The following is a 109,647-nucleotide window of genomic DNA, read 5'->3' as shown; positions in this document are numbered from 1 at the left end:
TAGGTCTCGTCGCCGCTGGTTGCGTCGCGGAACGGGACCCAGAGTCGGTCGTCGGCCGGATCGGACTTGTAGGCCTGGAGTGCGACGTCGTCGCCGTCGACGGTGACGCGGAACTCGCCCCAGCGCAGGTACGCCCGCTCGCCGTCGGTACTCGTCCCGACGGTGACGCGTTCGGGATCGTCGTACTCGTCGAGCGGCAGTTCGAACCGGTACTCCCCGTCGATCGGGTAGTACTCGAGGCCGTCGAACGACTCGCGCTCCGCGTCGGGGATCGGCGAGCGGGGATCGCTGCCGAAGTATCGGTCTTTCTCCGTCCGTTGCGTTTGGATCGCTCGTCGCCAGTCAGTGGACATGATTGAATCGTGGGTGGGTGTGGTCGGCCTGTGGATTCCTCGCGGGGGGTCGGTTCCGGATGGGTGTCGCGTGACTCCGGAGCTCGATCGCTACGCGTGTTGCTCGATCAGTCCGTCGAGCGTCGCCCGGTCCTGTACACCGACCGTCCGCTCGACCGGCTGGCCGTCGGCGTAGAGGACGAGCGTCGGAACCCCGCGAGCGCCGAGCTGCTGGGCGAGGCGCTGGTGGCGGTCGACGTCGACCTTCGCGACGGCAGCGTCGGTCTCCGCGGCGAGGGCCTCGATCGTCGGCTCGAGCATCTGACAGGGACCGCACCAGTCGGCGTAGCAGTCCACGAGGACCACGTCGTGCTCGTCGACGACCTCCTCGAAGTGACCCTGTCCCGTAATCGCGATCGGCTCGTCGGGCGCGTCGCCCCCTTCGTCGGCGTCGACCGCATCGAGGCTCCCGCCACTCTCGAGGCGTTCCTGCAGCTCGCGTTTCTTCTGCTCGCGAATTCGCTGTCGTTCGTCGTCTCCAGTGTCGCTCATCGTGGGATGGTACGGACTCCACGATTATAACGATTTTGTGTAGTAGGGGCAATATTGATATGGCGACCGGTCGCGGATCGCCGTCGGGGGGTGACGCGACCGCCGCGGTCGGTGACCGGTCGGTCGCGACGAGCAGCCTCCGCCTGTTGGGGATATCGGAACCGCTACGGACGAAACCTGACGGCGGTAGCCGATCGGATCTATCGGTCGGCGGGGGAGTCGACACGAGCGGTTCGGCGGACGGTAGCGCCGCTCGAGCTCGACCGCTTCAGCATATATTCTTCGCCTCTTCCTGCCCAGAGGGATTTCGCGATAATGGTTTTATTACACAATACCAAACTCCACGTGTGATCCGATGATGATCGACCGACGCGACACGCTCGGACGGTCCGCGGGGCGAGTGACGGTGGTCAGCGCCGTCTTCCTCGTCGCCGCGACCGCGACGGCGTCCGCACAGACCCACGGCGGTGGCGGCGGACCGATGGGCGGCTGGGGAGGATTCGGCGGCTGGATGTTCCTCTGGCCGATCCTCCTGTTCGGCCTGGTGGCCCTGATCGCCGTCTGGGTCGCCGGTCTGCGCCGAGTTGCCCGCACCGACCGACCCGACCACGCCCTCGAGGAACTCCGCGAGCGCTACGCCCGCGGGGACCTCTCCGAGGACGAGTTCGAACGACGACGACGGAAACTACGGACCTAGACCGATGACGAATACTACCACCCCTGACGTGACGATCGACTCGCGCGGCGCGACGTGTCCCGGCCCGCTGATGGACCTCATCGGGACGGTGAAGACCCTCGACCCCGGCACCGTGGTCGAACTCCAGACCACCGCACGGAACTCCACGACCGACGTGCCGGAGTGGCTCGAGGAGGCCGGCCACGAGTTACTCGAGATCGAGGAGCACGACGACCACTGGAACATCTACTTGGAGGTCGACTGAGATGCATCGAATCGCAATCGTCGGCGGCGGAACGGGCGGGACGGTCCTCGCGAACCGACTCGCGAGCGAGCTACGGAGCGAGATCGAGGCCGGAGACGTCGCGGTTCGACTGATCACGGCCGATCCGAACCACGTCTACAAGCCGACGTTCCTGTACGTGCCGTTCGGGAAGAAGACGGTCGACGACGCCAAGCGGCCGATCGAGGAACTGGTCGACCGCCGCGTCACCCTGACGATCGACGAGGTCACCGACGTCGACACGGATCGAAAGCGCCTGTCGCTTGCCGACAGGACGCCCTCGCTGCGCTACGACCAACTCGTGCTGGCGACCGGCGCGAGCCTCGACCCCGAGGCCGTTCCGGGACTCGCCGAAGGCGGCCACCACTTCTACGGCCCCGACGGCGCCGAACGCCTCCGGGACGAACTCGCCGACTTCACCGAGGGTCACCTCGTGCTGAGCGTCGTCGGCGTCCCGCACATGTGTCCGGCCGCGCCGGTCGAGTTCACCCTGATGGTCGACGACTGGCTCCGCGAGCGCGGCCGACGCGAGGACGTCGACATCACTTACACGTATCCGATCAACCGCGCCCACGGCCTCGAACCGATCGCCGACTGGGCGACCGACCTGTTCGAGGAACGCGACATCGCCCTCGAGACGTTCTTCAACGTCGACGAGGTCGACCCCGACGCGGAAGTCGTCGGAACGGTCGAAGGGAACGAACTCGAGTACGACCTGCTCGTGGCGATCCCGCCCCACCGGGGCAGCGACCTCGTGACCGACGCGGGGCTCGGTGAAGACGGCTGGATCGACGTCGACAGGCACACGCTCGAGGCGACGGCGGCCGAGGATGTCTACGCGATCGGCGACGTCGCGGACGTTCCGACGAGCAAGGCCGGCAGCGTCGCCCACTACGAGGCAGGCGTCGTGGCGGACCGGATCGCCAGCCGCGCCCGCGGGACGGTCCCGACGGCGACCTACGACGGCAAGACCGTCTGCTTCCTCGAGGCCGGGATGGACGAGGCCACGTTCATCGAGTTCTCCTACGGCGAGGAGCCGTTCGTCCGCGAGCCGTCGAAACCGCTCCACTGGGCCAAGCTCGGCTACAACGAGTCCTACTGGCTGACCGCACGGGGGGTACTATAGATGTCCGAATCCGAACCCGAAACCGAAACTGGAGCCGCGAACGAGACCGCCGGTGCCGGGGGCCCGGCCCTCGAGGAACTCGTCGCCGAGAACCCCGAGGAGGTCGCCCAGTTCATAGAGCGCCTCGGCGTCGTCAACGACCTGCTCGATACGGCGGACCTCGCGACGGCGGCGATGGACGACCGGATGGTCGAGGAGCTGGCAGGGACGGCGACGAACCTCGGCGCTGCGGCCGACGGGCTGGCGACTCCCGACGCCGCACGGCTCGGCGAGGCGACCGGCGAGAACGCCGCGGACCTGGCCGACGCCATCGAGACGCTGGCCCGCCTGCAGCGGTCGGGGACGCTCGACGACCTGCTAGCGATGGCGGATCTCGTCGCGCTCGCGTCGAATGCGATGGACGACGACATGGTGACCGATCTCGCGGCGACCGGGACGAAACTCGGTGAAGTCGCCGACACCGCGGCCGACGACGACGTGGCCCGGACGCTCGAGTCGCTGCTCGAGGCTGTCGGTGAAGCGAGCGCCGAACCGACGAAACCGCTCGGTGTACGCGGGCTGGTACGTGCCCTCCGAGACCTGGACGTGCGACGGGGGCTCGGATTCGTGTTCGCCGTCGCTCGCGAGACGGGCCGGAGGCTGCGGGAGCAGCCCGGTCGATGAGGCCCGTCGCTGCAGCCGCCGGCGAGTATCAGCGCGATACCCGTCGAATACATCCGCGTGAGACGTAGTACGCCGCAATTCGACGTTCGTACCGCAAACACTACCCCTCGGCAGCACCTCCCTTCGATCGCAAGCAACCCGCCGTCTCGAGGTGGAATCGCCTCCGAAGCTCAGTCGTGGTCCACATCATGATCGATCCAGTCACCGGCAGTCGACTGCAGTTCGCGCTCACGACGATCGTCCACATCATCTTCCCGGTGATGAGCATGGGGCTCGCCCCCTTCCTCGTCTACTTCACGTGGAAGGATATCCGTACCGGGAAACCGATCTACGAGCAGCTACGCAGGTTCTGGACGCGAATCTTCGCCGTCAGCTTCGTCGTCGGCACCGTGACCGGAATCGTCCTCGAGTTCGAGTTCGGCACCAACTTCGCGGCGTTTTCTACAACCGCCGGCGAGCTGTTCGGCGGGCCGCTCGCGCTCGAGGGGATGATGGCGTTCATGCTGGAAGCGACGTTTCTCGGGATCTTCGTCTTCGGCCGCGAGCGCGTCGGAAACGCGCTGTACATGGTCTCGGCGGTCGCCGTCGGACTCGGGACGTGGCTCTCGGCCGTCTGGATCTTGATCGCCAACTCGTGGATGCAGACTCCGCGGGGGTACGAACTGGCCACGGAGAACGGGCGGACGATCGTTCAGTTGGTCGATCCGGTCGCCGCCTACGCCAACCCGCGGTTCCCCTGGATGTTCGTCCACATGCAAAACGCCGCCGTCGAGTCCGTCGCGCTGTTCATGGCCGGGCTCGGGGCCTACTTCGTCTTCAGACACCACGTGTGGGGGTATCCGGTCGAGAACATCGGATTCTGGGAGACAACGCTCAAGTTCGGCCTCCTCGCGCTGCTCATCACCGCGCCGTTGCAGGTGCTCCACGGCGATCTGTACGCTCGACACGTCGTCGAGACCCAGCCACAGAAGTTCGCCGCGATGGAGGCCGTCTGGGAGACCGACTCGTACGTCCCCGAGTACATCGTCGCGTTTCCGACGAGTATTCAGGACCTACTGGACCCGCGGGCCAAGGACATCTTCGGCATCGGCATCCCCGGCGGGGCGTCGTGGCTCGCCAGCGGCGGCGATCCGCAGGCGACCATACAGGGTCTCGAGGAGTTCGACGGCCCCCAGCCGCCAGTCGCGGTCGTCTTCTGGGCGTTCCGGATCATGGTCGCGCTCGGCTTCTGGTTCATCCTGCTCGCCGTCTGGGGCGGCTACCGCTGGTGGCGGGGCGAACTCCTCGAGGACGACCTCCTCCACAAGGCCCTGATGGCCTCGACGCCGCTCGGAATCATCGCGGTCGAACTCGGCTGGGTCGTCACCGAGGTCGGTCGCCAGCCGTGGGTCATTCAGGACGTCTTGCGGACGAGCGAGGGCGTCTCACCGGGACTCACGGCTGCGGAAGCGACGATGACGCTCGCCGGGTTCGCCGTCGTCTACCTCGGACTGCTCGTACTCTATACGTACGTCGTCGTCCGGATCGTCCGTGCCGGGCCGCCGGAGGTTGACGGTCCCGCACTGGACGACGCGGCGGAGACGCCCACGTCGGAGGTGCAGGCCGATGACTGACCCGGCTTCACTCGCGACCGAACCCCTGTTCGGGCTGCCGCTCGCGGACCTCTGGTTCGGGCTGTTGTTCTTCATCCTCGCGATGTTCCTGTTCCTCGACGGCTTCGACTTCGGGGTTGGCGCGCTGTTCGCGACGCGCGAGGACGCCGACGAACGCGAGCAGTTGTTGTCCGCGATCGGGCCGTTCTGGGACGGCAACGAGGTGTGGCTCGTCGTCTTCGGCGGCGCCATGTTCGCGGCGTTCCCGGCCGTCTACGCCAACCTGTTCAGCCGCCACTACCTGCTGATGTTCGCGATCCTGGGCGCGCTCATCGTTCGGGGGCTCGCCCCCGAGATGTACGAACAGCGCCACGACGAGGCGTGGCGGCGGTGGTGGGGGCGCGCGTTCGTCGTCGGCAGCCTCACGGCCCCGTTCTTTCTCGGGATGTTCACGGCGAACTGGCTGCTCGGCGCGACGACGATCGTCACGCTCCCGGGAGTCGTCGTCGGCCTGGCCGTCGTCGCGCTGACCGTCGTCGACGGCGTGGCGTTCCTTCGACTCAAGACGCGAGGCGACCTGCGCGAGGACCTCCGGACGGACGGCTACCGCGCACTCGTGGTCTATCTCGTCCTTGTCGTGGTGACGCTGGGATACGTCTACGGAGCGGCCCCCACCCTACGATCGGCCCTGTTCTCCGCGCCGGTCGCCGCCCTCGTCCTCGCCACGCTCGTCCTCGCCGGGGTGTACGCGGCGGCGACGCGGGCGGACCGCTACTACGTGGCGTTCGGTGCCGCTGCGGGCCTCGTCTTCGCGCTGGTCGGCGTCGTCGCCGGTCTGATGTATCCGGCCATCGACCGTGCTGGCGGGCTGACGGTCGAGACGGCGATCGTCTCGACGCTGCCGCTCAACCTCATGTCGATCGGGGCGGCGATCCTGCTCCCGCTCGTCTTCGTCTACTTCGTGGTCCTCTACTCCGCGTTCAGCGGCCCGGTCGAGGCAGGTGAGTCGTACTGATGGGCGCCGACGACGACGGCCGCGTCGGGCGTCCGGCTGTCGACGACGGTGACGTCGAGGACTTCCCGATGGGCAGCGACGCTGACCCCACTGCTCGCAACGACGATCGACCGACGAACGGGGCGGAGACCGAGCCGTCACCGCCGCGGCTGAGTTCCCGGATACTGGTGACGTGGATCGAACTCACGATCGTCGGCATCACCGGCGGTCTCCTCGGTGCGACGGTCGGCGGCCCGCCCGGGTTCGTGATCTACCTGGCGACGACCCTGCTCACCGTCGGCATCATCTTTCACAACGTGAACGAACTCGTCAAGGCATGGCTCCGGGTCTCCCGGAACGGGAGCGCAGCATCGACGGGTGACGCCGCGGAAAACCAGTCGTAACACGGGTCAGCTATCCGACGATCTCGAGGGGCGCGGTGGGAGGCGGCCCGCTGTGAACGCCCCCTCCTATCGTTTCTCCTCCCGTCGAAGACGTTCACGCCGGTTCTCGAACTCCTCGTCGGTGAGATCACCGCGGGCGTAGGCGGTTCGCAGTTCCTCGAGTGCAGGGTCCGTCCCTCGCGTTCCCGACCGGCGAACCGCGCTGTACAGGAGATATCCGAGCCCGAGAATCACCAGCAACGGGACAACCGACATGAGAAGCCACATCCACGTTGCGCCGGTACCGCCCCACGCACCGCCGTTCCACATGTGGCCGCCGCCCCAGACGCCCATCATGGGAATCGCGAGCGTCATCATGAGAACCGGCAGCAGGAGGATTGCGGCGATAACGATCAACAGCGTTCGAATCAGTGAGTCGTCGGTTGCCATACGTCGTCCTTCGATTGCCAGGGTATTGAACGGAATGGGGAATACCGACCACTGGGATTCGCTCATTCGTCCGCGTCGGGGAGGTCGGCCCGTCCCGTCGACGGCCACTCCCGAGCGTCGGATTCGACGAGTCCGTACAGTAGTCGCCGTCTCGTCTCCAGTTCGTCGAGAGCGGCCTCGAACTCGTCGTTCGACACGGTCGGGACGCCCGCCTCGCGTAGCGCACGGAGGTCCGGCGGCGGCGGCGAACTGTCTGCCGGCTCGACGAACCCTTCGTGAAGCGTCTCGAGGTAGTGCTCGATACTCGTCCGCGAGATCCTGAGGAGGAGTCGGTTCGGCCGGTATCGTTCCGGAACGCCGAACCGGAGCAGCGTCACCGTCTCGTCGAGGACGGCGATTTCGACGATCGGCGATCGATCCGTCCGGGCGCTGTAAAAGTAGTGGAGGACCGGGTAGGCCTTGTGATTCTCGGTGAGGGTCGCGAGCTGCGTGACGAGGGCGTTCAGCGGGAGCGCGATCCCTTGAAACTCCTCGCCGGTCCAGCTCGTACGAACGATCTCCTCGCTGCGGGCTCCGAAGCCGCTCACGCTGCTGGCGAACGCGCGTTTCTGGGTGACCGCCTCGAGGACGGAGAGCGCGTAGGTAACGCTCAGCGTGACGAAGAGCAGGCCGCTCCCGGTCGCGAGTATCGTGACGAGCTGCCAGCGCCCCGTCCTGGGGGCGAAATCTCCGATCCCCAGCGTGAAGATCGTGTATCCGGTAAAGTAGAGCCGATCGGACCACGAGATGGACCCGCGCTCGAGCGTGTCGACGAGGGCGCGCTCGGCGCTGGCGAAGACGAGCGTCCACCCGGCCCAGAGCAGCGTGATCCATACCGCGAGGGTCAGTGCGAAGAGCAACGGGCCGGAGAGGCTGAGCAGACGCGCGTTCCGAGCGCCGATCCCCCGGAGCGTGCGCCACGTTCACCCCATCAGTCGCGACGTGAGCGGTCCGGCGCCGCCCTCGACCCAGAGCGTCGTCCAGAGCACGTCCACGACGGTCCCGACGAGCACGATCACGCCGAGAGCGAGATAGCCGAGCGTCATTGGCCCTGTGAGTACCTCCGTTCTAATCGGCCGATTGTGCGCCCCCCTGTGATGACAGGTCCGGCAGACTCGAGAGGGACAGATCGACGCGACGGAGTAGCTGTGCGTTGATCGCGACGATAACCGTACTGAGAGACATGAGGAGCGCCCCTACCGCCGGCGAGAGTAAGACGCCGATCGGTGCGAGGACGCCCGCTGCGAGCGGGATGGCGAAGACGTTGTACCCGGCGGCCCAGACGATGTTCTCCTGCATCTTCCGGTAACTCGCCTCGCTTAGTTTCACGAGACGACCGACATCCATCGGGTTGTTCTGCACGAGGATGACGTCTGCCGACTGCACGGCGACATCAGTCCCGCTGCCGATCGCGATGCCGACGTCCGCTCGAGTCAGCGCGGGGGCGTCGTTGACCCCGTCGCCGACCATCGCGACGAGCTTTCCCTGATTCTGTACCTCCTGTACCGTCTCGTCTTTGTCTTCGGGCAACACCTCTGCGAACACGGTGTCGATCCCCAGTTCGTCGGCCACCGCACTGGCCACGTCCCGCGAGTCGCCGGTCAGCATCGCCACCTCGATATCGAGTGCGTGGAGCGTCTCGACGACGCGGTAGCTCTCTTCACGTATCACGTCCGCCATGGCGACGGCGGCGATCGGCTCGCCCTCCCGAACGACGTACACGACGGTCCGTCCGTGTTCGCCTGCCGTGTCGGCAAACCGGCGCAGGGGAGACGGGACGTCGGCCTCGAGATGGGACAGCAGGTTCGGTCCGCCGACGTGGACGTCCTCGCCCGCAACCTGCGCGCGAACGCCTCGCCCTTTCATCGCTTCGAACCCCGTCGCGTCCGGGACGGTAATGCGACGTTCAGCGGCCGCCTCGCGGACGGCGCGGGCGATCATGTGCTCCGAGTCCCCCTCGACCGCAGCCGCGAGGGCCAGCGCGTCCTCCTCGTCGGTACCGGCAACGGTCGCGACGTCGACGACGCCGTGTTCGCCCTCGGTGAGCGTTCCCGTTTTGTCGAAGATGATCGTATCCAGGTTTCGCGCGTCTTCCATGGCGATCCGATCCCGTACCAGCATCCCGTTTCGAGCGGCCAGCGAGGTGTTGATCGCGACCACGAGCGGGATGGCGAGGCCGAGCGCGTGCGGACAGGCGATGACGAGGACGGTGACGACGCGCTCGATGACCGTTGCATTGAACGACACGGCGATCGTCCACGCGACGGCGGTCACGGCCGCCGCACCCACGGCGACGTAGAACAGCCAGCCGGCGGCTCGATCGGCGAGCACCTGCGTCTGCGACTTGCTCCCTTGGGCTTCTTCGACGAGACGCATGATCCCCGCGAGCGTCGTCTCCTCGCCCGTCGCTTCGATGCGGACGCGGAGGCTCCCGTCGCCGTTGATGGTTCCGCCGATCACCTCGTCGTCCGGCTCCTTCGAAACCGGCATCGACTCGCCGGTGATCATCGACTCGTTCACGTCCGAATCGCCCTCTGCGACGACGCCGTCGGCGGGGACGCTAGCGCCGGGACGAACGAGCACGAGATCGCCTTTGGACAACTCGCTCACCGGGATCTCCTCGGTCTCACCGCTGTCGGTGATCCGCTCGGCGGTGTCGGGCATGAGTTGCGCCAGTTCGTCGAGCGCGCTCTGTGCCCGCCGAACCGATCGCATTTCGATCCAGTGGCCCAACAGCATGATGTCGATCAGCGTCACGAGCTCCCAGAAGAACGCCGACTCCGTCGGGAGGACGACACTCGCCAGGCTGTAGACGAAGGCGACCGAGATCGCCATCGAGATGAGCGTCATCATCCCCGGCGATCGATCGCGCAGTTCGGGGGCGGCCATTCGGAGGAACGGAACGCCACCGTAGCCGAAGACGATCACGGCGAAAACCGGATTGATCCACTCGCTGCCGGGAAACACCGGCACGGAAAAGCCCAGCCACTCCTGGAGCATCTCGCTGTAGAGGAGAACCGGGATCGAGAGCAGCGTCGAGACGAAAAACCGACGGCGGAACATCGCTTCGTGGCCCTCGTGCATTCCGCCGTGGTCTCCGTGATCGTGACCACCGCCCTCGTGGTCCGTTTCGTGTCCGTGTTTCTTCTCGATCGTTCGTTCGGCCTCGTCGGCGTCCGTCGCCTCCCCCTCGAGCATCGACTGTTCTACCTGCGGTTCCGATTCTCCGTCGGGATCGTCCGTCTCGTCGCCAGCGGCAGGCCGGTGGCGGTGGTCGTGGTCCTGGTCGGACCGGTCTCCAGACGGATGCCCGGCGTCCGTCGAACGCGTGTGGTCGTGATCGTCCATCGGTCCCTTCGTAGATACTAAAACGGCAACCCGGATGATTCGTGTGCCGGCAAGCCGAGGACTGGGCTCGCGACTATCCGGTCGGCGGGACGCGGACTCGCTCGAGGCGAGCGGAGATCGAGGACTGGACGCCGACGGGCTCGTCGGTCTCGATCGCGGGATGTCGCCCGTCGGAGATGACGAACAGCCCGACCGCCGCGAGGAGGACGACGGAGAGGAAACTGACGACGAGATCCGCGAGGCCGACGGTCGTCAGCGCCAACAGTGCTCGCCTCCCGATTTCGATGCCGAGGGTCGTGCCGAGAATCAGCAGCAGTCCGAGTCGGTACTCGATGTGATCGAGATCGCGATGGGTCACCGTCGCGACGAGCGACGTCCAGAACACGAACGCGAGGCCGGTCCCGACGGCGGTCGGCGCGGAGTGGCCGAGAACGAGCAGCGCCGGGGTGACGAAAAAGCTCCCGCCCATCCCGAAAAAGCCGAAGCGAATACCGACGGTCAGACCGAACCCGACGAACAGGACGGCCAGCGGGAGGCTCACTTCGAAGAGGGCCATGCGATCACCGACGGGGGCAGACGCAATGAAACAACTCAGTTGTTTCACCACCTCATCGCGAGCGTGACGTAGATCGGTTCCCGCGATCCGGCGGTCGGGCACTCGAGAAGGGCCGCGAGACGTCGGCTTCCCGACGATCATCGCCGTGGCTGCCGCTCGGCGGGTACATGATAACGAAGTCACCCTGGGTGAGCGACGGGAGCCGCGCGGCGAATTCTCCGAGTTCGGGTTGCCACCCGACGGAATTTCGGCGAGCGCTCGCACAGATCACGAGGTCGTCGACGGTCACGGTTTCGTCGACGTACGGCCCCACTCGTTCCCAGGAGGGGAGTCGCTCGAACTGGACGCGAACGTCCGATTCGACGTCCCGAACGAGTCGTTCGTACTGATCCGGGTCCCCTTCGACGACGATCCCCAGGACCGGCGCTCCGGTACCCGCTGCAATCCGGTGGATCGCCCGTCGGACCTCGTGAAAGCCCGGATCGTGGGCCAGCCGCGGCGGCAAGACGACGACGATTCTCGAGACGGCGTTGAGCGGTTCCCGGATGCGCGAGACGAGCACGAACTGATCGGTCCACGCGAGGACCTGCCGGATGGTGTGACTGAAGAGCGGCTGTCTGTAGAGGTGCATGCCGTCCCAGTCGAGGAGGATCGTCGTCACTTGATTTTCGACGGCCGCGCGAACGATTCCCGAAGCGACGTTGTGATCGACGCGCGTGTGAAACGACACCGGCACTTCCGCACCGGCCGCGTACGCTTCCGTGTGTCCGATCGCGGCGTCGGCAGCGGTGATCGCCCGCTCCGTTTCCGGACCCGGTCGAACGACGGTCACCGTGTGCAACGGTTCCGCGAACCGCTCGTCCCGAACGAGCAGCGCCAGGTCGAGCAACGATTCGTGATACGTCAGCAGCGTCTCGTGATGCTCCGGAACCGGGGAGAACGGGATGAGAATTCGCTGTCGGACGGCGGCCGACTGGCGGGTCTCTCGCTTTTCGATGGCTGCGACCGCACGACCGTACCGTTCGACGACGATCGGACTGACGACACTCACGACGAGAATCAGCGCCACTGCGCCGTTGATCATCGCCGCATCGAACCCGGGGATGCCGGCGTCGTACGCGACGAGAACGATCGCGAGCGCTTCTGCCTGTCCGATCGAGAGCCCGAATGCGCTGCCGATCTCGTCGTCGGCGTACGCGAACAGCCGGCCAGTCGCCCAGGCCGCCGCGAATTTCGTCACGAGCGTGAGCCCGATGAGCGACGCGGCGAGCAGTATCGACTCGCGACTCCCGCTGAGCACGGTCACGTCGACGAGCAGACCGATCGAGAGGAAGAAGAACGGAACGAACAGCGCGTTGCCGACGAACTGAATCCGATTCAGCAACGGTCCCCGCTCGGGAACGAGGCGGTTGAGCGCGAGGCCGGCCACGAGCGCGCCGATGATCGGTTCGATGCCGGCGACGTCGGCGGAGAACGCCGAGACGAAGAGGACGGCCATAACGAACAGGAACTCGAAGTAACTCTCCTCGGCGAGAGTACGGAAGAACCGTCGACCCAGCCACGGAACGAGGTACCAGATGCCGGCGAACAGCACCACGAGTCCGACGGCGAGATCCACCCAGAACAGCCAGTCGAGGGATGCCTCCGCCGACGCGACGACGACGAGAACGAGCAATGCGAGTACGTTCGCCAGAACGGTCCCGCCGATAGTCGCCGTGACGGCCCGGTTCCTGACGATGCCGAGCTGACGGGCGACGGGATACGCGAGGAGCGTGTGTGAAGCGAAGATCGCGGCGAACAACGACGCCGTCGGGAGCGAGAACTCGAGTACCCAGATTCCGAAACACGTCCCGACGACCTGCGGAACGAGAAACGAGAGGAGACCGAAGACGACGCTCTGGTCGATGTTGTCGAAGAATCTGTGGAGATCGATCTCGATGCCGGCGAGGAACATCAGATAGATCAGCCCGACGTCTCCGAGGACGACGATCGCCTCGCCCCGCTCGAGAACGCCGGCCCCGTTCGGTCCGATCGCGGCACCGACGAGAACGATGCCGACGATGCCGGGGACCCGATGTCGCTCCAGGAGGAGGGGGGCGACGAGAAAGACGACCATCGCCACTGCGAAGATCGACACGGGGTCCTCGACTGGAATAGCCACGGTGATCCGTAGCCAGCGGCGACGACGTATAGCCACGCCACGATTCGGATCACAACCCGTGCGATGAGCGTATTCTCGAGTATCGAGAACGGCCGCCCGGCTCTCACTGCGGAGTCAACATCGTATTACCGACGGGTCGTGACGGTGCCATCGTCGTGAGTGGCGGCCAACCGGCGCAGCGCGTCCCGCTGGAATACTGAACCGGTCCGCCGAAATCGCCGACCGAACCGAGTGACCGATACAGCTCCGGAGTCACGGCAGCGCGAACACAGAACAGCATCGATGAGATGGTGACTCCCGTGATTCGAAGCGCTTCACGTCACTCCCTGCGAGATCGCGTTCGCACAGTTGCACGGTTGCCGACGTACTCGTACCGCACCGCAGCACGGAGCAGTCGACACGAGGGCTGCAAGTCGCACAATTATCCTTCCGAACGCTCAGCAGTAGCATACACGCGGCTACGACTCCAGAGCGATCTCAGCCTACTCGAGACGAAATCGAGGATCGAGTTCGGCGGATCGGGAACTACGCACGTGCGGTTCGTGCCGGCTATCTCGTCATCCTGGCGCGTTCGTTCTGACTGTCGGCGGTGTCTCCGGCGAATCTCGATCGCGTCTCTCAGGCGATCGAATCAATACTCCGTCCGCTCACTTTCGTCGGTTTGGGGCTACTATTGTACGGTATCGGAATGTATCTCCATCTCGTGTACCCGAATATCGTCCGACAACTGCGGTCGACCGCTGCCGACGAACCGGCGTCGACTCGCAGCGGTTCCGAGTGACTCGAGCCGGCACCGGACGGCGGCTACGAACCGAGATCCGACGTCCGTGTAGCCCACCGCCAGTCGACGATTTCGAGCAGATACATTCCCCAGAGCGCGAGGAGGACGGTGAATCCCGGGCCGGACAGGAGCACCGACCACGACTGGTCCTGATAGAAGAAGCCGATCCCGACGGCGAGCACCGCGAGGTTCCAGGCGAGGATGGACGTCGGTCCGACGACTGCCGGGATATCGTCCGCGGGGACGAGTCCCTCGACGCGGCCGTCGCCGCCGTCACCGCGTGCGGCTTCGGGAGCCCACTCGAGCGAGCGGGTGACGAGCAACGCGCCCGCGAGCGCGACCGGGAGCGCCCACCCGAGGAAGAAGAAGTGCAGGGCACCCGTTTCGATCCACGGGTCGGGGATTCCCAGCGGAACGCCGAACAGGATGAACGGCGCGAAGCTGGCCGGACCGAGGATCCACAGCTGGGCGACGAGCACCGAGAGCGCCGTCCCGTTGGGCGTGCCGGCCCGGTAGGTCCGGGCGAGCGTGTAGACGTACAGGACGTAGCCGGCGGCGTACAGGAGCAGTCCGGTCGCGGTTACCGTCTTCCCCATGCCGAGTACCGGGCCGACGACGAGCGGGACGATCCCGAGCGCGAACAGCGGGAGGGAGGAGCGTTGCAGCCGATCGCTGTACAGCTCCGCGTCCACCAGCCGCGGGAAGCGGTCGTACAGCGTGCCGATCGCTGCGAGGCCCAGAAAGCCCCACGCGTTGGCGTGGACGTGCGCCTCCCGGAGCCCGTACCAGCCGCCGGGGACGTCCCAGCCGTGGCTGTACAGCCCGAACGCGAACGTGAGCCCGATCAGGTAGACGAACGGCGAGAGGAGGTAGAAGCCGATGGTCGGATCGTACGCCTGCCCGCCCTCGCTTCTGTACACTAGCACGAGAACGACGGCGAACAGCCAGGCCGTGAGCAGCCAGATCGTCCCGAGACCGACGTCGAACAGTAGCGGCTCGCCGAAGGCGCGCCCGTACCAGGCCAGCAGTACGGCGCCGTTCAATCCGAGAAAGACGGCTCCGAGAGTCGGTGCCGACGGTCCCGGACGCTCGAGTTTTTGCGCCGTCAGCTGCGGCAGCGTGCCGAAGAGCAACTGCGTGAACGCGCCGATCGTGACGAAGTGGATGTGCGTCCACGTGAGCCACGACACCGCCGGGACGAGTGCGAACTCCTGTAGTCCCTGGTAGCAGGCGAGCACGAACCCGGCGAACAGGAACGCGATGCCGGCGACGTGAAACGGTGTCATCGAGAGCGGCGGTCCGGCGGTCGGCCGGCGGGACGACCGCCGTTCGGCGTCGGTCCGGCGTGAGTCGCGCGGATTCGTTTCGGGCATACACGTTCGTTCGCCCGGCCGTCGTGTATCGGTTACCGCGAACATCGGGGTGTGGTTCGAACATGTTCGAGGCCCGTGCTACGTCGTTCGAACCCCACCGTCGATACATGCCGCGGGCGAAACTCACCGTCACCCTCCCCGAATCGCTCTGGATCCACGAGATTTCGACGGCCTATCCCGACACGACGTTCCGCGTCAGTTCGGTGCTGCCGGGAGCGGACGTCGCGATCGGCGTCGTCGAACTGACGGCACCGAATCCGGTCCCGATACTCGCCGCGATCGACGAGCGGAGCGATATTCGGGACCTCGAGTTGCTCTGGAAACACGACGAGACGGCGCTCTTGCAGGTCGAGACGTCGAATCCGTCGGTGCTCGCTCCCATGCAGCAGGCCGGCGTTCCGATGGAGACGCCGTTCGCGGTCGAAGACGGCGTGGTGACGTGGGAGCTGACGACCAGCGCGGATCGATTGTCGACGCTCGGCGACGCGTTCGACGAGCGAGGCGTCGAATACCGCCTCGAGTACGTCCACGCCGTCGACGCGAGCCGCGCGGAGAATCCGCTGACGGATCGACAACGCGAGGTCTTCCTGACCGCTCTCGAGGCGGGGTACTACGACGTTCCGCGGGAAGCGACGCTGACGGACGTCGCCTCGGCGCTCGGCGTGACCAAGTCCACCTGTAGCGACGTCTTGCACCGCGCGGAGAGCACGATCGCCCACTGGTTCGCCGAGGAACACGTCGGCCGCGCCTCGTACGGATAATTGACGTTCACGCGCGTGAGCCGTCGACGCCGTCGGACGGCAGGTGTCGGACGGGACGCCGACGGCCGCCGTCGCGTCGGTGCGGACGAGTCACTGTATTCGCCCAGCAGCCGCTATTTCGGCGATTGGACCAGATTATCCTTATCGGCCTGTTCCCAATTGTGCACATGGATGGGTTTCCTTCCAACAACGATGCCGATCGAGGCGTGTCTCGTCGAACGGTTCTCGTCGGGTCGGCCCTCACTGGACTGACTGCACTGGCCGGTTGCCTCGGCGGGGAGGAGGACGCGGAGGCGGACGCCCCCGACCCGATCACGATCAAGGCCGGGACGAGCTGTGACAACTGTACGATGGCGATCGTCGACTACCCAGGCCCGGTCGGGGAGTCGTTCTACGACGACGCCGAGAAACTGCTCGGGGACGACCGTCCGGCACAGTTCTGCAGCACCCGTTGTACGTACGCGTTCACGTTCGACCACGAGGAGGATTCCGCCCCGATCGCGACGTACGTGACCGACTACTCGAGCGTCGACTACGAGATCGACACCGGCGGCGACGCGCCCGAGATCAGCAGCCACGTCGACGCGGGGTCCTTCGCGCCGGCAGCCGACCTCACGTTCGTCGTCGATAGCGAGGTCGAGGGCGCGATGGGCGCGTCGATGATCGGATTCGGCGATCCCGACGACGCGGCCGCGTTCCAGGACGAGTACGGCGGCGACCGCTACGAACACGAGGACGTGACGCAGGAACTACTGATGTCGCTGATGTGATCGGGAGCGGCTCGACGGAACCGCATTCGCGAGCGAAGACTACCGTTTTATCGCCCAGGTCGCGACGGCGAGCGAGGTGCCCGTCCAGCTCGCGAGTCCCAGCAGGCTGGCCACGGGCGACGCCGTCCGCGGCCCGGTCCCCGACGCCGTTACTACGGCGCTCTCGAAGACGAGTCCGCGATACGCGCTGAGGGGACTCACCGCGAGCGCGTGGACGAGCGACGAGTCGCCCAGATAGCCGTTGGCGAACCCGTAGACGAGCGCGAGATCGAGCCCGACCAGCAGGACGACCAGCGCGACGACGGACAGTGCGAGGGCGCTTCGCGTCCCGCTCACGAGCGCCGAGATGGCGAGCGCAACGGCGAGAATCGACAGCGCGAACAGGGCCGTCAGCGCGACGAACCGCGCGAACAGGATCGGGGAGTCGGCACCGGCGTGGGAGGCGTACCGGCCGAACGGCTCTTCGCGACCGACGAAGACCGCTCCGGCGACGAGCAGGAGCGGGACGACGACCGTCCCGAGAAGGCCGACGGCCCTGCCCACGTAGACGCCGATGACGAGTTCGCGAGGCGCGATCGGATACGTGTCGAGGACGTCGAGTTCGCCCCGACGCCGATCGCCGAGGATCGCCCGGTAGCCGAACGCGACGGCCACGATCGGGACGAGGAGCTCGAGCGGCGTCAGGAGGTCGACGACGGTCGGCACGAAGCCGGCCCTGACGCCGCCGCCGACCCACGCGATCCCGACCAGGACGGCGGCGAGCGCCGCTCCGAGGACGACGAACGTTCGGGTCCGGGAGACGGTCCTGAGTTCGCGGACGACGACGCGTTCGATTCGACCGCCCGAGTCCGGCGGATCGGTCGCTCCAGTCGATTTCGTCGCGGACACGTCAGCGTCGGTGTCCGTCGACGCGACGTCTTCGCTCACCGAGTTCGGCGTGCCGGTCACGCGGTCTCACCCTGCACGCGAACGCGACGGAGGTCGCCGACGATCGACTCCTCGTAGACGGCCTCCAGCGAGCCGACCTCGAGCCGGTCGCACAGCGCCGCGGGATTTCCGCGCCCGACGACGGTGCCGCCGTCGAGTACGACCACTTCGTCGGCCGTGCGCTCGACGAGTTCGAGATCGTGCGAACTCAGCAACACCGCGGTCCCAGTGGCGGCGAGTTCGTCGGCGACCGAGAACACGTGTTTGCTCATCCCCGGATCGAGTCCGGACGCGGGTTCGTCCAGGACGACCAGCGGCGGGTCGCCGATCGTCGCCTGCGCGATCCCGACGAGTCGCGTCATGCCGCCGGAGAGCGCCTCGACCGGACGGTCCGCGGCATCCGCGAGTCCGACGCGTTCGAGTTGTGCCACGGCCTCGTCGCGTCCGCCGCCGACGAGCGACGCGTAGAACGCGAGCGTTTCGAGGACGGTGAACCCCGGCCGAAACTCGGGTTGCTGGGGCAGGTAGCCGATCTCGCGTGCGGCTGCCGGCCCGTGATACGCGATCGCTCCCCCGGTGGGTTCCTGGAGTCCGGCGAGCGTGCGGAGCAGCGTCGTCTTTCCGGTCCCGTTCGGTCCGATCAGCGCCGTCACGGCTGCCGATCGAATCGGAACGGAAACGTCCCGCAGGATGGTCACGTCTCCGTATGCGAAGTCGACGTTCGATGCCTCGAGTAGGGGTGTCTCTGCAGTCATGGTTCGATCGTGAGTGTTCCGTCGCAGCCGCCAGCGCGATCGGTCTGGGCGGTCCGTTCGAGTAGTTCCGGGTTGTTCGGCTCGCACGTGGGGGCCACGTCGGTGATGCTGCCAGTTCGCAGTCCGGACACCGACTCCTCGAACCCGGAGAGTGCGTCGAGCGCCGGTGCCCGGGCGAGCGTCGCCGCGCCGTCGGTACGGTGCATCCGTCGGTCGACGGGATCGGTCGGCGAGTACGATCGGGACGGCGGGTCGCCGTCCGCGATGCTGGTCCCGCCCTGCCAGTAGTTGCCGCGTCCGTCGTGCGACCAGATGCGCAGCGGCCCGGCACCGGCAGTGGCGTGGTCGTCGTTGCCGACAAAGTCGTTCTCGACGATCCGGTTCGTCGGGAGTATCACCCGATCGTTGACGCCCAGTCGGTTCCCCGCGAAGACGTTTCGCTCGTAGATCGACGCGGCCGCCGCCAGTTCCAGCCCGACGTCGTTGGCTTCGAAGACGTTCTCGGCGACGTACGTGTCGGTGCCGCCGACGTAGGACCCGGTTTCCGCGCCCCTGACCTCGTTGCCGACGATTGCGTTCCGCTCGGGTCCAGTCATGACGTAGATCCCCGTATCGACGACGTCGGTCAGGCGGTTGTCGGCGAGCAGTGCGCCGTCAGTGTGCATCAGGTGGACCCCCAGCAGGCTTTCCTCGATCGTGTTCTCCCGAACCACGATCCCCTCCGATCGGTACGCGTAAATCGAGTCCCGCCCGTCGACGATCGTCGTCTCCTCGACCACGCCCGGCGACTGGAACGCCATGATTCCGGCGAAGCCGTCCTCCCAGCGCTCGTTGCCCCGAACGGTCGCGTTACGAACGACAGTATCGGGGCTCTCGCGGAGGATAATCCCGTTCGAGGGCGTCTCGATCGTCACGTTTTCGACCGACAGCTCGGCCGCGACGTGGGCGGAGATGGCGGCGTCCGCGCCGGTGTAGTAGGTCAGGAACTTCTCGTCCCAGGCGTCCTCGTCGATCGACGCTCCGGGGACTTCCTCGGCGCCGGAGGTCAGCGGCCCGACGCCGGTGATCTCGAGGTCCCGAATTCCAACCCGCGGTTCGGTTACCGTTACGACCGATCCGTTGTTGTCGCCGCGGATCGTCGCCGCACCCTCCCCGGCGAGCGTGATCGGCCGGTCGATCCGGAGCGTCTCTTCGTACGTGCCGTCGGGTACGAGCACCGTGGTGTTCGCGGGTGCCTCGTCGATGCCCTCCTGGACGGTGTCGACGTCCTCGCCGACGACGGTCGATACCGGTCGATCGGCCTGCGCGACTGTCGACGCGACGACGGCGTCGGCGCGGCGGTTCTGCTCGTCGACGCGGTCGCGGACGACCGTCGCGTCGTCGGTGTCGAACGACTGCTCGAGCGTTTCCTCCCACGTGTACACCTCGCCGCCGTGAGCCGCTGCGAACGCCGCCGCATCCGCTCGATCGGCGAACGGAACGACGGTCTCGCCCGCGGGTGTCCGCGCCTCGCTGCCGACGACGAACCACGCGTCCGTCGCATCGACCCACGGCAGCGGTCGGTCGGTGACCGGATACCCGTCGTCCTGCAGCTCGACCGTTGCGTCGCCGTAGTCGGTGACGTACACGGCGAGCGGATATCCGAACCGCCGATCGTGTCCTTCCTGGCGTTTGGCGTCGACGAACGTCTCGACGCCGTAGTAGCCGACGACGTACTGATACTGCGAGTAAAACACCTGTGTGCGGGGGAGCGTGACGTTCTCGTCGAGGCTCTGTTCCGCCTCGAGCGTGAGTCCGACGGAGACGGTTTCGTCGAACGGGACCGGATCCGGCGGCGCCGGATCGGTGTCGCTGACGAACAGGCCGCCGGTTCCGAGTGCGGCGGTGAGCATCACGGCGATCAGGACGATCTCCCGGGATGGCCAGTACACAGGAGCAGTTCGAACGTGGCGGAAAAAGCGCCTCTGGTCCACCACTCGAAAACTGTCTTCAGCGGCTGCGTCCGACTGCCGGGCGCGTACGGTCCAGCAGCGTTCGGGACCGGCGTGGCACAGAGTCGCGATGGCAATCGCCTGGCCCGTTCGGAATCGAGGTGGTGGTTCCGGGGCTGGGAATCGGTTCAGTAGTAGGTGAGCGCCCGGGCGCTCACGCGGTTCGTGACGGCGGAACGAGCATGACGTTCCCGTTCGCCCGCGTGACGATGTCCTCGGAGACGCTCCCGAGCAACAGTCGGCGGAGCCGGCTGTGGCCGCGCGATCCGACGAGGATCGTGGTCGGCTCGTACTCCTCCTCCGCGGCGAGGATCTCGTCGGCGGGATCGCCCTGCCGAACCTCAGTTCGCGTCTCGATCCCCCAGTCCTCGAGGCTGGTCGCCAGCTCCGACAGCCGTGCTTCGGGATCGACGTCCTCCGGGAGCGACGGGTCCTTCGGCGTTTCGACGTGGACCAGCGTCGCCTCCTGTGTGGCGTGGCGGAGGTACGAGAACGTCTCGAACGCTCGCTCGGCGTTCTGCGAGAAGTCCGTCGCGTACAGCATCCGCCTGAACAGGTGTTCGCGAAGGATGTCCGGATCGTCCGCCCCGCGCTCGATCCGGTTGACGAGCAGCGGCACGACCGTCGTCCGCGCGAGATTGCGCGCGGTCGACCCGATGACGCGGTTCTCGAGCGGGCTCTTCCCCCGCGAGCCGACGACGGTGAGGCTGGCGCCGATCGCCTCCGCGACCCCGTTGATGCGTCGGTGGGGCGTCCCGCGGACGACGTGTGCCTCCACGTCGAAGCCGGCGTCTTCGATGACGCGGCGATAGCGATCGAGCGCTTGCTCGCGTCGCGTTTCGAAGTCGATACCGGGCATCCCCGCGTGGACGTTGGAGGGAATCACAGTCACGAGGTGGATCTCCTCGACGCCGATCCGCCCGAGACACTCGAGGCAGGTCTCGTTTTCGATCGTCGCCTCGCTGGCGGCGGAGAGGTCGGTCGCACAGATGGCTTTCATACCGACCGTAGGACCGCACGCCATAATATTGTTTTGGGTAACCAATACTAAATCCTGAGTATCGGTCGCGGCGAGCCACACACTGCCCGCAACCTCCGTTACTGTTCGCGCGTCAATCAGTGTCATACTGTGCCGATAGCGTCGGCCGTTCGTTCGAACCGCGCCCCAGCAGCGGAGACCGATCGCGGACCGACATCTGTATCCGGATAACTTATTCGAATATTCTCGTTGGATAGCCGTGAGATAGATGGCAGTAATATTGTGCAAGATCCCCAAAAGCGTTATAGCCATCCCCCGGGTAGACGATAATGAGCAGAAAACCATGATCCGTACACAACTGAACGGCGGAGGTCGGTCGCGATGATCGACCTCGCAGCGAATTCGGGAGCGGTACAGGCAGGCGCGCTCGTCGGAGCCGTCCTCCTCGAGGCGATCGTCCTCTACGTGGGCTACGGCGCACTCGAGCGAATCGCGATGCCGGTTATCGATAGGGTGAAACACGCATAATGGAGCTATTCGGAATCGCACTGGCGACGCTCGTACTGTTCGTGAGCTTCGGCTTCATGGTCGGAGTGCTGTTCGGCTTCTTCGGGATGGGCGGGTCCTTCCTCGTCACGCCCGCGTTGCTCGTGATGGGGTATCCCGCCCGGGTCGCCGTCGGGAGCGGTATGGCGTTCGTCTTCGGGACGGCCGTGATAGCGACGCTAAAACACCACGACCTGGGACAGGTCGATTACAAACTCGGCGGGTTGATGATCGTCGGGACATCGGTCGGCATCGAGGTCGGGCGAATCGGGGTGTTCTACCTCGAGGACCTCGGCCTCGCCAGCGGCGTCATCGGTGTCACGTACGTCGTCCTGCTGGGCGCGATCGGCGTGTTCGTCACGCGTAACTCGCTCAAAAACGACGGCAGTGAGAGTTCCGGCGGCGGGCACCACGACGCAGCCGACGAAGAGATCGATCCGGACGCGATCCCCGATATCGCGAAGAAGATTCAGTCGTACCACGTCCCGCCGATGATGACGATCGCGGGCGGCATCCAGGTCTCGCTGTGGATGGTCCTCGGCGTCGCGTTCGCGACGGGACTGCTGTCGGGCTTCCTGGGCGTCGGCGGCGGCTTCATCCGCATGCCCGCGATGTTCTACCTCATCGGGGTGCCGGTCCCCGTCGCGGTCGGGACCGACCTCTTCGAGATCGTGTTCTCGGGCGGGATCGGTTCGTTCCTCTACGGGATGGAAGGCGGCGTCGACCTCTCGATCGTCGCCCCGCTGCTCGCAGGGAGCGCGCTGGGCGCCAGGATCGGTTCGGCCGCGACCAGCATCGTCAACGAAGACGACATCAAGATCTACTTCGGATTGATGCTCCTGGGTGGGTCGATCGCCGTGGCGTTCCAGCAGGCAGGCGACTACCTCGCGATCGAGATCTTCAACACGGTCGGCTTCGTCCTGATCCTGCTGTCGGCGTTCATGGTCAGCGGGGCCGTGATCTACAGCACGATCACGACGATGCGAGCACGGTCGAGCCCGACTGCGCCGTCGGCGGACTGACGCCGGCGACGCCGCTCGACCCGTTTCGTCGTCGGCTCATTTTTATTGCACAACACTCACACAACCCGCCGGCGTGGGTTCGATAGCGTTCGCCGTTCGCGGTCGCCCGTCTCGGCCCCCGCGAACGCTCGCCACGACGCGACGGTTCGATCGTGGCCGCGGCGACGACTGTCTCGCGAACGGCGACCAGCGCGGCTCCGTCGAGTGGCCCGTCGGACGTCGAGTCCCCTGGGCTTGACCGACGAATTTACCACACATTATCGTGTAGCGTTGGGAGTAATGAGCAACATCGATCTCGATCCATCGGCGGTCGCACGGCGTATCGAAGAGGACGACACGGCGGATCTCTTCGTCCTCGACGTCAGAACCGAGGACGAGTACGAGGAGTGGCGAATCGGCGACAGTACGAACCTCCCAATCTACGACGAGCTGCTGGAATACGACTACTCCACGCTCGAGGCGCACCTAGACGAGCTCCCGACGGACACGGAGATCGCGGTCGTCTGCGTCGCCGGCATCACGTCCACGCGAGCCGCGGCGTTCCTCCGCGAGCACGGGTTCGACGCGAGATCGATGGACGACGGAATGAACGGCTGGGGGCGCGTCCACCGCCAGTACGATCTCGAGGACGCGGGCGGTATCGAGGGAGTCGTTCAGATCGTCCGTCCCGGGACGGGGTGCGTCTCGTATCTGGCCCACGACGGCGACGAGGCCGTCGTCGTCGATCCGAGTCAGTACGTCGATCGATATCTCGACGCGGCCGACGAGTACGGCCTCGAGATCGTCGGCGTCGCGGACACCCACGCCCACGCCGATCACGTCTCGGGAGCCCGCCGACTCGCCGGCGAACTCGACGTGCCGTACTTCCTCCACAGGGACGACGCCGGCGAGCTCGAGAACGTGACGACACTCGAGGACGGCGAGGCGATTCCGGTCGGCGAGCGCGAACTCGAGGTGCTCCACACGCCGGGGCACACGCCCGGCAGCGTCTCGTTCCGGTTCGGCGACGCGCTCCTCGCCGGCGACACGCTGTTTCTCCGCAGCGTCGGTCGTCCGGACCTCGAGGACGGTTCGGAAGACGCCGTTCGAACCGCCGCGAGCCGGCTGTTCGACAGCCTCGAGCGGCTGACGGATCTCGAGGACGAAACCGTCGTGTTGCCCGGTCACTTCAGCGACGAACCCGTCCGCCCGCTCGCGACCGAACTCGGCGACCTTCGCGCGGCGGCGACCAACGAACTCCTGAGTTACGTCGCGGACGGCGACGAGGCGGCGTTCGTCGAGACCATCGTCGAGAGCCTCGCGGACGAACCGGCGAACTACAACGAGATCAAGCAGATCAACTGGGGGAAAGCGCAGCCGGGCGGCGACGTCGAGGCGCTCGAACTCGGGCCGAACAACTGCGCTGCCAACTAAGATCCACCATCGCAACCCGACACTGATTGCGCGGTTCGGTTCCCGAGCAGTGACACAGTTCGATTCGATGTCCCGCTCCCAACTCGATCGACTCGAGTACCGAACCGGAGACGACCACTGCCGGATCGTTCTGCCACGCCTTTTAGGCCAACCAAAATATATTTCCTGTTTTGGAAAGACTTTTTGTCGACACGCGCATACTCCACGTATGGCACTCGCGGAAAACCTCGTCGTCGTCTTCGTCGCGGGCTTTATCACTGCGTTAGCGACGGGAATCGGCGCGTTGCCGTTCTTCTTCGTCGACGACTTCAGCGACCGCTGGAACGTGGGGCTATGGGGGGTCGCGTCGGGAATCATGGTGACGGTCTCCGTGTTTGGTCTCGTCGACGAGGGACTCGCGTACGCTTCGGGCGGGTTTCCGACGTTGATGGTCGGCGGCCTCCTCGCGGGCGTCGCGCTGGTTGAGATCTCCGACAGGGTCCTCGACGGGGTCGACCTCCACGGGAACGGGGAGTACGAGCACGATCGTGAACGAGCCCGCGACGACGAACGCGGACACGATCTCGAGGCGACGGACTCGAACAAGGTCCGGGCGAACGGTGCCGGTCACGGACACGACCACGGTCACGGCGGTGCGCCGATCGAGGCGACGGCGTTCGCCGAGGCTGACCTGAAGAAACTCGTCCTCATCCTCGGCATTCTGACGGTCCACAGCTTCCCCGAGGGCGTGGCGGTCGGCGTCTCGTTCGCCGAACTCGGACTCGAGGGTGGCGTCTCGATACTCGGAGTTTCGATCCCGTTGCTCGCGGTGTTCATGACGATCGCCATCTCGATCCACAACGTTCCGGAGGGAACCGCCATCGCCATCCCGATGCGGACGATGGGACTGTCCAACTGGCGGATGGTCGGCGCGGCGGTCTTCTCGAGCCTTCCCCAGCCGATCGGCGCGGTCATCGCGTTCGCGTTCGTCTCGTGGGCCGAGGCGTTCCTGCCGTTCGGTTTCGGATTCGCCGCCGGCGCGATGGTCTATCTGGTCGCGACGGAGTTCGTTCCCGAAGCGCTCGAGACCGGCGCGGACCTCCCGAACGGCGGTCGTCGAGAGTTGCTCATCGGGTTCGGTGCGGGTGTCGTGGCGATGGCACCAGTCACGCTCGTGTGACGCCCTCGCCCGCCCTACCGGGCGCGCTTCCGACGAGGCGCACGAGAACGGCGTTCGCTCGGCCAACGCTTCTCGTCGGATCGAGACCGGAACAGGCTCGCTCGAGTGGCCCGCGACAGCCGAGTCGATCGTCGTCGAGGTTGGTCGGCCGCAACCCACCGAAGTCCGGTGCACAGCGGCGACGTTCTGCTGTTGTCCGGCGGTGCCCGGAGTCCGCACGGCGATCTATTCGACGATTTGCTGACCCAGCAAATCGTCAGTGCCGTTTTGCCGCCGTCCGATTTCGGTGTAGAGTACGGTTACTTTCACGAGCCATGACTGACTATCGACTCGCGTTCAAACCCGCGATCGGACTCTACGGCCAACACGATCCGAGCGCCGTCCTCTTCGAGGACGGCACGCCCGTCTTCGGCGTCGAAGAAGAGCGATACACGCGGGACAAACACGCGACGGACACCTTCCCCGAGCGCGCGATTCGGGCCTGTCTCGGCCATCGGGAGCTGTCGCTCCCGGATCTCGATCGCATCCTCCTCCCGTACGAGCCGCGGCTCCGTGGCGAAATCGCCTCCCACTACGTCACCGACGCGATCCGGGCGCCCGGAATCGAGCGGAAACTCTCCGCGCTCGAGGAGACGCTGGTCACGCAGGTCCGGAGTCGGCTCGTCCCGACGCGACAGATCGAGGCCCGCCTCGAGTCCATCGGCGCGCCGGTACCGTCGATCGAGACGATCCCCCACCACCGCTGTCACGCCGCGAGTGCGTTCCACCCGTCGGGCTTCGAGGAGGGCGTCGTCCTCACGATCGACGCGAAAGGCGAGTACGACTCGACGGTCGTCTGGCACGCCGACGGGGACGGCCTGACGCGGGCCCACACCTACGAACACCCGAACAGCCTTGGCCTCTTCTTCGCCATCGTGACGGAGTACCTCGGCTACCGGATGTTCAACGGCGAGGGGAAAGTGATGGGGCTGGCACCCTACGGCGAGGATAACCCCGAGATCGAGGGCGTCCTCCGGGACCTGATCGACGTGGGTGTCGACTACGACGTCACCGCGTTGACGAAGCGCTGGGGGACCGGCTACGGCGTCGACATCCTCGAGGATGCGTTCGGCCGTCCCCGGAACGAGACGCCCGGCGCGTTCGACCAGTGGGAGATGGACCTCGCGCACACCGCCCAGAAGCTGCTCGAGGAGTCGGTCGTGGCCGTCGCGGAGGCGGCCGTCGAACAGTTGGGCCCGCCGAACGTCGCGATCGCGGGCGGCGTCGCGCTGAACTGCAAGCTGAACAAGCGGGTTCGGGAGTCGCCGCTGATCGACGACGTCTTCGTCCAGCCGGTCGCCCACGACGCGGGCCTCGCGCTCGGTGCGGGCTGGTCCCGGCAGCCGCCGGCGGCCGTCGACCGCCAGACCGACGTCTTCCTCGGGCCCGAGTACGAGACCGACGAGATCCGGTCGCTCCTCGAGACGAACAAACTCGCGTACGGGGAGCCGGACGACCTCGAGCGGTACGTCGCCGAACGGCTCGCGGACGGCGATCTCGTCGGCTGGTTCCAGGGGCGGATGGAGATGGGGCCGCGGGCGCTCGGGGCCAGGAGCATCCTCGCCGATCCCCGCACCGCCGCGTCCCGCGACCGGGTGAACCGGTTCGTCAAACACCGCGAGGAGTGGCGGCCGTTCGCGCCGTCGATGCTCGAGTCGGCCGCCGCAGAGTACCTGGTCGACGGCGGCCCGGCACCGTTCATGATCGACGCCGCCGACGTCCGGTCGGCGAAGACCGACGAACTCGAGGCGGTCCTGCACCCGGCCGACGACTCGACGCGCCCGCAGACCGTTCGCGAGGACCAGCACCCGCGCTACCACCGACTGCTCTCGGAATTCGAGGATCTGACCGGTGTGCCCGTCGTGTTGAACACCTCGTTCAACGACCACGCCGAACCGATCGTCCGGACGCCGACGCAGGCGATCAAGGACTTCTACGGGATGGGACTCGACGTGCTCGTCCTCGAGGATCTCGTGCTCGAAAAGGAGGCGACGAAATCGGATCGGCGTTCGAAGTCGTCGGGAGAGGCGGACACGCCGAATCCGACACCGACGTAACAGCGAGGGCACTCACGGAGCCGTCGAATTCAGCGCGGCGCGTGCGTCTCGAGCAGCTCGACGATCGTCTCGGCACCCTGGAAGCCGTCGTCGAGTCGGGCGACTTCCGCGCCGTCTTGCAGGACGACGAGCGTCGGGACGCTCCGGACGTCGAACTCGGCGGCGAGGTCGGGGACGAGACCGGCGTTCACCGTCGCCACGACTCCCGGTGCGCTGCGCGCGACGGTGCCGAGTACCGGCTCCATCGACGCACAGATCCCACAACCGGACGTGACGAACTCGAGCAGGACGAGGTCGTGCGTCGCGAGCAACTCGTCGTAGTCGGCCACGTCGTTCAACTGGACGGGTTTTCGCGGTGGCTGGCCGTCGGTCGGCTCCGAAGCAGTGGTTTCGGTCATCGTCGTCGATAGGGCTCGCGCGTATTTGAGTGTTTTGTGCCTATCGTACAATACTGTCGCGGTTCGGATCGGGTAGCGACGACGGCGGCGGGGCTCCGAACGCCCTCACACGCCGCTCCACCACGGGGCAGGTGGTCCAGACAACCGTCACAGAGTCGTACGGGAGACCGTCGGTCGTACGTGACTGAGCGGACCGAAATTCCGCACGGTCGGCGGTGCGGAGCGCCGATCGCTCGAGGAAGCGTCGATCCCGCACCGTCCGCGACCCCTTCGGTTTCGCTCGACGACGAGACGCCGCTGGCTTCTCGAACGCTCGTCCCCGAGGCCGATATGCGGGGAGTCGACCCAGCAAGTTACCGCCCCACTGACGAACCGATTCGGTACCGCGTTCACGATCGCAGCAACGCTCGTTCCGGTGACACCTGACGTCTTCGGTGACCCGGCTCGAGCAGTCGGTGGGTTTCGACCGTCGAGGACCGATCGAGGGACGGACATACAAGTACGCAGACGCGTACACGACCGCAATCGCGAGGGGTTTCCGTTCGTCGTGGAGAGCGACCACCCTCTCAAGGCGGGGTGGGAGCCCCGGGGACGGCGTCACCCGTCGACGCCACCTGTCTCCGGACCGTCCCGCTCGGTTGCGCTCGGTCGTTCACCGGGGATATCCGCATCCGCCATCAGCAGGACGCGGCGCTCGGTGTACTCGAGGCCGTTCTTGCGCTGCCGGGTCCGTTCGACTGCCAGTCGGTTCTTCGAGAGCTCGAGTAACGCGTCGATCGTCCTCGAGACGAGTTTCTTCGCGTAGTCGTCGCTGATGCCCTTCTCCTGACGGCGAATCCAGTGTTTCAGATCGCTCGCCGTCACGTACTCCTGGACGGTTTTGCACCCGTTCTCCCACGGGTCGTCGCCGACGGCCGGATCGGTGCGAGCCTTCCAGAGCGTCGCAGCGAGCCGCGAGGGGAGCGAGGACGTGGTTGCACGGAGGCTGTCGTCGTCCATTTTCGCGAGTTGCTGAATCGGCAGGAGGTCGCCGTGTGCTAACGCGACATCGCCGCCGCGCTCGAGCGGATCGTCGCTTTCGGGCAGTCGGAAGTAGCGCCCGCCGTCGTCTTTGCCGATCCGCTCGAGGCGACCGCCGGCGACGTCGATCTCGCTCTCGTCGACGTTCGCCGCGAGCAGATGCGCGCCCTTCTCGAGTTCGCGGGCCTGGAGTTCGCCGACGCGGTCCTTGTTCGCGTTCAGTTTCTTTTCGTGGGCGTCGAGCCGCGCTTCGATCGGCGGTTGCGCTCGCTCGAGTTCTTCGACGCGGGCTTCGAGACGTTCGTTTTCCGCACGCTCCCGGTCGAGTTCGGTCTCGAGGCGGTCGAGGTGATCGGTCTTCCGCTCGAGGCTGGATTCGAGCGCGTCGATCCGCTCGCGAAGCGACTCGAGTTCGGTCGCCAGCGTCTGAACGATCGATGCGTTCAGTTCGGAGTGCTCGGCATTCGTGCGCATGTCGTCGTGATCCGTGGGTGAGATGGGGTGGTTGGCGAGTCGATGCAGCCGGCGCTCGGCGGTCACACGGAGTCGGGTGACGGACGGAGGGTGGCGGGCGAGCAGCTGCGCGAGCGGCTCCGCGGCGGCGACTCGCGGTCGCCCGGCCCCCGGCTCGATCGTCGTCCCGCAGTCGACGGCGGTACGCGCCGTCCCGGTGCGGCCGTGGCGATCGGCCGTCGGCGACGAGCGTCGACCGCTTTCCCCCGCTCCCCCGTCGTAAGCGAGCGCGGGGGTCGGTACGCACACCGGTGGCCGGGGTAGTACCGTCGTGCGAGCACTTTCGCGGCGTTGGAATCCGCGTCGACCGTCTCGACGCGACAGTCCGGGTTGGTACAGCGGAACGTCTCCTGTAGCGGTCGGTCGCCGATGACGCCGCAGCCGTGACACTCCTGCGAGGAGTAGGCGACGGGCACCGTCGCGACCTCGAGGCCGTACTCGGCGGCGACCGCTCGCAGGCGCAGGTGGGCCGTCGGGAGCAGCCACGCCGTGCCGCGGTGGGCGTCGGGGTCGGTCAGCCACGCCCACAGGTCCGGCTCGTAGTGGCTGTCCTCGGTGACCAGCACGGGCCGGTCGTACGCGCTCGCGTAGTCGCAGATCTCCCGCGCCGCGTCGTCGAGGGCCTCGAGCAGGGCAGCCCGACGGCGTCGGACGCGTGCGACGATCGTCGCGCGATCGGCGTCGCCGGCGAGCAGCGCGGCGACGCGGTCGCGAAGCGCGTCGAGGCGGGCGCAGAGTTCGTCGCCGGGGATCGCGTAGGTCCCCGTCCAGTCCGGCGTGGGCACCGGACACGCGGTGTACAGGGTGTGCTCCCCGAGGTCGACGCCGATCGCGGTGCGGTCGGCGGGACGCGTCGGGACAGCCGCTCTCCGGTCCGACGAACGGGTGTCGCGGCCGCCGTCGGTCGCGATCCGCGGGTCGTCGCCCGAGGTTGTGTGCTGATCGTGATGTGCAGCCGATACTCCTGACTCGTGAGCCCTACAGTTATGGGCTCGGAGGCGCTCTTTTCGCATGGGTCGTTCAACCCTGTAAGGGGATGACCCGCCCCGACGTGTGGCAGCACGTCGGACCTTTCAGGCCCGAACGGGCAGGTCACTACTCCTATTATCACGTGGACCACTAATATTTTACTGTGAAATTCACAGCGAATCTATAGGATATAGTTGTATGTTTATAGAATCGCACTCTGTGTAACGACTCATCGATACTACTATGAGTTCCACAGTGGCACCCACGAGCGTGGTAAGACAGCGAGCGGAGTGGATGCGTCCAGTTGACGAGAAAATACTCGAGACGATGCGTGATGAGGGGAACATGACTCCCAGTGCCCTCGAGCAACTGGACGTGACGGTCGCCAATTACGCAAGCAACCGTCTCTCGAAGATGGCTGACTACGGGCTCGTCGAGCGTGTCGCCCAGGGTCTCTATCGAATTACTGACGACGGAGAAGCATTCCTTGATGAAGAACTAGATGCGGACGAACTCGAGCCAGTCGAAGACACCGAGTAACCATCTCTGTTTTCGTTCCCTACTCAGAACGCAGTTACTCTGTTGATGAACAAACGCTTTAAATTTCATTCTGTCGAGCAATGGTTTTGGATTACAATATTTACGTAAGATAGAACGCGGCAATACTCTGGAAGTCTTTACGATGGATTTCGGTTATACACACGATCAGTCGCATTCGTGTGCATATCCGAAAAACTGATTTTGTCAGCGTACAATCCCTGGGTAGAGTATAAACGAATACAAATTCTTTGATTAAATAACCAGTCGCACTGAGGTTATCACTGTTTTGGTGTGGGTTCAACTAATACATTTTTCTTTAGCGCGCCATATATTCTGAATGTCGAACAATTCTCTGCTACCCTAGGGAGACATAAAATAAAAATTAATAATTCAATCATATTCATCCAATTCTTCCTCGGTTGCAGTTCTTAGAAACTCTCTTATCCCAAAGAAGATACGAATTTCATGCAAAGAAAACATACTGTAAAAAGTTATGTCATTGCCGCCATGTTTTATTGATTTTGATATATAGTTGTCTTTTTCATCTTCTTCAAGTGAGTAAAGGTACCATAAGCATTGATGGTAAATAATTTCCTTAAAGCTAATTAAACCAAACACGGCAATTATCGCCAGTGATGAATAAATGAGAACAGATGCTAGAATCCGTTCAGATTGAGTGATGATAGATGAACTCTGTATCCTTGTGTTGAATAGAAACAATAAACTTAGCAGAAGTGTTCCAAAAGCATATGTATTTCCTGAACTTTGAACTTCTGCTGCTATATTATACTTTGAATAAAAAAACCCAGAAATTAGCGAGGTTAATAAAAACAGTATAGAAAGGCTAATTGGAAGGACGATCTCTGGTGTGATATTTTCAGCCCCGTTATTTGATAAAGCAAACACGGCAATAGTAAGCACTAGAGCTAATAGACTAAGCGTTTCTGTTTTCCGGTCATTACTTTCTTTATGGATTCTTGTAATGTCATTATCAGAAATCGCTTCTCGGGAATATTCCGGAAAGGATAAATAAATAAAAATATGTTGAAGAATGAATACGGATAGTAAAAATATCACTATTAACGCAAATGGGGATTCAACATTCGGTATAATACTAAACACCTGTAGAAGTGTCATTATTCATCACAATCTGGACATGGTCGCCTTCGGCCATGGATACATCTTAAAGGGAAATTTAAAGGCGGCCCCAAAGAAGGATCCCTATTAGATTGTGGATCAAGATTTACAGCTCCCTGCACTTCTAGGGGGGCGTCTTCGAATTGTCTTTCAAATTCTATAATTAGCTCGTCTTCGTTTATTTCAGAATCTGTGGTAAGAATCACTACATATTCTGTAGTTTTTGCATATTTTTCCTCCATGAGAATATATTGGTCACCGATCGCTATAAACCCCACTTATTACTTTCTCATATGTCAAGTAATACAGTATTAGTTGTTTTGGTGTTCTTTTGAAGGTGATTATCCAATAAGATATTCGACTAACTTTGTTGGGTGGATAATCCCCTATTTCGAGTGTTTCAAGTCGAGTTCTGAAAGAAGATATAAAGGGAGAGGGATTCTGTAATTTTTGACGCTATCGCCTTGGCGACACCCCGCGACCCACCCAGAACCCACCGCATCACACGTTTCGACAGCTCCGTTTTCCACCCACAGCCGCCTGAGACGAGAACGGCGACTGCCGTTCGCCGGCGTATTTCGGATAGTATTACTGCTATCTGTGACGTACCGGTTTGTCGATTCGATCGACACGGTCGACGCGAGCGCGTCTCAATCGTCGGTTTTCGAGACTCGTGGCGACTCGAGACGGGAGAATTCTCGCCGGCTCGCGCAGGGAAATACGTGGGGGGTCCCAATCGCATCGAAACGGCGACGCTGCGTCGCTCCGCTTCGCTTTCGAACCAGTATGAGTGCTCCCGAACCCACAGTCGACGTCGAACAGTTTCTCACCAACCTCCTCGAGCTTCGCTCTCGCGAACTGACGATGGTCGGCGCAGCGCTGACCGTGCTCGTCGCCGCGGTCGCGTTCTTCCCCGGGCTCGAGAACGTCGGACGGGGCGTTCAGTCCGACCTCTCGGTCGGCTTGCTCGCCGTGCTGAGTCTGATCGCGATCGTCGCCGGCGTCGTCAAGGGAATGACGGGCTTTGGCTACTCGCTCATCATGACGCCGATCGTCGCGTCGGTGATCGATCCGACCGTCGCCGTCGTCGTCCTGGCGATTCCGCCGTGGATGCTCAACATGTTCCAGATCGCGGAGACCGGTACCGGGTGGTCGTTCGTCCGCGAGGAGTGGTCGCTCCTGGTGCTCGCCGTCGTCGGGACTGTGATCGGCGTCGCGGCGCTGGCGACGTTCAGCACCGGGCCGCTCGTCCCGTTCGCGATCGGTCTCGTCCTCCTCGGCTACGTCGCCTTTCAGGTCGCGCAGAACTTCGTCACGGTCGAGGAGGCCCACCACCCGTTCGCCCTCGGCGCAGCCGGGTTCTCCCAGGGATTCCTGCTCGCCCTCGCGAACCTCGGGCCGCTGCTGCCGGCGTACTTCCACACCTTCGAGCGGGACGCCGAGCGGTACATCGGCGGCCTCTCGATGGTGCTCGGAACGATCTTCACGGTTCGGATCGTCCAGATGGCGCTGTTCACCGACCTGTTGACGACCTACCGGCTCTGGCTCGGTTCGATGATCGCCGTCGTCACCATCGTCGGCCTCCTCCTCGGGACGTATCTCCGACGCCTCGAGTTCGATGAGCGGACGTTCAACTGGTTCGTCGTCGGCCTCCTCTTCGTCATCTCGCTCAACATCTTCCGGAACACCGTGCCGGCGTTGTTCTTCTAATCGGCGAAGCGGCCCGGCGGTCCGCGTCGATCACTTCGTCAGCGACAGGAGAACGAGCACCATCCCGCTCGAGACGATGACCGCCTGCACGAGGGCGGCGGACGCGATCGTCGTTCCGAACACCTGGTAGATGAGACCCTCGCAGACCGCGCCGGCACCGATGAAGACGAAGCCGCCGGAGACGTACAGCATCGGGGTCTGCCCGCTCCGGCGATAGCCGTGGTACGCCAGGTACGCGACGCCGAGGCTGAGGACGAGCGTGATCAGCTTGGCGATCAGGAACGACGCGTCCATCAGTCCTCACCTCGGAGGTCGCTCCAGAGGGACGTGAAGTTGTCCGCGAGTTCGTCGCGGGTCTCGATCGTCAGCGAGAGCTGGCCGTCGGTGATGTCGACGTGGAGTTCCTCGAGCGACGTTTCGAACTTGCTCCGGTGGGAGCCGTCCGCGTCGACGGTGTGCCGTTCCTCGACGAGGCCGTGGTCTTGCAACCGCGACACGCGGCGATAGATCGTCGTGAGCGAGGCGTCGCACTCCTCGCTGAGCGTTTTCGCGGTCTTCGGTCCGCTATCCGCGGCGAGGAGGATCTTCCGCGCGTACTCGTCCGCGAGGATCTGGAAAATTTCCGCCGAGTCCGAGGAGCCGCCGTGATGCACACGATAGAGCGCGTCGGTCACCGCCAAATAGGCCACGATTTGCCGACTCGGCAAATCGCCGGTACCGTCTTGTACCCGTTCGACCGGCGCGACTCTCGGTCCCCGATTTCCGAACCGCCGCTCGGCGACCGAGTGACCCCGACCAGCCGGCCGTCCGTTACACCCCGGCGGGATGGCGGTACGCGAGCCGCGCTGTGAACCCACGAGTGCGGTGAGCGCGGACGTCAGTGTCGGTGCCGCTGACGGCTGAATCGGCGCGATAGCGGTCCGGCGGCGACTCACGACGCGCAGGTCGGACACGTCCGGCGGTGGCGCACGTAGATCACCCCCGCCAGCACCGTCGCGGAGAGCGCGCCGAGGAGGGGCCGTAGCGGATCGAAGTACGTCATGAGCGCGGACGAACTGAACAGCGCGAGCAGGGCGACGTTACAGATCGGACAGCCGACCGCCAGGAACCCGCCGACGAGACCGCCGATCGCCCACCGATCCGCGCCGCTCGAGTTGGCGGCCTCGCTCCCGTCGACGCCTTCGGCTCCGGCTCCGGTGGCGACGACCTCGGTCGCCAGCCGCTGTGCGGTGTAGACGCCCGCCAGCAGTGCGGTCAGCGCCAGAAACAGGTAGTCGACCGGCGTCCGCGGCACCATCCGAACGTACAGTGGATTCGGAACGAGGCCGGTGACGAGGCCGAACAGCAGGAACACGCCGATTCCGGCGGCCGTCCCCCACGCCACCGCTCGGCGGTCCGACCGGATCGACCGGACGAAACCGCGGGCGGACTCCGTCACTTCGTCACCCCCGCCGCGATCGCACACCGGTCGGGGTGGCCCGCCCGTCCGAGGAAGAACAGCAACGCGAGGAGCCCGCCGACGCGGAGCAACGCGCCGTCGTAGGGAAGCGCCGCGATTCCGCCGGCGAACCCGAGGAAACCGAGGAGGCCGGCACCGCAGCTCGCACAGCCCGACGCGAGGAGCCCGGGGACGACGCCGGAGAGATTCGCGAGACTCGAGCGGCCGACGGATCGAAGCTGTGCGACGGCGTTGACGACCGCGACACCCGACAGCAGGGCGTAGAGGACGATGGTTCCGAGGCCGATCCAGCCGTCGGTGCGGTACACCGTTTCCGTGAGCGAGACGAGGACGTACTCGAACCAGTGGAGGCCATCGCCGAGCATCTGGAGCGAGAACGTCGGCATCGTGCTCAGGATCAGCAGGACGTAGGTGGCGACCGTCACGAGCACCAGTCCGATCGTTCCGCGCCACGTCTCGAACGGGTAGGAGACCGCTGCGACAAGGTTCGTCAGATACCCCCTGGCCGAGTCGGGCGTAAACATTCAGGCAAACCGACGCGGGGACGAGTAATATCTCCGGCTCCGATTTGCTGGCTCAGCAAAACGGGATTCGCTTACCGATCGAATAATGACGGTACTGCAGCGGGATCTCTCGATCGATGGCATTCGAACGCGACGCGGACGGCGGATCGTCTCGCCGGCGGCTGCTGGCCGGAGTGACTGCTGCATCGGCGGCGATCGCGGGCTGCATGGACGCGCTGTCGGACGAACTCGGACTGAACGAAGACGAGACGACCGGGGGTCCCGTACGCTGGCCCGCGATCGAAGCCGGCGACGCGCTCTCGGACTTCGAGGACCTCGAGGAGTGGTCCCCACGATCCGGAGCCGTCGAGATCGCGCCCGCCCCCGACGAGGCGCGGGCCGGATCGCAAGCGGCGGTCGTCGAGAGCGACGAGGAGCGGGCCGGCATGGAGATCCGGTTCGCCGACGGCATCGACCTCGAGGACTGGGACGTTTCGCTGGCGGTCAAGCCGGCGTCGGTCGATCGAATCGCCGTCGAAATCCTCGCGCCGACGCGAGACGAACGCCTCACGAGCGTTCGACCGGTGCCGGACGAGTACGACGGCTGGTTCCGGATGGATTGCGGGTACCAGCAGAAGCCGGGGAACGATCCCGATCCCTCGACCGTCACCGGTATCAACGTCGTCGCGCACGGACCCGACGGCGGACCCACCAGACTGCTGGTCGACGACCTGCGACGAACGAAATCGGCCGCGAACGGCGCGGCGATCCTCGCGTTCTACGGCGGGCACGAGTCCCACTACGACGTCGCAGCCGAGATGCTCGCGGAGCGCGGCTGGACGGCGGCGGTTCCGGTCACCCCCGAGCGAATCGGCGACGAGGGACGGATGGGCCTCGACGACCTCCGCGAGCTCCGTGACCGCGAATGGGATATCTGCTCGCTCCCGCAGGCGTCGACGCCGCTCCCGGAACAGCCCGCGGATCGGCAGCGACAGGTCCTCGAGAGCGCTCGAGACGCGCTCGCGAGCGACGGCTTCGAGGACGGGGCGCGCCATCTGTTCGTTCCGGACGGTCGGATGGACGCGGCGACCTACGACGTCGCCCGTGACGTCCACGAGTCGGCGTTCCTGTACAGCGCCGGGACGACTGCCGTGCCGCCGACCGAGATGCACATGATCCCGTACATCTGGGGGCCCGCGCTCCACACCGGCGTTCGCCGTCACGTCAATCTCTCCGATCAGTACGGCCTGTTGACCGTCGTTCGCGTGCCGCGGATCGTCGACGAGGACGACGTTGGCGTCGACGAGAACCGGATGTCGCTGGACGATTTCGGGCTGCTCCTCGATCATTTCGAGCACCGCGGTCTCGACGTCGTCACCCCGTCCGATCTCGTCGACGGGCAGTTCGATCGCGCCGACGGCGACGACGAAACCGCGGGGAGGGAACGGCCGAGCGGCGTCGTCCTCGAGTCGGGGCGGTCCCACGCCGTGGAGGGGTCCGGGTCGAGCGAGTCGCAGACGGTCGCCCTCGACGACGGCGTCCTCGTCGCGAACGTCTCCCACGACGGCTCGACGATCGCCGTCGACGTGAGCGACGTCGACGGGAGCGGACGCAGCGAGAATCTGTTAACCACGTCCGGGAACGCCACCGGCGAGTCGATCATGGCCGTCGAGAGCGGGACGTACGGACTCGAGGTCGACGCCGACGGCGCGTGGTCGATCGACCTCTCCCAGCCGGCGGTCCGCGCCGCCGATCTCACGGACCTCCCAGTGCAGGCGTCCGGGACCGGATCGGCGTTCGTCGGCCCGCTGTGGACCGTAGGCGACGCCAGGGTGGTCGCGACGCACGACGGCGACGGACAGTTTATCGTCGACGGCTACGGCGCGGACGGCAGCCGAGAGATACTCGCCCACCGGACCGGCGAGTTCGACAACTCGCGATCGTACAAGGCCGGCGGCGTCGTCTGGCTCAACGTCGAGGCCGACGGCGACTGGACGCTCGAGGTCGTCGACTCGTAGCGAGCGTGCGGTGACAGCGAATCCGACGACCGTCTCGGGTGACGGTCTCGAGCGAGCCGTTGCGGTCCCCGTTCGTGCTACGATCGTAGCCCGTGAGCGTTCTCGATGAGTTCCCGCAACCGCTGAACGAATCGGGCAGCCGGTGCACCGTCGACGACGTCGTGATCGAACGTCACCGTCAGATCGAGAACCGCGCGGGTCGTTACCGCCCCATCGGACATCCTCGGCTTCCTGCTGATACCGCCGATGGTCAGCTGTAACGTGTAGTTCGTCGGGGCAACCGCCCAGCCGCCGCCCTGACCGAACATCCCGACAGAGGTGACGGCGACGGTCCCCGCCATGGTCTTCCAGCGGCGGGGAAACCACTGCGGGAGCCGCCAGACGAGACGCCGAACGACCCCGGGGAGTCGTAGCGCGAGTTGCCCCATTCGGGGGAGTTCCGTCGGGTCCGGGGATTCCTGGGCCGTTCGGATTTCGTCGTGAATCGACCGGACGGACCTGTGATTGGCCCCTCTGAGGACGTGCGGGACACCCATTCGCTCACCCTGGACCGTCGTCTCGATGAGTACGTTCACGTCGACGTCGTCGAAGACGTGTACTCGACCACGCCAGTCCCGATACGCGTTGACCCGGGGGTGGTCGTCGATGGATCGCGCGAGACAGGATACGACAAACGCGGTGAACGAAAGCGACTCTCCCGTCTCCGCTTCGATGGTTTGGAGCCGTTGCCTGGCTTCGGTAACGTCGATCTCTACGAGGCCGTGGACGTTGCTTCGCTGGCCCGCCGTCCGCATGTAGTCGACCGTCCCTCGACGACGGGGGGAGAGCCGCTCGATACGAGCACCATTGTCGCTCATAGCTCTCGTACCGCAGGCGGAACCATATCGCTTGACCACTCGCGGGAGACTACTGGCTAGCGCGGGCGTCGATACCGCGCTCGAGGCCGATTTGCTGACTCGGCAAATCGCCGGTTCCGTTACGAACACGGACCAGAAACGGTCGGAGACACCGATGTCGATCGATCATCCGTCCCGCCGTGCCGTCCTCGCCGGTTCAGTCGTGACCGTCGGCGCTGGCGGCACCTACTATCTCACGCGAACCGACGAGCGCGCTCACGACCTCTCCCCCTCGCTGCACTCGAGCGACGAGACGTCCGCGCTGGGCGTCGATCTCGCCGGAAAGCCGATCGTGGGCTCGCCCGAAGCGTCGCTCGAGATCTACTACTGGACGGACTTCCAGTGCCCGTTCTGCGAGCGGTTCGAACGGGAGACGTTCCCCGACCTCGTCCGGGAGTACGTCGAGCCCGGCGACGTTCGCGTCGTGGTGATTACGGTGCCGTACTTCGGCGCGGATTCGATGACCGCCGCGGTCGCGAGCACGTGCGTCTGGGCGCAGGTTCGCGACGACGATCCGTCCGCGTACTGGGACTGGCATGCGGCGGTCTTCGAGGAACAGGGCGAGAAGAATTCGGGGTGGGCGTCGACCGAGAAGCTCCTCGAGTACACCCGTTCGGTCTCCGGCGTCGACGCGGCCGCCCTCGAGTCGTGTCTCGACGACCGGCGGCCGGAACTCGAAGCCGAGATCGAGTCCGATGCGGAACGGGCGACAGCGTTCGGCGTGTCGGGGACGCCGACGTTCGTCGTCTTCGAGCCGGAATCCGAATCCGCCGGCACGCTCGTCGGCGCACAGCCCATCGAACGCTTCGACGAGGCGATCGAGCGGGTCCGGGACGCGTGACGTCGATCGCGCTCGCGCGGTCGGTCTCACTTACCCGTATTCGAATACGCGAGCCATTCCTCGCTCGGCCTACGACTGCCGCAAAAAATGCGGGGCATGCCAGCGCGCGTCCGAAAAACGCGGCCGCGAGACCGGCCGGAAACCGTTTCCGACCGAATGGGGACCTCACTCGAGCGTCGCGATCAGCAGGAGGGTCTCCGGTCGGACGGCCTCGTGTTCGACGACGAATCCTGCGTCCCGGAGGGCCGTCGCCGCCTCGTCGGCGCTGAATCGCTCGTCGACCGGCGGCCCGTGTTCGCCCGATCCGGTGGCCGCCCAGTCGACGACGACGAGTCGGCCGTCGGGTGCGAGGACCCGTCGGATCTCGGCCAGTGACGCGTCGCTCGCGAACTCGTGGTAGGTCATCGTCGAGAACGCGGCGTCGACGCCGCCGTCGTCGAACGGCAGGTCGCTCACGTCGCTGGTCACGAGGTCGACGTTCTCGGGGACGCCCTTCTCACGGTAGTACTCGTGCATCGCCTCCTGGACGTCGACCGCGTGGACCGCGTCGGCGTGGGGTGCGACGTCGTCGGTGAAGAAGCCGGTTCCGCTGCCGAGGTCCGCGACGGTGTCGTCCGACGAGAGCGAGAGCGCCCACAGCAGTTCCTCGGCCGAGAGGAATCGGTATCGCTTCCCGGCCTCCTCCAGTTTGTCCGCTCGCGACGCGTCGAACGTGTGGTATCCCATCGTTACAGGTCCTCGAAGGCGGCATCGACGAGTTCGCCGGTCTCCGCTACGATGTCCGCCATCTCCTCGTCGTCCGGTGCCACGCCGACGAGCCGCGCGATCCGCATGATCGAGACGTGGTAGACGCGCTGTCGGCCGGGTTCTTCCTCCCAGACGACGACATTACACGGGAACAGCGCACCGAGTTTCCCGTCAGTAGCGTCGAGCGCTCGGTCGGCTACCGCCGGGTTGCACGCGCCGAGCACGTAATACGGGTCGCGGTCGGCGTCGACCTTCTCGTTGAGCAACTCCGAGGGGGAGAACTCGACGGGGACGCCGAACCCCGCATCGGTGAACACGTCGCGGACGTGTTCGATCGCCGCTTCGTGGTCCATCTCGAGGACGGTCTGCGTCTCGCCGATGTCGTCCGGATCGAGTCGGGCAGGGTCGATGGGGAGCGTCATGCGTGTGTAGTATTGTGTCTGCTACGAAAATTACTTCCGGATTCCGTCGCCGACGCCGCGCGGCGTCGGCATATCCCGCGTGCGAGTCGCGGTCGACGACACCGCGGACCGTCCTCGACGGCGTCGTTCGACGACCGAGACCAGTATCTCCCCGTGATTCTCCTGAATGTGTGGTGTATCAGGTAGTCTCATTACGGTCGATATTGTTGGTTCCGCTCGAGAGGAGGACTGCGATGGACGGAAATCAGTCGACCGCGGCGGTACTCGGCGGATCCGTCTCCGGACTCGCGGCAGCGACGGGGTTGATCCGGATCGCGGATTTCGATCGGGTGACCGTCTACGAACGACAGGAGTACGACGAGAAGCGGGTCGACTGCGGCGAGGCGATCAACGATACGACGCTGATACCGCTCGCACCGACGCCAGAAAACGGATTCGTCAACGACGTCGACGGGTTCCAGCTCCGCGTGTACGACGGCACCGATCGGCCGGTCGATGCACCACCGCTGGCGACGGCGAACCTGCACTGCGAGCCCGGATACATCTGTGAACGCGACGTCGTCGAACGGCGGTGGGCAGCGGCGCTCGAGGCCAGGGGCGTCGAATTCCGAACCGGCCGATCGGTCTCGCCGAACGACTACGCGGACATCGTGGACTCGTACGACTACGTCGTCGACGCGTCGGGGCAGCCGTCCCTGACGCTCAAAGCGAGAGGGGAGACACTCGAGTACACGGGGGACATGGTTGCCCTCAACGCGACCGTCGAGGGCGACTTCTCGGCGTACGCGAACTGGCCGCGGATCTTCTTCGAGGGGTACGTCGGCTACGCCTGGGCGTTCCCCAAGTCCGATAGCCACGCGAACGTCGGAATCGGCTGGGCGGGGGACCGACGGCCGGACGATTACTTCGGCGCACTCGAGACCGCCGCGGAGCGAAATTCGTTTCCGGTCCCGGACCGGTCGGACGTGAATGTCGCCACCATCCCGAAAGGGCCGAGCCTCGATTCCGCCCGTGCCTACTACCCGGACGAAAACGTGTTTCTCGTCGGCGATGCGGCCGGAATCGCCAACCGATACCAGGGAGAGGGAATCTGTCAGGGGATCAGATCGGCGTACCTCCTCGCGACTCTGATCGCGAACGGGAACGAGTCCGCGTACCCGCAGGAACTGTACGACCTGATGCGGTCGGAGTACCGACTCGCGCACCTGATGCGCGGCACGTGGGTCGAACACGAAGACCCCGAACTCCTGGCGTCCATCGCGGACGCGCTCGAGGGACTGACGATCGACGACGTCACCCGTCGCCCTGCGACGGTGCTCCGGCGCATCGTGAGCCGGCCGACGACCGCGATCGAACTGTTCGCCGACGCCGGAATGCTCGGGCGCATCTACGGGAGCTACACCGATACGTGGGAGTATTCGTCGGTGTAGCGCGGCATCGCGATCAGCGTTCAGGCGAGTCGGCCGAGACGAGGCGCCGACCGAGAACTGCGCTCACGATCGCCGCGACGAGGCCGGCGAGTACGGCGAGCGGCCGTCGGTGCATCGACGCTTGCAGCTGGTAGCTCCGGTCGTGCGCCCGGTCGTCGAACCGGCCGTGAGCACCGAAGTCGCCCGCGACCGGCTCGTGGAGGTTGTGTTCCCGGTCGGGAGCGACCGGCTCGTCGGTCAGCTGGGAGTCGTACCCGCCGCTCGCGAGATAGTTGTCGAGCCGTCGGGGGATCAGCCGATTGCCGAGAATCGCCTTCACCGTCGAGCGCCCGACCCAGAGTTCGTCCTTGCCGCGATCGACGACCCAGGTGATCGCTCGAGCGGCGACCTCGGGTTGGTAGATCGGGGGCACCGGCTGCGGTTTCTGCGGGAGTCGGCTCTTCGACCACTCGAACTGTGGCGTGTTCATCGCGGGCATCTGCACCATCGAGAGCTGCACGTCGCAGTCGTCGTGGATGAGTTCCGTCCGCACGGATTCCGTGTATCCCTGTATCGCGTGTTTCGCGCCGCAGTAGGCCGACTGTAGCGGAATGCCGCGATACGCCAACGCCGAGCCGACCTGCACGATCGTTCCCTCGTCGCGAGGTCGCATTCGGTCGAGCGCGGCCTGCGTACCGTAGACGTAGCCGAGATACGTGACCTCGGTGACGCGGCGGTAGTCCGCGGCGGTCATCTCCGCGGCCGGCGAGAACACCGAGACCATCGCGTCGTTTACCCAGACGTCGATCGGGCCGAACGCGTCCTCGACGGTTTCGGCCGCGGCCTCGACCTGCTCGGGATCGGCGATGTCGGTCGGGACGGCGATCGCCTCGCCGCCGGCTCGTTCGACGTCTTCGCGCGCGCCCTCGAGGCCGTCCTCGCCCCGCGCGAGCAGGCCGATCTTCGCGCCGCGTTCGGCGAACGCGCGAGCGGTGGCTCGCCCGACGCCGGCCGACGCTCCTGTGATAACGACAACGTCCGAGTCGGGTGTGCTTGTGCCGGACATGATCAGTTTGCGAGGGGGTTCAATCGGGTGACCGTCTCGAGGGTTGCGTAGCGCTCCCAGCCGCCGTAGCGGTCCGCGATCGGACCGCGCGGGACGCTGAGCGCCAGGACGAGCGCACCAGCGACGGTGGCGTTGATCGCGGCGAGCGCCGGGACGCCGCCGAGCAGCCAGGGGGCGACGACGATCCACGCGGCCAGCGGGACGTTGCACAACCGGATCGCGCGGGCGGGTTCAGCGGTCGCGATCACGGTGAAGGAGACGATCAGCGAGCCGACCAGGTGGCTGCTGTCGGCCATGAGTCCCGAGGTCCCGAAGACCGTCGGGGAGAGCATGAGCCAGGCGCCAACCGCCATCGCGGCCAGCAGCGTCCACGGGGTCGAGACGCCCCAGAACGGCTCGCTGATCGGCGAGTCCCCGATGGGGCGCGTGGACGCGTCGCCGACGCCGGCCTCGTCTTCGGAGATGGTACCGCCCATCCAGAAGGCAGTCCAGAGGCTGTCGCCCTGACGCATCAGCCGAACGACGTACTGTCCCATCGCGACGACCTCGTCGACGGTCAGCGAGATCATCCACAGCATACCGAAAGCCGACAGGAGACAGAGGGTACACCACGTCCCGACCATGATCGGCTGGAAGATGACCAGCAGTACCTGCACGAACCCGAGCGGAATCACGACGATGCCGAAGAACGCGACCATCCACGGCATCGTGCGCCAGCGCCGTCGATCGCCCATGAACCCCATCAGGGCTTCGACCGAGTAGGCGACCGCGCCGAGGCCGGCGTCGGAGACCGGAAACGCCGCGGACACCTTCGACGTGAGGATCTGCTCGGTGCCCGACCCGTACAGCGGATCCCAGACGCTACCGATGTACTCGAGTTGATAGGCGGCCATGTACCACGAGGCGAAGAAGCCGAAGACGCCGAGCGCGATCAGCGGCGCGCGCTGGGCGCCGGTCGAGGGGTTGTACGACCAGCCCGGGGGCACGGCCGGGCCGTCCATCTCGGAGCGCATCACGATGAGCACTGTAAACGTGATCACCATGATGCCCACGAGCGAGTTGTTGGCGTACGCCGCGGCCGTCGGCGCCCAGAACGCGATCGGCGAGAACACAAGCCACAGGCCGACGAAGCCGTTGGCGTAGTTGGCGTAGCCGCTCTCCCGGACGATCGTGAGCCCGGCGAGCGCGATCAGGACGAGTCCGGTGAGGACGGTACTCCAGGTCATCAGTGCGCTCCCGTAGCGCAGCGTCGGCGGACTGACGAGGAGCCAGACCCCGAGCGAGATGACGGCGTACTGCGGCCAGATCTCCTCGGTCGGGTGCGAGAGCATCATGTCGCCCGGCCGCGTCGAGCCGTCGTCGTCACCCTCCCCATCGCTGTGCTCTCGATCCTGTTCACCGTTCTCCTCGGTCTGCCCGTTACCGCTGTCGTCGCGTCGCGTCCCGCCGTCGGTTCGCGGGCGTCTCGCGTCTGGCGCGGTCGGGACGGCGTCCAATTCTCCGTTCGAATCGTCGTGTCTCTCGTCGTCGGTCATTGGGTATTCCTCCTCTCGGTATCGGTCGGCTGGCGGACGATCTCGGCGCTCGAGCGCTCGTCCGCGGTCCACTGGTCGAATCCGAGCGGCGCCCGCCTCTCGCGGTTCGAGTCGCCCGCGTCGGCGAGGTAGAGGACGCTGTTGATAAGGCCGATGTGACTGTACGCCTGCGGAACGTTGCCGCGCTGTTCGCCGGTTTCAGGGTCGATCCCCTCCGCGAACACCCCGAGCGGGCTGGCGTACTCGAGGATCGACTCGAACCGATCGCGGGCCTCGTCGGTCCGTCCTGCCAGCGCGAGCGCGGTGACGAGCCAGAACGAACAGACGATGAACGGGCTCGTCTCGCCAGGGAGTCCGTCGTCGCCCTCGTAGCGCCGGACGAGCCCGTCGCTGGTCGCCAGTCGATCGATCGTCGCGTCGATCGTGCACTGAACGCGGGCGTCGTCGGGCGGAAGCAAGCCGACGACGGGAACGAGCAGGTTCGCCGCGTCGAGCGTCTCGTCGCCGAACGACCGGACGAAACTGTCCGTGCGCTCGCTGTACCCGCGCTCGAGGATCGCCTCGCGGACGTCCTCGCGACAGGTCCGCCACCGTTCGAGCGGGGCCGACACGTCGTCGGCGGCGTCGGCGAGTTTGATTCCGCGGTCCAGGGCCGCCCAGCACATCACTTTCGAGTAGACGTACTGTTGCGGGTCGTTACGGGGCTCCCAGATGCTGGCGTCGGGCCGGTCCCAGTCCTCGCAGACGGCGTCGATGAGACCGCGCATGACCGCCCAGTCGTCGGTCGTCACCGCTTCGCCGTAGCGGACGCTCTCGTAGATCGCGAGGATCAACTCGCCGTAGACGTCGAGCTGTCGCTGCTGACGGGCCGCGTTACCGACGCGAACGGGAGCCGATCCGCGGTAGCCCTCGAGGTGATCGAGGGTGCGCTCCTCGAGGTCGTCGCCCCCGTGGAGCCCGTAAACCGGCGGGATGTCGGCGGGGTCGTGGCCTCGACAGTGGTCGAGACAGAGTTGAAAGTACGAGCGCGCCTCCGCGAGGTGCCCCAGCTCGGCCAGCGCCTGGACCGTGAAGGCCGCGTCGCGGATCCAGTTGAACCGATAGTCCCAGTTGCGGACGCCGCCGAGGTCCTCGGGGAGCGACGTCGTCGGCGCTGCACACACGGCGCCCGTTCCGCGGTGAATGAGGAGTTTGAGGACGAGCGACGACCGAACTGCCAGCTCGTGCCACGGTCCGCCGATGGGACAGTCCGCCCCGTCACAGTCGTGGCTCCACCCCCGCCAGTAGTCGACGACGTCGTCGAGCACCTCCCGGTGGCGTGACGGCTCGAGCGGGATCGCCTCGCCGTAGCCGAGGACCAGCCAGCGCCTCTCGCCGGCCTCGAGCGTCGCCGTCGCGCTCCCGCCGTGGCCCTCGGCCGTCGGTTCGAGCGGCACGTCGCTCGTGAGGACGGCCCGCTCGTCGTCGCCGATCGCGACGACGCCGTCGGATGTCGGCTCGACGGCGGGGACGTCCCGCGCGTAGTCGAACCGCGGCTCGAACGAGACCGTGAACTCGAGCGGACCGTCGTCACACTCGAGCCGTCGGTAGATAGCGGGCGGCCGGTCGGCCGATCCGGTCGCCTCGGCGACCGGCATGAAGTCCGTCACCGTCGCGCTGCCGTCGGCGGTCCGGAACGTCGTCTCGAGGACGTTCGTCCGGTCGCGGTACCGCTGGATCGACTCGAACGACCGCGTCGGCTGGACGGAGAAGCGGCCGCCGCGGTCGGCGTCGAGGATCGCGGCGAAGACGCTCGGCGACTCGACGTGTGGCAACGGACACCAGTCGATCGAACCGTCGCGGCCGACCAACGCGACCGTATTCCCGTCACCGATCGCGCCGTACTCAGTGAGGCGTTTGTACTGCATCACGTCTGGTTGTGTTCGTAGGCGGCGTGCAGTCGTTCGGATGCTGTCGAGTGGCTCGGTATTTCTCTCCGGAGCTGGTTCGTTATTCGGCAGTCATGCGAAAGGATGAGCCGGGGTGAGCGGCGGCTGCGACGTACGTGTTGTAGCTCCCGATGCCCGCCACGACGGTCCCCGAGACGACGTCGTTCCACAGCGCCGGGCCCTCGAGGCCGAGCGCGAACGGCGCGATGACGAGCCAGCATCCGAGAAGCGTGACGACCCCCGTGCTGAGCACGCTCATGGACCGTCGTCTGGCCGCTCTCGCGCAGTTGTAGCCGGCACCGACGGCGATCGCGGCACCGACCAGCACGTCGTTCCAGCGACCGGTCGCCGGCGCGTCGAAGACCAACGGCGCGACGAGCAGCCAGCAGCCGATCGCGCCGTTGCCGCCAGCCGTGAGTTTCATCATCTCCATTCGTCGGTTCCCGTGTTCGTGGAAACCACGTGCAGTTGGGGCTCGAGTCGACGAGTGTGGTGGATCGGGGTCGCTGGCCGCTCCCGAACTCCGATCGCGATTTCAGGCCGACGCCATGTTTCGGCAGGTTTCCGCGCACTCGCGAAGGACCTCCGCACACACCTGACAGTGCTCGTGGTCGTGTTGCTCGCACTCGTCGGCACACTCCTCGCAAGCGTCGGCGGTGATCGCGGCGATGTCCGTGCTGTAGCCGGAGTCGCGGGCCATGAACCGCGCGTGCATCGTCGTCAGGTCGGCGACGTCCCGACAGAGCCGGATACATTCGGCCATCTCCTCGCCGTCGTCGGCGCACTCGTCGGCACACCACTCGCACGCCTGCGCGCACTCGAAACAGCTGTCGATACACTCCTGCATCTCCTCGTTTTCGCTGACGTGATCGATCTGGGTCAGTGCCATTGCACTCGGGCGATCGGCGACGACGGACTTTGTTATCCCCTCCACAGGACAGTTCGACCATACGGTGAGGTGCGATACTCGCGCTGGCTGCCACGGCGTGGTCGATCGGTGCGGTCGTTGCAAAAACCGTTCCGGGAGTCAAATCGGTGGTTTCTCCGGCGCGTCGCCGAGTCAGTCCCTTCTTACGCCGCTAATACGAGATTGGTACCTCTGTACGGCGGGCAGGATGAGGGGCCGTCGCCCCGTCGATGCAGTTTCAGGCCGTGGTTTGACGACTCGAGGTCCCGTTGCTCGTCGTGTGATCCCTCCCGCCGTTCAGCTCCTCGGAATTCCGTTTGCACTCATCGCCGGTACCGGAGCCGGGGTGTTCGCGCTCCTCTCGTTCGGTATCTTCCGGGATTCGCCGTTCGGACTGGCGGTCGCGTTGCTCTCGCTCGTGATGGTCGTCCTGACGATCTATCACACGATGTTGCTCGTCGTCGGACCGGACACGTTGATTCTGCACGTGCTTCGGAGCGCGTCGAACACGATCGTCGCGATATTTCTCGGGTTGTTGATCCTCAGGCACCGCCAGATTCAGCGGCGGCGATCACCGGGGTGACCCGTCGTGGACGGACTGACACCCTTCGCCGAGTACAACCTGATCGTCGGAATCGTGGTCGTCCTCGAGTTGCTGTACGTTCTCTCGCTCGAGGCGTCAGTGGCGGCGTATCGTCAACACATACTCGTCACCGTCGCCGGGCTGGTCCTGGCCGTCATCGGCGGCCCGATCGCCGAACTGTTCGCGCCGGCGCTCGTCCACTGGATCCACGGGATCGGCGCGATACTCGTCGTCCTCGGCTTCTACGACCCCGTGACGAACGACGTTCGGACGACGGAATGGTCGCGCGTACTCCTCACCGAGCCCGATCGGATTCGCCAGCCTGCCGAGTGGATGACGCCGATAGACGACACGATACTGGACACGCTCCACGGAACCGACCTGATACTGACGCCGTCGATTGTCGCCTTCAACACCGGGTTTAGCCGGAAAGAGGTGAACCGTCGCTTGATCCAACTGGACGAACACGGGCTCGTCGAGCGGACCGAACGCGGGAAGTATCGCCTGACGCGACGCGGCGAACGGTACCTCCGCGGACAGCTCGATGTCGTCTCGAGCGACACCGACGAACCCGCCGTTCGGGGGTAGGGACGAACGAGGGCGACGGTCGGTCGCCGACCCGCGAGTTCGATCGGCGCGCCGCGTTCCCGTCGTCGAAACCGAGCCGTCAGTTCAGCGCAGGAACCCGAGCAACTCGTAGTCGTGGTCGGGGACGTACCGACGGAACAGCAGGCTGTTCGACAGCACGGAGACGCTTGAGAACGCCATCGCCGCGGCGGCCAGCACCGGCTGGAGCAGCCCGAGCGAGGCCAGCGGGATGAGCGTCGTGTTGTAGCCGAGCGCCCAGACGAGGTTCTGCTTGATCTTCTGGAGCGTCGCGTCGGAGATACGGATCGCCTTCACGACGTCGACCGGGTCGTCGCGCATCAGCGTCACGTCGGCCGCCTCGATGGCGACGTCCGTCCCGCTACCGATCGCCGTGCCGACGTGCGCGACGGCCAGCGCGGGCGCGTCGTTGACGCCGTCACCGACCATCATCGCCTCCCGACCCTCGGCCTGGATCGCCTCGACCGCGCTGGACTTGTCCTCGGGGAGGACCTCGGCGCGAACGTTCTCCGGGTCGATGCCAACCCGTTCGGCGACGGCGCGGGCCGTCCGTTCGTTGTCGCCCGTGATCATCATCACGTCGATGCCCCGCTCGCGGAGTGCGGCGACCGCCTCCTCGGCGCTCGCTTTGACGGTGTCGGCGTCGGCGACCACGCCCGCGAGCGCGCCCTCGTAGGCGACGAGCATCGCCGTCTTGCCCTCCTTCTCGAGGCGCTCCATCGTCTCCGCGGCGGGCGCGGGGTCGACCCCGTTGTCCCGCAGCAGTTTGCGGTTCCCGACGAGCACCTCGCCGCCGTCGACGGTGGCGCGGACCCCGTGTCCCGGCACGTTCTCGAACTCGTCCGGGTCGACGACGTCGATGCCGCGTTCTTCGGCCCCCTCGACGATGGCTCGGGCGAGCGGGTGTTCGCTGCCGCTCTCTGCCGCCGCGGCGAGTCCGAGGACGTCGTCCTCGGTCAGTCGGTCGCGGATCGCAGGGGTATCGCTGTCGGCCGCTGCCGCCCCGCCGTCTGGCACCGGTTGGTCGTCCGCGTCGAAGACGACGACGTCGGTCAGTTCCATCTCGCCCTCGGTGAGCGTCCCGGTCTTGTCGAAGACGACCGTGTCGACGTCCTTCGCGCGCTCCAGGACGTCACCGCCCTTGAAGAGGACGCCGTTCTGAGCGCCGATCGCCGTCCCGACCATCGTCGCCGCGGGCGTCGCCAGTCCGAGCGCGCAGGGACAGGCGATCAGGACCGCCGAGGCGAACACGACGATCGCGAATTCGAAGACCGAGACGGAGCCGCCTGCGGGGGCGGGTCCGCCGGCGACCTGTCCCCACAGGGGTACCTGGTCGACGAAGCCGGCCAGCGCCTCGGGGAAGAGGAACCACACGGTCCCCCAGAACAGGGCGTTGGCGATGACCGCGGGAACGAAGTACGCCGAGATCCGGTCGGCGATGTTCTGAATCTCCGGCTGACGGGACTGGGCCTCCTTGACCGTCCGGACGATCTGCTGGAGCGCCGTGTCCGAGCCGACCTTCGTCGCCTCGACGACCAACACGCCGTTCTCGTTGATCGTCGAGCCAACCACTTCGTCGCCCTCCTCCGTCTCGACGGGGACGGACTCGCCGGTCACCATCGATTCGTCGACGGCCGACTGCCCGTCCACGACGACCCCGTCGGTCGGGATCTTCTCGCCGGGCCGGACCTTCATCCGATCGCCGACGTCGACGTCCTCGAGCGGGACCTCACGCTCGGTGCCGTCCGCGTCGACGACCGTGGCCGTCTCGGCCTCCATCTCGAGGAGCTTCCGGAGCGCGTCGCCGGCCTGCCCCTTCGAGCGGGCCTCGAGGTAGTTCCCGAGCGTGATGAACACGAGGATCAGCGCCGCGGTGTCGAAGTACGTCTCTCCGGCGACCTGCCCGAGCAGGACGGCGACGCTGTAGACGTACGCCGTCGACGAGCCCAGCGCGATGAGGACGTCCATGTTCGCCCGCCCGTTCTTCACGATCGCCTTGTAGGAGTTCACGTAGAACGGCCGCCCGAGGACGAGCTGGACGGGCGTCGCGAGCAGGAAGCCGATCCACTCGAACTCGAGGCCGAAGACGGTCTCGGGGAAGACGCTCCCACCGAGCAGGAACCGATCGGCCAGGAACAACAGGAACGGGGCCGACAGCACCGCCCCGAAGAGGGTCAGCCGGAGCTGTTTGTCGATCTCCGCCTGCCGGGCGGCGTCGCGCCGTTCCTGGTCCGACTCCTCGGCACCGTCGTCGTCGCGGATGGGCGTGTAGCCCGCCTTCTCGACCGTGTCGTAGAGCGCCGACCGCGAGACGTCGGCGGGGTTGAATTCGACCTGTGCCTCGTCGGTCGCGTAGTTCGCCTCCGCGTCGATGACGCCGGGAACCGACTCGAGCGCCTCCTCGTTGGTGTCGGCGCAGTTCGCACACGTCATGTCGGCGATCCCGATCGAGGCGGTGGCGGACTCGGCGTGGTAGCCGGCTTCGTCGATCGCGTCGTAGATCTCCCGGAGCGATACCGCTCCCGGGTCGTACTCGACGGAGCCCTCGTCGGTGGCGAAGTTGATGGTCGCCTCCGATACCCCGTCGAGCGCCTCCAGGGCGTCGGTGATCGACTGTGAACAGTTCGCGCAGCTCATCCCCTGGATCTCGAGGTGCGTGGTTCGATGAGTCACTATTGTCTTATAAGGGGCCGTCACTTACCTCTATTTCTGATAGAAATCCAAAGGAGACGGCGAGCCGTTCTTTCGAATCCGAACCGATTACGCGTTCTCCTCGAGGCGGTCGTACCGATCCTCGAACCGACTCAGACACGACGGACAGCAGAAGTGATACAGCTGGCCGTCGATGCTCGTCGACTCGCCTTCGTTATCGACGGTGTTGCCGCACTCGGCGCAGGTGAGCGCGAACTCGGTTCCGTCGAGCGAGGGCTGCCACTCGACGTCGTCGATCAACGTTACCGCGTACTCGATGTCATCGACGTCGTCACCGTCGCCGACCAGCCCGTCGATCCACTGGCGAACGGTTCCGACCTGTGCGCGGGCGTAAAACCAGAGTTCGCCGTCCGCGGTGACGAACACGTGTTCGACCGCGTCGGCGTCGTCGATTCGGTCTCTGAGGTCGTCGACGGCACCGATCCCGCCCGATAACTGAACGAATACCGGGACGCCGGCTCGGAGTTGCGAGTGGTCGACGTCGACGGTAAAGCGATTGATGACGCCCGCCTCTTGCAGTCGCTCGACGCGGTCCGAGACGGCCGGCCCGGAGAGATCGACCCGGTCGGCGATGTCGCTGAACGGTCGTCTGGCGTCCTCACCGAGCAGTCGCAGGATTTCCATGTCGGTTTCGTCGAGGTCTCGCATGGGGGTCGTACGTGCCGAGCCGGGATATACCTCCGGAATTGCTTTGCAATCCAAAGTGTAGTCGGCGAGCGGTTACGAATACGAGGTTCGGTAGCCGCCAGCGAACTGCCGATGGCGGACGACGACCGTCGACTCGGCAAATCGCCCGAACACGTATCGGTCTCGCGTTCGGGTATAGCGGATCGACGCAGTCGACGTGCTGCCGAAGTCGTCGGTCACAGTGAGTTGTATAATATTGGGAATTCCTCGAAATACTTTAGGCGCTACCGCCCCACTATTCGCGTATGACCGAGACGTTCGTGGTCGTCGGCGGTGACGCAGCCGGAATGAGCGCCGCGAGTAAGGCGAAACGCGACGATCCCGACCGCGAGGTGATCGTCTTCGAGAAGGGCGAGTGGGTCTCCTACGCCGCCTGCGGGATGCCGTACTACGTGAAGGGAGCCGTCGACGAGCTAGACGACCTCGTCACCGTGACTCCCGAGGAGTTCCGGGAGGAACGGGACGTCGACCTGCGAACGGGCGCGGAGGTCGTCGACGTCGACACCGAACTCCAGACGGTGACGGTCGAGACTGACGACGGGACCGACGAACAACCCTACGACGACCTGCTCGTCGCAACGGGCGCGAGCGCGATCGAGCCGCCGTTCGAGGGGCTGGGACTCGAGGGCGTGTTCACCATCCACGACATGGACGAGGCCGACGCCATCGAGGAGTACGTCACCGTGCACGGCCCCGAGACCGCTGCGATCGTCGGCGGGGGCTACGTCGGTATCGAGATGGCCGAAGCGCTGTCGGCCCGCGGCGTCGACGTCCACCTCTACGAGATGCTACCCCACGTCCTCCAGCCGTTCGGCGAGGCCGTCGCCGCGGTCGTCGAGGACCACCTCCGCGAGCAGGGCGTCGACCTCCACCTCGAGACCGCCGTGTCGGGCTTCGTCGGCGACGAGCGGGTCGACGGCGTCGAACTGGAGGACGAGGTCGTCGCCGCGGACATCGCGATCGTCGGCGTCGGCGTGGCACCCAACACCGACCTCGCCGAGGCGGCCGGGATCGAACTGGGCCCAACCGGCGCCGTCGCGACCGACGAGTACGGGCGCACGAACGACGAGAACGTCTACGCGGCGGGCGACTGCGCCGAGGCGACCCACGTCGTGACCGGCGAACCGGACCACGTCCCGCTGGCGCTGACCGCCAACCGCGCGGGCCGGGCGATCGGACAGACCGTCACCGGGGACCCGACGCCGGTCGGCGAGATCGCGGGCACCGCGATCGTGAAGGCGTTCGACCTCGGCGCGGCCCGGACGGGGATCGTCGACGAGGAGCGGGCCCGCGAGGCGGGCTTCGATCCCGTTTCGGTGACGATCTCGGCGTCGACGCGCGCCCACTACTACCCCGACGGCGCGGAGCTCACCGTCACGCTGGTCGCCGATCGCGAGAGCGGCAGGCTGCTCGGCGGCACCGTCGTCGGCCGCGAGGGGGCAAAGCGCATCGACACCGTTACCACGGCGCTGACGGCCGACATGACCGTCACCGAACTGCAGAACGCGGACCTGGCGTACGCGCCGCCGTTCAGCCCCGTCTGGGACCCGATCCTCACTGCGGCGAAGGTTCTCGCCGGGAAACTCGAGTGAGATCGCGATGACGACAGCCGAACTCGAGGCGTACGTCGCCGACCACCGCGCGGACCTGATCGACCTCGCGCGCGACCTGCTCGCGATCGACACGTCGAATCCGCCCGGCGACACGCGGGAAATCGTCGCCCTGCTCGAGGAGTATCTATCGCCGTTTCCGGTCGACGTCGAGCGGGTCGCGATCGATCCGGCGAAGCCCAACCTCCTCGTGACGCTTCCGGGCGCGAGCGATCGAACGCTGCTGTACAACGGCCACCTCGATACGGTGCCGTTCGACGCCGACGCCTGGTCGCACGATCCGCTCGGGGAGCGCGTCGGCGACCGGCTCTACGGCCGCGGCGCGACGGACATGAAGGGCGCGGTCGCGGCGATGCTGTTCGTCGTTCGCGCGTTCGTCGAGACCGACACCGAACCGCCCGGCGATCTCGCGTTCGCGTTCGTCAGCGACGAGGAAGTCGGCGGCGACGCCGGCCTCCCGGCGGTACTCGAGGCCGATCGCCTCGACGCCGACGCCTGCATCATCGGCGAGACGACCTGCGAGGAGGGACGCCACTCGGTGACGGTCGCCGACCGAGGGAGCATCTGGCTGACGCTCGAGGCGACCGGCGAGGCCGCACACGGCTCCCGTCCGGTGCTCGGCGAGAACGCGATCGATCGGCTCTACGGGGCGGTCACGACGCTCCGAGAACGCTTCGGGACGCGGCGACTGCGTATCGATCCCGCGTTCGAACCGATACTCGAAGAGTCGGTCGAGTACTACGCGCCGACGATGGGCACCGAGACCGCCCGCGATCTCTTTCGGTACCCGACGATCAACCTCGGGATTCTCGACGGCGGGGAAGCGATCAACAGCGTTCCCGGGTCCGCCCGTGCGGCGGTCGATATCCGGTTGACCGCCGGCGTCCGGACGTCCGACGTCCTCTCGGAAATCCGGGACTGTGTCGCCGACTGCGACGGCATCACGATCGCCGACGTCTCCTGGAGCGTCGGCACCGCCGAACCGGTCGGGAGTCCGCTCGTCGAGGCCGTCGCGTCGACCGCCGAAACGGTGACCGGCGATCGGGTGTATCGGCGGAGCGCGACCGGCGGCGGCGACGCGAAGAAGGTTCGAAACGCCGGGATTCCGACGGTCGAGTTCGCGCTCGGAACGGACACCGTCCACGCGGTCGACGAGTACACGACCGTCGATGCACTCGTCGGGAACGCGACGATATACGCGCGCCTCCCCGAACTGTGGGCGGCCGCGGTCGACGAAACCGAAGCGTCCGGCTCGGTCCCCGAATCCGGGAATTCGGGAAACGCTTAACCCTCAGTCTTTGGCATTTATGGGTATGAAGAACAATATCGGATCGACGGACCGGATCGGCCGAGCGGTCGGCGGCGCAGTCCTGGCAGCCATCGGCGTCGCGACGCTCGTCGGCGCACTCGAGTTCGGGACGGTGGTGGGCGTCCTCGCGGTGGTGGTTGGGGCCGTCCTCCTCGGGACCGCGCTGACTCGAATCTGTCTCCTGTATCGGATTCTGGGCGTCGATACGTCCGAGTCCGGCTAACTGCCATCGATGGAGCGATTTCGGAACACGGGGCAACCCGACTGGGACTGGTGGGGACGGCTCTGGCCGACGCCCGGCTCGACGCTCCGCCGCCTCGGGATCGCCTCGTGTCAGTCGGTCGCTGCGGTCGCCTGCGGGAACGGCTACTTCGCGCTTCCCGCCGCCCGGATCACCGATCCCGAACCGGTCTACGCGCTCGACCTCGAGGAGTCGTTGCTCGAGGAGTGCGTTCGCGTCGCCGAACGACAGCGGATCGAGAACGTCGTACCCGTTCACGGCGACGCGCGACGGATGGCGGCGCTGCTCCCGGAACGCGTCGAGACGGTGCTGGTCGCGAACACGTTCCACGGAATCGACGACCAGCAGGGGTTCGTCCGGCAGGCCTCGGAGTCACTCCGTCCAGGCGGGCGGTTCGTCGTCGTCAACTGGCACGCCCAGCGGCGTGAGACGACCACCGTCGCGGGCGAACCCCGGGGGCCACCGACCGACCTGCGGCTGTCCCCCGACGAGACGGCGTCCGTCGTGCGAGGGTGTGCGACGTTCTCGCTCGAGGAGCGAATCGAACTGCCGCCGTATCACTATGCGCTGCTGTTCGAACGGGCAGACGACTGAGCCGACGGTCGTCGGACGTGATCCCCGTCGGCGCACCCGTCGATGGATCGTTCGCTCGGTGAGTTCGGCAACCAATATTTCATAATCGTCCCAAGATTATTGACGGCTGCCTCCGTAGGGACGAGTAATGCAACCGTTTATGACGATGACGCCAGCCGAACTCCGGGCGGATATCCCCGCCCTGCAGGAGAGCGCCTATCTCAACTTCGGCGCACACGGGCCGAGCCCGAAGTACGTGGTCGACGCCGCCGACGAGTTCGTCCGCGAACACGAGTACGACGCGCCGGTCGCGGACGACCCCTACGACACCGCGTTTCGGGCGTTCGACCGCACGCGAGAGACGGTCGCGTCGTTCGTCGGGGCCGAACCGGACGAGATCGCGCTCACCGAGAGCACGACTGCCGGACTCAACGCCGTCGCGAACGCGATCGACTGGCAGCCCGGCGATGTCGTCGTCCGAACGGACCTCGAGCATCCGGCCGGAACGCTCCCCTGGCAGCGCCTCGAGCGGGAGGGCGTCAGGGTTCGCGTCGTCGAGACGAACGACGGCAGAATCGACCTCGATCGGTTCGCCGAGGCCGTCGCCGACGCCAGACTCGCCTGTTTCAGCGCGGTTACGTGGACTCACGGAACGCGGCTGCCGGTGGCGGAACTGGTCGACATCGCCCACGAGGCCGGCGCGTTTACGCTCGTCGACGCCGTGCAGGTGCCCGGACAGCTGCCGATGGACGTCGCGAAGTGGGGCGCCGACGCGGTCGCCGCCGCCGGGCACAAGTGGCTGTTGGGGCTGTGGGGTGGCGGATTCCTCTACGTCGATCGAGACGTCGCCGACGGCCTCGAGCCGCGAACGGTCGGCTATCGGAGCGTCGAGACGCCGACCGCGGACCCCTACGAGTTCGCGGCCGGCGCGCGTCGATTCGAAGTCGGATCGGCGAACCCGGCACCCCACGTCGCGCTCCGGGAAGCGATCGACGTGATCGACGAAGTCGGCATCGACCGAATCGAAGCTCGCGCCCGTCGTCTCGCCGAACGGCTGGCCGACAGCGTCCCCGACGATCGGCTTCGGAGTCCGTCGGCTCCGGAGTCCGGGCTGGTGACGATCGACACCGACGACCCGGCGGCGACCGTCGAGCGCCTCGCGGCCGACGGGATCGTCGTTCGAGCGCTTCCCGAACCGAACGCCGTTCGGGCCTCAGTCCACGCGGTCAATACCGCGACCGATATCGATCGATTACTCGAGGGACTGGAGCGGGAGTGGTAGGACAGATTGGCGTCGGCTTTCCCGACTTTGCAAGCGGTACGGGCCGCGTTCCTCGAGCGATCCGTCGTCGTCCCGGGATCGGTACTCGTGGACCGCGAGCGCTCACTCCGATTCCGTCCGCTCGCCCGCGGCCGGCGGCGCGACGCCCAACCGGCCTTCGACGAACGCAGCGACGTCGCGGGCGAAGGCCTCGACTTCGTCCCAGTCCGTGAACTCGACGTCCCCCGACGCGTCGGCTTCGGGCGTGTCCGAGAGCGTCCGCCTGGCGATTTGTTTCATCAGTAGCCGCTTGAGGAACCCGTACTCCGAATAGCGCAACGCGCCGCCGAAGAACCCGACTCGGTCGGGGTGCCACTCCGTCTCGTCGACGAACGCCTCGAAGTAGCCCGCCGCTTGCGCGCGACCGTCCTCGGTCGCGGACGACAGTGACACCTGAAAGAACGCCGTCGGCATTGCACCCAGCGCCGCCCGATTCGATCGCACGAACTCGAGAACCGACGACTGGTGTGTCCCGGCGTGAATCGACGCGCCGACGAGGACCGCGTCGAACCCGTCGAGGTCGACCGTCGCTGGACGGTCGTCGGCGTCGATCGCCGTTACGTCGTGACCGCGGTCGTCCAACGTCTCGGTAATGCGGGCGGCGACGTCTCGCGTCTGCCCCTCACCGGTGCCGTAGAGGACGAGAACCGATGCCATCGTCTCGGCGTCCGCTACCTCGAGCGCAGATATAAAACGACCACGCCGCGAAGCTCGTGGTCACTCGGTTCGACCCGCTCTCTCGCCATCGGGCGACGTTACGAGCCGCTGGAGCGTCTCGGTCGCCGGTCTCCTGGCCAGAATCGATCGTGCGCCGTCGCGTCGAACGGTGTCGACGCTACCGAACCACGACGACCGGTATCGGCGACCGACGAACGACGTTTTCCGCGACGCTCCCCAGCAGGATACGCGAGATTCCCTCTCGCCCGTGGCTGCCGATGACGATCGTATCGTACGCGCCGTCCACCGCCCGCTCGACGATCTCGTGATCGGGTTTTCCGGTAGCGATTTCCGTCTCGATCTCGCGGTCGCGGTTCGCGGCGACATCGGCCGCTTCGTCGAGGATATCGCGTCCGTGGTCGTGTGCCCCGTCGGCCGCGGGAATCCGTTCGTCTGGTTCCTGAAATGCCGCCCAGTAGCCTTCCGGAACCGGAACGACGTACAGGGCGACGACGTCCCCGTCCGGGAACGTCTCGAGTGCGTACTCGAGTGCGTCTTCCGCCGGGTCCGAACCGTCGTACGGTACGAGGAGTCGGTCACTCATGCGTCACGTTACGCGTCCCATCGATATAATACCGTGACCGCGACCGACGGCGCAGTACGACCGCCGACGGTGCCGGACGCCGTCGACAGTCGGTCGGCGTCCGGGAGGAACCGAGCCGCGATCACCGATCGTGGCCGACCCGCGTCGGCTACTCGAGCGTTCGTCTCAGTCGGTCGGTCTCCTGCCGGAGTTTCTCGCCGATCTGAACGGGATACGGGTCGGGATCGTCGATTCGTCGATGTTCGACGGGGAGCATCCGTCGCTTCGCGGTCGCGGTGTCTCGAATGCGATCGAGGTCCGGCAGTTCGGAGACCCGCTTCCCGTCCTCGATGACGGGTACCAACTGCTCCGATCCGGGCAGGGATTCGTCCCGGAGACCGACGATGTCGCCGGCGTATTGGCCGTCCGACTCGGTCCGGCGGACGGTCTTCGATCCCGGATAGGTTACCTTCCCCGCCGAGAGCTTCATCGTCGGCTGCATCTCTCCGTCGCGTTCGACGGCGACGAGTTTGTAGACACCCTCGACTTTCGGCGCGTCGGCGCTCGTCACCAGCGCCGTTCCCGGTCCGAAGCCCGCCCCAACGCCGCCGCGGTCGAAGAACGCGCGGATCGCGTACTCGTCGATCCCCGACGAGATGAACTGGTCGACGCCAGGGACGACCTCGTCGACCGCCTTCGAGAGCGCGGGGAGATCTCCCGAATCGAGCCGGACGCCCCGGAGGTCCACGTCCGCCGCGTCGGCGACCTCGCGCGCAATTCGTGCACCACCGACCGTCTCGTAGGTGTCGATCAACAGCACGCTCTCGTCACCGTACTCGGCGACGAAGGCCTCGAAGGCGTCGCGTTCGCGTTCGAAACTCTGGACCCACGAGTGGGCCATCGTCCCGGAGACGGGTATCCCGAACGCCTCGCCGGCCGCGACGTTCGACGTTCCGTCGAAGCCGCCGATGTACGCGGCCCGCGCCGCTTTCATCCCGGCGTCCGTTCCGTGTGCCCGTCTCGAACCGAAATCGATCAGCCGCTGCCCGTCCCCGTCTCGATCGATCACGTCCCGCATTCGACTCGCCTTCGTCGCGATCAGCGATTGGTATCCGATCTGGTTGATCAGCGCCGTCTCGAGCAGCTGTGCCTGCAGGATCGGTGCCGTTACCTCGAGCAGCGGTTCGTTCGCGAACACGGGCGTCCCCTCGGGCACCCCGCGGATCTCTCCCGTGAACTCGAACGCCGCCAGTCGCTCGAGGAACGCGTCGTCGAACCCCTGTTCGGCCAGATACTCGAGCGCACGGTCCTCGAACGAGAGCGATTCGACGTAGTGGATCGCCTGTTCCAGACCCGCCGCCACCATGTAGCCGCGGTTCGGCGGTAAGTCGCGGACGAAGAGGCTGAACGTCGCCCGCGGGTTGTGATCCCGATTCGCGTAGGCCTGCATCATCCGCAGTTCGTACAGGTCAGTGAACAGCGGGAGGGTCTCCGCTGACACGAAGCCGAACGTCGGTTCGGACATACCGCCGAGTACAGTACGGAGGGCGTAATAACGATAGCCCCGCGATCACCCCCGTCGGCACAGCGTCGGCCGACGCGGCTCGGACCAGTCCCCGTCGCCGGCGGCGCGTTCACTCGACGATCAACACCGGAACCGACGCCGCTTCGGAGACGCGTTTCGACACGCTCCCGCGAACGAGGTGGTCCAGTTCTCGGTGTCGACCGAGGACGATGAGATCGATCCCGTGTTCGTCGGCGTACGCGAGAATCGATCGGTGACGAAGCCCGTGCGTAACGTCGCACTCGACGTGCTCGACGCCGGCCGCCGCCGCACGATCCCGGACGTACTCGACCGCCTGTCGACCGATCTCCTCGAGATCGTCGAAGTCGATACCGGGAGCGATCGCAGCCGAGTTAACCACGTACAGCGTATGCAGCGTGGCATCGTGTTCGCCGGCGAGACCGATCGCTTCGTCGATCGCGCGGTCGGTGCCTTCGCGTCCATCGGTCGGAACGAGAATGTCGTCGTACATACCGTGCCGTTCGTCGACGTGCTCAATAATTCCCGGTCTTCGGTGACGGCGTCCGCGGAGAAACACGACGGCGTCGACGTCGTCCGCGGTACGGGAGCGTCGGATCGACGTCCCCGGTCACGGGCGTCAGGTGACGACCGACCGGTTCCGGGGTCCGTCACGGTCCGGGACGCTTCCCTCGACCCCTCTCGTTTCCCTGTCACCACCCCCCATGATCGCTGTGGAACTGCTCCGGAACGGCCGCCAGATCGACTTCGATCTCGTTGGTTCGCATGAACGGCGGCGTCCACGGATCGTTGTACTGGAGCAGTGATGGGTCGTCTCTCGCCTCGAGACCCCGTCGGGCGAGTTCCTCGCGCAGCCGATCCTGCTCGCGGTCGACGCGGTCGTCCGTGGCGTACCAGGAGAACCGCCGTACTGCGACCGTTCGCGGCGGTTCGACGACGAGGCTGACGGTTGGATCGGTCGGGGTCGGGGCGCGCGCGGGTCCGTACGTCGACGGGAGGAAAAAGGCCATCGTCACGCCGTCGCCGTCCATATCGGTTCGGACCGGAGCGGTCATGGGGACCGATTCGCTTTCGCCTCGGATCGCGACCGGTGCGGTCATCGCGACGTCCTCGCGCCGCTCGTTTGCACCGGAGATGTAGCGAAAGAGCCGTCGAAACGCCGTTCCCGCGTCCGGTGCCGTCGTTTCGACCAGCACGGATTGCGGATACCGTCGCAGCTCGATCCCGTCGAATCGCGCCAGCGTTTCCGACGGGACGCGCTCGGTCGTTCGGGTGACGTACGCGCCCCAACCGATCCACAGCGCGAACAACAGGCCGAGCCAGTACAGTGCCTTCCGTGACGTACGCATACGGATCGTTCGAGTTCGACGGCCAAAAGTCCCCAGTGAGGCGGTCTCGAGAGATGCGCACGCTCGGCCGCGGGTGCAGTGGGTCCGCCTCGACGCCGAGTCGTCGAGGCGGCGTCTCCGCGGAACCCGGGTGGCCTCGGGCTCCGTATCCGCTTCGTCTGCTCGGAGGTCCATGGCTCGTCTTACGAGCGACCGATGCGTGCCTGCGAATTCGAGCGACTGCAGTCACTGGACGGGTGGGGATTTCACAGCCGTCGAACTCGGCCCAGTCGAATTCGGATCGCCGGAGTGGATCGGCAGCGGCCAAACTGAGACCTACGCCTCTCGGTCCGACTGCTCCTCTCGAACGATCGTCACGGACCCCGGCGAGCGGCGAGCGACGCGTTCGGCGACGCTGCCGAGGAGGAATCGTGACAGCCCGCGGCGGCCGTGGCTGCCGAGAACGATGTGATCGACGTCGTGCTCTTCCGCATACCGGACGATTCCCGGTGCCGCTTTCCCGACGGTCGTGTTCGTCGTTACCGCCGCGTCGTACTCCCGCGCGATTTCGGCTGCCTCGTCGAGGAGCTGTTCCGCGGACTGCTGCGTTCGCTCGTACGCGTCCTCCGAATAGAATCCTCCCATTCCGTCGCTACTGGACCACTCTCGCGGATCGTTCACGTGCAGCACGTGGATCTCCGCATCGGGATACGTCGACAGCGCGTGTCGGAACGCGGCGCGTGCCTGTGGCGACTCGTCGAGCGCGACCAGGATTCGTGATGCCATATCGCCCCCGTCGACAGGCAGCGGCAAATTATCTCGGGGAGTCGATATCGGGGCCGTCCCTCGTTCGGCCGCCGTCGGGACCGGTTCGGTGGCGAGGACCGGGGAGACAGCGAGCGGATCGATGTCCGCGTCGAGTACGAGGTCGGTGGCCCGCTGCCTCGACATCGAGGACGGTCGCCGTGCCGGTAGTGGTCGGTGCGCTCGAGGTGTCGGCGATTTTCGTCTAGAGTGTGTACCCGGTACCGGGCTCGAGATCGGTCGTCGACGGGATGACGGGGTGGTTCGAACGCGGGCCGGCGTCCCGTCGGTCGCGAACACCTGTTCGCCCGCTTCGGTTCCGCCGTAGGTGACAATTAACCGAGGAGGTTCTGAAGCGTCAGGACGAGGAAAATCGCGATTACTGCCTCGGAGATGATCCACGAGTTGTCGTTCATCCAGTCGCGAATCCCCGGGAGCGCGGCTTCCGCTCGCTCGCCGAGCAGGAACACGCTGAGCGACGGAAGCGACAGGATAAAGAGCGTGAGCAGGACGAAGCCGGCCGCGTCCGTGACCGGATCGCCGTTCGCTGCGAGGTAGGTGCCGACACTGACCGAGGTGACGACGTCGGTCGGGAACACGCCCAACAGAAGAAAGCCCAGTTTCAACGAAAACCCGGGCGTCGCTGTGGTCAACTTCCCCATCCACTCCGGCGGCTCGGACACGTTCCGCTTTCGGTAGGTCTCCACTGCCGCGTAGAGGAGTAACACGAGGACGACGACGAAGAGGACCTCTCTCGCGCTCGCCCCTAACAGGCCGCCGCCACCGCCGAAACTGTTCCCGAGGAGGTACGCGACGAAGACGACGAGGCTGATGGAGAGCGCTGCACCGAAGACGTAGGCCAGCGAATTCGCCCGCCACTGCTCGCTCGTCGCGAGGAAGATCGGGGAGAGTATCTGTGGACCCGCGACCATCACGATGGCCAGCGGGAGAACTTCCACGAGGCTCATGGTCCGTATTCTCCGTGATCGTGCCTATCGTACCGACCGGAACGTTCACGCGTATATGCACGTCCTTCGTTGCACAGGTTCACAGTTCGCGCCCAAAGGGCAGTGAGTTGACGACGGCAGTTAGTGTTTCTCGGAGTACACGACGGCAACTTCCCGTTTCTTTCCTGCGTTCGCGTTCGTTCTGTCGCTGAACGGCACGCTCGCGATGGCCAACTAGCGGGTCCGCGTCGGTTCCTCGACGGTCCTCGCTTCGGTCGTCCTCGTCTCCGTTGATCAGCGTGGCCGCGCGCTCGAGGGAAGATGGAGTCCGAGGGGCTCGGGTACCGAGCCCTCGTCGGCCGTCTCCGTTCGGAACTCGTTCCGGACTCAATCCGCGTCGGTGGCCACATCGCAGTTCCGTCTCCCCGCGCCACGCCGGAAATTCACACTGTCGGCCCGTCGTCCGGCCCGAAATCGGAGCGATCCGCTTCGGACGACCGTTCGTCCTGCTGGTCGGGGGCGCTCTCGGCGAACTCGTCGAGCGTATGCTCGGTCTCTATGCCGGCGTTCTCGTGCGCCGGATCAGCCAGGATCGGGAGGATCAGCCGGACGTACGTCACGATAAACAGCATCAGGAACGGGCCGAGGAAGATGCCCGACCAGCCAAACAGCGGCGGGCCGAACAGGTACGCGAACATGACCAGCCCGGTGTCGAGCAGTCGTCCGGAGAGAGACGGCCGGATGTACGTTCGGACGAGGTTGTCGAACGCGACGATCATGACCGCGAGGAACACCAGCGGGACCCAGAGGAGCCGTGGCTCGATCGCGATCGCCTGGACGGCGAGGATGGCAGCGATCGTCGCGTAGACGATCGATCGTCCGACGAGCGGGACGAGCGTGAAGAGACCGGTAACGACGGCGAACAGCACCGCCGAGGGGATCGCTATCCCCGCCGGCGCAGCGAGGTTGAACACCGCGTAGAGAACGGCCGAGAGGATGACGACCGCGAAGATCGTCATCGTGTACCCGAAGTAGACCGACCCCAACCCGCGATCGATCGCCGACAGGTACGCCGATGCGAGGCTGTCCTCGCCGAACACGTTCGACTCGAACCAGGCGGCGATGCCGCGGTCGTTGATCAGCAGGAAGAACGCGATCAGCAGCGATACGAACGCGTTGAACAGCACCGCGCCGATCGCGCCGATCGCTCCGCCGACCGTGCCCAGGAGGGTTTGGACCGACGGCTCCTGGATCAACAGCATCGTCGTGTCGTACACTTCCGTCGGCGTGTTCGGGAGATCCGGCACCGGGATCGGTAACTGTGCGACGATCCTGTCCACCGGTGCGTTCGAGATCGCCGTCACGAGTTGCCCCAGTGCGACGAGTAAGAGCACCCCGACCAGTGCGATGATCGGGACGACGATGAGGAGCAGCGTCAGTGCGGCGACGAGCGTCGGCGAGGCGATGCGCTGCTCGAGTCGTCGGGTGATGGGCCGCGCGACGTAGTAAATGAACAGTCCGAAGACGAGCCACGGGAGATACTGATCGACGAGGAGTCCGAGCACGGCCAGTAGTACGGCCCCCAGCGCCCACCATCCGAGGCGTTCGCGCCCCGGCCAGTCGCGGACGCTCCGTCCTGAAAAATCGGTTTCGACCATATGGAGTGCTACCACGCTATGAGTGTTAACGAAACTGCGTTCTCGGACTGAATTACGTGCTGTTGTAACTGTTTCAGCGAGGGCCGACCCGCGCCGCTCGCCGTCCGGCTATCGTTCGTCTCTCCTATTACGGTTGTACGCCTGTGCTCGGTAACTTCGGAAATCGGCTATTTCTGGCGCAGAACCACTATGACGTGCGTGGAACGCTCGCTCGAGGCGGCGCGGCTCGCTCGCGGCCCGTTTCGAGCGGTTCGCTGTGCGTCGAGGCTCGGTGTGAACGGAGGCATTCGGCTGCGAATCCGATCCGCGATTACTCGCTCTCGGGTTGTGGGCCACCGCCCGTCTGTGCCTCTTCGGCGTCGCCCCAGCCGCCGGCGTCGACGACCTCGAACAGTTTCCCCCAGTTCTCGTCGCGTCGATCTTCGGGAAGCTGATCGCGAAGTTGTCGGAAATCGGACGGAGGAACCTGCGTGTGGACGAGATCGATCACGACGCGAGCGTGGTACGCGGCCTCGGACGCATCACACCCTTCGATGTCGCTCACTCGCGAGACGAATTCCCGCCAGTCGAAGCGCTGGCCGTGCTCACTGACGGCGCCGGTCATGTACCAGCGGATCTCCATCGGAAGCGACGCCGCGAGATCGTCGGCCGCCCCCTCCGGAATCCGTTCGCCGAGCGTCACGAGCGTGGCTCTGATCGCGCGGACGGTTTCGCCCGTTCCGGGCAGCTCGAGGCGGTGCTGGATCTCGCCGGTGAACTCGTCGAAATTCATGGGTCTCGAACGTTCCACACCGCTCAGCGGCATAAACCCCGTCCATCAGTATCGGTGCGATGCCGTCGGACGGAGCGGAGCGATAGCCGTTCGCGCACACAGCGGGGATCGACGGCTGGCTGCCGCCGCGTCGCGTCGATTCGACAGGGGAGTTACCGGCTGTGCGACGCAGACTCCTCGCCGAACACGACCGTCACGGTCAGAACGGGTGGGCATTATAACGGAGTCAGTGGTACGACGACTGCTATGCCAGCAGTCAAAGTTATCCGCGTGATGGGAACGTCAGAAGAGTCCTGGGAAGCGGCCGCTCACGAAGCGTTCCAGGAAGCGAGCCAATCGGTCGACGACATCTCCGGCATCAACGTCGAAAAGTGGACGGCCGACGTCGAAGACGGCGAGATCGTACAGTACAAGGCGACGACCGAAATCGCATTCCCGGTCCAGCACTGATCGGTCCGCGGCGCGACCGTGACCGGGGCCCAGAGAGCGCCTCGAGACGGTCGAGACGCGGATCGCGCCGTTTCGATGCAATGCAGTAGCTGCGCGAACGGACCCGGATGATGCGCCGCGACCGATGGGGACGTACGCGCATCGAATAGCGGCGCGGCGAATCGAGGGCCGGAAGGCGCAGACTCGTCAAAGTTTCTTGTACTCTCGTAGCGTTGACTGGGTATGGGAACACACGTACTCGTCCCGCTCGATGGCTCACCGCAATCGTGGGCGGCGTTCGACTACGCCGTCGCGAATTACGATGGCGAGACGATCACGACGTTGCACGTCGTCGATCCGCTGGAAGGCGTCTACAGCGATTACGGCGGCGGCTACTACGACTCGCAGACCCACGAACGGGCCGTCGAACGTGGCGAGGAGTTCGGCGACCAGGCGCGTGAGCGCGCCGACGACGCGGGGATTCTCGAGACGACCATCCTCGAGCACGCGGTCGAAACGGGCCAGCCCGCTCGGACGATTCTCGAGTTCGCCGACGAGAACGGTGTCGATCACGTCGTCATGGGGAGCCACGGTCGGACCGGCGTCGCGCGGGTGTTACTCGGAAGCGTCGCCGAGACCGTGATGCGGCGAGCCCCGATACCGGTAACGGTAGTCCGGTAACGTCGACCCCGCAGGGGGACTGTCCCGAGACGCGCTGCGTCGCCGTCGGTCGATCTCCCAGCGCCGTCTGTCGGCTCGCTGTGAGAGAACGCTTTGTCGCTGGCCGTCGACAGGGGGCACATGGCCCCCACCGTCCTCGTCGCGTTCGACGAATCGCCGCAGGCGATCGCCGCGTTGCGCCACGCGCTCGCGACCGACGACGACGCTTCGATTCACGTCCTCTACGTGAACGACCCCTGGGAGTGGGCCGGTGCCGGTGGGCTCGGCGACATCTTCTCCGCGGAGGTCGCGTTCGAACGATCGCAGGACGACGCCGCCGCGGTGATCGCGACGGCCGCGGAGATCGCTCGAGAGTACGACACGGAGATCACGACGGCGACGGAGATCGGAACCGTCCCCGAGACGATCGTCGCGTACGCGGCGGAACACGATGTCTGTCACATCGTCCTCGGCAGTCACGGCAGACGCGGCCTCAAGCGATTCCTGTTGGGCAGCGTCGCAGAACAGGTCGTTCGGCAGTCCCCCGTTACGGTGACGATCGTTCGGGAGGAGACCTCGGGAGCCGACCCGTGAATGTGAGTGTTTCAGGTGCCCGGCGGTGTCGCGGTTTGCGTCGGTCGTCTCGGTCGTCCCGACGTGACGCCTCGCGACCGAACCGGAACGGGCGGGGCCACCTGGTACGTATAAGGCTCGAGACGCCGTCGGTCGGCGCGTGAGCAGCGCCGAACCACCGCCGATCGAACTCGAGTCCCTGACGAAGTACTACGGGGACGTTCGGGGCGTCGAAGACCTCACGTTCGCCGTCGATCGGGGCGAGATCTTCGGCTTCCTCGGCCCGAACGGGGCGGGCAAGTCGACGGCGATTCGCGTCCTCCTCGGGCTGTCGAAACCCACTGACGGAACGGCGTCGCTGCTGGGCCGAGACGTGACGGATCGAACCGAACTGCGCGACGCGAAGCGACGACTCGGCTATCTCCCGAGCGACGTTACCTTCTACGATCGCGTGACGGGAGCGGCGGTGCTCGATCACTTCGCTCGGTTGCGCGGCGACGAGCGCCGCGGGGACCTCCTCGAGCGCTTCCCCGTCCCCCTCGATCGGAACGTGAAGGCCTACTCGAGCGGCAACAGGCAGAAACTCGCCATCGTCGCGGCGTTCATGCACGAACCCGAGGTGGCGATCATGGACGAGCCGACGTCGGGACTCGACCCGCTCGTCCAGAACGAGTTCTACGAGTTGCTCGAGGAGCGACGGGACGCCGGGCGGACGAGTTTCTTCTCCTCGCACATCCTGAGCGAGGTCCGTCGCGTCTGCGATCGCGTCGGGATCATCAGAAACGGCCGGCTGATCGAACTCGACACCGTCGAGAACATCCTCGCGGAGGGCGGTACCGTCGTCACCGTTCGGCTGGCCGAGGAGCCGCCGGCCGCGGCGCTCGAGTTCGCCGGTGTCGTGCGCATCGACCGGCGAGACGGGACGTATCAGATCGTCCTCTCGCACGAATTCGACGCCCTGATCGACCGATTGGACGAATACACCGTGCTCGATCTGGAGGTCCGCGAGGCGTCTATCGAGGACGTGTTCATGCACTTTTATGGAACCCCGGCCGACGGAGACCGCGGCCCCGCGGCGAACGGGGTCGACACCGCTCCCTGACCCGGACCGACGGGACGACGGCTCCCCGCTCAGCGCCTCCGAGCCCACCAGACCGCTGCGAGTACGAACACGAGCGCGACGGCGACGAACGGCGCGACGGAATCGACGTCGGTGTCGTCGTCCCGCTCGACGATCGAGACCGGAAGCGGAACGGGGTCCGCGCTCGTTCGGGCGCCGGCGTCGGTCTCGTATTCGAGCGTAAGCGCGACGCTGGTCGTCGTCTCGACCGCGTCCGGGGACGACTCGAGAGCGAACCGCGCAGTTTTCGACTCGCCGGCGTCGAGGGTGCCGAGGTGTGCCGTCGGCGACTCGCTCGTCAGCGGCGGTCCGACCTCGACCGTGGCGACGACGCCGGTCACCGGTTCGTCACCGTCGTTCCTGATCCGGGCTTCGTAGACACCCTCCCCGTCGACGGGGATCTCGTCGTTGACGGGCGTCACGTCGAACGCTCGAGACCTGTCGACCGCGAGCTCGAGCAGCGTCGGACCCTCGGTTCGGACGATCGTGTCATCGTCGTCATCGTCGTCGGTTCGCGTGTCGTTTGTCTCGTCGGTTTCGTTCGGTTGGAACGCGTCGACTGGGGCGTCGGTATCGATTTTGTACTGGACGGAAGCGAACAGCGGATACCTCCCCGAATCGACGTCCGAGGCCACGACGTCGACGGCCACAGTCTCGGTGTCGCCGGGCCAGATATCGTCGACGACGACCGACCGAATCGACTGCGGCGCGGCCGGCGGGCCGAGCGTGACGGCACCGTCCGCTGCTCGCACGGTCACGACGACGTCGGTCGCCTGTCGGTCGCCATCGTTCGTCACCTCGAGTGTGATCGATGTCGTCTCGCCTGCGCGGACCGACTGGTTCGCCGCGACGGCGACAGTAACGTTCCCCTCGAGCGCCTGGACGAGCGGTGGATCCGTCGCCGATGCGGCTCGCGGCGGCCCGGAGGCGGGCGTGTCGTTCTCGACCGGCGGTCGCGGCGCGGACTCGTTTCCAGCCGCCCTGGCGGCCGGGGCGCTTTCGTCGGTCACCGGACCGTCGCTCGGTTCGGCCGCGCTCGTGTCGTTTCCCGACTCGTTCTGTAGCGGCGTGACCGTCTGTGTCTCGATCGGGACCGTCGCTGTGACGACGCCGATCACCACGACCAGCGAGAGGGCGCTCACCGTGACGACTACGCGACGCCGCCGACTCGGTATCGCCGCTCGGCCGCTCATGTCCACGCCGAGACGGTCGAAACGCCGATAAATCGGCTCACCCGTTCCCGCAAGTAAAACGATACTTACCGGACGGTTGTTGTCGCAATACCTGGTTGCCTCGATCGGTCCCGCCTCACGTATAAGCTGTCGGCTCTCGTCGGGAACGGGACGGTCCGATACTCGATGTTCGAACTCACCGCGTTCGAAGCCGATCGCCGACTGCGTGGCTCCCTGCTGCTCGCCGGTGCGATGGTCGCGCTGATCGCCCTCACCGTCGCGCTCTTCCCGTCGATCCGGGAGACGGGGGCCGATCTCGACGCCTACCTCGAGTCGCTGCCCCCCGAAGCGACGCGCGCGTTCGTCGGGAACGTGACGACGCTGACCACGATCGAGGGCTACCTCGTCTCCCAGCTCTACCAGTTCGGATGGGTGTTACTGCTCGCGATCTACTACGCGTACGCCGCGGCCTCGACGGTCGCAGGGGAGGTCGAACGCGGGACGATGGAACTGACACTGTCGTTGCCGGTGACGCGGTCGCGGGTCGTGGTCGGGAAGTTCCTGTCGCTCGTTCCGGGCGTCGTGCTCGTCAACGCGATCACCTTCGTCGCAGTTTTCGTCGGCGTCGGAGTCGTCGGCGAATCGATCGACGTTACGCACCTGTTCGCCGTCCACGCGTACTCGATCGCCTACCTGCTCGCCTGCGCCGGCGTCGGACTCTCGGCCTCCGTCGCGTTCGACTCCGTCCGCCGCGCGCAGACCGTCGGTGCCGGATCGGTCTTCGGGCTATTCCTGCTCGATACGTTCACGTTCGATACCGACTACGAGTGGATCGGTGACGTCGCGTTCTCCCGGTACTTCGACCCCGGTGCGATCCTCGTCGACGGCGATCTCTCGTGGTCGGATCTCTCCGTACTCCTGGTTGCAGTCGTCGTCCTCGTCGTCATCAGCGGCGAATACTTCGAACGGCGCGACCTCTCCGGGTGACTCGCGGCGGTTCGTCAGTCGGTGTTCCGACAGCGCGAGACACAGCGGTTCAGCGTCGGGACCGGCCTCCCGTGCGAGCTCGTTACGTTCCGCCGGATTCCGGAGCGCGGACGGTCAGGACGGGTGCCGGTGCGGCGCGCAGGACACGCTCCGTGACGCTCCCCAGGTACGCTCGGTCGCTATCGCTCCGGCCGTGGGTCCCCATCACCAACAGCTCGATATCTTCGGTTTCCGCGTACGCGGCGATCGCGCTGTGGACCGATCCGACGGTGACCGCCGGGCGAACCTCGACCCCGTCGAGCGCCGCGTTCTCGGCCGTCGACTCGAGAGCGCGGGTCGTGTTTTCCTCGAGGCGGTCGAGTAGCGCGTCCGACTCGGCATCGATCCCGTAGCGCGTCGCGTCAACGACCGACAGGAGGTGGAGCGTCGCTCCCGTTTCGGCGGCGATCTCCACGCCGAGTTCCAGCGCGGTTCGCGCGTGATCGCTCCCGTCCGTCGGGACGAGGACGCGCTCGAACGGGTACAGGCCCCGAATATCGTCGCTCGCGCGAGCGACGAGGACCGGGACTGGTGCATCGCGGACGACGCCTTCGGTGACGCGTCCCAGCACGACCGGTTCGGGGTCTCGCCGGCCGTGTGCACCCATGACGACGATCTCGACCCCCGCACTCTCGGCGTACTCCAGGATTCGCTCTCGAGGGTCGCCGCGTCGTTCCTCGGTAACGACGGTCTCGACGTCGGGAGCCGCGGTCTCGCGAGCGTCGGCGAGTATCTCGTCGGCCGTCCGATCGCGCACCGCACGCGGGCCGACGCGATCGTCCTCGGAGACGACCAGCACGTGCAGCGTCGCCTCCGGTGACGCGATTCGACCGGCGAGTTCGAGGGCGGCGTTTGCGGGGCCGCTGTCGTCCGTCGGGACGAGGAGTCGATCGTACATACGGCGCGTTCGATCGGCACGCACTTACAGCTATCCGGGACGCATCTCGACCGCCTCGAGGGACGAGGGGCGAATCGCCGCGTCGGTGTCGCGGACCCGTTCGAAACCGACACTGTATTTCGTGTATACCTGCCGACTATTTATATCGAAACGTGATATGCGAGGCTATGAAACCGCAGGCGGAGCGTCGGTGTCACGTCTTGATCGGCATCGCGTTGGTTCTTCTGACGATCGGTATCGGGTACGACTTCATCGTCGGAACGAAGTTGGCGGATTTCCTGGTGATAATCGCCGGACTCTTCGTCGGATGGGTCGCGTTTCTCTACTGCCTGGGAAACGCGTCGTTCTGGGGCTAGCTCGGCCGCCCACGGTTTTCAGCGCCGACGCCGTTACGAGTCAACTTTCACCTCTTTCCGTCCCGTCATCGTCTCGGGATCGAGGCAGAAAAAGCGGAACGACGTCTCCTTTGGCGGCCGCTCGAAGATGTCGACGAGCGGGATTCGAATCGCCCACATTCCCTGTACCTCGGCGGATCTGTACGGGGCGTCGGAGATGTCCGCGAGTCGCCCCGTGACGACGACGCTTTGCCACCCGTCGTCGGTCTGGTCGTGCGTCACGAATGCGGTCGGCTTGTCGACGAGTTCTTCTTTCCTGCCGTTCGTCGGCAAGGAGAGCCGGAAGTAAAACCGCGTCACGTCGGCGCTGTACCCGTACGACACGGGGATCGAGACCGGCGGGTCATCCGGCTCCGTGGAAAACGAGATGACGCCCGTTCCGCCTCGGCCGAGGAATTCGTTCATCTCTTCCTCGCTCATTTGCAGCCAGCGCAGTCCCTGCATACGCCACGATACGATGGTGCGATAGAAAGTATCTCGCCACAGCGAACCGTACGTTCAACGCGACGAGAACGAACCGATCGACCGCCGGGTGAGCACGCGACGGCGGACTTCGCTTGGGATATCCGGGCACACGCCGGCGCGTTCGTCGAGACACACGGTCCGAGGCGCTCGAGACCGCGTTGCAGGGCGACGGACCGTCGCCAACGGTCGGCTCACGACTCGGTTCCGTTCCGGTTCCGGATCGGATCGGAGCGGTCCCGATACGTCGCGAAGACGCGTTCGGCCCAGCCGCGGGCGATCGCGGAGTCGGCGTCGACGAACACGCGCATCGTACCGGTCCGGTCGTCGTAGCCGGCGACGCCGACGCGGTCGTCGAAGATAGCGAGGCCGTACGGGAGCGCCTCGCGCGTCCGGAGCGTCAGGTGGCCCGCGTCGATCGCGTCGCGAAGCCGCTCGGGATGGCGCTCGAAGAGGGCGTCGACCACCTCGGGGAGGTAGATGAGTTCCGCCTCGATGCCGTCGAACGGCCGCTCCGCCGACTCCGCGAGCCCCGGCGGGAGCATGTGGGTCGTGTTGAACCCGCGAAACGTCTCGCTCTCGCGTAGCAGCCGGCCGAACCGGGTCACCGGCGCGTACGGGTCTTCGGGCGACGCGGTCGTCACCGTTCCGTCCGCGAACGGTGCGACGACGAACTCCCGGTGGGCTTCGCAGATCGACTCGAGCAACGGGGCGAGCGCCGTCGCGGCCCGCAGGTCCCGCTCGAGGGTACTGACCGCGTCGGCGTAGGCCTGGCCCGCTCCGGTCAGTGCAAACCGGTTGTCGACCCGCTCCGCGAGGTCGCGCTCGTCGAGCCACCGGGTGAACCGGTGGCTCGTGGCCCGGGAGACGCCCAGTCGCGCCTCGAGATCGGTTCGATCGAGCGGCTCGGCCGCCAGGGCCTCGAGGAGGTCGCGGTGGCGGACGATGTCGAGGAGGTCGTCGGTCGCCATCCGGTCGTCGAGTTCGTGTGCCGATACCGAACTGGAGTCCAACTCGCGGGTCGTCTCCAGAATTTCGTCGAGGACTGTGTTTGCCATAGCGATCGCGTCGTTGCCGACGAGGAGGGAACCTACGCGTCTCGCGGTCATAGCTCTGTCTCAGGTGCTGAGACGCGTCGAACCCGACGACACCGGTGTTCGATGGCGGTTTTTCGATCGATAAGTGACTACACGAGGTCCGAGCGCATCTGTACGACTATGGCCCACGACATCGAGTCCGGTGGACGAATGGAATCGGCTGCCCAACCGAGCGAGGCCGTCCCGTGGCGGTCCCGGACGGTCCAGCTCGTGTTGACGAGCACGGCGCTCGCACCGCTTGGCGTCCCGCTCATCAGCCCCGCACTGCCGGTCGTTCGGGACGCGTTCGGGATCACCGACGCGCAAGCGAGTCTGCTGGTGAGCACCTACTTCCTCGTGGGGATCGTTCTCTCACCCTTCATCGGCGTCCTCGCCGACCGCATCGGTCGCAAGCGAGTCCTCGTCGGGGGGTTGCTGGCGTTCGGTCTCCTCGGCGGCGCGATGGCGATCGCGCCGACGTTCGAAGTCCTGCTCGCGCTCCGGATCGCGCAGGGGACCGCTGCGGCGGCGATCTTCATCACGACCGTCACGATCGTCGGCGACGCGTTCGACGGCGTACAGCGGAACGCGGTGCTGGGCGCGAACGTCGCGGTCCTCTCGGCGACCGCCGCGCTGTTCCCCGTCGTCGGGGGACTTCTGGTCGGGATCTCGTGGAACGCGCCGTTTCTCGCGTACCTGGTGGCGATCCCGATCGCCGCGTTCACGCAGGTCGCGCTCGACGAACCGCACCGCACCGGTGACGTGGACGGGGGGTCGTACCTCGTCGACGCCGCCCGAACGGTCCTGACCCCGGCGATCGCGGCGCTGTTCGCCGTCGCGTTCCTCACCGAGTTCCTGCTGTTCGGCGTGATCTTCACCGCGATGCCGTTCGTCCTCGCGACGGCGTTCACGCCGGTCCTGATCGGGGTCGTGATCCTGATCTCCGAGACGGCGTCGATGCTGGTCGCGCTCTCGAGCGGCCGGCTGGCGCGCTACCTCTCGAACGAGTGGTTGATCGCGGCCGGATTCGGGTGTTACGCCGCCGGGTTCGCTGCTGCGTGGGCCGCGACCGGGCTACTCGGGACGATCGGGTCGGTCGCGGTCGTCGGCGTCGGGGTCGGCCTCCTGATGCCGGTCGTCGACGCCGCCGTGAGCGATCGGGTCGCCACCGACCACCTGGCCGGCGCGATGAGTCTGCGCAACAGCACCACGTTCCTCGGACGGACCGCCGGTCCGATCGCGTTCGCCGGCCTCGCGATCTCCGCCGGCGTCGGCTACGAGCCGCTCCTGCTCGCCGCGAGTCTCGTCGCGGTGGCCGCGACCGTCGTCACCGTCGTCGCGGGACCCGTTCGACTCGCTCGAGCGGACGCCCGCCGATCGTCGGCGTACCGATTGAGCTAGTGGAGCGACTGCGCTTCGCCGGCCGGGCCCCCTCGAGCGGTCACGGCCTCGACCCCGTCCAGTGACGGCTGTCTCTACGGTACTCGCGCTCGGTCTCGTCGGTGTCCGTTCGAGAACGGTCGGCCGGGACCGAGCGAGCAGTGGCCGTCCCGCGACACGGTGCTCGGCTCGAGCGGGATCGTCGGTCCAGCGGAGACGATACCGTTTCCGCCGGGCGAGGATGCCTATGCAAGGATGAGACCTAACCGCGAATCCGCACCACATAGTCTTGTAAGGAGATCCCAATGGTGAACCAGATATCCCCCGACCGGCTCGCCGACATGCTCGACGCCGACGAATCGTTTACGCTCGTCGATACGCGTCCCGAAGACAGCTACGAGGGGTGGCGGATTCACGGCGCGGAGAACGTTCCGTTCGGTCCGGACGACGAATTCACCGACGAGGAACGCGAACAGCTCGAGGCGGCCAGAGACGGCGGTTCGATCGTCGCGATCTGTGGAAAGGGACTCACGTCGACGCCGTTCAGCTTCGAACTCGAGCAACACGACTACGACGACGTCTCCGTCGTGAAAGGCGGTATGGAGGACTGGAGCAAGGTGTACGAGGTCGTTCCCGTCGAGACCGAGACCGACGATCTCGTCGTCCTGCAACTGCAGCGCCGGGCGAAGGGCTGTCTCGGTTACGTCGTCGGATCGACGGACGCGGCGTCCGCCGTCGTCGTCGACCCGACGCGCCAGACGGATCAGTTCAAGATCGTCGCGGAGGAGGCCGGACTCACGATCGATCGCGTTCTCGACACGCACGTCCACGCCGACCACATTTCGGGCGGCCGGAAGCTGGCGGACGAGCTCGAGGTCCCCTACCATCTCGGCGACCGAGCGACCGAGCGGGACGTCGAGTACGACTACGAGCCGCTCACCGACGGCGAGACGATCGAACTCGGCGAGATCGAACTCGAAGCGCTGCACACGCCGGGACACACGACCGAGATGGTCAACTACCTCGTCGACGGCGAGGCGCTGCTGACCGGTGACACGCTGTTCGTCGAATCCGTCGGCCGGACGGAACTCCAGTTCGGGGAGAGCGAGGCGCGTAGCGCCTCGGAACATGCGAGCGGTGACGGCGCGAGCGACGAAGACGCGGCACACGGCGCCGAACTGCTCTACGACTCGCTTCACGAAACCATCCTCGAGCTGCCCGACGAGACACGGATTCTCCCGGGACACGTGTCGGTCACGGCGGACAACCGGTACGAGGTCGGCTCGCCGGGAGACCTGATCGGCGCTCGACTGGGCGAACTGCGGGACGAACTCGACCTGCTCGGACTGGACGAAGACGAGTTCGTGACCCGGTTGGCCGAGAACGCGCCCGAGAAACCGCCGAACTACGAGCGGGTGATCGAAATCAACACGGGCGCGGCGTCGCCCGAGGACGAATCCGAGGCGACGACGCTCGAACTCGGGCCGAACAACTGCGCGGCGTGACGCCGTACGGAGACGCGGACAGCAGGGTCTGACGGATCGGGCCGTCCACCGTTGCTGCGCTGTCGTCTCACCGCTACGACGTCTGTTCCTGTCCGGCCTGCTCTCGCTGCGGCGTCGGTGTAACGGCTGCATCCCCTCGAACGATGGCGTATCCGCCGCCGATGAACAACAGTCCCCAGAGCAGAAACGCCGCGTCCCACAGGAGAACGGGGCCGGGACCCGCCGGCCAGACGTGATGGATGCCCAGAAGCTGATGGTCGACGATCCCTTCGACGACGTTGAAGATCCCCCATCCGAGGATCACCGAACCGAACAGCGTGCGTCTCGAGGCGGGGACGAACGACAGTCGCCACGCTCGCAGGAGGAGACTCACGCCCAAGATCGTGAATACGTACGCCATCGTATGGAACAACCCATCAGCGACCACGTTCAGCCGGAAGTCGTTTGCAACGCTCGGGTCCGGGTACGACGACACCATATTGTGCCACTGCAGTAGCTGGTGTAACACGATTCCGTCGAAGAACCCGCCCAGCCCGACTCCGAGAACGGTACCCGCGACGACGAGCGGCCGCCCGATCTTCTGGATTCCCAACCACGTCTCCGTCTCGTCCGGTTTGCGCATGGGTCGTTCGACCCGACCGATCGGAAAGTAACTTGACCGCTCTCTTGCCGGGTGTGAAGGGATTGAGCCGAATGTCGTCCGACCCCTCGGTCGTGCTGCGGTAGATACAGGAGGGTGTCTGTGCAAGTCAGAGCCCCATGACCACCTCTCACGCGTCGGTTCCGCGTCCGTACGTCCTCGCATCGGTAGCGACGTCGCTCCTGACCGCGGTCGCGACCATCGTCGGCCTGTTCACCGCCGATTTCTACCGCGACGCACCGGTGCTCCTCCCGCAGGTGTACGGACAGGATCTGTTGACGCTCGTCGTCGCCCTTCCGGCCCTCGTCCTGTCGCTGTATTTCGCCGTCCAGGGGTCGCTTCGCGGATACGTCGTCTGGCTGGGCGTGACCGGATACCTGCTCTACACCTACGCCTCTTACTCGTTCATGACGGCGTTCAACGAACTCTATCTGGTGTATACGACGCTGCTCTGGCTGACCCTCTACACGTTCGTCGGCGGACTGATCCGGCTGGATGCGGCCGGGTTGAAGCGCTCGGTCGGAGAGACGTCCGTTCGGCCGTACGTCGGCTTTCACCTGCTATTGGGCGTCTTGATAGCGCTGCTGTGGTTGTCGGAAATACTCCCGGCGATTCGTTCCGGAACGACTCCGGCGAGTATCGCCGACGCGGGCCTTCCCACGTCCGTCATTTATTCGTTCGATCTCGGTATCGTCGTTCCCGCGTTCGTTCTCACCGCGTACTGGTTGTTGAACGGTCGGCCCTACGGATACGCGTTCACCGCCGTCCTCCTCGTGAAGATCGCCACGCTCGGCGGGGCAGTCCTGGCGATGGCGGTCTTCATGGTTCGTGACGGACAGGCCGTCCCCGTCCCCCAGATCGTCATTTTCGGAACGTTGACTATCGGCAGCGTCGTTCTGATGGTTCGTTTTCTCCGCTCGATCCCGCCCAACTCGCGGTCCCTCTCGAGCGCACCGACGGCTGGCGACTGAGGGCACCCCGGCGGACGGACTATGCGCATTCGCCTCGAACTGGTGGGCCAGTTCTCGAGAGTCGGAGAGACCGGTTCACTGTCCCCGGCACCGACTCACGGTACAGCGCGCTTTCCACCGCAGTCTCCGCTGCTTCGACCGCTTCGCGGAACGTACGAGCGGTCCCGACCGCCCGATACGCGGGCCGGTGGCGTCCTGCATGCGAGACTGCCCGCTGGTGTGGCCGCCCCGCGTCGATCGGATACGTATCCGCCCGTCACATTGCCGGGATCGAACTGACACATACACCTATGGCGTTTCGGCTGGAAAACCGAGCAGTGTCCGGTAGCTCACACGAAGAGCCGGCCGAACGCGTCGTAGCGGCAGTCGAGTCGCGACGCGACGGACTGACGGACGACGAGGTCCGACGACGACGCGAAGAACACGGCGAGAACGACATCGTTCGAGCGGGCGGGCGATCGCCGATCGACATTTTCGTCGCGCAGTTCGACAGCGCCCTGATCTGGGTTCTGTTGGCCGCGGCCGGCCTCTCGATCTGGGCGGGGCACGTCGTCGACGCAGTCCTGATCGCGATCATCGTGGTCGCCAACGGCGTCTTCGGATTCGTCCAGGACTACCGGGCCGAGCGGAGCCTCGAGTCGCTGCGCGAACTGGCCGCCCCGACGGCGACGGTTCGACGGAGCGGCGAGGTTCGTGCGGTCGACGCCACGGCACTCGTTCCCGGCGACGTCCTCCTGTTGCGCGGCGGCGACGTCGTCCCCGCGGACGGCCGACTGCTCGAGGCGACCGACCTCGAGGTCGACGAGGCGGCGCTGACCGGCGAGAGCGTTCCGGTCGCGAAGTCCGCAGCGCCGGTCGGGCCGGAGACGCCCCTCGCGGAGCGAACGAGTATGGTGTACAACGGGACCAGCGTCACGCGCGGGAAGGGTGTCGCGGTCGTCACCGGAACGGGGATGGAGACCGAGGTCGGCGCGATCGCTCGGGAACTCGCCATGACCGAGGAGACGCGGACGCCCCTGCAGGACGAACTCGACGAACTGGGTCGCACGCTCGGACTCGGCGTGCTCGCCCTCTCGGCGCTGGTCGCACCGCTGTTGCTCCTGCGCGGAACGACCGCGGTTCAGGCCGCACTGACCGCGGTGTCGCTGGCCGTCGCGGCGATTCCCGAGGGGTTACCGGCCGTCGTCACGCTCACGCTCGCGCTCGGCGTGCGCTCGATGTCCGACGAGAACGCGCTCGTCAGGCGGCTCCCGGCGGTCGAGGCGCTGGGTGCCGTCGACGTCGTCTGCACCGACAAGACGGGGACGCTCACGAAAGGCCAGATGACCGTCAGCACGCTCTGGGTGAACGACGCCGTGATCGAACTCGACTCGAGCGAGCCCGACCCGGACGTCGGCTCCAACCGCGAGGAACTGCTCCTGCGGATCGGCGCGCTCTGTAACGATGCGACGCTCGCGGACGACGACGGTGATCCCACAGAACTGGCGTTGGTCGACGCGGCCGATCGCCGCGGCCTCGACGTCGACCGGCTCCGGGACGCGAACCCACGGACCGACGAGGTGGCGTTCTCCTCCGAACGCAAGTGGATGGGGACCGTCCACGACGGCGTCGGCTACGTCAAGGGCGCACCGGAGGTCGTCGTGGAGAACTGTGATCGGATTCTGACCGCCGACGGGCCGAAGCCCCTGACCGACGATCGGCGTGACCGAATCGAGACGACGGTTCGGGAGTTCGGCGACGACGCGCTCCGCGTGCTGGCGATGGCCTATCGCGACGATCCGTCCGACGCTGGCGACCTCGCTGGCGACCTCACGTTCGTCGGCCTGACCGGAATGCTCGATCCGCCCCGCGAGGAGGTCGCCGACGCGATCGCGGTGACGCGGCGCGCGGGGATCGCGGTGAAGATGGTCACCGGCGACAACGTCCGAACCGCGCGGGCGATCGCGGAGTCGCTGGGGATCGGAACCGAGGTGCTCGAGGGGCGGTCGATCGAACGGATGGACGACGAGACGCTCCGCGAGCGCGTCGCGTCCGTCGATGTCTTCGCGCGGACGTCGCCCGAACACAAGGTCCGTATTCTGCAGGCGTTGCAGGCGCGGGGGAACGACGTCGCGATGACCGGCGACGGCGTCAACGACGCGCCGGCGCTGAAGAACGCCGACGTCGGCGTCGCGATGGGGGTTCGCGGGACGGACGTCGCCAGGCAGGCCTCGGACATCGTCCTGCTGGACGACAACTACGCGACGATGGAACGAGCCGTCGAACGCGGCCGGGCGATCTTCGACAACATCTGGAAGTTCGTCGCGTACCTCCTCAGCGCGAACGTCGCAGAGGTGGCGATCGTCTTCGTCGCTTCACTGTACGGCTATCTCATCCTGCCGGCCGTGCAACTGCTGTGGATCAATCTCCTGACCGACGGGCTACCGGCGCTGGCGCTGGGCGCCGATCCCGAAAGCGGCGACGTGATGGATCGACCGCCGCGCGATCCCGATCGGGGGATCATCAGCCGTCCCATGCTCGGACTGATCGGCGGGACCGGGACCGTCACGACGGTCGTCACGCTCGCGCTCATGTTCTACACGCTCGAGGGGGCGACCGCGGTGACGGCGTACGCGATGACCGTGGTCTTTACCGCGTTCGTCTTCCTCGAGTTCGCGAAGCTCTACGTCATCCGCTGGCTTCGCGAGACGCCGACGCTGTCGAATCCGTGGCTCGCGGCCGCCGTCGCGACCTCGATCGCGCTCCAGCTCGCGGTGCTGTACACGCCGCTCAACCGATATTTCGGGACCGTTCCGCTCGGGCCGGCGGACTGGGCGCTCGTCGGCGTCGTGCTCGTGGTGTGTCTGCCCGCCTACGTCGCGGTCGCTGCACTCGTCAGGCGACTCGAGTGGTGACCGTTCGATCGCCGCGGAAGACGCGGACGGTGGTGCGACTCGACTCGTCCCCGCTCCTATAAGGCGCTCTTCGCCGTCGCAGTAGTCTGGGAGAACTCGAGACCGAAGACCAGCGATCGCGGTCCGAAATCGCCAGCTTCCTCCGGGACCTCGCCGACCAGCTCGACGGCGGCGACGTGACGCTCGAACTCGGCGGGAGCGACGTCCTGTTGAACCCGTCCGATCCCGTCACCTTCGAGCTGGAAGGCGAGTCGAACTGGTCGGCGGGGATACCGAGGCGAAACGGAGCATCGGATTCGAGCTCGTCTGGTGGCGCGAGGCTCGAACTGCCGAGGAGGTGCGGCCGAACGTCCGCGAATAGGGTGAGTGTCGCGGATGCAGGGTATCGTCCCCGACACTAAAGTCCTCGAGCGAGAGCATACGGTTATGTCACAATCGATACGACGACTCGTCCTCGACGTGATGAAGCCACAGGAGCCGGACATCCTCGAGTTCGCGGACACCGCCGCCGATTGCTCGGGCGTCGAGGCCGTCAACGTCATGCTGATCGAGACGGATCGGAAGGTGCAGAACCTCAAATTCACGGTCGAGGGGGACGGGATCGACGCGACCGCCCTCGAGGAGGCGCTCGTCGACCTCGGGGGGACGGTGCACTCGATCGATCAGGTCGTCTGCGGCGACCGCGTCGTCGAACAGAGCGGCACGCCGCAGGACCGCTGACCGGAGGCGACGCGTGAGCTCTATCCGCGACCTCCTCGAGGACGACGACGTCAGGTCGATCTCGCGGCGGTACTTCATCTCCAACGGGTTCGACGGGACGCTGACGAGCATCGGCGTCGTCGTCGGCGCCTATCTGTCGGGCGTCTCGGACGGTCTCACGGTAATCACGATCGGCCTCGGCGCGGCCGTCGGGTTAGGGACGTCCGGCGTCTGGAGCGTCTGGGAGATCGAACGCGCCGAGAAACAGGCCGAACTGCTGGCGCTCGAGCAGGCGATGCTGACCGACCTCGACGAGACGGCGGTCCAGCAGCGGCGGGCGGGCGCTCGCAAGATCAACGCGATCGCGAGCGGGATCGGACCGCTCATCGGGATCGTCCTACCGCTGGTGCCGTTTCTCGCCGAGGGCGACGCCGTCTCCATGCTCGGTGCGACGCTGATCGCCATCGCAGTCGGCGTCGCCGTCCTGTTCATGTTCGGTGCATATCTTGGCTCGATTTCGAAACAGAACTGGATCGTCGCCGGCGTCAGAATGGGGCTCGCAGGGATCGTCGTCGCGATTCTGAACCTGTTCCTGCCCGGGTGACGACGGGTGGCTCTCGGTTCGGGTCGCGCCACGAACCGGGCCGGCGGAACGCGCGTTCGGCCCGCCACGTCACACCGTCGTGGTGGGTTCCGTTCGGTCTGCTCGTTCCGCGCGGCGTTTGATCCCCCGGAGCATCTTCCGCTCCATGACGAAATGCGCGGGTTCCCAGAAGAGGTAGTCGAGCGCCTCGCCGAGTATCGGGTGGGCAGCCCGCGGTCCGATCGACGACCGACTCGGGACCGACCGCGTGCGAGCGAGCAGCCGCGTCGTCCCCTCGTCGACCCGCTCGAGGACGAACGCCCACGTCCACGCCGGCGAATCGCCGGGCGGCCCGAAGACGAGCGCTCGGCCGGGGTCCAGACGGACGACTTCCGGCGCCGATTCGGGCGCGGCGACGGGATCGTCCTCGGGTACCAATCTGACCACGTCGCCCTCCGCGAGGTCCTGGTACGCCGGAACGATCCGGTCGACGTTCCGGATGTCGGCACCGACGGCCCGCTCGAGCCAGTCGTAGCTGTAGAAGCCGCCGCGACCCTGTCCGAGTTGGACGAGCCACGGCCAGACCGACTCGGCGGGGGCGTCGATCTCGATCGCGTGGGTGACCTGGTCCGTCGCGTCCGGGAGGAGGTCGTCGCTCGGGAGCGGCCCTCGCGCTTCCGCCTCGGTCGTGCCCCAGCGACGGTGTCAGGGCCGTATCGCGACGTGGTACGCGGCCGCGGCGAGGAGCGCGACCGCCGCGACGACGCCTCGCCCTCGGGCGGGTCCGTTCGAGCGGCCACGAGGTCCGTCTTCGGTGCCGGAGGCCGTCTCCGCTTTCGTCTCCGGCGGGCGGCGACTCGCGCTCGCTTCCGCGTCGGCTGCGATGCACTCGAGCGCGCGTGACATCAGGTAGCCCGCGAACGGACCGATGACGCGCCAGTACCGTCGGAAGTTCCGGCGGGCCCGGTCGTCGGTCGTCGCGGTGCGCGCCTCGTAGGACAGCAGCGTCCGCCCCTCGCCGTACGGCCGGACGGAGAGTCCGATCGCGAGTTTGGCGTACCCGGGCTCGTCGAACGCCGAGAACTCGTCGGCTCCCACTCGTCGCCACTCGATCGCCGGTCGCCAGAATGTTCCGACCGCACCGAAGACGAACTCCTCGCCCCGTGCCTCGTCGAGCAGCGTCCACTCGTCGGTCTCCGGGACGTCGGCGAACCGCAGCCGCTCGGGCGGCGACGCACCGGGTGGTCCTCGAGTTCGGCGTGCAATCGCCATCGGCGCGTTTCGAAGCGCTCCGAGAGCGCGGACGATCGGTCCGGTGTCCAGCAGGTCGGCGTCGAGCATCGCCTCGTACGTCGTTTCTGGATCGGCGTCGACGACCGCGTGCCGGATCGCCGTGACGTCGTAGTCGGGCACGTAGCGGTCGATCAGCATCGACGAGTCGGTCCCGCTCGAGAAGGTTGGTCGTGTCATCTGTCTCGTCTCTCCGACCCACTGCGACGGCAGTACACGTACGTTGATGGCCTCGATTCGCCGTCCGCCGCGAACCACGCGTGAACGCAAGCGCACAGCCGAACGGCAGCCCCTGGAGGGGACGGTGCCGTCAAACCGATCACGTCAGTCGGCGGTCCGCCGGCCGGTGATCGACTCTGCCTCCAGTTCGTAGATCTCGAGGTCGACCGCTGCGACGTCCTCGTCGAAGATTCGAAGATCGAGGAACGACTCGTTGACCGCCGTGTCGTCGAACTGCGCCCGCTCCCGTCCGGTCAGTTTCCGGAGCGGCCCGGTGGCGACGATGCTCCAGGAGTCGCCGGACGCGCTGACGTCGTACATCGTAAGGCACGCGGTTTCCGTGTGCTCGAGGTACGAGCGCTTTTCGCTCGAGCCGTCGGTCGACAGTCGAACGTAGAGCGAGCCCGAGTCGTAGTGGTGGGCGACGGGAATCGCGTACGCGTCATCGTCGGCCGCGAGCGCGAGTACCCCGGTATCGACGCGCTCGAGGTGCTCTCGCACCTCTTCGTCGGACATTCCGATCGTGTAGACATACTCGACGTGATCCATACGTGACGAACGTCCGCGAACAGCATGAAGAGTGGGGCCGACGACCGGCGCGTCGAACCGGTCGTCTCGTCCGCCGGTGTCTCGCGCCGAAGACGGTGATAGGGTTGCCCGTCGTTTCCTCCTCGCGGGACCCCGGGGTATGGGTTTCAGACTGGCCGGCGGCGTACCGGTATGGTTCGCAGCCGATTCCCCACGTCGGTCGCCGAACCCGCGGACCTCTCGCTCGGTCCGCTCGAGCGACTGCGGTCCGCGTGGGAGTACCTCCCGCCGAGTCGCATCACTCTCGAGAATTGCCGAGATTCTGCATCTCGCCGCCGCAGTTCGGACAGCCCATCGAACGGGGGGCCTTCGCCCGCGCCCCACATACCATACATTCGTACAATGTAACAGACGTATTGATCCGATTCTTCATACTTATCTCGGTCTACGGTACGCACCCAACACTAAATGAACGTTTCGGTGGCTGTCTCGCCAGATCGTACTGACTGCCTGCTCGAATGCGATCGTCGCATCCGTTCACCGATCGCATGGGACGTCGTCGACAGCGACGCGGGCCGACAGAAACGTGGGCGGACGCTCGAGCGGTCAGTCTGCGTGCTGTTCGGACGGCTCCGCCCGACCCGTACCCAGCGGATCCGCCCCACTTCCCGACGTCACCAGCCGCAGGTACGTGCCGGCGTTCGCCATGAGCTTGTTCTCCGCCTTCCGGAGGTGTTCCTCGTAGGTCGAGCGGGCGACGGACGTCTGCGACGCCAGTTCTCGGAGTGACGTCCCTCGTGGCTGTTCGTAGTAGCCGTGCTCCAGCGCCAGCTGTAACGCCGCCAGCTGCCGGTCGGTGAGATCCTCGAACAACTGATCGACCGGTGCCAGCATGCTGTGCGGGATCGCTTGCTCCGCGATGGCAGTCTTGGAGAGCAGTTCGATATCTCGATCCGCCTCCAGCTCCCGAAGCAGGGCCCGGACGTCGGATTCGTCGAACGCGATCACCGTGTAGTGTTCCCACCCCTGCCGGTGGATCGTCGGCGGCTGGTAGAGGCAATCGTGTTCTTCGAACCGCTCCAGAATCGACCCCTCGAGCGAGCAGAGACAGGACTGGGTGACGACGTGGAGACCCGAGTCGTCGACCGACTCGTGGAGGACCGTTCCGATCTCCTCGATCTCCTCGAGCAACTCGTCGGTCGGCGCCCCTGCAGAGCTGATCTCGAGGACCTGACAGTCGCTCAGGTACCACTCGCGAATCGTGAGGTCCGGATACCGCTCCGAGATCTCCCGGTAGGGACACTCGTGTTTTAACCGAAACGAGGCCTCGTACAGACTCATACGCGACCGTTCGATCTCGAATTTATTAACAGTGCCGGTCATGTCCTGCATCACATCCACTCCGGTGACGTCAGTGCGAACCGTCAACGACGAGTGAACGATCGGACCATCGAGCTCGATCGACAGTGGCCGAGCGACGAGGGACTGCCCGTTTCGACCCTCGAGAAGGGCCACGTGACCGGCTCGCTCGCGACGGCGGCGCTGCGCGAACACGTCGCGAGCGCGTTCTGATCCCGTTTTCGACGAGCTCAGTACGGCGGACGCGGGCGCTCCGCTCCGCGACGGAGATCGCTCGCCCCCCACCAGAGCAGGACGACGAGGACGAGTCCCGTCGTAACGATCGTCTGATACCGGTCCGCCGCCGGCGAGAGCTCGAGGAGCTGCCCGGTCGCGTTCCCGACGAAGTGAAACAGGATCACCGCGAGGACGCTGCGGTTCGCGTTGTTGTACAGCCAGGTATAGAGGACGGAGCCGACGAGGATGTTGAAGGCGAACCAGACGGGCTCCGGAGCGAAGTCCCAGCTGCTGAAGTACCCGACCATCAGGAACAGCGGCGCGTGCCAGACCGCCCACGCGACGCCGAGGACGAGGCTGGCGGTCAGCGCGCTCCAGTGCAGTTGCAGCCGATCGAGCCAGTACCCTCGCCAGCCGATCTCCTCGTGGAACGGTCCGAGGAAGAAGATCATCGCCAGCGTTGCCACGAGCGCGAGCGGGTCGCCGAGCAGAGCCTGCAGGGGAGCCGCGCTCAACGGCTGTGCTGCCCCGTCGACGACGGTCGCGACGCCGGCACCGACCAGTGCGAGCGCCGGAAAGAGCGCGAGCACCACCAGTGACCACCGCAACGGGAGCCGTCGCACGTCGACGAGGCGTCGCCACAGGTCGTCCAGCCCCGTCCGGCCGCCGACCAGCCAGGCCATAGCGACGCCGCCGATCGTGACGCCGAGACCGCCGACGATCAGAAAGACGATCCCCGGAAACCGGAAGGCGTGCCACTCGGCGAGAATCGGAACGCTCCACCAGCACCACGTCCAGCCGTGTGAAAACAGCAGAAACCCCCAGACATCGAAGTTGCGTCGGTTCTCGAGGGCGGCCCACACGGACGTCTCGCTGCCGGGTTCGGTCGCCGACGGTCGGGAAGTTTCTCGATCGCCCATGCGAGTACGTAGATCGTCGTCGCATATCGAGATACCGACTCGTCTGACGGACGCGGAAACCCGCCGATTGCGTCCACGCGACGGGAATCATCGACGAGGCTATCGCCGATCGCGATCACTGTCCGTCCATGAACCGGCGCACCGTCCGGGACCGCGTTGGTCGTCACCCGGTCGTCTCGTTCTTCGTTCTCGCCTACGCCATCTCGTGGCTCGGCTTTCTTCCCTCGATACTCGGCGTCGACGACGCGTTCGGCGGGCTGAATCTGTTGGTCGCCCAGTTCGGGCCCGCGATCGCCGGCGGCCTCGTCCTGTGGTACACCGGCGGGTCGATCCGGGAGTGGGCCGGTCGCATCGCCCGCTGGCGCGTCCCGCTGCGCTGGTGGGCCGCGACGATCGCGATCCCGATCGTCATCTTCGGGGCCGCGGACGCCGGATTCGCGCTGCTGGGGTACGTTCCGGATCTCTCGCGGTTGCCCGATCCGCTGCTGACGTACCTCCCGACGCTCGTCGGCCTCACGCTGCTCGCCGGCCTGGGCGAAGAACCGGGGTGGCGCGGCTTCGCGCTCCCCCGTCTCCAGGAGCGGTACGGCCCGCTGGGTGCGACGCTCCTGCTCGGAACCGTCTGGGCGGTCTGGCACCTGCCGGTGTTTTTCGTCGATCCGCGGTCGTCTCATGGGATCGCCGACCCGATCGTCCTGGGTGGGATGGTGCTGCTCACGGCCCTGGGAATCGTTCTCTACTCGTTTTTCTACACCTGGCTCTACAACCACACCGGGAGCGTCCTCCTGCTGATGGTGCTCCACGGCGGGTTCAACACCGGAACGGTCCACCTAGTGCCGTTCGCGGACGAACTCGTCTTCGGTCCGACGTACACGACGCTCCTGACGGTACAGGTAGCCGCCCTGTTCGTCGGCGTCCTCGCGCTCGTGGCGCTCACCCGCGGCCGACTGGGGGACGACGTCGAGGACGAACGACGACGCCGGGGCCAGGAGCCCTCGCCGACCGCGTGAATCGACCGCGACCGGATCGAGATTCGCCTCGAGTTCTCTCGACCGCCCCTCGGACGGTTCGAAAGCCGCGTCGCGGCCGGAGGTCGTTCGCCCGAACTCGAGGATCTGGGTCTCGAGCGGCGAGAATTACGACGACGGTTATGCCGATGTCACATCTACAGTGACTATGCATATCGATCGCGATGTCCGCTCGGGAATCGACCCGACTCTCTCGCTTGCGCTGTGGGTCTGGCTGTACGTGCCGGGGGCGATTGCACACGGCCCACTGCGAACGGGGGAGAACGACCGTGGTTAGAGTTTTCGGCGGCGTCTTCCTGATCCTCCACGGAGTCGTCCACGTGTGGTACGTCGTGTTGAGTCAGGGGTGGGTCGAGGTCGAGGATCAGATGGGGTGGAACGGCCACTCCTGGCTCCTCTCGTCGCTTCTCTCGGAGGGGACGATCCTCTCGCTGGCCAGCGTCGCGTACGTCGCGGTGACGGTGGGGTTCGTTCTCGGCGGCCTCGGGTACGCGTTCGATCGATCGTGGTGGCCGCCGGTCGTCGTGGGATCGGCGATTCTCTCGACGCTCGTCCTCCTCGCGATGTGGGACGGCGGATTCGATCTCCTGGTGGAGAAGGGGGCGGCGGGCGTGCTCATCAACCTCGCTCTCGTCCTCCTCGTGTATGGAGCCGAGTAGCCGCCCGGAATAGCGTCCCTTTCGGCGGTTCGTCCGGGAGTCGATCGGCCGCGGTCGCGGGTCCGGGAACGGTGACCTGATCCGATACCGAGCTGTTCAGCGCGTTTCGTCGTCGACATCGTCGTGTTCGATCGCGTCGATCGTCGCTCGCCAGTACGGCAGGTCGCCGTCCGGGAGCGCCCACCCGACCGTCGCCCGGGTCGGAATCCGCCGCCCGTTTTGGCTCTCGTAGTCTCGAAAGCGGCCGATCCAGGGCGCGGTCGAATCCGTCTCCTGTCGATAGCGCTCGGTCGTCACACGGTCGACTTCGTTCCGATCGTCGAAGTGGAAGACGAGCGACGCCGTCACTTCCCGGTGTTCGAGCGTCGCTTTCGCCGTTCGATCGTCGATCGGCTCCCACTCGACGCCGTGGGCGGGCAGGAGGGCGGTGGGGTACCACACGGCCTCGGCGAGGTACCGGACGAGTTCTCCTTCGTTCATCTCCGGGGACGGACCGGCACTGGCAACCGGGATCGTCGACCGAAGCTTCGCTCGCAGCAGTCCCTCGCCGCGCGCGTACCGGTTGAGGACCCGAACCGAGAGCAGCGGCGCGACGTCGATTTCGGCATCCCAGACGAAGCCGGGCGGCCGCGTCGCGACGTGCTGTATCGCCTCGAACGGCCGCCACGCCCCGTCCCGATCGCCGAGACGAAACTCGCCGCGCTGGCGGAGTCGAACCGTCCGGACGGGCCGTTGGCCGTCCTCGAGAACCGTCCGGAAGTATCGGGCGACGGGCGCCGGCAGTCCGTCGACGTCCGTGCTCGTGTATCGCGTCCTGCCCTGTGGCTCCGAACGGGCGTCCGCGAGGAGTTCGCTCACCCGGTCGTCGATCTGTCGCTGGAAGCTGTACCGCCTCTCGGCGTCGACCGCCAGACCGACGGCGAGGACGACGGCAGCCGATAGCGCCAGGCGACGCGGTGCCCGGCCGCCCGGCTTCGCCCGCGGTTCCGTCCCGTCCGGGCCGCTCGAGGTGCCGATCCAATCGGTGAATCGAGTCATCGTGCCGTTAGAGGCGCTTCTCTCGGAAGAAACTACTTGCGCACTCGGTGGCTGAGGGACGGGTTCGACGGGCAGCAACGGTGCCGATCGCTGTCGACGATCTCTCAGTCGGACCAGCGCCGGCGAACGTACAAGCCGAGAAAGACGAGTCCGAGCGACGCGCCAACGAGTTCGAGGGGCAGTTCGTGGAACGTCAGCACGGCAGCCGCGACGAACAAGGACCCGGCCACGATCGCGTAGCCGACCGCCGGATCGCCGCCGCGCGGCCGGTCGACCGGGTCGGTTCTGACGACGAGTTCGCCCCGCTCGAGTTGTCCGAAGACGGCATCGAACCGGGCGGGCGCTCGCGCGAGCACCAGCGCCGACTCGCGGAGATCGGCGCGTACGTCTTCGACGGCCGCCTCGAACTCGCTTTCGATGAACCCGTAGTCCACGAGAAACGACCGCGTGGCGGCGATGAAATCGAACTCCGGATCGAGACTTCGACAGACGCCTTCACCGACCGTGCCGGCGCGAACGAGCAGCATCACGTTCGGCGGGATGCGAAACGGAAATCCGTGGAGTCGCGAGAACAACTCGGTAACGATCGACCGCCAGGTGATGTCGGACCGTCCTTCGAGGTTCTCAATCATCAGTTCGAGGACCTGTCGAGCCGCGACGCGATCGACCGTCGGTTCGAGGACCTCGAGTGCGACGAGCGCGTTCAGAAGCCCGTCGACGTCACGGCGGACGAGGGTGCGATAGAGGCGCGTGATATCGTCCTGTTCCTGTGGACGCAGTCGCTGGCTCATCCCGTAGTCGTAGATGACCAGCCGCCCCGCGTCGGTCACTGCGAGGTTTCCGGGATGGGGGTCGGCGTGGAAGACGCCGTCGACGAGGCTCATCTTGAGATAGGTTCGGGCGACGAGCGTCGCCATGTCGCCGGGTTCGACGCCGGCATCGTCGAGGGCTCGCTCGTCGGTTATCTTCTCGCCGTCGACGTGCTCCATCGCCACCACGCGTTCGGAGCACAGTTCCGGATAGACCGACGGGACCACGACGCGATCGATCTCCGCCAAGTTGGCCTCGATCTCCGCCATGATCGACGCTTCGCGGCGGAAATCCAGTTCCTCGAGGATGATCTTCTCGAAGTCGTCGGCGACGTTCTCGAGCGAGTATCGCTGTCGCTCGTCGGCGAACGCCGCGAGCAGCGGCACGAGTCCGCCGATAACTCGCAGGTCCCGTTTGACGATCGCCGCGATTCCCGGTCGTTGAACTTTCAGGGCAATCCGTTCGCCCTCGTACTCGGCGGTGTAGACGAACGCGAGCGATCCCCCGGCGACCGGTTCGATCGTCTCGAGATCGATGTCGTCGCCGAGTTCGTCGTCGACGACGGTCAGCGGATCACCGCCCGCGTCCTCGGGAACTTCGTCCTGTAGCGTCCCGAACGCGTCGACGTACGTCGGCGGGACGATGTCGGGTCGCGTCGAGAGCACCTGTCCGACCTTGATAAACGCAGGCCCGAGATCGAGCATCGTCTCGGTGAGCCGTTCGGCGCGATCACGATGCACCGTGGTCGAAGTGCCGCGAGACGGCCCGAACAACAGGAACCGCCGGCGATCCCTGAGGAACGCGATCGCGAAGGGGAGGAAGCGTACGACTACCTGCAGAAACCGAGCGTAGTATCCCATCATTGGTCGCGGGTCGTTCTGACGGCGTTCGCCTGACCGTTCATAGAACCTATTCGAACACCGGACACAAATACGCCAGTGATCCGGACGGCGTCCGGTCGCTATCGAACGACGGCGGTACTGGGGACTGTCGAACGGCGACGCTCCGGCTTCCGGAGGAACCCGGGTCGGCCGTCCCCTCACGTCCGATCGCCGGACGAGGGTTCTCAGTTCCGGGATCGACGGCGAAGCGACGAACGCGATCCGGGAGACCGGACCTCGCTGCCGGATAGTATTTTGACGCTCCGCGACGTATGGATGGCCGATGTCTCGCCACTTGCTCGTTCCCCTGGATGACTCACCGCTATCGAAGCAAGCGCTCGAGTTCGCCCTCGAAGAGTACGAGGACGTCTCGATCGTCGCGCTTCACGTCCTCGATCCGACGGACCCGGGGTACAGTTCCGCGACCGAGGTCGACGTTCGAAACGAACCGCGCCACGGCTCCGACGAGTGGTACGAGCGGGCGGGCGAGGAGGAGGAGCGCATCTTCGACGACGCCCGCGAACTGGCGGCCGACTCCGACGTGACTCTCGAGACCGAACGTGCGGTCGGCGAACCTGCGCGCGAGATCGTCGACTACGCCGAAGACCACGAGGTCGATCAGATCGTCATGGGCAGTCACGGTCGAACGGGGGTGACCCGGCTGCTGATCGGGAGCGTCGCCGAGATGGTCGTCCGTCGCTCGCCGGTAACCGTCACGGTAGTTCGCGGCGACACGGAACAGTAGCGCGCGCCTCCGATCGGCACGTCGCACGTGTCCTCGGCGAGCAACGTGATCGAACGGGTCTCCGTCCCGTGGTCGTTCGACCCGGTTCCCGAACGACGGGAACTATCGTGTGCCGTTTTTCCGTCGAGAGACTACTTCCGACGAGAGGCGATCACCAATACTCGACTACTACGACAGGGTCATCGTGGGCATCGCGGGGAGTATCCTCGGGGGAGCACTGCTCGGTGTCGCGACCGCCCTCGGGGTTACGACCGGTCTCTTCGTCGGGGCGCTCGTCGCGACGCTTCTAGTATACGACGTGGTATTCCGGAACCCGCCCCTGCCAGCGACGGATTCGCGGGTCGCGGCGTCGGTGATCGTCTGGCACGCAGCCCTGTTCGTCGCAGCGGTGGCCGCCTACGTCCGATAGGATACGTCACTGGGACCGACACGATGGGCGGGTACTCGACGATCGGTGACGGCCAGCCGATCGGATCGCGGATTACACCTTGGTCGCCGACGACCGCTCCGGCGTCCCGCCACGCCTGTTAATTATATATCTCGGTCGGTGGTGAATCAGTCACGGCATGTACGAGACGATACTCGCCGCGACGGATGGAAGCGAGCCAGCGCACCGTGCGGTCGACCACGCACTCGACCTCGCGTCGACGTTCGATGCCGACCTCCACGTGATCTACGTCGTCGATACCCGTCGGTACGGAGAGTCGATGCTCACGGACTCGGAGACGGCCGTCGCGGATCTGGAAGCGCAGGCGATGGACCTCCTGCGGGATACCGAAGCGCGAGCCGACATCGCCGTGACGACCGAGATCCGTAACGGCCGTCCTCACGACCAGATCGACGCGTACGCCGAGGAGATCGATGCCGATCTGCTCGTGATTGGCAACCGCGGGCTCGGGGCCGGCAGCGAGATCGGAAGTACGGCAGAACGAGTCGTCAGGTACGTCGATCGACCGGTGATTACGGCCTGAACCACGGACCGAAACGAGAACCGCTGATTTCGAGTTGCGGACCGTCCGTACCGACGTGTCAACCATTCGAGTATGAACTATTTAGCTGCTTTCGATGTCGATACCAGTACCCGATGTACGACACGATACTCGTTCCGACCGACGGGAGCGATCCGGCGAACCGCGCGGTCGAACACACGCTGGAACTGGCCGACATGTACGAGGCCGACGTTCACGCGATGTACTGCGTCGAGACCCACCGGTACGGCGAACCCGCGCTAAGTAGCGCCGAAATCGTTCTCGAGAGACTCGAGGAACAGGGAGCGGCGATGCTCGAGGAGCTCGCCGATCGCGCGGACAACGTCGGGATCGACTGTACCTCGACCGTTTGCCACGGGCAGCCGTGGGAAGAGATCTACAAAAAGGCCGACGAGATCGACGCCGACCTGATCGTGATCGGCTTTCAGGGACAGAGTCACGAGCGCCACGGCAAGATCGGGAGCGTCGCCGAACGGGTCGTTCGACACGCCGACCGACCGGTGTTGACCGCGTGATCGATTCGCGTGAGTTGATCACGACGGAGACGCACGACGTCGCTCCAGTGATCGATTCCGCCACTGGCCGACGTATCGATCCGAACCACGCTGCTGCGTCGAATACCGTTCCGTAGCGTCGAGTGATCGGTAGCGGTCGTCGGCTTCGGCTTCGATCAGTGTCGGGCTAGTTTCGTCGGTCGATCCGACCTCCGGACCGCACCCGCCGTCGGAGTATGGCCGTGATGACGATAAATTAAAATATACTTGACCGTTTCGACCGGTTCGATCGTTTCGGCTCCCGATGTCGGTACGACCCGTGGTATGCGGGAGGTATTCCGGTAATGTTACAGCAGTATGTATGTAAACCATTTCGACGGAAAGCCAACCGTTATCGGCAGCGATCCGCGGCCATCTGTATGGCATATTTCATAAGCAGCCCACGAATTCCGCCGTCCGACGAGTCCACTCGGACGACCAGCTTTCCCGTCCGTGAACCGTCTCTCGATCCGGAACGTCCGGCGAGAGACGCGAACGGTTTCCAGTAGCCGATCACCGGCCCACGAAGTTATTGACGAGGGGGTAGAGAGGGGACCTATGACGTTCGTCGTCCCATTCGACGGCTCGGAACTCGCGGAAGCCGCCCTCGTCAGGGCGGTCGAGTACGGCACCGCCCTCGACGAAGACGTCACTGCTATCTCCGTCGTCCCGGAACGAAAGCGGTACGCACGCGAGAAAGGGTGGATCGACGAGGGCGAGGAGTACGACGTCGCGTCGGTCGTCGACTCCCTTCGCGAACGGGTTCGGACCCTCGCTCCGAACGTCTCGTTCGAATACGAACGCATCCGGGAGTTTCCACCGGAAGCGCAACTCGCCGACCACATCGAACGACTGGCCAGGGAACACGATCCGAGCGTCGTGTTCCTCGGCAGCGAGAACGTCGGCCGCGTCGTGACCCCGCTGACGAGCGTCGGCGTCCACGTCGCCGCAGAGGAGACCTACGACGTCTTCATCGTCCGACAGCCCGGCCCGCCCAACGTCGACGCACTCGAGCCCCACGCCGACTTCTACCGGACTGACGACGCGACCGAGGGGTGAGAGACGGCATGCCGAAATCGGAACCGTTCGAGCGATACGCGGACCGATACGACGACTGGTTCGAGGCACATCCGGACGCCTATCGATCCGAAGTCGAAGCGCTTCGGCGACTGCTCGCCCAACCCGGGTTCGGACTCGAGATCGGCGTCGGGAGCGGCCGGTTCGCGTCGCCCCTCGGAATTCAGGTCGGTATCGACCCCGCCAACGAGATGCTCGGCCGGGCTCGAGACCGCGGCGTCGACGTCGTCAGGGGAGTCGCCGAAGCGCTCCCGTTCCCGGCGGAAACGTTCGACACCGCGCTGATCGTGACGACGATCTGCTTCGTCGACGATAGCTCTCGAACGGTCGCCGAAGCTCGGCGGGTGCTGCGTCCTGGCGGCTCGCTCGTCATCGGATACATCGACGAAGACAGCCCCGTCGGACGACGCTATCGGGAGGAAGCGGCCGACAATCCGTTCTATCGAGACGCGGAGTTCGTCTCGACGGGGGAACTCGTCGACGAACTCGAGGCCGCGGGATTCGCCGACTTTGAGTTCGTTCAAACGATCTACCGGTGGCCGGCGGACATCGACGACCCCGAACCGGTCGACGAGGGATACGGCGAGGGCTCGTTCGTCGGAATCGAGGCGGTTCGATAGCGGAGCATTCATCTCCCCTCTCGTGTCACAGCAACCGGCTCGCCTCGGGACCGTGCGATCGAGGCCGTCCGATTACGCCGATGACCCGCATCGCGTCAGCGCGGCGTCGCGACTACGATTTCGACGGTTAGTCCCCACAGCGGGCGCGTCTCCGCCTCGACCGCGTCGAATTCGTTCTCCTCGAGCAGTTCCCGAACGAAGATCGGTCGGCAGTCGGCGTAGCGCGGGAACGCTTCGTGGAGTCGTTCGTACGCGCGAGTTACCAGCCCGCCGTCGCGCGTGGACAGTGCCACGACGCCGAGTCGGCCGTCGTCGCGAAGCACACGTCGCCACTCCCCGAGGACCCTCGGCAGCGACGGCGTGTCGAACAGTTCGAGCGTGAAACTCGCGAACACCGCGTCGAACGCGTCACCGTCGAATGGGAGTCGTTCGGCGTCACCCTGGACGATGGAGACCCGATCCGTAACGTCCGCCGCCGCAACTCGCTCTCGAGCGACAGCGGACATCCCGCTGGAGCTGTCGAGTCCGACGACGTGGCCGTCCGACCCGACGCCGTCGGCGAACGAGACGAGCGCCCGTCCCGTTCCGAATCCGACCTCGAGTGCCCGTTCGCCGGGCTCCGCGTTCAGGAGGGCGATGCCGCGGTTCCGGGGTCGGCGATCGAATCGGCCGACGAGCGCGTCGTACCACGGGCTAATCCGGTCGTACCACGCGATCGCGTCGCGTTTGGACCGGTCGACTCGAGTGATCGAATCCGGCGAGCGCCAGTCCGCGAACGTCGGGTGTCGGTCGGGCGGCACACTCGTGTCCATCGGTCACTGGGGTGGAGCGTCGACCGTCGGTTTTCGCCGGAACCGTCGCCGGATCCGGGACGGCCGATCCGCCATCACTCGGCGTCCTCCGCGGTCGTGTCGACGCCCACGGCTTCGTTGATCGGGCACTTCTGGGTCGTTCCGGTCACGAGGAGAACGGCGGCGACGGCGATCGCCACTCCGCCGGCTACGGCACCGATAGCCCAGTAACCGGTGAGCGCTGCGAGGCCTGCGATCACGAGCACCGTTCCGATGACGATACGTCCGGTTCGGTCGATCCCGCCGACGTTCTTGTCCATACGTTCCGGACGAACGAGACCGCGATGCATGTATGTTATTGTCACCTCCACGGGTCGGAAAGCCGTGTCTACGTCCTCGCGGTTCAGGTCGTTCCGCCGGAGATCGTCGACGGGTTCGAGGGCGAGACCGATCCGACCCTCGCCTACTTGATAGACAGTAACGTACACCACTGCGGACAGCGCGGTCCAGTCGGTATCGTCGTCCGATCACCCAACTTACTCACATGAACTATGGATATCGCTGACATCATTTCGGAAGCGTACACCGAATTCGCTCCCGAAACGCCCGTGTCGAAACTCGTCGGCACGTTCACGGATTCCGGCGTCAAGGGCGTCGTTGTACGCGGCGAGGAGTTCGAGGGCGTCGTCACGCGGCGACAGTTGGCCACGTCGCATCGGCAGCCGAACGAAAAACTCGGTTCGCTGGTCTGGCACGTCCCCAGACTCGCGCCGGACGAAAACGTTCGCACGGTGGCACGGCTCATGACCGACAGCGACGCGCAACTACTCCCCGTGTTCGAGGGGCGGGAACTGGCCGGTGTCGTCACTGCGGACGCAGTCCTTCGGAAAGTCAAACCGTTCCTCGAGGCCGCAACCGTCGCCGAGGCCGCGTCCACGGACCTCGTCTCGCTCGCTCCGGAGTCGGTGCTCGGGGAAGCACTCAACGCCTTCCGAGAGCATCACATTACGCACCTCCCGGTCGTCGAGGACGGCGCGGCGATCGGTATCCTCAGCCTCTACGACGTCACCCACCTCACGGTGCGGGCCGAGGTACAGAGCCAGGGCGGGGATGCCAGCGGGACGGACCCCTTCGGCGGAGAGATAGCCGACAGCACCGCCCGCTCGCGTCGCGGCGGGTTCGGTGCCCGAGAGGGCGAACGCGAACGGATGCTCGATCTGCCGGTCAGGAACGTCATGACCTCGCCGGTGCGAACGATACGACCAGACGAGACACTCGAGACGGCCGTCGACGAGCTGTTCGAGATCGACGGCTCGTCGCTGATCGTCACGGAAGACGGGTCCCCGTACGGCATTCTCACGAAGACCGACGTTCTCGACTCGCTCACGTGGGAGGCCGGCGGCAACCGGAGCGTCCAGGTGTACGGCGTCGACCTGATAGACGACGCGACCGACGAGGAGATCGTGGCGATGGTCGAGAAGTTCGACGACAGGGACCACGGGATGAACGTGCTGGACGCGAAGGTCCACCTCCACGAACACGACGAGACGCGTCGCGGGAGGCCCCTCCTGCTCGCGCGAGCCCGCCTGCACACCGATCGGGGGCTCTACATCGCCTCCGGGGAGGGATACGGTGCGAGTCACGCACTCAACGAGGCGCGAGTGGTTCTCGAGCGACAGATCCGCGACGAGAAGAGCCGTCAGCGCGAAAGAGGGCGTCGGTCCGCGACCCGCTCGCCGACGCCTGCACGGCGGAAAATGAGGTCGCGATCGTGGGCGGTCAGTACTCCGGCCGCTGCGCTCGGATGACGTCCGCGAGTTGCTGTTCCTCGTCTGCGATGAGTTCCGTCAAGTCGTCTGCGGTGATGATCCCGACGAGTTCGTCGCCCTCGCAGACCGGCAGCCGACGGACTCCGTTGTCGGCCATCACGTTCATTGCCTCGTAGAATCCGGCGTTGCGATCGATCGTACAGAGGTCGTCGGTCATCACGTCTTCTGCCGTTCGATCGGACGGATCGGCGTCGTCGGCGAGGACGCGGACGACCAGATCGCGATCGGTCACGATGCCGACCAGCGAATCGCCGTCGGTGATCACGACGCTGCCGACGGCCTCTCGATCCATCGTGGCGGCGAGATCGGTGACTGGGGCGTTCGGTTCGGCCGTTACGACGTCGGTTCGGGATAAGTCATCGATTGGCATGGCTCTCTCCAGTACGGAGGACAACGTCGAACTAGGTAATTGCTTGCCACGAGTATCACTGGCTCGGAACGAGACGCGGGCTCGAATGTACCGACCTGGCTCGGTGGAACGGGATGGTATCGAAACCGCTCTGTGTGTCTCGACGCCCCGCAACCGTACGCTTCTCGCGCTCTCGGTCGCGAGAAACACTCTTGTAGTCCCGTCCCTTACCGAAGGTCACAATGATGGCGACAACTCACGTGCTCTGGGGGATGCTACTCGCGCTCCCCGTCCTCGCGATCGCTCCGGAGTTCGCCCCTGCCGCCTTCGCAGCCGGACTCGTCGGCGGGTTGCTCCCCGACCTCGATCTCTACGTCGGCCACCGGAAAACCCTCCACTATCCGGTCTACGCGTCGGTCGCTGCCGTTCCGACGGTCGGTCTCGCGCTCGTCGCGCCGTCGACGACGACCGTCGCACTCGCCGTCGCGCTCGTCGCGTCGGCACTTCACGCCGTCGCCGACGTTCTGGGCGGCGGCCTCGAGTTGCGGCCGTGGAAAGAGGGATCCGAGCGTGCGGTTTACAGTCACTATCACGACCGCTGGATTCGACCCCGCCGCTTCGTCCGCTACGACGGTGCACCGGAAGACCTCGCGCTCGCTGCGGTCGTCGCGGTCCCGCTCGTCGGTACCGGGGACGGGCCCGTCATCGTCGTCACGGTCGCGCTCCTGTCCGTCTCGGTCGTCTACGTCCTGTTTCGAAAATCCCTCGCGACGCTCGCCGAGCGTCTCGCCGGTCTGGCACCGGGTCCGCTGGTCCCGTATCTCCCCGAACGGTATCGCGAAGCCTGAGGGCGGTCACGACGGGCCGAGACGGTCGCGGAACCGTTCGGCTCGAGACGGTAGCATCGTTCGCCGGGAGTTCCCCCGTGACACTATTGTTCTGTAGCCGGAAGGGGCCACATGGTACGAACGGTTCTCGTTCCCGTCGACGGCTCGCCGCTGTCCTCGCGGGCCCTTCGGTACGCGTTGCGCGAGTTTCCCGACGCGGAGCTCACGGCGTACCACGTGATCGATCTCTTCGAACCCGACTACGCGGACCAAGCCGTCGCGTCGATGTACGAACCGATGCTCGGCTCCGACGAGTGGTATCGCTTCGTCGGCGAGGTGAGAGACCGACGCTTCACCGAAGTCGACGAGATCGCCGCCGACTACGACCGATCGGTTGCAACCGACTCCGACATCGGCGACCCGAAACGCCTCGTTCTCGAGTACGCCACCGACGAGGACGTCGATCAGATCGTGCTCGGTGCCCACGGACGGTCCGACACGAAGCGAGCGGTCTACGGGAGCGTCGCCGAGAGGGTCGTCCGTCGGGCACCGGTTCCCGTCACTGTCGTTCGGTAAGCGATGGGGACACCCCAAGCTTGTTCACTTCAAGTAGCGAAGCTACCGATAGCAATGACGTTTCTCGTTCCCTTCGACGGGTCGTATCTGGCCGAAGCAGCGCTGCTACGGGCGGCCGAGTACGGCGAGGCGCTGGACGAAGACGTGGTCGCCCTGACCGTCGTTCCGGACGACGACGCGTACGCGATCGACGTCGGGTGGTACGAAGATGGGGAGGACGAACCGTTTAGCGTCCCGTACGTCGCCGGAAAGCTCCACGAGGGTGTCACCGATATCGCCCCGCAAGCCGCGTTCCGATACGAGCGAATTGATCGGCAAACGCCCGCGGCGATCGCGACGCAAATCAGGTCGATCGCCGAGGACGTCCGCCCGTCGGTCGTCTTCCTCGGAACCGACAACGTCGGCGAGATCGCCCATCCGGTGACCAGCGTCGCCGGCGGCATCGCCGAAAACCCGACGTACGACGTCCACGTCGTCCGGTACTACGCGCCACCGTCGATTCCCGAGATGCAGCTCGAGGAGGGATCGTACGCGGACGAGTGACACGGACTCGAAGCCGTCGAAAGCGGGCTGGTGCCAGTGTCGCGGAGCTACCCCTCGTCCGCCTCGAGAGCGGGCGGCAGGCCCTGATGTTTGATCCCCGTCTGCTCCTCGATACGGAATTCGAAGACGGCAACATCGCCGGACAGGGTTGCCGAATCGAAGAGACTCGGACGCCACGCGCCACTCAGAGTCTCCTCGAGCGCGTCCCAGTCGGATTCGGGGACCTCGCTAATCGTCCCCGTCAGAAGCGCACTCTGCCAGTTGTACATGGTGTCGACCTTGAAGACCAGGAACTTGGCGACGTCCGCCCGTTCGCTCAGCGTTTTCTTGCGACTGCTGGAGCCGAGGAGATACGTGAAGTAGAGCCGCTCGTCGCCGTCGTACCCGAACGACAGCGGGAGGAGGTACGGGGCGTCGTCGCCGGGAAGTCCGAGCACGCCCGTCCGCTGGCTCGACAGGAACTGCCGGAGTTCGCCGTCGTCCATTTCGACCAGCCCGTACGCCCGCAATTCATCAACTGACATACAATACCGTGTCGACAGCGGGAGAGAAAAAGTCACTCACCGATCACCGGAGCGGAGAGTCACCCGTTCCGACGGGCGACCGGTGTGTCGTCGCGCTCGAGGCGCGTCCGGCTACGCGTCGTCGGCCATCGGGACGCAAAATACCGGGACATCGGCGTTTCGAACGACGTTCTCCGTCACGCTTCCGAGGACGTGTTGGGGAAGCTCCGAGCGGCCGTGGGTCCCCATTACGATCAGGTCGATCTCGTTGTCGTCGACGTACTGCAGGATCACCCGCGTCGGCGGGCCGCTCGCGACGAGGCCGGTAACGCTCACACCGGCGTCATCGGCGCGAGTTCGAACCTCCTCGAGGGCCGCTTCGCCGGTTCGCTCGAGGTCGGTCAAGACGTCGCTCGGCGTCGGTGTCGCCGGAACGCGACTCGTATCGACCGAAAAGAGGGTGTGGACCATCGCGTCGAACAACGCCGCCAGCGAGAGGCTCCAGTCGACTGCGACCGTTGCGCCCTCGCTTCCGTCGGTCGGCAAGAGGACGGTTTCGTACGGCTGGCCGTCCGGAGTGGGGTAGCCGCTCTCCGGCGGCACCGCCAGGACCGGTATCTCGACGGTTCGGAGGACGCGTTCGGTCACGCTTCCGAGCAGGACTCGTTCGAGGCCGGTTCTCCCCTTCGTTCCCATCGCGACGACGTCGACGTCGTTCGCTGACGCGTAGTCGGCGATCGTTTCGTGCGGGGGTCCGCGTTCGACGGCCGTAGTGACGTCGAGGCTCGCGTCCGCGCGATCGGCCGCGTTCGCGACCGCTTCGACGGACGCCTCGGCGGTCGCTTCGGGCTCCGCTGCCTCGTCGTCGATCTGGGACTGGAAGAGGGAGCTAGCCTCCGTATCGACGACCGAGAGAACGTGAATCTCGGCGTTCGCCGCTCGAGCGAGGTCGATTCCTCGTCTCGCACCTGCCAGTGCGCCCTCGCTGCCATCGGTCGGAACGAGTATCCGCTCGATCTCGAGGTGGTGGGTCATGGGTCAGTCCGGACGCCCTACCACCCCACAGTGAATAAAAGGAGAGCCACGGGGCAGGGACGAGAACGGATCCTCCGGAGGCGACGGCTCGAACGTTCTGAATCGTCGTTCGGTCCCGACACGCGACTCGAGTCGCGGTCACCGCCGGTCGCGAGTCGCTTCGACAGCGGTGAGAACGTCCACGAGCAGCTCACAGCGATAGTAGCGGATCGTTCCGGCGTGTCCGTCGTACTCGATCACACCCAGCTCCTCGAGCATCGGTAAGTGAACGTGGTGGAGTTCGATCCGCCACGTCTCGGCGCTCACGTCGGCGGTCTCGGCGGACAACGCAGCGACCAGTCGATCGAAACCGATCCAGTCGTCGTCCGTCGTTTCGAGGACGGAAACCACGGCGCGGCGACGCGCATTTGCGAGGAGTCCAAGAATGTCGTCCGCGTTACACGCACATCGCTCGACGCCGTCTCGATCGATGATCGGACACCTGATCATGGCGTATGACACGTCGGGAAGTCGATAGCAGAACGGTAAAAGCTACATCGTATTCCCACGGACTGGTACACTTTGATCTTTCGAACGGTGTCGGAAACGGGAACGGCGGGACGCGATCGGTTTCGGGGTGGACTCTCACCCGGCGGGGCGCTCGGCCGCGGTTTCCCGATCCCCGCCGGAACGAACCGGTCGAGCCACAGGGCGATATCTCTATGTATCCCGCGTATTCATTTCGAATTAGAACAATGGACGAAACGGCCGGGCGCAGGACGGCACGCGGCATTCGGTACGCACTGCTCGCGATATTCGCCGTCGGAGTCCGGCGACGAGATCCTGGCGCAGCCGTGAACGCCGTTATCGCGGTGATCGGCACCTATCTCCCCGACCTCGCCGAGCGAGCGTACGGCATCGAACTCCGTCCGTGGCAGCGCGCGTACGTGGATATCGCGATGATCACCCACGCCATCGGGATGCTCGGCCCGTACGACGACGTCTGGTGGTGGGACCACCTCACACACGCCCACTCCTCGTCAATCCTGGGCGGGGCCGTCTTCGCGATCAGTCGCCGTCGAGGCCGCGATCCAGGTCCACGAGTCGTCGCCGCCGTCGCCTGCCTCGGACTCCTCTGGGAGGTCGTCGAGTACACCATTCACGCCACGGCGAAGCGCCTCGGATTCGAACCGATACTCGTCACGTACGGCCCGAAAGACACCCTCCTCGATATCGGCTTCAATCTGCTCGGTGCGGTACTCGTGCTCGCGTTCGGCGACCGCGTCGTCGGCGAGCTCGAGCCCGACGCGTAGTCGTCGCCCTCGGCCTGCTCGTGCCGGCAGTTCGGACTGTTGGAAGGACAGCGCGGACCCGCGGGTCCGTCTCCGGCCCGCTGGTGTCCGGTGGGCCACACCGCCAACCGCTGACGGGGCGGTACAGCGAGACGATTACGACGGGCGCGTCGCGACCAGCATCGGGGTATCGATCGTCCGGAGGAGCGCCGCGGTAACGCTGCCGAGGACCCGGCGGCCGAGATTCGACCGACCGCGCGCCCCCATGACGACGAGGTCGATATCGGCGTCATCGACGTACTCGCGGATGCCAGCAGCGACGCCGTCGAACGACTTCGTCTGCAGGACTGCAGTTGTGACGTGGGGAGCCGTGTCGTCGATCTCCGACGCGACGTCCTCGACGACCTCCGTCCCGTTTTCCTCGAGTCGCTCGGTGAACGTCCTGTCGAGGCCGCCCGCGTTGAACGCCCCTCCTGCAGCCTGTAGATCGACCACGTTCAGCACGTGGACCGTCGATCCGTACCGTTTTGCGATCGCACCACCGTGTCGGGCGGCGGCGGTGGCGATTTCGCTTCCGTCGGTCGGCACGAGCAGATCGGAGTAGTCGATCGCCGCGTCCGAGGCACCCTTCGGGACGACGAAGACGGGAACATCGCTTCGGTGGAGGAGCCGCTCCGTGACGCCGCCGAGGAGTCGCTTCTCGAGTCCCGTCAGTCCCTGTCTTCCGACGACGATCAATCCTGCATCCCGTTCGGCCGCGTACGCTGCGATCCGGGACGCGGGTTTTCCGTCGGTCAGTTCCGTCGTCACGGGCTGGCCGATAGCGGACGCAATCGCTTCGATTTCCTCGAGAACGGTTTCACCTCGGTCCCGGAGTCGCGATTTCTCGTCGGCCGTCGCCGCGAGTCGGAGCGATTTCCGCTCGACGACGCACAAGACGTCGACGGTGGCATCGAACGCGCGAGCGAACTCGAGTCCACGTCGCGCTGCTCGCTCGGCCTCCTCGCTTCCGTCAACGGCGATCAAGATTCGGTCGTACACGACCGGAAATTCGGCGTCCACTGTCTTCGTTCTTCGGCACCGTCCCGTCGGGACAGCGTGAGACGTGCGCGGGTCGTCGCGCTCGGCCGGTCTACCGCTTACGGCACTACCCGCGGTCGCGTAGTACCCCGGCTGAGCGTTCGCGGTCGACAGAAGGAGGTGCGGCGATTCGAGTCGTCCTCGAGCAGCGATTACGGCGAAACTTCGAGGACGGTCTCGTCCGTCCGGTCGAGCGTCTCGAGGTACGCTTCGGCGTCGAGTGCCGCCATACTGCCGGTGCCGGCAGCGGTAATCGCTTGTCGATAGTTCGGATCGGCGACGTCACCGGCGGCAAAGACGCCGTCGATCGCCGTCTCGGTCGTCGCTCGGCCGGCGTCGTCCGATCGAGTGTGGAGATAGCCGCTCTCGTCGCGTTCGACGGCGGTTCCCTCGAGGAACCCGGTGTTCGGCGTGTGGCCGATCCCGTAGAACACACCGCCGATGTCGACGGTTTCTCGGTCGACGTCGACGCCGGTCGCGGCCTTCTCGCTGGGATGGCCGTCGGGGTGGGAGACGAGCGTCGCACCGGTGACGCCCTCCTCCTGCGAGCCGTGAAGCGCTTCGAGTTCCGTGTTCCAGCGGAACGCGATGTCTTCGTGGTCGCGGGCCCGGTCGGCCATGATCTCGGAGGCGCGGAGTTCGTCGCGTCGGTGAACGATGGTCACGCTCTCGGCGAACTTCGCGAGGAAGAGCGCCTCTTCCATCGCGCTGTCGCCGCCGCCGATGACGAGGACGTCGTCGCCGCGGTGGAACGCGCCGTCGCAGGTCGCACACGTCGAGAGGCCGTAGCCCATGAGTTCGTCCTCGCCGTCTGCACCGACCCAGCGAGCGCTCGCGCCGCTCGCGACGATCAACGCACGCGTTCGCAGGGTGTCGCCGTTCGAGAGTTCGAGTTCGTACGGTCGGCTCTCGAGCGCCGCGTGCTCGACGGTTCCGTGCGCGAATTCGGCGCCGAAGCGCGTCGCTTGCTCCTTGCCGTTTTGGATCAGCTCCATTCCGCCGATTCCGTCGGGGAAGCCGAGGTAGTTCTCGACGTCGGTCGTCAGCGTCAGCTGCCCGCCCGGTTCGGGACCCTCGAGCACCAGCGGCTCGAGGTCCGCCCGCGCAGCGTAGACGGCCGCCGAGAGGCCGGCGACGCCGGAGCCCACGATCACGACATCGCGGACGGTCGCCTCGTTCATTCCGTGTATCCCTCGATCAGGTCGCGGAGCCGGTCGGCCGGCAGCACGCCGGTGTGCTGTTCGACCTGCTCGCCGTTCGCGAAGAGGACGAGCGTCGGGACACCGCGGACGCCGTAGGCTCCGGCGAGCGGCTGGTTTTCGTCGACGTCGACCTTCGCGATCACGGCTTCGGTCTCGCCGGCCAGTCCCTCGAGGACCGGCTCGAGCATCTGACACGGGCCACACCAGTCGGCGTAGAAGTCCACGAGGACGACGTCGTACTCCGTCGTGACGTCCTCGAGGTGGTCTTCGCCCTCGATGTGGAGCGGTTCGTCGATCGACTCTCCGGAAGCGCCGCGTGTATCGGTTGCCATCACTCCCTCGTAGGGACCGACGGTGTTTAAAGGTTTTGTGTGCACTGCACAATATAGGGGTGAGGTGCCACGGGCGCGGTCGACGGACCACAACGAACTGTTTCGCCCGAAAGTGAACGATATCGTCGCATCTCACGGCGATGGAGTGAGACAGCAGTGACGGGTTCGAGGCTGGTGGTCGGCACAGTTGTGCATTAGATAAGCAATTAAGTCGAGGCTATGTCGGCGGCGAAGGAGCCACCGCAAACCGCGCGTAATAGCTCCCCCGCGTTCCGACGCGGTCCTCGAACTCGAGCCCGTGGCGCTCGGCGCGCCGTCGGAGCGTCCCGAATCCGACGAAATGCGGATCGGGGAGCGATTCCCCGACGACGAGTCGGCCGCCCGGTTCGAGTACCCGCTCGAGTTCGGCGAGCGCCCGCCCTTGCTCCGGAATTTCGCCGAGAACGAGGACCAGATACGCGGCGTCGAAACTGTCGTCCGGATACGGGAGTCGCCGTCCGTCGCCACGGATCGGTTGGACGGTCCGGCGGCCCCGCTTCCGCATCCGCGTTCGGAGGTGGTCGACCATCGCCTGCTGGACGTCGACGGCGTGTACCGTTCCGTTCGGTTCGACCGATTGCGCGATCGCCCCCGTGTAGTAGCCGGTTCCCGGCCCGAGCTCGAGGATGCGTTCGCCGGGCCGCGGCTCTAGAAGCGTGCGCACCCTGGTTCGTGTGATCCCCGGTCGAGGGAGATCGATCCAGACACGCTGCGAGTACGGACACGGTGTCGGGTTCGATCGCCATCGGAGCGCGTACCCGATCCCGGCGAGCACGGCCAGTCCGAGCAGGGAGGCGACCACTCGTGACGTGTGACGAGCGCCCATCGGGAACGCGTTCGTTTCGAACGGGCTCCAGTCTTTCGCCGAACCGACGGGAGACGAACGCCCGCGACTTGCCGTTGCCGGCCCAACCACGACCTCCTTCCGGACCGCTTGGACGGTATGTCCTACACGTTCCACACGCAGGTCGACGGCGAGTTCGACGACGTCGTCTCGCGAACGATCGGTGCACTCGAGGACGAGGGGTTCGGGGTCCTCTGTGATATCGACGTCCGGGAAACGCTCCGGAACAAACTCGACACGGACTTCCGGCAGTACAGAATTCTGGGCGCGTGCAATCCGCAGCTGGCACACCGAGGCCTCGAAGACGACCTCGATCTCGGGACGCTGCTTCCGTGTAACGTCGTCGTCTACGACGGCGACGACGGCGTCGTCGTCAGCGCGGTCGATCCCCAGCGCCTGATCGGCCTCGCCGACGACGACGACCTCGATCCGATCGGAGACGACGCCCGCGAGCGCTTCGACAGGGTCCTCGAGTCGCTGTAACCCGGGGCTCCGGTGTCGATTACGTCGTCGAAAATCGAGTGCCGACGCGTCGGCAGCTACCGGACCACGAGGACGGGCACCGGCGACCGACGAACGACGTTTTCCGCGACGCTGCCGAGTAGCATGCGCGATACCTCCTGTCCGTGGCTACCGACGACGATCAGATCGACGGATTCGTCCGCCGCCTGCGCGACGATGCGGTGATCCGGTTCGCCCGTGACGATCTTCGTTTCGAGACTGCGGCCGCGCTCGGCCGCGATATCCGTCGCGGACTCGAGGACGTCCGCCGCGTATTCCCGCGCTCGCTCGGTGACGGGGAGTTGCAGTTCGGGGCCCACGATCTGTGCCCAGCGGCCGTCCGGTACCTCGATGACGTGCAGCGCGATGACGGTCGCGTCCGGGAATTTTTCGAAAGCGAACTCGAGGGCGTCCGTTGCCTGCGGTGACCCATCGTACCCGACGAGAATTCGGTCGGCCATGACGAACGAATTCGATCGACCATTATAAACCTATCACCCGACTCTCACGTGCGAAAAACGGATTCCGCACCGCGTCGAGCGTACGCTCCACGAATCTCGAGAAATACGGTTCGCTAAATGGTTCGCAGCCAACGCCGGCGTGACCTACGCCGGACTGGACGGGCGGGTACGGTCCACTGACGAGCGTGTTCTGGACCCGCCCACCGTTCGGCCGTCCGGACCGGCTTCGTCTCCGTTCCCCGACGGAGTACTCGCAGGAATGAGGAAACATTCGCCGCTATCTGCGAAAGGAGTCAGAAGAGAGAAGAGTGGATCGCCACGGAACCGAGAGTGGCGTCGTACTGTGCGAGGTTATCCCTCGACTGGCGCCGTCGGCTCCGCCTTCTCGTATTTAGTTTCGAACTCCTGGATGAGCTGGCCCATCTTCGCGTACCAGTCGTTGAGCATCCGCTGCATGTCGCTCGCGATCTGGGACGGGTCGGTCGGGTAATACACGTGATAGTAGCCGCCCTGGTCGTAGTTGACCTGGTCTTTCTGGATGAAGCCGGTCTGCAGGAGCCGCTGGACGGACCGGTATGCGGTCGAACGCTCCCGGTCGACGGTGTCGGCGACTTCGTCGACGGTCATCGGTTCCTCGGCGCTGACGAGCGCCTGGAAACACTCCTTGTCGAGCTGTTTGAGGCCGTGGAAACACTCGAGGAGCCCTTCACATTGCATATCTTGCTGGAGTTGTTCGGACATCGAATCTGGCATCGGAATCAGCGCTAGGTAGGAACCACGCAGTTAAAAGACTTGTGTAGGGATTACACAATCCTGCCCAACCTATTCCGCGAGCGGCGACGATCGGAATCGATTCGTGGTCGTCGAACGGCGCTCGCGGTTCGATCGAGGCTTCGGTGAGCACGTCGGAGTCCGTCGGTAACGGATTCGGGTGCCATCGTCCCGGAGATCGCGCTCCGACGGATGTGAGACGAACACCCTTCCCCCAACGCTGGACGCGTAGCCCGTGCGGGGAAGCGCAGGTGTGATCAAGAACGACCCGCGATCCCGAAGAAGCCGGACGAGATCCGACGAGCAGGCCGAAATCGACGAACAACATCGGCAGGACGAGGCCGAGTCCGACCACCGCAATCTTCGTCGTGCTCGATTCTATCGACCGTTCGTCGTCCGACCAGCCGCTCGAGCGCGCCGGGGCCGACGCGCGGGACGGGGACTTCGATGAGCGCGCTGGCGTCACCGATACCGGCAATTTTTGTGCCGATCGCCGCTTCTCACGACCAGTTGTGCAGGTGTCTGCTGTCTCGTGATCCCCCTTCGAGAGTCGCTAACTCCGGAAATGGTGGCGATATTTTTGAATGAATCCTACAAGATTGTGGCGCAGAGTAGACGACTATTCCGTCGATATCGAGCCAATCACACGTCGATTCCAGTCGTGGTGAGTGGCAGCTCCAGTGCTGCTGTGCCGAACCACTGCTCGTCTGTTAGCATCGGGGTTCGAACTGCAGCCGAAGAGCGGATGTTCGCGAAACTCACAATAGCCGGTAGCCTTTTATACGAACGGCCAATATTGTGGGATAGCTCCAATACGGAGCACAGATAACCAATGAGTTCGGAATACCAGACCACGGAGACGCTGGACGTCAAAGGACAATCGTGCCCGATGCCCATCGTGAAGACCAAGCAAGCGATCGACGAGCTCGAGGCCGACGACGTACTCGAGGTCGTCGCGACGGACTCGGGCAGTATGAGCGACATCCAGGGGTGGGCGACCGGTACCGAGGGCGTCGAACTCCTCGACCAGGTCGAGGGCGACGGCCGCTACACCCACTACGTGCAAAAGACGGAATAATGAGCACGGACAACTCAACTCCCTCAGTCGACGACGGCGACGGCGAACCGGCCGCCGAATCCGAAGCCGAGTTCGACCCCGCCGAATTACGGGCACTACGCGAGCGCGTCGAGGAACTGGAAGCGTCGGTTGCAGCGGTGGACACCGGCGACGACGGCAAAAAGATGACCATCGTCGCGACCAAGGGCAGCTTCGACATGGCCTACCCGCCGCTGATCCTCGCGAGCACGGCCGCTGCCTTCGGCTGGGACGTCGTCGTCTTCCACACCTTCTGGGGACTCGACATCCTCCACGAGGAGAAATCGGCGGACCTCAAACTGAGCGCCGTCGGCAACCCGAACATGCCGCTGCCGAACTCGATCGCCGCCCTTCCCGGGATGGACCGCATGGCCACTAAGATGATGCAGAAGAAAATCGACGAAAACGGCACCGCCACCATCCAGGAACTCATCGACCTCTCCCTCGAGCAGGGCGTCGACCTCCAGGCCTGCCAGATGACCATCGAACTGATGGACTACGACGAAGACGACTTCTACGACG

122 protein-coding genes and 1 pseudogene (1 of these 123 only partly in view) are annotated in these 109,647 nt (G+C 65.7%); 57 read left to right on the top strand and 66 right to left on the bottom strand.

Features of this window, described 5'->3' with window-relative positions:
* Window positions 1-353, bottom strand: the 5' portion of a protein-coding gene (locus tag BMX07_RS22935) for a DUF1684 domain-containing protein (protein WP_090623254.1). Its footprint begins 187 nt before the window's first position; only the first 353 of its 540 coding nucleotides appear in the window; its start codon is at window positions 351-353; its stop codon lies off the left edge, out of view.
* Window positions 354-443: 90 nt separating this feature from the next.
* Window positions 444-884 carry a thioredoxin gene (trxA, locus tag BMX07_RS22930; RefSeq protein WP_090623253.1) on the bottom strand — a complete coding sequence of 147 codons (441 nt, stop codon included), beginning with the start codon at window positions 882-884 and terminating at the stop codon, window positions 444-446.
* 355 nt (window positions 885-1,239) lie between these two features.
* Between trxA (BMX07_RS22930) and BMX07_RS22925 the strand changes: the two genes are divergently transcribed.
* The 7 genes from BMX07_RS22925 (at window position 1,240) to BMX07_RS22895 (ending at window position 6,622) form a co-directional block, all read left to right on the top strand.
* Window positions 1,240-1,581, top strand: coding sequence for an SHOCT domain-containing protein (locus BMX07_RS22925; protein ID WP_342708272.1), 342 nt, complete (start codon window positions 1,240-1,242; stop codon window positions 1,579-1,581).
* A 4-nt stretch (window positions 1,582-1,585) separates the two neighbouring features.
* Window positions 1,586-1,825 (top strand): sulfurtransferase TusA family protein, encoded by a 240-nt coding sequence (locus BMX07_RS22920; protein ID WP_090623246.1) that lies wholly within the window; start codon window positions 1,586-1,588, stop codon window positions 1,823-1,825.
* Between the two features lies 1 nt (window position 1,826).
* On the top strand, window positions 1,827-2,969 hold the full coding sequence (locus tag BMX07_RS22915) for an NAD(P)/FAD-dependent oxidoreductase (protein ID WP_090623242.1): 1,143 nt from the start codon (window positions 1,827-1,829) through the stop codon (window positions 2,967-2,969).
* Complete coding sequence (locus BMX07_RS22910; protein WP_090623238.1) at window positions 2,970-3,632, top strand: helical membrane plugin domain-containing protein; 663 nt, start codon at window positions 2,970-2,972, stop codon at window positions 3,630-3,632.
* Window positions 3,633-3,820: 188 nt separating this feature from the next.
* Window positions 3,821-5,245, top strand: a complete 1,425-nt coding sequence (locus tag BMX07_RS22905) for a cytochrome ubiquinol oxidase subunit I (protein WP_090623234.1) — start codon at window positions 3,821-3,823, stop codon at window positions 5,243-5,245.
* Entirely contained in the window at window positions 5,238-6,239 is a 1,002-nt protein-coding gene (gene cydB / locus BMX07_RS22900; protein ID WP_090623231.1) for a cytochrome d ubiquinol oxidase subunit II, read from the top strand. Before BMX07_RS22905 ends, cydB begins: the two co-directional genes overlap by 8 nt.
* A gap of 68 nt (window positions 6,240-6,307) precedes the next feature.
* Complete coding sequence (locus BMX07_RS22895) at window positions 6,308-6,622, top strand: hypothetical protein (RefSeq protein ID WP_090623340.1); 315 nt, start codon at window positions 6,308-6,310, stop codon at window positions 6,620-6,622.
* Window positions 6,623-6,688: 66 nt separating this feature from the next.
* Here BMX07_RS22895 and BMX07_RS22890 read toward each other — a convergent pair whose 3' ends face one another.
* From BMX07_RS22890 to BMX07_RS22860, 7 genes are all read right to left on the bottom strand, one after another.
* Entirely contained in the window at window positions 6,689-7,051 is a 363-nt protein-coding gene (locus BMX07_RS22890; RefSeq protein WP_090623228.1) for an SHOCT domain-containing protein, read from the bottom strand.
* A gap of 62 nt (window positions 7,052-7,113) precedes the next feature.
* Complete coding sequence (locus BMX07_RS22885; protein ID WP_245742207.1) at window positions 7,114-7,938, bottom strand: potassium channel family protein; 825 nt, start codon at window positions 7,936-7,938, stop codon at window positions 7,114-7,116.
* 75 nt (window positions 7,939-8,013) lie between these two features.
* Window positions 8,014-8,136 carry a hypothetical protein gene (locus BMX07_RS25540; RefSeq protein ID WP_281246994.1) on the bottom strand — a complete coding sequence of 41 codons (123 nt, stop codon included), beginning with the start codon at window positions 8,134-8,136 and terminating at the stop codon, window positions 8,014-8,016.
* 22 nt (window positions 8,137-8,158) lie between these two features.
* A complete protein-coding gene (locus BMX07_RS22880) occupies window positions 8,159-10,438 on the bottom strand; it encodes a copper-translocating P-type ATPase (protein ID WP_394328405.1) in 2,280 nt (759 codons plus the stop codon).
* A 73-nt stretch (window positions 10,439-10,511) separates the two neighbouring features.
* Window positions 10,512-10,994 (bottom strand): TSUP family transporter, encoded by a 483-nt coding sequence (locus BMX07_RS22875; RefSeq protein ID WP_090623224.1) that lies wholly within the window; start codon window positions 10,992-10,994, stop codon window positions 10,512-10,514.
* Window positions 10,995-11,046: 52 nt separating this feature from the next.
* Complete coding sequence (locus BMX07_RS22870; protein WP_342708271.1) at window positions 11,047-13,155, bottom strand: cation:proton antiporter domain-containing protein; 2,109 nt, start codon at window positions 13,153-13,155, stop codon at window positions 11,047-11,049.
* A gap of 804 nt (window positions 13,156-13,959) precedes the next feature.
* On the bottom strand, window positions 13,960-15,354 hold the full coding sequence (locus BMX07_RS22860) for a hypothetical protein (protein WP_090623216.1): 1,395 nt from the start codon (window positions 15,352-15,354) through the stop codon (window positions 13,960-13,962).
* Window positions 15,355-15,371: 17 nt separating this feature from the next.
* On the opposite strand from BMX07_RS22860, the gene BMX07_RS22855 reads away from it, so the two are divergent.
* Both BMX07_RS22855 and BMX07_RS22850 read left to right on the top strand, forming a co-directional pair.
* Window positions 15,372-16,070: a helix-turn-helix domain-containing protein gene (locus tag BMX07_RS22855; protein ID WP_245742204.1), complete on the top strand. Its 699-nt coding sequence runs from the start codon at window positions 15,372-15,374 to the stop codon at window positions 16,068-16,070.
* A gap of 167 nt (window positions 16,071-16,237) precedes the next feature.
* Complete coding sequence (locus BMX07_RS22850) at window positions 16,238-16,840, top strand: nitrous oxide reductase accessory protein NosL (protein ID WP_090623212.1); 603 nt, start codon at window positions 16,238-16,240, stop codon at window positions 16,838-16,840.
* Between the two features lie 39 nt (window positions 16,841-16,879).
* On the opposite strand, the gene BMX07_RS22845 is transcribed toward BMX07_RS22850, so the two are convergent.
* From BMX07_RS22845 to BMX07_RS22830, 4 genes are all read right to left on the bottom strand, one after another.
* Complete coding sequence (locus BMX07_RS22845; RefSeq protein ID WP_394328407.1) at window positions 16,880-17,674, bottom strand: ABC transporter permease; 795 nt, start codon at window positions 17,672-17,674, stop codon at window positions 16,880-16,882.
* A gap of 110 nt (window positions 17,675-17,784) precedes the next feature.
* Window positions 17,785-18,522, bottom strand: a complete 738-nt coding sequence (locus BMX07_RS22840; RefSeq protein WP_090623209.1) for an ABC transporter ATP-binding protein — start codon at window positions 18,520-18,522, stop codon at window positions 17,785-17,787.
* The gene (locus BMX07_RS22835) at window positions 18,519-20,453 is read right to left on the bottom strand and encodes a NosD domain-containing protein (RefSeq protein ID WP_090623205.1); all 1,935 of its coding nucleotides are present in this window, start codon (window positions 20,451-20,453) and stop codon (window positions 18,519-18,521) included. The genes BMX07_RS22840 and BMX07_RS22835 overlap by 4 nt, the downstream gene beginning before the upstream one ends.
* Before the next feature lie 214 nt (window positions 20,454-20,667).
* The gene (locus BMX07_RS22830) at window positions 20,668-21,513 is read right to left on the bottom strand and encodes a universal stress protein (protein ID WP_090623201.1); all 846 of its coding nucleotides are present in this window, start codon (window positions 21,511-21,513) and stop codon (window positions 20,668-20,670) included.
* 360 nt (window positions 21,514-21,873) lie between these two features.
* Here BMX07_RS22830 and BMX07_RS24800 point away from each other — a divergent pair, with 360 nt between their 5' ends.
* The 5 genes from BMX07_RS24800 (at window position 21,874) to BMX07_RS22810 (ending at window position 27,728) form a co-directional block, all read left to right on the top strand.
* Entirely contained in the window at window positions 21,874-22,020 is a 147-nt protein-coding gene (locus tag BMX07_RS24800) for a DUF7512 family protein (protein ID WP_175480251.1), read from the top strand.
* A complete protein-coding gene (locus tag BMX07_RS22825) occupies window positions 22,020-23,060 on the top strand; it encodes a sulfite exporter TauE/SafE family protein (protein WP_090623197.1) in 1,041 nt (346 codons plus the stop codon). The genes BMX07_RS24800 and BMX07_RS22825 overlap by 1 nt, the downstream gene beginning before the upstream one ends.
* Window positions 23,061-23,339: 279 nt before the next feature.
* Complete coding sequence (locus BMX07_RS22820) at window positions 23,340-24,473, top strand: MBL fold metallo-hydrolase (protein WP_090623193.1); 1,134 nt, start codon at window positions 23,340-23,342, stop codon at window positions 24,471-24,473.
* Window positions 24,474-24,681: 208 nt separating this feature from the next.
* The gene (locus BMX07_RS22815; RefSeq protein ID WP_090623189.1) at window positions 24,682-25,632 is read left to right on the top strand and encodes a ZIP family metal transporter; all 951 of its coding nucleotides are present in this window, start codon (window positions 24,682-24,684) and stop codon (window positions 25,630-25,632) included.
* A gap of 314 nt (window positions 25,633-25,946) precedes the next feature.
* Window positions 25,947-27,728: a carbamoyltransferase family protein gene (locus BMX07_RS22810; RefSeq protein ID WP_090623185.1), complete on the top strand. Its 1,782-nt coding sequence runs from the start codon at window positions 25,947-25,949 to the stop codon at window positions 27,726-27,728.
* Window positions 27,729-27,757: 29 nt separating this feature from the next.
* On the opposite strand, the gene BMX07_RS22805 is transcribed toward BMX07_RS22810, so the two are convergent.
* The 3 genes and pseudogenes from BMX07_RS22805 to BMX07_RS22795 form a co-directional block, all read right to left on the bottom strand.
* Window positions 27,758-28,126 carry a thioredoxin family protein gene (locus BMX07_RS22805; protein WP_090623181.1) on the bottom strand — a complete coding sequence of 123 codons (369 nt, stop codon included), beginning with the start codon at window positions 28,124-28,126 and terminating at the stop codon, window positions 27,758-27,760.
* 597 nt (window positions 28,127-28,723) lie between these two features.
* Window positions 28,724-29,620: a DUF8008 family protein gene (locus BMX07_RS22800; RefSeq protein WP_090623327.1), complete on the bottom strand. Its 897-nt coding sequence runs from the start codon at window positions 29,618-29,620 to the stop codon at window positions 28,724-28,726.
* Between the two features lie 245 nt (window positions 29,621-29,865).
* Window positions 29,866-30,672: pseudogene (locus BMX07_RS22795) on the bottom strand (zinc ribbon domain-containing protein); the annotation flags it as partial.
* 250 nt (window positions 30,673-30,922) lie between these two features.
* On the opposite strand from BMX07_RS22795, the gene BMX07_RS22790 reads away from it, so the two are divergent.
* Window positions 30,923-31,168 (top strand): helix-turn-helix domain-containing protein, encoded by a 246-nt coding sequence (locus tag BMX07_RS22790; RefSeq protein ID WP_090623320.1) that lies wholly within the window; start codon window positions 30,923-30,925, stop codon window positions 31,166-31,168.
* Between the two features lie 390 nt (window positions 31,169-31,558).
* Here the strand turns inward: BMX07_RS22790 and BMX07_RS24040 are convergent, their stop codons facing one another.
* Window positions 31,559-32,305: a hypothetical protein gene (locus BMX07_RS24040; protein ID WP_139210991.1), complete on the bottom strand. Its 747-nt coding sequence runs from the start codon at window positions 32,303-32,305 to the stop codon at window positions 31,559-31,561.
* On the bottom strand, window positions 32,305-32,547 hold the full coding sequence (locus BMX07_RS24035) for a hypothetical protein (RefSeq protein WP_139210990.1): 243 nt from the start codon (window positions 32,545-32,547) through the stop codon (window positions 32,305-32,307). Before BMX07_RS24035 ends, BMX07_RS24040 begins: the two co-directional genes overlap by 1 nt.
* A 544-nt stretch (window positions 32,548-33,091) precedes the next feature.
* Between BMX07_RS24035 and BMX07_RS22785 the strand changes: the two genes are divergently transcribed.
* Entirely contained in the window at window positions 33,092-34,015 is a 924-nt protein-coding gene (locus tag BMX07_RS22785; RefSeq protein WP_090623177.1) for a sulfite exporter TauE/SafE family protein, read from the top strand.
* A gap of 30 nt (window positions 34,016-34,045) precedes the next feature.
* On the opposite strand, the gene BMX07_RS22780 is transcribed toward BMX07_RS22785, so the two are convergent.
* The 4 genes from BMX07_RS22780 to BMX07_RS22765 form a co-directional block, all read right to left on the bottom strand.
* Window positions 34,046-34,309, bottom strand: a complete 264-nt coding sequence (locus tag BMX07_RS22780) for a DUF7521 family protein (protein WP_090623174.1) — start codon at window positions 34,307-34,309, stop codon at window positions 34,046-34,048.
* The gene (locus BMX07_RS22775) at window positions 34,309-34,668 is read right to left on the bottom strand and encodes an ArsR/SmtB family transcription factor (RefSeq protein WP_090623317.1); all 360 of its coding nucleotides are present in this window, start codon (window positions 34,666-34,668) and stop codon (window positions 34,309-34,311) included. Before BMX07_RS22775 ends, BMX07_RS22780 begins: the two co-directional genes overlap by 1 nt.
* 278 nt (window positions 34,669-34,946) lie before the next feature.
* Window positions 34,947-35,453: a hypothetical protein gene (locus BMX07_RS22770; RefSeq protein WP_090623171.1), complete on the bottom strand. Its 507-nt coding sequence runs from the start codon at window positions 35,451-35,453 to the stop codon at window positions 34,947-34,949.
* The gene (locus tag BMX07_RS22765; protein WP_090623168.1) at window positions 35,450-35,998 is read right to left on the bottom strand and encodes a hypothetical protein; all 549 of its coding nucleotides are present in this window, start codon (window positions 35,996-35,998) and stop codon (window positions 35,450-35,452) included. The genes BMX07_RS22770 and BMX07_RS22765 overlap by 4 nt, the downstream gene beginning before the upstream one ends.
* A 116-nt stretch (window positions 35,999-36,114) precedes the next feature.
* Between BMX07_RS22765 and BMX07_RS22760 the strand changes: the two genes are divergently transcribed.
* Window positions 36,115-37,995, top strand: coding sequence for a polysaccharide deacetylase family protein (locus BMX07_RS22760; protein WP_090623165.1), 1,881 nt, complete (start codon window positions 36,115-36,117; stop codon window positions 37,993-37,995).
* 77 nt (window positions 37,996-38,072) lie between these two features.
* On the opposite strand, the gene BMX07_RS22755 is transcribed toward BMX07_RS22760, so the two are convergent.
* Complete coding sequence (locus tag BMX07_RS22755; protein WP_090623162.1) at window positions 38,073-38,852, bottom strand: 2-oxo acid dehydrogenase subunit E2; 780 nt, start codon at window positions 38,850-38,852, stop codon at window positions 38,073-38,075.
* Window positions 38,853-39,006: 154 nt separating this feature from the next.
* On the opposite strand from BMX07_RS22755, the gene BMX07_RS22750 reads away from it, so the two are divergent.
* Window positions 39,007-39,732, top strand: coding sequence for a DsbA family protein (locus BMX07_RS22750; RefSeq protein ID WP_090623158.1), 726 nt, complete (start codon window positions 39,007-39,009; stop codon window positions 39,730-39,732).
* A gap of 165 nt (window positions 39,733-39,897) precedes the next feature.
* Here the strand turns inward: BMX07_RS22750 and BMX07_RS22745 are convergent, their stop codons facing one another.
* Together BMX07_RS22745 and BMX07_RS22740 are read right to left on the bottom strand one after the other, a co-directional pair.
* Complete coding sequence (locus tag BMX07_RS22745) at window positions 39,898-40,458, bottom strand: class I SAM-dependent methyltransferase (protein ID WP_090623154.1); 561 nt, start codon at window positions 40,456-40,458, stop codon at window positions 39,898-39,900.
* A 2-nt stretch (window positions 40,459-40,460) separates the two neighbouring features.
* Window positions 40,461-40,901, bottom strand: coding sequence for a DUF302 domain-containing protein (locus tag BMX07_RS22740; protein ID WP_090623150.1), 441 nt, complete (start codon window positions 40,899-40,901; stop codon window positions 40,461-40,463).
* Between the two features lie 233 nt (window positions 40,902-41,134).
* Here BMX07_RS22740 and BMX07_RS22735 point away from each other — a divergent pair, with 233 nt between their 5' ends.
* Complete coding sequence (locus tag BMX07_RS22735) at window positions 41,135-42,331, top strand: NAD(P)/FAD-dependent oxidoreductase (protein WP_090623144.1); 1,197 nt, start codon at window positions 41,135-41,137, stop codon at window positions 42,329-42,331.
* 13 nt (window positions 42,332-42,344) lie between these two features.
* Here BMX07_RS22735 and BMX07_RS22730 read toward each other — a convergent pair whose 3' ends face one another.
* The 5 genes from BMX07_RS22730 to BMX07_RS22710 form a co-directional block, all read right to left on the bottom strand.
* Window positions 42,345-43,376: an SDR family oxidoreductase gene (locus BMX07_RS22730; RefSeq protein ID WP_090623140.1), complete on the bottom strand. Its 1,032-nt coding sequence runs from the start codon at window positions 43,374-43,376 to the stop codon at window positions 42,345-42,347.
* A 2-nt stretch (window positions 43,377-43,378) separates the two neighbouring features.
* The gene (locus BMX07_RS22725; protein ID WP_090623136.1) at window positions 43,379-44,911 is read right to left on the bottom strand and encodes a vitamin K epoxide reductase family protein; all 1,533 of its coding nucleotides are present in this window, start codon (window positions 44,909-44,911) and stop codon (window positions 43,379-43,381) included.
* Window positions 44,908-46,818 carry a glycoside hydrolase family 15 protein gene (locus BMX07_RS22720; protein WP_090623132.1) on the bottom strand — a complete coding sequence of 637 codons (1,911 nt, stop codon included), beginning with the start codon at window positions 46,816-46,818 and terminating at the stop codon, window positions 44,908-44,910. The genes BMX07_RS22725 and BMX07_RS22720 overlap by 4 nt, the downstream gene beginning before the upstream one ends.
* Window positions 46,819-46,900: 82 nt before the next feature.
* Window positions 46,901-47,266 carry an SPW repeat domain-containing protein gene (locus BMX07_RS22715; RefSeq protein ID WP_245742202.1) on the bottom strand — a complete coding sequence of 122 codons (366 nt, stop codon included), beginning with the start codon at window positions 47,264-47,266 and terminating at the stop codon, window positions 46,901-46,903.
* 108 nt (window positions 47,267-47,374) lie between these two features.
* Complete coding sequence (locus tag BMX07_RS22710; RefSeq protein ID WP_090623125.1) at window positions 47,375-47,728, bottom strand: four-helix bundle copper-binding protein; 354 nt, start codon at window positions 47,726-47,728, stop codon at window positions 47,375-47,377.
* 298 nt (window positions 47,729-48,026) lie between these two features.
* Between BMX07_RS22710 and BMX07_RS22705 the strand changes: the two genes are divergently transcribed.
* Together BMX07_RS22705 and BMX07_RS22700 are read left to right on the top strand one after the other, a co-directional pair.
* Window positions 48,027-48,329: a hypothetical protein gene (locus BMX07_RS22705; RefSeq protein ID WP_245742201.1), complete on the top strand. Its 303-nt coding sequence runs from the start codon at window positions 48,027-48,029 to the stop codon at window positions 48,327-48,329.
* Window positions 48,330-48,335: 6 nt separating this feature from the next.
* A complete protein-coding gene (locus tag BMX07_RS22700; protein WP_090623121.1) occupies window positions 48,336-48,917 on the top strand; it encodes a hypothetical protein in 582 nt (193 codons plus the stop codon).
* A gap of 84 nt (window positions 48,918-49,001) precedes the next feature.
* Here BMX07_RS22700 and BMX07_RS22695 read toward each other — a convergent pair whose 3' ends face one another.
* Together BMX07_RS22695 and BMX07_RS22690 are read right to left on the bottom strand one after the other, a co-directional pair.
* Window positions 49,002-51,608 carry a heavy metal translocating P-type ATPase gene (locus BMX07_RS22695; protein ID WP_090623117.1) on the bottom strand — a complete coding sequence of 869 codons (2,607 nt, stop codon included), beginning with the start codon at window positions 51,606-51,608 and terminating at the stop codon, window positions 49,002-49,004.
* Between the two features lie 87 nt (window positions 51,609-51,695).
* Entirely contained in the window at window positions 51,696-52,295 is a 600-nt protein-coding gene (locus tag BMX07_RS22690; RefSeq protein WP_090623114.1) for an AsnC family transcriptional regulator, read from the bottom strand.
* 284 nt (window positions 52,296-52,579) lie between these two features.
* Here BMX07_RS22690 and BMX07_RS22685 point away from each other — a divergent pair, with 284 nt between their 5' ends.
* The 5 genes from BMX07_RS22685 to BMX07_RS22665 all read left to right on the top strand — a co-directional run bounded on the left by BMX07_RS22685 (window position 52,580) and on the right by BMX07_RS22665 (window position 57,349).
* The gene (locus tag BMX07_RS22685; protein WP_090623110.1) at window positions 52,580-53,926 is read left to right on the top strand and encodes an FAD-dependent oxidoreductase; all 1,347 of its coding nucleotides are present in this window, start codon (window positions 52,580-52,582) and stop codon (window positions 53,924-53,926) included.
* A gap of 7 nt (window positions 53,927-53,933) precedes the next feature.
* Window positions 53,934-55,232: a M20 family metallopeptidase gene (locus tag BMX07_RS22680; protein WP_090623106.1), complete on the top strand. Its 1,299-nt coding sequence runs from the start codon at window positions 53,934-53,936 to the stop codon at window positions 55,230-55,232.
* 25 nt (window positions 55,233-55,257) lie between these two features.
* Window positions 55,258-55,476: a YgaP family membrane protein gene (locus BMX07_RS22675; RefSeq protein ID WP_090623102.1), complete on the top strand. Its 219-nt coding sequence runs from the start codon at window positions 55,258-55,260 to the stop codon at window positions 55,474-55,476.
* Window positions 55,477-55,485: 9 nt separating this feature from the next.
* A complete protein-coding gene (locus BMX07_RS22670) occupies window positions 55,486-56,088 on the top strand; it encodes a class I SAM-dependent methyltransferase (RefSeq protein ID WP_090623098.1) in 603 nt (200 codons plus the stop codon).
* A gap of 145 nt (window positions 56,089-56,233) precedes the next feature.
* A complete protein-coding gene (locus tag BMX07_RS22665) occupies window positions 56,234-57,349 on the top strand; it encodes an aminotransferase class V-fold PLP-dependent enzyme (protein ID WP_394328406.1) in 1,116 nt (371 codons plus the stop codon).
* Window positions 57,350-57,451: 102 nt separating this feature from the next.
* Here the strand turns inward: BMX07_RS22665 and BMX07_RS22660 are convergent, their stop codons facing one another.
* The 9 genes from BMX07_RS22660 to BMX07_RS22620 all read right to left on the bottom strand — a co-directional run bounded on the left by BMX07_RS22660 (window position 57,452) and on the right by BMX07_RS22620 (window position 65,680).
* The gene (locus BMX07_RS22660; RefSeq protein WP_090623092.1) at window positions 57,452-58,045 is read right to left on the bottom strand and encodes a flavodoxin domain-containing protein; all 594 of its coding nucleotides are present in this window, start codon (window positions 58,043-58,045) and stop codon (window positions 57,452-57,454) included.
* 178 nt (window positions 58,046-58,223) lie between these two features.
* Window positions 58,224-58,649, bottom strand: coding sequence for a universal stress protein (locus tag BMX07_RS22655; protein ID WP_090623088.1), 426 nt, complete (start codon window positions 58,647-58,649; stop codon window positions 58,224-58,226).
* Between the two features lie 148 nt (window positions 58,650-58,797).
* Complete coding sequence (locus BMX07_RS22650) at window positions 58,798-60,153, bottom strand: nicotinate phosphoribosyltransferase (RefSeq protein WP_090623084.1); 1,356 nt, start codon at window positions 60,151-60,153, stop codon at window positions 58,798-58,800.
* A 109-nt stretch (window positions 60,154-60,262) separates the two neighbouring features.
* The gene (locus BMX07_RS22645) at window positions 60,263-60,664 is read right to left on the bottom strand and encodes a universal stress protein (protein ID WP_090623079.1); all 402 of its coding nucleotides are present in this window, start codon (window positions 60,662-60,664) and stop codon (window positions 60,263-60,265) included.
* Between the two features lie 199 nt (window positions 60,665-60,863).
* Window positions 60,864-61,520 (bottom strand): SOUL family heme-binding protein, encoded by a 657-nt coding sequence (locus BMX07_RS22640; RefSeq protein WP_090623075.1) that lies wholly within the window; start codon window positions 61,518-61,520, stop codon window positions 60,864-60,866.
* A 315-nt stretch (window positions 61,521-61,835) separates the two neighbouring features.
* Window positions 61,836-62,285 (bottom strand): universal stress protein, encoded by a 450-nt coding sequence (locus BMX07_RS22635; protein ID WP_090623309.1) that lies wholly within the window; start codon window positions 62,283-62,285, stop codon window positions 61,836-61,838.
* A 353-nt stretch (window positions 62,286-62,638) separates the two neighbouring features.
* Window positions 62,639-63,271: a GAP family protein gene (locus BMX07_RS22630; protein WP_090623071.1), complete on the bottom strand. Its 633-nt coding sequence runs from the start codon at window positions 63,269-63,271 to the stop codon at window positions 62,639-62,641.
* A gap of 422 nt (window positions 63,272-63,693) precedes the next feature.
* Complete coding sequence (locus tag BMX07_RS22625) at window positions 63,694-64,908, bottom strand: AI-2E family transporter (protein ID WP_090623067.1); 1,215 nt, start codon at window positions 64,906-64,908, stop codon at window positions 63,694-63,696.
* A 310-nt stretch (window positions 64,909-65,218) separates the two neighbouring features.
* On the bottom strand, window positions 65,219-65,680 hold the full coding sequence (locus BMX07_RS22620) for a DUF2267 domain-containing protein (protein ID WP_090623065.1): 462 nt from the start codon (window positions 65,678-65,680) through the stop codon (window positions 65,219-65,221).
* A gap of 246 nt (window positions 65,681-65,926) precedes the next feature.
* On the opposite strand from BMX07_RS22620, the gene BMX07_RS22615 reads away from it, so the two are divergent.
* From BMX07_RS22615 to BMX07_RS22600, 4 genes are all read left to right on the top strand, one after another.
* Window positions 65,927-66,130 carry a dodecin family protein gene (locus BMX07_RS22615; RefSeq protein ID WP_090623061.1) on the top strand — a complete coding sequence of 68 codons (204 nt, stop codon included), beginning with the start codon at window positions 65,927-65,929 and terminating at the stop codon, window positions 66,128-66,130.
* Window positions 66,131-66,352: 222 nt separating this feature from the next.
* The gene (locus BMX07_RS22610; RefSeq protein ID WP_090623058.1) at window positions 66,353-66,790 is read left to right on the top strand and encodes a universal stress protein; all 438 of its coding nucleotides are present in this window, start codon (window positions 66,353-66,355) and stop codon (window positions 66,788-66,790) included.
* 120 nt (window positions 66,791-66,910) lie between these two features.
* On the top strand, window positions 66,911-67,363 hold the full coding sequence (locus tag BMX07_RS22605) for a universal stress protein (RefSeq protein WP_090623055.1): 453 nt from the start codon (window positions 66,911-66,913) through the stop codon (window positions 67,361-67,363).
* A gap of 139 nt (window positions 67,364-67,502) precedes the next feature.
* The gene (locus BMX07_RS22600; RefSeq protein ID WP_090623051.1) at window positions 67,503-68,444 is read left to right on the top strand and encodes an ABC transporter ATP-binding protein; all 942 of its coding nucleotides are present in this window, start codon (window positions 67,503-67,505) and stop codon (window positions 68,442-68,444) included.
* Between the two features lie 29 nt (window positions 68,445-68,473).
* On the opposite strand, the gene BMX07_RS22595 is transcribed toward BMX07_RS22600, so the two are convergent.
* Window positions 68,474-69,655, bottom strand: a complete 1,182-nt coding sequence (locus BMX07_RS22595) for a COG1361 S-layer family protein (RefSeq protein WP_090623049.1) — start codon at window positions 69,653-69,655, stop codon at window positions 68,474-68,476.
* A 165-nt stretch (window positions 69,656-69,820) separates the two neighbouring features.
* Here BMX07_RS22595 and BMX07_RS22590 point away from each other — a divergent pair, with 165 nt between their 5' ends.
* Window positions 69,821-70,621 carry an ABC transporter permease gene (locus BMX07_RS22590; RefSeq protein WP_090623041.1) on the top strand — a complete coding sequence of 267 codons (801 nt, stop codon included), beginning with the start codon at window positions 69,821-69,823 and terminating at the stop codon, window positions 70,619-70,621.
* Window positions 70,622-70,703: 82 nt separating this feature from the next.
* Here BMX07_RS22590 and BMX07_RS22585 read toward each other — a convergent pair whose 3' ends face one another.
* A complete protein-coding gene (locus BMX07_RS22585; protein WP_090623037.1) occupies window positions 70,704-71,558 on the bottom strand; it encodes a universal stress protein in 855 nt (284 codons plus the stop codon).
* A gap of 167 nt (window positions 71,559-71,725) precedes the next feature.
* Here BMX07_RS22585 and BMX07_RS22580 point away from each other — a divergent pair, with 167 nt between their 5' ends.
* On the top strand, window positions 71,726-71,914 hold the full coding sequence (locus tag BMX07_RS22580) for a hypothetical protein (RefSeq protein ID WP_090623033.1): 189 nt from the start codon (window positions 71,726-71,728) through the stop codon (window positions 71,912-71,914).
* Window positions 71,915-71,947: 33 nt separating this feature from the next.
* On the opposite strand, the gene BMX07_RS22575 is transcribed toward BMX07_RS22580, so the two are convergent.
* Both BMX07_RS22575 and BMX07_RS22570 read right to left on the bottom strand, forming a co-directional pair.
* On the bottom strand, window positions 71,948-72,397 hold the full coding sequence (locus BMX07_RS22575; protein WP_090623029.1) for a pyridoxamine 5'-phosphate oxidase family protein: 450 nt from the start codon (window positions 72,395-72,397) through the stop codon (window positions 71,948-71,950).
* A gap of 212 nt (window positions 72,398-72,609) precedes the next feature.
* Window positions 72,610-73,473, bottom strand: a complete 864-nt coding sequence (locus BMX07_RS22570) for a helix-turn-helix transcriptional regulator (RefSeq protein ID WP_090623303.1) — start codon at window positions 73,471-73,473, stop codon at window positions 72,610-72,612.
* A 189-nt stretch (window positions 73,474-73,662) separates the two neighbouring features.
* Here BMX07_RS22570 and BMX07_RS22565 point away from each other — a divergent pair, with 189 nt between their 5' ends.
* The gene (locus BMX07_RS22565) at window positions 73,663-74,892 is read left to right on the top strand and encodes an MFS transporter (protein WP_245742199.1); all 1,230 of its coding nucleotides are present in this window, start codon (window positions 73,663-73,665) and stop codon (window positions 74,890-74,892) included.
* A 284-nt stretch (window positions 74,893-75,176) separates the two neighbouring features.
* Window positions 75,177-76,376: an MBL fold metallo-hydrolase gene (locus BMX07_RS22560; RefSeq protein WP_090623021.1), complete on the top strand. Its 1,200-nt coding sequence runs from the start codon at window positions 75,177-75,179 to the stop codon at window positions 76,374-76,376.
* Between the two features lie 73 nt (window positions 76,377-76,449).
* Here BMX07_RS22560 and BMX07_RS22555 read toward each other — a convergent pair whose 3' ends face one another.
* Window positions 76,450-76,998, bottom strand: coding sequence for a DUF2243 domain-containing protein (locus tag BMX07_RS22555; protein WP_090623017.1), 549 nt, complete (start codon window positions 76,996-76,998; stop codon window positions 76,450-76,452).
* 137 nt (window positions 76,999-77,135) lie between these two features.
* Here BMX07_RS22555 and BMX07_RS22550 point away from each other — a divergent pair, with 137 nt between their 5' ends.
* The 5 genes from BMX07_RS22550 to BMX07_RS22530 all read left to right on the top strand — a co-directional run bounded on the left by BMX07_RS22550 (window position 77,136) and on the right by BMX07_RS22530 (window position 82,184).
* On the top strand, window positions 77,136-77,987 hold the full coding sequence (locus BMX07_RS22550; RefSeq protein ID WP_090623012.1) for a hypothetical protein: 852 nt from the start codon (window positions 77,136-77,138) through the stop codon (window positions 77,985-77,987).
* Between the two features lie 317 nt (window positions 77,988-78,304).
* Window positions 78,305-80,881, top strand: coding sequence for a cation-translocating P-type ATPase (locus BMX07_RS22545; RefSeq protein WP_090623300.1), 2,577 nt, complete (start codon window positions 78,305-78,307; stop codon window positions 80,879-80,881).
* 86 nt (window positions 80,882-80,967) lie between these two features.
* The gene (locus BMX07_RS22540) at window positions 80,968-81,282 is read left to right on the top strand and encodes an amphi-Trp domain-containing protein (RefSeq protein WP_342708273.1); all 315 of its coding nucleotides are present in this window, start codon (window positions 80,968-80,970) and stop codon (window positions 81,280-81,282) included.
* Between the two features lie 25 nt (window positions 81,283-81,307).
* Window positions 81,308-81,601 (top strand): DUF211 domain-containing protein, encoded by a 294-nt coding sequence (locus BMX07_RS22535; RefSeq protein WP_090623296.1) that lies wholly within the window; start codon window positions 81,308-81,310, stop codon window positions 81,599-81,601.
* A gap of 13 nt (window positions 81,602-81,614) precedes the next feature.
* Window positions 81,615-82,184: a VIT1/CCC1 transporter family protein gene (locus tag BMX07_RS22530; protein ID WP_090623008.1), complete on the top strand. Its 570-nt coding sequence runs from the start codon at window positions 81,615-81,617 to the stop codon at window positions 82,182-82,184.
* Window positions 82,185-82,253: 69 nt separating this feature from the next.
* Here the strand turns inward: BMX07_RS22530 and BMX07_RS25360 are convergent, their stop codons facing one another.
* From BMX07_RS25360 to BMX07_RS22515, 5 genes are all read right to left on the bottom strand, one after another.
* Window positions 82,254-82,610, bottom strand: a complete 357-nt coding sequence (locus BMX07_RS25360; RefSeq protein WP_245742198.1) for a hypothetical protein — start codon at window positions 82,608-82,610, stop codon at window positions 82,254-82,256.
* 258 nt (window positions 82,611-82,868) lie between these two features.
* Complete coding sequence (locus tag BMX07_RS25355; RefSeq protein WP_245742197.1) at window positions 82,869-83,633, bottom strand: hypothetical protein; 765 nt, start codon at window positions 83,631-83,633, stop codon at window positions 82,869-82,871.
* A gap of 144 nt (window positions 83,634-83,777) precedes the next feature.
* Window positions 83,778-84,221, bottom strand: a complete 444-nt coding sequence (locus BMX07_RS22520; RefSeq protein WP_090623004.1) for a pyridoxamine 5'-phosphate oxidase family protein — start codon at window positions 84,219-84,221, stop codon at window positions 83,778-83,780.
* 277 nt (window positions 84,222-84,498) lie between these two features.
* Entirely contained in the window at window positions 84,499-84,633 is a 135-nt protein-coding gene (locus tag BMX07_RS25735) for a rubrerythrin-like domain-containing protein (protein ID WP_139210989.1), read from the bottom strand.
* A 173-nt stretch (window positions 84,634-84,806) separates the two neighbouring features.
* Entirely contained in the window at window positions 84,807-85,541 is a 735-nt protein-coding gene (locus BMX07_RS22515) for a helix-turn-helix domain-containing protein (protein ID WP_090622999.1), read from the bottom strand.
* A 93-nt stretch (window positions 85,542-85,634) separates the two neighbouring features.
* Between BMX07_RS22515 and BMX07_RS24795 the strand changes: the two genes are divergently transcribed.
* Window positions 85,635-85,772, top strand: a complete 138-nt coding sequence (locus BMX07_RS24795; RefSeq protein WP_175480249.1) for a hypothetical protein — start codon at window positions 85,635-85,637, stop codon at window positions 85,770-85,772.
* Between the two features lie 17 nt (window positions 85,773-85,789).
* On the opposite strand, the gene BMX07_RS22510 is transcribed toward BMX07_RS24795, so the two are convergent.
* Complete coding sequence (locus tag BMX07_RS22510) at window positions 85,790-86,695, bottom strand: CPBP family intramembrane glutamic endopeptidase (RefSeq protein ID WP_090622995.1); 906 nt, start codon at window positions 86,693-86,695, stop codon at window positions 85,790-85,792.
* Between the two features lie 128 nt (window positions 86,696-86,823).
* On the opposite strand from BMX07_RS22510, the gene BMX07_RS22505 reads away from it, so the two are divergent.
* The 3 genes from BMX07_RS22505 (at window position 86,824) to BMX07_RS22500 (ending at window position 88,382) form a co-directional block, all read left to right on the top strand.
* A complete protein-coding gene (locus BMX07_RS22505) occupies window positions 86,824-87,705 on the top strand; it encodes a CPBP family intramembrane glutamic endopeptidase (RefSeq protein ID WP_090622992.1) in 882 nt (293 codons plus the stop codon).
* Window positions 87,706-87,871: 166 nt separating this feature from the next.
* On the top strand, window positions 87,872-88,000 hold the full coding sequence (locus BMX07_RS25535; RefSeq protein WP_281246993.1) for a hypothetical protein: 129 nt from the start codon (window positions 87,872-87,874) through the stop codon (window positions 87,998-88,000).
* Entirely contained in the window at window positions 87,993-88,382 is a 390-nt protein-coding gene (locus BMX07_RS22500; RefSeq protein WP_090622988.1) for a hypothetical protein, read from the top strand. The genes BMX07_RS25535 and BMX07_RS22500 overlap by 8 nt, the downstream gene beginning before the upstream one ends.
* Before the next feature lie 96 nt (window positions 88,383-88,478).
* On the opposite strand, the gene BMX07_RS22495 is transcribed toward BMX07_RS22500, so the two are convergent.
* Both BMX07_RS22495 and BMX07_RS22490 read right to left on the bottom strand, forming a co-directional pair.
* Window positions 88,479-89,420, bottom strand: a complete 942-nt coding sequence (locus BMX07_RS22495) for a DUF6920 family protein (protein WP_245742196.1) — start codon at window positions 89,418-89,420, stop codon at window positions 88,479-88,481.
* 104 nt (window positions 89,421-89,524) lie between these two features.
* Window positions 89,525-91,093 (bottom strand): ABC1 kinase family protein, encoded by a 1,569-nt coding sequence (locus tag BMX07_RS22490; protein ID WP_090622985.1) that lies wholly within the window; start codon window positions 91,091-91,093, stop codon window positions 89,525-89,527.
* Window positions 91,094-91,394: 301 nt separating this feature from the next.
* Between BMX07_RS22490 and BMX07_RS22480 the strand changes: the two genes are divergently transcribed.
* From BMX07_RS22480 to BMX07_RS22455, 6 genes are all read left to right on the top strand, one after another.
* Window positions 91,395-91,856 (top strand): universal stress protein, encoded by a 462-nt coding sequence (locus BMX07_RS22480; RefSeq protein ID WP_090622977.1) that lies wholly within the window; start codon window positions 91,395-91,397, stop codon window positions 91,854-91,856.
* A 109-nt stretch (window positions 91,857-91,965) separates the two neighbouring features.
* Entirely contained in the window at window positions 91,966-92,265 is a 300-nt protein-coding gene (locus tag BMX07_RS22475; protein ID WP_394328404.1) for a DUF8015 family protein, read from the top strand.
* Between the two features lie 157 nt (window positions 92,266-92,422).
* A complete protein-coding gene (locus tag BMX07_RS22470; RefSeq protein ID WP_090622974.1) occupies window positions 92,423-92,827 on the top strand; it encodes a universal stress protein in 405 nt (134 codons plus the stop codon).
* A 113-nt stretch (window positions 92,828-92,940) separates the two neighbouring features.
* A complete protein-coding gene (locus BMX07_RS22465) occupies window positions 92,941-93,360 on the top strand; it encodes a universal stress protein (RefSeq protein WP_090622970.1) in 420 nt (139 codons plus the stop codon).
* Between the two features lie 576 nt (window positions 93,361-93,936).
* Window positions 93,937-94,437 carry a universal stress protein gene (locus tag BMX07_RS22460; RefSeq protein ID WP_090622967.1) on the top strand — a complete coding sequence of 167 codons (501 nt, stop codon included), beginning with the start codon at window positions 93,937-93,939 and terminating at the stop codon, window positions 94,435-94,437.
* An 8-nt stretch (window positions 94,438-94,445) separates the two neighbouring features.
* Window positions 94,446-95,075 carry a class I SAM-dependent methyltransferase gene (locus BMX07_RS22455; protein ID WP_090622963.1) on the top strand — a complete coding sequence of 210 codons (630 nt, stop codon included), beginning with the start codon at window positions 94,446-94,448 and terminating at the stop codon, window positions 95,073-95,075.
* 95 nt (window positions 95,076-95,170) lie between these two features.
* On the opposite strand, the gene BMX07_RS22450 is transcribed toward BMX07_RS22455, so the two are convergent.
* Together BMX07_RS22450 and BMX07_RS22445 are read right to left on the bottom strand one after the other, a co-directional pair.
* Entirely contained in the window at window positions 95,171-95,887 is a 717-nt protein-coding gene (locus BMX07_RS22450) for a class I SAM-dependent methyltransferase (protein ID WP_090622960.1), read from the bottom strand.
* A 74-nt stretch (window positions 95,888-95,961) separates the two neighbouring features.
* Window positions 95,962-96,186, bottom strand: a complete 225-nt coding sequence (locus BMX07_RS22445) for a YgaP family membrane protein (RefSeq protein ID WP_090623285.1) — start codon at window positions 96,184-96,186, stop codon at window positions 95,962-95,964.
* A 231-nt stretch (window positions 96,187-96,417) separates the two neighbouring features.
* Between BMX07_RS22445 and BMX07_RS22440 the strand changes: the two genes are divergently transcribed.
* On the top strand, window positions 96,418-97,674 hold the full coding sequence (locus BMX07_RS22440) for a CBS domain-containing protein (protein ID WP_090622956.1): 1,257 nt from the start codon (window positions 96,418-96,420) through the stop codon (window positions 97,672-97,674).
* Here the strand turns inward: BMX07_RS22440 and BMX07_RS22435 are convergent.
* Window positions 97,646-98,065, bottom strand: coding sequence for a CBS domain-containing protein (locus BMX07_RS22435; protein WP_090622955.1), 420 nt, complete (start codon window positions 98,063-98,065; stop codon window positions 97,646-97,648). The genes BMX07_RS22440 and BMX07_RS22435 overlap by 29 nt on opposite strands.
* Window positions 98,066-98,286: 221 nt before the next feature.
* Between BMX07_RS22435 and BMX07_RS22430 the strand changes: the two genes are divergently transcribed.
* The 3 genes from BMX07_RS22430 to BMX07_RS22420 all read left to right on the top strand — a co-directional run bounded on the left by BMX07_RS22430 (window position 98,287) and on the right by BMX07_RS22420 (window position 99,990).
* Window positions 98,287-98,892: a hypothetical protein gene (locus tag BMX07_RS22430; protein WP_090622952.1), complete on the top strand. Its 606-nt coding sequence runs from the start codon at window positions 98,287-98,289 to the stop codon at window positions 98,890-98,892.
* A 111-nt stretch (window positions 98,893-99,003) separates the two neighbouring features.
* A complete protein-coding gene (locus BMX07_RS22425) occupies window positions 99,004-99,447 on the top strand; it encodes a universal stress protein (protein ID WP_090622949.1) in 444 nt (147 codons plus the stop codon).
* 54 nt (window positions 99,448-99,501) lie between these two features.
* Complete coding sequence (locus tag BMX07_RS22420; RefSeq protein WP_090622945.1) at window positions 99,502-99,990, top strand: universal stress protein; 489 nt, start codon at window positions 99,502-99,504, stop codon at window positions 99,988-99,990.
* Between the two features lie 47 nt (window positions 99,991-100,037).
* Here BMX07_RS22420 and BMX07_RS22415 read toward each other — a convergent pair whose 3' ends face one another.
* From BMX07_RS22415 to BMX07_RS22405, 3 genes are all read right to left on the bottom strand, one after another.
* Entirely contained in the window at window positions 100,038-100,514 is a 477-nt protein-coding gene (locus tag BMX07_RS22415) for a pyridoxamine 5'-phosphate oxidase family protein (protein WP_090622942.1), read from the bottom strand.
* A gap of 111 nt (window positions 100,515-100,625) precedes the next feature.
* Entirely contained in the window at window positions 100,626-101,528 is a 903-nt protein-coding gene (locus BMX07_RS22410; protein WP_090622937.1) for a universal stress protein, read from the bottom strand.
* A gap of 138 nt (window positions 101,529-101,666) precedes the next feature.
* The gene (locus tag BMX07_RS22405; protein WP_245742195.1) at window positions 101,667-102,029 is read right to left on the bottom strand and encodes a DUF7344 domain-containing protein; all 363 of its coding nucleotides are present in this window, start codon (window positions 102,027-102,029) and stop codon (window positions 101,667-101,669) included.
* Between the two features lie 233 nt (window positions 102,030-102,262).
* On the opposite strand from BMX07_RS22405, the gene BMX07_RS22400 reads away from it, so the two are divergent.
* Window positions 102,263-102,820 carry a DUF2238 domain-containing protein gene (locus BMX07_RS22400; protein ID WP_090622928.1) on the top strand — a complete coding sequence of 186 codons (558 nt, stop codon included), beginning with the start codon at window positions 102,263-102,265 and terminating at the stop codon, window positions 102,818-102,820.
* Window positions 102,821-102,955: 135 nt separating this feature from the next.
* Here BMX07_RS22400 and BMX07_RS22395 read toward each other — a convergent pair whose 3' ends face one another.
* The 4 genes from BMX07_RS22395 to BMX07_RS22380 all read right to left on the bottom strand — a co-directional run bounded on the left by BMX07_RS22395 (window position 102,956) and on the right by BMX07_RS22380 (window position 106,278).
* The gene (locus BMX07_RS22395; RefSeq protein WP_090623281.1) at window positions 102,956-103,840 is read right to left on the bottom strand and encodes a universal stress protein; all 885 of its coding nucleotides are present in this window, start codon (window positions 103,838-103,840) and stop codon (window positions 102,956-102,958) included.
* A gap of 191 nt (window positions 103,841-104,031) precedes the next feature.
* Window positions 104,032-105,060, bottom strand: a complete 1,029-nt coding sequence (locus tag BMX07_RS22390) for an NAD(P)/FAD-dependent oxidoreductase (protein WP_090622925.1) — start codon at window positions 105,058-105,060, stop codon at window positions 104,032-104,034.
* Window positions 105,057-105,413, bottom strand: coding sequence for a thioredoxin (trxA, locus tag BMX07_RS22385; protein ID WP_090622922.1), 357 nt, complete (start codon window positions 105,411-105,413; stop codon window positions 105,057-105,059). The genes BMX07_RS22390 and trxA (BMX07_RS22385) overlap by 4 nt, the downstream gene beginning before the upstream one ends.
* Before the next feature lie 217 nt (window positions 105,414-105,630).
* On the bottom strand, window positions 105,631-106,278 hold the full coding sequence (locus tag BMX07_RS22380) for a class I SAM-dependent methyltransferase (protein ID WP_090622918.1): 648 nt from the start codon (window positions 106,276-106,278) through the stop codon (window positions 105,631-105,633).
* A gap of 117 nt (window positions 106,279-106,395) precedes the next feature.
* Between BMX07_RS22380 and BMX07_RS22375 the strand changes: the two genes are divergently transcribed.
* The gene (locus BMX07_RS22375) at window positions 106,396-106,779 is read left to right on the top strand and encodes a DUF302 domain-containing protein (protein WP_090622914.1); all 384 of its coding nucleotides are present in this window, start codon (window positions 106,396-106,398) and stop codon (window positions 106,777-106,779) included.
* 56 nt (window positions 106,780-106,835) lie between these two features.
* On the opposite strand, the gene BMX07_RS22370 is transcribed toward BMX07_RS22375, so the two are convergent.
* Window positions 106,836-107,258, bottom strand: coding sequence for a universal stress protein (locus BMX07_RS22370; RefSeq protein ID WP_090622910.1), 423 nt, complete (start codon window positions 107,256-107,258; stop codon window positions 106,836-106,838).
* Window positions 107,259-107,609: 351 nt separating this feature from the next.
* Entirely contained in the window at window positions 107,610-108,011 is a 402-nt protein-coding gene (locus BMX07_RS22365) for a helix-turn-helix domain-containing protein (protein WP_090622906.1), read from the bottom strand.
* 850 nt (window positions 108,012-108,861) lie between these two features.
* Between BMX07_RS22365 and BMX07_RS22355 the strand changes: the two genes are divergently transcribed.
* Window positions 108,862-109,107, top strand: coding sequence for a sulfurtransferase TusA family protein (locus BMX07_RS22355; protein WP_090622897.1), 246 nt, complete (start codon window positions 108,862-108,864; stop codon window positions 109,105-109,107).
* The coding region (locus BMX07_RS22350; RefSeq protein ID WP_090622894.1) for a DsrE/DsrF/DrsH-like family protein at window positions 109,107-109,647 on the top strand (541 nt) is incomplete at its 3' end. The genes BMX07_RS22355 and BMX07_RS22350, both read left to right, overlap by 1 nt.

Origin of the sequence: Natrinema salaciae (genome assembly GCF_900110865.1) — an archaeon.
In the GTDB taxonomy this organism is placed as follows: Archaea; Halobacteriota; Halobacteria; order Halobacteriales; family Natrialbaceae; genus Natrinema; species Natrinema salaciae.
Note: the sequence above shows the minus strand (reverse complement) of the source record. Positions and strands in the feature narration are given on the sequence as shown.

Excerpts from the sequence above, each read along its gene's own strand:
- trxA (WP_090623253.1), bottom strand. The coding sequence starts at position 884 with ATGAGCGACACTGGAGACGACGAACGACAGCGAATTCGCGAGCAGAAG.
- BMX07_RS22925 (WP_342708272.1), top strand. The coding sequence starts at position 1,240 with ATGATGATCGACCGACGCGACACGCTCGGACGGTCCGCGGGGCGAGTG.
- BMX07_RS22920 (WP_090623246.1), top strand. The coding sequence starts at position 1,586 with ATGACGAATACTACCACCCCTGACGTGACGATCGACTCGCGCGGCGCG.
- BMX07_RS22915 (WP_090623242.1), top strand. The coding sequence starts at position 1,827 with ATGCATCGAATCGCAATCGTCGGCGGCGGAACGGGCGGGACGGTCCTC.
- BMX07_RS22910 (WP_090623238.1), top strand. The coding sequence starts at position 2,970 with ATGTCCGAATCCGAACCCGAAACCGAAACTGGAGCCGCGAACGAGACC.
- BMX07_RS22905 (WP_090623234.1), top strand. The coding sequence starts at position 3,821 with ATGATCGATCCAGTCACCGGCAGTCGACTGCAGTTCGCGCTCACGACG.
- cydB (WP_090623231.1), top strand. The coding sequence starts at position 5,238 with ATGACTGACCCGGCTTCACTCGCGACCGAACCCCTGTTCGGGCTGCCG.
- BMX07_RS22895 (WP_090623340.1), top strand. The coding sequence starts at position 6,308 with ATGGGCAGCGACGCTGACCCCACTGCTCGCAACGACGATCGACCGACG.
- BMX07_RS22890 (WP_090623228.1), bottom strand. The coding sequence starts at position 7,051 with ATGGCAACCGACGACTCACTGATTCGAACGCTGTTGATCGTTATCGCC.
- BMX07_RS25540 (WP_281246994.1), bottom strand. The coding sequence starts at position 8,136 with ATGACGCTCGGCTATCTCGCTCTCGGCGTGATCGTGCTCGTCGGGACC.
- BMX07_RS22880 (WP_394328405.1), bottom strand. The coding sequence starts at position 10,438 with ATGGACGATCACGACCACACGCGTTCGACGGACGCCGGGCATCCGTCT.
- BMX07_RS22875 (WP_090623224.1), bottom strand. The coding sequence starts at position 10,994 with ATGGCCCTCTTCGAAGTGAGCCTCCCGCTGGCCGTCCTGTTCGTCGGG.
- BMX07_RS22860 (WP_090623216.1), bottom strand. The coding sequence starts at position 15,354 with ATGTTCGCGGTAACCGATACACGACGGCCGGGCGAACGAACGTGTATG.
- BMX07_RS22855 (WP_245742204.1), top strand. The coding sequence starts at position 15,372 with ATGTTCGAGGCCCGTGCTACGTCGTTCGAACCCCACCGTCGATACATG.
- BMX07_RS22850 (WP_090623212.1), top strand. The coding sequence starts at position 16,238 with ATGGATGGGTTTCCTTCCAACAACGATGCCGATCGAGGCGTGTCTCGT.
- BMX07_RS22840 (WP_090623209.1), bottom strand. The coding sequence starts at position 18,522 with ATGACTGCAGAGACACCCCTACTCGAGGCATCGAACGTCGACTTCGCA.
- BMX07_RS22830 (WP_090623201.1), bottom strand. The coding sequence starts at position 21,513 with ATGAAAGCCATCTGTGCGACCGACCTCTCCGCCGCCAGCGAGGCGACG.
- BMX07_RS24800 (WP_175480251.1), top strand. The coding sequence starts at position 21,874 with ATGATCGACCTCGCAGCGAATTCGGGAGCGGTACAGGCAGGCGCGCTC.
- BMX07_RS22825 (WP_090623197.1), top strand. The coding sequence starts at position 22,020 with ATGGAGCTATTCGGAATCGCACTGGCGACGCTCGTACTGTTCGTGAGC.
- BMX07_RS22820 (WP_090623193.1), top strand. The coding sequence starts at position 23,340 with ATGAGCAACATCGATCTCGATCCATCGGCGGTCGCACGGCGTATCGAA.
- BMX07_RS22815 (WP_090623189.1), top strand. The coding sequence starts at position 24,682 with ATGGCACTCGCGGAAAACCTCGTCGTCGTCTTCGTCGCGGGCTTTATC.
- BMX07_RS22810 (WP_090623185.1), top strand. The coding sequence starts at position 25,947 with ATGACTGACTATCGACTCGCGTTCAAACCCGCGATCGGACTCTACGGC.
- BMX07_RS22805 (WP_090623181.1), bottom strand. The coding sequence starts at position 28,126 with ATGACCGAAACCACTGCTTCGGAGCCGACCGACGGCCAGCCACCGCGA.
- BMX07_RS22800 (WP_090623327.1), bottom strand. The coding sequence starts at position 29,620 with ATGCGCACGAATGCCGAGCACTCCGAACTGAACGCATCGATCGTTCAG.
- BMX07_RS22790 (WP_090623320.1), top strand. The coding sequence starts at position 30,923 with ATGCGTCCAGTTGACGAGAAAATACTCGAGACGATGCGTGATGAGGGG.
- BMX07_RS24040 (WP_139210991.1), bottom strand. The coding sequence starts at position 32,305 with ATGACACTTCTACAGGTGTTTAGTATTATACCGAATGTTGAATCCCCA.
- BMX07_RS24035 (WP_139210990.1), bottom strand. The coding sequence starts at position 32,547 with ATGGAGGAAAAATATGCAAAAACTACAGAATATGTAGTGATTCTTACC.
- BMX07_RS22785 (WP_090623177.1), top strand. The coding sequence starts at position 33,092 with ATGAGTGCTCCCGAACCCACAGTCGACGTCGAACAGTTTCTCACCAAC.
- BMX07_RS22780 (WP_090623174.1), bottom strand. The coding sequence starts at position 34,309 with ATGGACGCGTCGTTCCTGATCGCCAAGCTGATCACGCTCGTCCTCAGC.
- BMX07_RS22765 (WP_090623168.1), bottom strand. The coding sequence starts at position 35,998 with ATGTTTACGCCCGACTCGGCCAGGGGGTATCTGACGAACCTTGTCGCA.
- BMX07_RS22760 (WP_090623165.1), top strand. The coding sequence starts at position 36,115 with ATGGCATTCGAACGCGACGCGGACGGCGGATCGTCTCGCCGGCGGCTG.
- BMX07_RS22755 (WP_090623162.1), bottom strand. The coding sequence starts at position 38,852 with ATGAGCGACAATGGTGCTCGTATCGAGCGGCTCTCCCCCCGTCGTCGA.
- BMX07_RS22750 (WP_090623158.1), top strand. The coding sequence starts at position 39,007 with ATGTCGATCGATCATCCGTCCCGCCGTGCCGTCCTCGCCGGTTCAGTC.
- BMX07_RS22745 (WP_090623154.1), bottom strand. The coding sequence starts at position 40,458 with ATGGGATACCACACGTTCGACGCGTCGCGAGCGGACAAACTGGAGGAG.
- BMX07_RS22740 (WP_090623150.1), bottom strand. The coding sequence starts at position 40,901 with ATGACGCTCCCCATCGACCCTGCCCGACTCGATCCGGACGACATCGGC.
- BMX07_RS22735 (WP_090623144.1), top strand. The coding sequence starts at position 41,135 with ATGGACGGAAATCAGTCGACCGCGGCGGTACTCGGCGGATCCGTCTCC.
- BMX07_RS22730 (WP_090623140.1), bottom strand. The coding sequence starts at position 43,376 with ATGTCCGGCACAAGCACACCCGACTCGGACGTTGTCGTTATCACAGGA.
- BMX07_RS22725 (WP_090623136.1), bottom strand. The coding sequence starts at position 44,911 with ATGACCGACGACGAGAGACACGACGATTCGAACGGAGAATTGGACGCC.
- BMX07_RS22720 (WP_090623132.1), bottom strand. The coding sequence starts at position 46,818 with ATGCAGTACAAACGCCTCACTGAGTACGGCGCGATCGGTGACGGGAAT.
- BMX07_RS22715 (WP_245742202.1), bottom strand. The coding sequence starts at position 47,266 with ATGATGAAACTCACGGCTGGCGGCAACGGCGCGATCGGCTGCTGGCTG.
- BMX07_RS22710 (WP_090623125.1), bottom strand. The coding sequence starts at position 47,728 with ATGGCACTGACCCAGATCGATCACGTCAGCGAAAACGAGGAGATGCAG.
- BMX07_RS22690 (WP_090623114.1), bottom strand. The coding sequence starts at position 52,295 with ATGCGAGACCTCGACGAAACCGACATGGAAATCCTGCGACTGCTCGGT.
- BMX07_RS22685 (WP_090623110.1), top strand. The coding sequence starts at position 52,580 with ATGACCGAGACGTTCGTGGTCGTCGGCGGTGACGCAGCCGGAATGAGC.
- BMX07_RS22680 (WP_090623106.1), top strand. The coding sequence starts at position 53,934 with ATGACGACAGCCGAACTCGAGGCGTACGTCGCCGACCACCGCGCGGAC.
- BMX07_RS22675 (WP_090623102.1), top strand. The coding sequence starts at position 55,258 with ATGAAGAACAATATCGGATCGACGGACCGGATCGGCCGAGCGGTCGGC.
- BMX07_RS22670 (WP_090623098.1), top strand. The coding sequence starts at position 55,486 with ATGGAGCGATTTCGGAACACGGGGCAACCCGACTGGGACTGGTGGGGA.
- BMX07_RS22665 (WP_394328406.1), top strand. The coding sequence starts at position 56,234 with ATGACGCCAGCCGAACTCCGGGCGGATATCCCCGCCCTGCAGGAGAGC.
- BMX07_RS22660 (WP_090623092.1), bottom strand. The coding sequence starts at position 58,045 with ATGGCATCGGTTCTCGTCCTCTACGGCACCGGTGAGGGGCAGACGCGA.
- BMX07_RS22655 (WP_090623088.1), bottom strand. The coding sequence starts at position 58,649 with ATGAGTGACCGACTCCTCGTACCGTACGACGGTTCGGACCCGGCGGAA.
- BMX07_RS22650 (WP_090623084.1), bottom strand. The coding sequence starts at position 60,153 with ATGTCCGAACCGACGTTCGGCTTCGTGTCAGCGGAGACCCTCCCGCTG.
- BMX07_RS22645 (WP_090623079.1), bottom strand. The coding sequence starts at position 60,664 with ATGTACGACGACATTCTCGTTCCGACCGATGGACGCGAAGGCACCGAC.
- BMX07_RS22640 (WP_090623075.1), bottom strand. The coding sequence starts at position 61,520 with ATGCGTACGTCACGGAAGGCACTGTACTGGCTCGGCCTGTTGTTCGCG.
- BMX07_RS22635 (WP_090623309.1), bottom strand. The coding sequence starts at position 62,285 with ATGGCATCACGAATCCTGGTCGCGCTCGACGAGTCGCCACAGGCACGC.
- BMX07_RS22630 (WP_090623071.1), bottom strand. The coding sequence starts at position 63,271 with ATGAGCCTCGTGGAAGTTCTCCCGCTGGCCATCGTGATGGTCGCGGGT.
- BMX07_RS22625 (WP_090623067.1), bottom strand. The coding sequence starts at position 64,908 with ATGGTCGAAACCGATTTTTCAGGACGGAGCGTCCGCGACTGGCCGGGG.
- BMX07_RS22620 (WP_090623065.1), bottom strand. The coding sequence starts at position 65,680 with ATGAATTTCGACGAGTTCACCGGCGAGATCCAGCACCGCCTCGAGCTG.
- BMX07_RS22615 (WP_090623061.1), top strand. The coding sequence starts at position 65,927 with ATGCCAGCAGTCAAAGTTATCCGCGTGATGGGAACGTCAGAAGAGTCC.
- BMX07_RS22610 (WP_090623058.1), top strand. The coding sequence starts at position 66,353 with ATGGGAACACACGTACTCGTCCCGCTCGATGGCTCACCGCAATCGTGG.
- BMX07_RS22605 (WP_090623055.1), top strand. The coding sequence starts at position 66,911 with ATGGCCCCCACCGTCCTCGTCGCGTTCGACGAATCGCCGCAGGCGATC.
- BMX07_RS22595 (WP_090623049.1), bottom strand. The coding sequence starts at position 69,655 with ATGAGCGGCCGAGCGGCGATACCGAGTCGGCGGCGTCGCGTAGTCGTC.
- BMX07_RS22590 (WP_090623041.1), top strand. The coding sequence starts at position 69,821 with ATGTTCGAACTCACCGCGTTCGAAGCCGATCGCCGACTGCGTGGCTCC.
- BMX07_RS22585 (WP_090623037.1), bottom strand. The coding sequence starts at position 71,558 with ATGTACGATCGACTCCTCGTCCCGACGGACGACAGCGGCCCCGCAAAC.
- BMX07_RS22580 (WP_090623033.1), top strand. The coding sequence starts at position 71,726 with ATGAAACCGCAGGCGGAGCGTCGGTGTCACGTCTTGATCGGCATCGCG.
- BMX07_RS22575 (WP_090623029.1), bottom strand. The coding sequence starts at position 72,397 with ATGCAGGGACTGCGCTGGCTGCAAATGAGCGAGGAAGAGATGAACGAA.
- BMX07_RS22570 (WP_090623303.1), bottom strand. The coding sequence starts at position 73,473 with ATGGCAAACACAGTCCTCGACGAAATTCTGGAGACGACCCGCGAGTTG.
- BMX07_RS22565 (WP_245742199.1), top strand. The coding sequence starts at position 73,663 with ATGGAATCGGCTGCCCAACCGAGCGAGGCCGTCCCGTGGCGGTCCCGG.
- BMX07_RS22560 (WP_090623021.1), top strand. The coding sequence starts at position 75,177 with ATGGTGAACCAGATATCCCCCGACCGGCTCGCCGACATGCTCGACGCC.
- BMX07_RS22555 (WP_090623017.1), bottom strand. The coding sequence starts at position 76,998 with ATGCGCAAACCGGACGAGACGGAGACGTGGTTGGGAATCCAGAAGATC.
- BMX07_RS22550 (WP_090623012.1), top strand. The coding sequence starts at position 77,136 with ATGACCACCTCTCACGCGTCGGTTCCGCGTCCGTACGTCCTCGCATCG.
- BMX07_RS22535 (WP_090623296.1), top strand. The coding sequence starts at position 81,308 with ATGTCACAATCGATACGACGACTCGTCCTCGACGTGATGAAGCCACAG.
- BMX07_RS25355 (WP_245742197.1), bottom strand. The coding sequence starts at position 83,633 with ATGACACGACCAACCTTCTCGAGCGGGACCGACTCGTCGATGCTGATC.
- BMX07_RS22520 (WP_090623004.1), bottom strand. The coding sequence starts at position 84,221 with ATGGATCACGTCGAGTATGTCTACACGATCGGAATGTCCGACGAAGAG.
- BMX07_RS25735 (WP_139210989.1), bottom strand. The coding sequence starts at position 84,633 with ATGAAGAATCGGATCAATACGTCTGTTACATTGTACGAATGTATGGTA.
- BMX07_RS22515 (WP_090622999.1), bottom strand. The coding sequence starts at position 85,541 with ATGAGTCTGTACGAGGCCTCGTTTCGGTTAAAACACGAGTGTCCCTAC.
- BMX07_RS22510 (WP_090622995.1), bottom strand. The coding sequence starts at position 86,695 with ATGGGCGATCGAGAAACTTCCCGACCGTCGGCGACCGAACCCGGCAGC.
- BMX07_RS22505 (WP_090622992.1), top strand. The coding sequence starts at position 86,824 with ATGAACCGGCGCACCGTCCGGGACCGCGTTGGTCGTCACCCGGTCGTC.
- BMX07_RS25535 (WP_281246993.1), top strand. The coding sequence starts at position 87,872 with ATGCATATCGATCGCGATGTCCGCTCGGGAATCGACCCGACTCTCTCG.
- BMX07_RS22495 (WP_245742196.1), bottom strand. The coding sequence starts at position 89,420 with ATGACTCGATTCACCGATTGGATCGGCACCTCGAGCGGCCCGGACGGG.
- BMX07_RS22490 (WP_090622985.1), bottom strand. The coding sequence starts at position 91,093 with ATGATGGGATACTACGCTCGGTTTCTGCAGGTAGTCGTACGCTTCCTC.
- BMX07_RS22480 (WP_090622977.1), top strand. The coding sequence starts at position 91,395 with ATGTCTCGCCACTTGCTCGTTCCCCTGGATGACTCACCGCTATCGAAG.
- BMX07_RS22470 (WP_090622974.1), top strand. The coding sequence starts at position 92,423 with ATGTACGAGACGATACTCGCCGCGACGGATGGAAGCGAGCCAGCGCAC.
- BMX07_RS22465 (WP_090622970.1), top strand. The coding sequence starts at position 92,941 with ATGTACGACACGATACTCGTTCCGACCGACGGGAGCGATCCGGCGAAC.
- BMX07_RS22460 (WP_090622967.1), top strand. The coding sequence starts at position 93,937 with ATGACGTTCGTCGTCCCATTCGACGGCTCGGAACTCGCGGAAGCCGCC.
- BMX07_RS22455 (WP_090622963.1), top strand. The coding sequence starts at position 94,446 with ATGCCGAAATCGGAACCGTTCGAGCGATACGCGGACCGATACGACGAC.
- BMX07_RS22450 (WP_090622960.1), bottom strand. The coding sequence starts at position 95,887 with ATGGACACGAGTGTGCCGCCCGACCGACACCCGACGTTCGCGGACTGG.
- BMX07_RS22445 (WP_090623285.1), bottom strand. The coding sequence starts at position 96,186 with ATGGACAAGAACGTCGGCGGGATCGACCGAACCGGACGTATCGTCATC.
- BMX07_RS22440 (WP_090622956.1), top strand. The coding sequence starts at position 96,418 with ATGGATATCGCTGACATCATTTCGGAAGCGTACACCGAATTCGCTCCC.
- BMX07_RS22435 (WP_090622955.1), bottom strand. The coding sequence starts at position 98,065 with ATGCCAATCGATGACTTATCCCGAACCGACGTCGTAACGGCCGAACCG.
- BMX07_RS22430 (WP_090622952.1), top strand. The coding sequence starts at position 98,287 with ATGATGGCGACAACTCACGTGCTCTGGGGGATGCTACTCGCGCTCCCC.
- BMX07_RS22425 (WP_090622949.1), top strand. The coding sequence starts at position 99,004 with ATGGTACGAACGGTTCTCGTTCCCGTCGACGGCTCGCCGCTGTCCTCG.
- BMX07_RS22420 (WP_090622945.1), top strand. The coding sequence starts at position 99,502 with ATGACGTTTCTCGTTCCCTTCGACGGGTCGTATCTGGCCGAAGCAGCG.
- BMX07_RS22415 (WP_090622942.1), bottom strand. The coding sequence starts at position 100,514 with ATGTCAGTTGATGAATTGCGGGCGTACGGGCTGGTCGAAATGGACGAC.
- BMX07_RS22410 (WP_090622937.1), bottom strand. The coding sequence starts at position 101,528 with ATGACCCACCACCTCGAGATCGAGCGGATACTCGTTCCGACCGATGGC.
- BMX07_RS22400 (WP_090622928.1), top strand. The coding sequence starts at position 102,263 with ATGGACGAAACGGCCGGGCGCAGGACGGCACGCGGCATTCGGTACGCA.
- BMX07_RS22390 (WP_090622925.1), bottom strand. The coding sequence starts at position 105,060 with ATGAACGAGGCGACCGTCCGCGATGTCGTGATCGTGGGCTCCGGCGTC.
- trxA (WP_090622922.1), bottom strand. The coding sequence starts at position 105,413 with ATGGCAACCGATACACGCGGCGCTTCCGGAGAGTCGATCGACGAACCG.
- BMX07_RS22380 (WP_090622918.1), bottom strand. The coding sequence starts at position 106,278 with ATGGGCGCTCGTCACACGTCACGAGTGGTCGCCTCCCTGCTCGGACTG.
- BMX07_RS22375 (WP_090622914.1), top strand. The coding sequence starts at position 106,396 with ATGTCCTACACGTTCCACACGCAGGTCGACGGCGAGTTCGACGACGTC.
- BMX07_RS22370 (WP_090622910.1), bottom strand. The coding sequence starts at position 107,258 with ATGGCCGACCGAATTCTCGTCGGGTACGATGGGTCACCGCAGGCAACG.
- BMX07_RS22365 (WP_090622906.1), bottom strand. The coding sequence starts at position 108,011 with ATGCCAGATTCGATGTCCGAACAACTCCAGCAAGATATGCAATGTGAA.
- BMX07_RS22355 (WP_090622897.1), top strand. The coding sequence starts at position 108,862 with ATGAGTTCGGAATACCAGACCACGGAGACGCTGGACGTCAAAGGACAA.